This window comes from Streptomyces sp. WM4235 (assembly GCF_001279725.1).
GTDB lineage: Bacteria > Actinomycetota > Actinomycetes > Streptomycetales > Streptomycetaceae > Streptomyces.
This window is the reverse complement of the sequence record NZ_LGDE01000046.1, coordinates 1-112,367: the sequence shown is the minus strand read 5'-3', so window position 1 is coordinate 112,367 and position 112,367 is coordinate 1. Positions and strand designations below refer to the sequence as shown.

Below are 112,367 nucleotides of genomic sequence, written 5' to 3'. Positions count from 1 at the left end.
GGACGAGGTGACGGGCCGGCTCAAGGAGGTCGAGCGGCTGTTGGCCTCGCTGAGCGCGGAACAACTGGCGCAGCTCGACGGCCGCGAGGCCGCGGACACCGCCGAGGCGCAACGGGAGCTGGTGGATTCGGGCCGGCTCGGAACCCCGGGGGCGGTGAGCGCCCGTACGCCGACGGCCGCCGGCGGGGAGGCCCTCACGTACGCGGCCGCGCAGATCGGGAAGCCGTACGTCTGGGGGGCGGAGGGGCCGGGGTCCTTCGACTGCTCGGGGCTGACCTCCCGGGCCTGGGAACACGCCGGGCGGGCGATCCCCCGGACCAGCCAGGACCAGTGGGCCCGGCTGCCCCGGGTCCCCCTGGACCGGCTCCGCCCGGGGGACCTGGTGGTGTACTTCCCCACCGCCACGCACGTGGCCCTGTACATCGGGGACGGGAAGGTGATCCAGGCACCCCGCCCGGGAGCCACCGTCAAGGTGTCGCCGATCGCCGCGAATCCGGTGCTCGGGGCCGTGCGGCCGGACGCGGGAGGGGCGCCGCTCGCCTCGTACACCCCGCCGCGACTGCCCGAGTCGGCCGCGGCGGGGGACGACGGCGGCTATTCGGCGGAGGGGGCTCCCGCGGTCGTGGGGGCTCCCGCGGTCGTGGAGGCCGCCGCCACGGTGGCCGTGACCTCGGCCAGGTAGTCGGCCGCGTCCTCGGGGTCGTAGAAGTACGCGTCGAAGTCGGCCGGGTTGTCGAAGCCGTTGGCGAATCGATCCGCCACCGGCTGGAGCTGCCCGGCCGCACCGATCAGGTTCAGCACGTGCTCCGGCGGGACCCCCAGCATGGCGTTGGTCCACTGGGTGACGGGCTTGCCGGTCGTGAACCAGAACTTGTCGAACGTGGCCTTCATCCACGCCTCGTCGAACGGCTTGTCGCCGTGCATGAGGATCGACGAGAGGTACGAGGCCGCGCACTTGGCCGCCGAGTTGGAGCCCTGCCCGGTGATCGGGTCGTTCGCCACGACCACGTCCGCCACGCCCAGCACCAACCCTCCGCCGGGCAGCCGGCCGATCGGGTTGCGGACCACCGGCGCGTACCGGCCGGCGAGGGTGGCGCCCGCGTCGGTCAGCTCCGCCTTCGTGGCCCGCGCGTACTCCCACGGCGTGAACTTCTCCATGAGCTCCAGCGTCAGTGCCAGGTGCGCGGAGGGATCCGTCGTGCCCTTGAACGCGTCGATCGGGCCGCCCGGGACGCCTTCCCAGAACAGGATGTCCGCGCGGCCCGACGTCGTGAGGGTCGGCATGACGAACAGCTCGCCGACGCCCGGAACCAGGTTGCAGCGCACGGCCTCCGTCTCCGGGTGCTCGGGGCGGGGCCCCAGGCCGTGCACGTAGCTGACCGCGAGCGCGCGCTGCGGCGCGTCGTAGGGGGAACGCGCCGCGTCCCGCCCGAACATCGACACCAGCTCACCCTTGCCGGCGGCGACCAGGACCAGGTCGTAGGTGCGGGAGAAGTAGTCCAGGTCGGCGACGGACGCCCCGTGCACGACCAACTGCCCGCCGCGCTGCGCGAAGGTGTCCAGCCAGCCGGCCATCTTCACGCGCTGGTCGACGGACTGCGCGTCCCCCTTGAGCCGGCCGAGCCAGTCGACGGCCCGGCTGCCGTCCGGGGCGGCGACCGAGACGCCCAGACCCTTGATCCTGGGCGCCTGCCGCGCCCAGAAGTCGAGCTGGAGGTCCCGCTCGTGCTGGAGCGCCGTGTCGAACATGCACTGCGTGGACATGACCCGTCCGGTGCGGATCTCGTCCGCCGTCCGGTTGGACATCAGGGTGACCTCGTACCCCTTGGACTGGAGTCCGAGGGCGAGCTGAAGACCGGACTGGCCGGCTCCCACGACGAGTATCTTGCGCATCACGTTCTCGATTCGGGTCTGTCAGGCCGCCTGACCTGGTGGATCTATTCGGGAGTGGCGTCGAGGGCGTGACCCACCAGGGCCAGCAGCGATTCGACGACGGTCGCCCGCCGCCGGGCATCCATGATCACCACCGGTACGTGGGGCGGGACGGTGAGCGCCTCGCGCACGTCCTCCTCCTCGTAGGAGGCGGAGCCCTCGAAGTGGTTGACGGCGACGGCGTACGGCAGGCCACAGCTCTCGAAGTAGTCGAGGGCCGGGAAGGCGTCGCGCAGCCGGCGGGTGTCGGCCAGCACCAGGCCGCCGATGGCCCCGCGCACCAGGTCGTCCCACATGAACCAGAACCGTTCCTGGCCCGGGGTGCCGTACACGTACAGGACGAGGTCGTCGGCGAGCGTGACGCGGCCGAAGTCCATCGCGACGGTGGTGGTGCTCTTGTCCGGGGTCCCGGACAGGTCGTCGGTGGCCGCACTGGCCTGCGTCATCACCGCCTCGGTGCGCAGCGGGGTGATCTCGGAGAGGGAGGACACGAACGTGGTCTTGCCGACGCCGAATCCACCCGCGACCAGCACCTTGACGGCCACGGGCGCACGCGAGCGGTCGTACTGCCAGGGCTGGGCGGGCTCGTCGTCAGGGGGGACGTCGATGTGACGGTCAGAGACGGCGAAGACCACTGAGCACCCTTTCGAGCAGTGCGCGTTCGGGACGGCCGGTGCCGTGTCCCGTGCCGTAGACGCGTATCCGGCCCTGGTCGGCGAGGTCGCTGACCAGGACCCGGACCACACCGAGCGGCAGTTTCAGGAGCGCCGCTATCTCGGCGATCGTCCGCATGCGGCGGCACACCTCGACTATGGCGGGCATCTCGGGCATCCGGTCGGGCGTGACGACCGGACCGCTGTCGAGGGCGGCGACGAAGGTCTCCACCAGCAGGACCTGCGTGAACCGGGTCCGGCCGCCCGTCAGCGAGTACGGGCGGACGCGGGCGGGGCGGCGGTCGGCGCCGCGTATCGGCAGCCGGTCGGAGGCCGGACTCCTCACGGGGTGTTCTCCATCGACTGGCGCAGCTCGCTGCGGACTTCGGGGGTCAGTACGTGGCCGGCGCGGCCGACGAACAGGGCCATGTGGTAGGCCACGACGCTCATGTCGCAGTCGGGCGTGGCGTGCACGCCGAGCAGCGAGCCGTCGCTGATGACCATGACGAAGACGGAACCGTGCTCCATCGCCACCATGGTCTGTTTCACGGAGCCGCCGTCCATGAGGGAGGCGGCGCCCGTGGTCAGGCTGCCGAGCCCGGACACGATGGTGGCGAGGTCGGCCGAGGCCCCTCGGGGGCCCTTGGGCCGGTCCTGCGGGGACTGCGCCGGCGGCTCGGAGGAGAGCAGCAGCAGCCCGTCCGAGGAGACGACGGCGACGGAGTTGACGCCGGGAACCTCCTTGACCAGGTCGGTCAGCAGCCACTGCAGGTTGCGGGCCTGGGTGCTCAGTCCGTACGTACTGGGCGCGGTCATGTGCGTGCCTCCTGTGCGGTGTCCCCCTGGTCGGTCTGTTCCCGGTCCTGCCCGCGGTCCTGCGCGAGCTCGGCCTCGACGACACGTCTGCCGTCCTGGGTCCCCTGGTAGAAACCGCCGAGCCTGCGGCGCAGTTCGTCGGCGTCCACCCGGCGCGGTTCGGGGCGCGCGTCGGCGGGGCGACCTCCGGTGGCCACGTTGCGCGGGGTCCGTTTGGGGAGTCCCTTGTCGGTCAGGACGTCTTCGGGGTGGCCGGCCTGGCGCGGGACCCAGTGGTCCTCGGCCTCGGCCCGCCGGTGCGGATCGGACGCCGCGGCGACGGGCCGCACGGGCAGTCCCGGTGCCGCGGCGGGCCGTGTCCGGCGGGGCAGCCCCTGGGCGGGGTCCGTGTCGCCCGGTGCCGCGGCCTCGGGGGCGGGCACCGTGAAGGCCTGCTCGGCCGGGGGCGACTGGGCGTCCGGGGTCAACTGGGCGTCCGGGGCCACGAAGGCCTCCGCGTCGGCCTCCGACACCACCCGGGCGAGGAGTTCCTCGTCGGCGGACAGCACGGGCTGCGGATCCGGGACGGCTGCCGGGGCGTCGATCGCGTCGGCGGCCTCGTTCGGGGCGTCGTCCGCGGTCTCGCCCGCGGCGTCGTCCGTGGCGTCGCCCGGGTCGCTCGGCTCGTCCGGGGCGTCGCTCGCGGCCGGCGCGGCCGGTTCTTCGGCGGACGCCTGCTCCTGCGGCTCCCGCGCGGGGACGGTGAACACCTGGTCGGCGGTCGGCAGCGGCTCGGAGTCCGCGCGGGCCTCGAACTCGGCCTCGACCTCGGCCTCGAACTCCGCGTCGAAGGCGGCCTCGGTCTCGGCGAGCGGCTCGGCCTCCGGGTCCGAGAGCGGTCCCGGAACCGGGTCCGTCCCCTTGCCGGACTCGGCGTCCGCCGCCGCGCCCGCCGCCCTGTCCGTGTCCATGGCCGGGTCGCCGAACGGGTCGCCGAACGCGGCGGCCAGGTCGGCGGCGATCCCCGGATCCCCGGCCGGTTCGCCCGCCGGTTCGAGCGCGGGCTCGGCCGCGGTCTCCACGACCGGGTCCGCCGCCGGGGGCGTCCGCTGGGACATCAGCGTGTTCTCGTTCGCCTCGGCGACAGCGCCGGGCAGGCGCAGCCCGGACGCGCCGGGCGTGACGACGGAGTGGACCGGCGAGGTGGGCGGCGTGGTCGGCAGCAGTGTCGCCGGGACGACCACGAGGGCCTCGGTCCCGCCGTGCCGGGGCGCCCGCAGTTCGGCGGTGACGCCGTGTCGGGCGGCGAGCCGGCCGGCCACGTACAGGCCGAGCCCCAGGCCGTGCTCCGACTCGGGTTCCTCGTCGTACGCCTCGGGGGTGGCCAGTCGGGCGTTGAGGGCCGCCATCCGGTCCTCGGTGACTCCGATGCCCTCGTCGAGCACGGACAGCACCACTTCGCCGGTGTCCAGCAGTCGGCCGGACACCTTCACCTTGACGTCCGGCGGCGAGAAGGTCGTCGCGTTCTCCAGCAGTTCCGCGAGGACGTGCGAGATGTCGTCGGCGGCGTGCCCGGCGACCTGCGTGTACGAGGGCATCGCCGCGAGGTCGACGCGCTCGTACCGCTCGATCTCGCTGACGGCTGCCCGCATCACGTCGACCAGCGGCACCGGCAGGGCCTGTCCGTGGCCGTGTTCCTGGCCGGCGAGGACCAGCAGGTTCTCGTTGTGACGGCGCATCACCGTCGCGAGGTGGTCGAGCTTGAACAGGGTCGCGAGCCGGTCCGGGTCCTGCTCGTTGGACTCCAGCTCCTCGATGACCGCCAGTTGGCGCTCCACGAGACCCAGGGTGCGCAGGGACAGGGACACCGACGTCGTCGACATGACGCGGCGGTGCTCTTCGAGCCCGGCCCGCAGCTGCCTGAGTTCGGCGTCCAGGGCCTCGCGGCCGGAGGTCAGTGCCTCGTTGCGGCCGATGAGGCGGCGCCGGTCGGCGTCGAGTCCGGCGATCCGGGTGTGCAGGGAGACCGTCTGGTCCCGTACCGCGTTCAAGTGGCTGACGACCTCGGCGAACTCGTCGTTGCGGCCGGTGAAGCGCACCGGCTCGACGGAGCCCTCCGGGGTCGCCAGTCGCTGGGCGCCCCGGCGGAGCACCGAGAGGGGCCGGGTCAGGGAGCGGGCGACGGCCGTCGAGAAGCCGACCACGAACAGGAACAGCACGCCCACGAAGGCGATCAGCAGTTCGAGGCGGGTCACGTCGTCGTCGCGCAGGGTCGCGAGGGCGGTGGCCCGTCGACTCGCCAACGTGGATTCGACCGACTGCATCCGGTCGACGCGGGCGGTGAGCGCGGCGCCCACGGCGGCGCGGTCGACCTTGCGGTCGGTCGAGTTCAGGGTCGGCCGGTCGGTGAGCCGCTTGAGGTACTCCTCGGCGGTCTTGACCTCGGGGCCGGTGACGGTGGCGGCGAGCGTCTCCCGTACGTCCGGTCGCGCGGTCCGCGAGAAGTCGTCGAGGGCGGCCTGTTCCCGGACCCGGGAGCGCTGGGCGGCGACGGTGAGTTCGTCCACGGACGCCAGGCTCACGGCCTGCTCGGAGCGCGGGACGCCCAGGGCCGCGAGCAGCAGGCCCCGGGTGGCGCCGGCCTGTTCCACGGCCTGTCCGAGCGGGGCCAGCGGCCGGGTGGTGACCAGGGCGGCCTCCGCGCGGGGCGGGGTCAGTTCGACGAGCCGGTCGCCCGGTGCCATGAGGTCCGCGATGACGCCGGCGTAGGCCTGGTGCGCGGCGAGCGCGCCGCCCTTGCCGTCGAGCGCCTCGCTGCGGACGGCCCCGATCCGGCCGAGGGCGACGGACAGGTCCTCGTCGGCCTCCGCACGGACCTCTTCGAGCTGCCGGTCCGTGCGCGCGGTGCGCTCCTGGACGGCGCTCTTGCCGGAGGCGGGGCGGCCCTTGGCGACGTACTCGATGACGGCGTCGCGTTCGTCGCCGATCAGGTGCGCCAGGGTGAGGGCGGCCCGGGTCTGCTCGGCGAGCGTGACCAGCCGCTGGGAGTCGTTCAGTTCTCTCGTCGCGGAGACGACGGCGGGTGCGCCGGCCACCAGGACCGTGAGGCCGGCGACGGCCACACCGATCACCAGCCTGCGGCGCACGCGGACGCGACGTCCTGCGATGGCGGGGCCGTCGGCGCTGGCGGTGCCGTTCTTCCGAGACCGCTTCTTCTGCACCGGTGCTCGCAATCCTGTACGTGTGCTCGTGCTCGTCTACTCGTGTGGCCGAGGTAACGGCCGGTCAACAAGTAAACGCTCCCTGCCCCCTCGTACCGCCTCAGACCATTGCAGTGTGTTGGGAAGAGAGCCGTACATCGCCCACCCGGCCACTCGAAGGAGTGAACATCAAGGAACAGTTGGCGACCAACTCGGGCGGCGTCCGTCAGGGTGCGGCCTTGGACGGGTGGTTGAAAGATGGCTGCGCGCTTTGGCAAGATGCGCGCCCGCACCGCCGGGGCGGCCCGGTACCGCCCGCCACACCCCCCACCCGTTGGTACGGACCTTCCTCGGGTCGGGGTCCGGCGCGCGACCGCCCGGAGCGGCCCGCCGGCACCCCCGCAGGCAGAATGTCCGTATGCGCATCGACCTGGCGACGGCCCCCGGGAACCCGGAACGCCCCAATGAGGACTGGCTGTCGGCCGCGATGCCCACGTCGGGCGGCGGCGTCGTGGTGGCCCTCGACGGGGTGACCCCACCGCGCGGGGACGACGGGTGCGTGCACGGTGTGCCCTGGTTCGTGTCCCGCCTCGGCGGTCGATTGACCGAACTGTCCGGATCGCGGAGGGACATGCCGCTGGACCGGATCCTGGCGGCGTCCATCGAGAGCACCGCCGCCGCCCACCGGGGCACCTGTGACCTTTCTCACGTGCGAACGCCGCAGGCGACGGTGGTCGTGGCGCGCTGGGACGGGGCGACCGTGGAACACCTCGTGCTGTCGGACTCCGTCCTGCTGGTCCAGACCCGGGGCGGTGAGGTCGGCGCCGTCCTCGACGACCGACTGGACCGGGTGCCGCGCGAGGCGCTGCGCTCGGTGGCCGCCGCGGACGCGCTGCGCAATGTCGAGGGCGGGTTCTTCACGGCGGCGGCGGATCCGGAGGTGGCGGGCCGAGCGGTCACCGGGCGGACCCCGCGCTCCGAGGTGCGGGCCCTGGCCGCGCTCACGGACGGCGCGAGCCGTTGGACGGACACCTTCGGGGAGGGCGACTGGGCGGCCTGCCTGGGAGTGCTCCGCAAGGAGGGCGCGCAGGGGCTGATCGCCCGCGTGCGCGCCCTGGAGTGCGACCCCGCCCGCCCGCCGGGCCGCCACAAACGCCACGACGACGCGTCCGCGGTGTACGCGGAGCTGTGACGGGGCGGGAGCGACGGGGCGGCGGGCGACGGGGCGGCGGGCGACGGGGCGGGCCCGGCTACTCCGAGTCCGCGCCCTGGTTCAACTGGTTGAGCAGCCGCGCGAGTTCCGCGACCTCGCCGCGGTCCCAGTCGGCGAGCTTGCGCATGTACTGCTCGCGCCGCGCCCCCCGCACCCGCAGGAACCGCGCCCGCCCCTCCTCCGTGAGCCCGACCAGGAAGGCCCGACCGTCGGCCGGGTCCGGTTCGCGGGCCACCAGCCCCAGCACCTCCAGGGCCCGCAGCTGGCGGCTCATCGTGGCCTTGCCGACCCCGAAGTACGCGGCCAGTTCCGTGGCCCGCTGGCGTCCCGCCGCCTCCAGCCGCACCAGCAGTCCGTACGCGGCGGGCTCCAGCTCCGGGTGGAGTGCGCGGGCCATCTCGCCGGAGGAGGCCCGGGCCCGCCGGAGGAAGACGGACAGCTCCCGCTCCAGGGCAAGGAACTCCTGGTCTTCGCTCCCGTGCACGTCCGGCTCCTGTCGATGGTGGTCCCGTCGCGGTGTGTGTCCGCCCGGTCAGTATTTCGCAGCGGGTACGCCGACGGCCCGGGGCCCCGCCGAAGCGGGGCACCGGGCCGTCCGTGTGCCGGATCAGGCGGCCACCTCGGCGGTGACCTCCGCCCCCACGAGGGCCAGCTCCAGCACCTGACGGACGTCGGTCACCGGGTGTACCTCCAGCCCCTCCAGCACCTCGGCCGGGACGTCGTCCAGGTCGGCCTCGTTGCGCTTGGGAATGATCACGGTGGTCAGGCCCGCCCGGTGCGCGGCGAGCAGCTTCTGCTTGACCCCGCCGATGGGCAGCACCCGCCCCGTCAGCGAGACCTCGCCGGTCATGGCGACGTCCGTGCGGACCTGGCGGCCCGACAGCAGCGAGGCCAGCGCGGTCGTCATGGTGATGCCCGCGCTCGGTCCGTCCTTGGGGACGGCGCCGGCCGGGAAGTGGATGTGCACGCCCCGGTCCTTCAGGTCGGCGACCGGGAGTTCCAGTTCCGCGCCGTGGGAGCGCAGGAAGCTGAGCGCGATCTGCGCGGACTCCTTCATCACGTCGCCCAGCTGGCCGGTCAGGGTCAGCCCGGCGGCGCCGGTCTCCGGGTCGGCCAGGGAGGCCTCGACGTAGAGGACGTCGCCGCCGGCCCCGGTCACGGCGAGGCCGGTGGCCACGCCGGGGACGGCGGTCCGTCGCTCGGCCGGGTCCTGCGCGGACTCCGGGACGTGGTGCGGTCGCCCGATGAGCGCCCGCAGGTCCTCGGCGCCGACGTGGAACGGCAGCTCCCGTTCCCCCAGCTCGTGTTGCGAGGCCACCTTGCGCAGCAGCCGCGCGAGGGAACGCTCCAGGGTCCGTACGCCCGCCTCGCGGGTGTACTCCCCGGCGAGCCTGCGCAGGGCGTCCTCCTCCAGGACCACCTCGTCGGCGCCGAGGCCGGCGCGCTCCAGTTGGCGGGGCAGCAGGTGGTCGCGGGCGATGACGACCTTCTCGTCCTCCGTGTAGCCGTCGAGACGGACCAGCTCCATGCGGTCGGCGAGGGCTTCCGGGATGGCCTCCAGGACATTGGCGGTGGCCAGGAACACCACGTCGCTGAGGTCCAGTTCGACCTCCAGGTAGTGGTCCCGGAAGGTGTGGTTCTGGGCGGGGTCCAGGACCTCCAGCAGGGCGGCGGCCGGGTCGCCCCGGAAGTCGGACCCGACCTTGTCGATCTCGTCCAGGAGGACGACCGGGTTCATCGAGCCGGCCTCCTTGATCGCCCGCACGATCCGGCCGGGCAGCGCGCCGACGTAGGTCCGCCGGTGGCCGCGGATCTCGGCCTCGTCGCGTACGCCGCCGAGGGCGACGCGCACGAACTCGCGGCCCATCGCGTGGGCGACGCTCTCGCCGAGGCTGGTCTTTCCGACCCCGGGCGGGCCCACGAGGGCCAGCACGGCCCCGCCGCGCCGCCCGCCGATGACGCCCATGCCGCGCTCGGAGCGCCGCTTGCGAACCGCCAGGTACTCGGTGATGCGGTCCTTCACGTCGCTCAGTCCGGCGTGCTCGGCGTCGAGCACCGCCCGGGCGCCGCGGATGTCGTACTCGTCCTCGGTGCGCTCGTTCCAGGGCAGTTCCAGCACGGTGTCGAGCCAGGTGCGGATCCAGGAGCCCTCGGGTGACTGGTCGCTGGAACGCTCCAGCTTCTCGACTTCCTTGAGGGCGGCCTCCCGTACCTTCTCCGGCAGGTCGGCGGCCTCGACGCGGGCGCGGTAGTCGTCGGACTCCTCGCCGTCCTTCTCGCCGTTCAGTTCGCGCAGTTCCTTGCGCACGGCCTCCAACTGCCGCCTCAGCAGGAACTCGCGCTGCTGCTTGTCGACGCCGTCCTGGACGTCCTTGGCGATGGACTCGGCGACGTCCTGCTCGGCCAGGTGGTCGCTCAGCGCCTTGACGGCGAGCCGGAGCCGGGCCACGGGGTCGGCCGTCTCCAGCAGTTCCACCTTCTGGGCCACGGTCAGGAACGGCGAGTAGCCGGAGTTGTCGGCGAGCGCCGACACCCCCTCGATCTGCTGCACCCGGTCCACGACCTGCCAGGCCCCGCGCTTCTTGAGCCAGCTGGTGGCGAGGGCCTTGTACTCCTTGACGAGCTCGGTGACGGCGCCGGGCAGCGGCTCGGGCACCGACTCCTCGACGGTCTCGCCCTCGACCCAGAGCGCGGCCCCGGGCCCGGTGGTCCCGGCGCCGATGCGGACGCGTCCGCGCCCTCGGATGAGCGCGCCCGGGTCCCCGTCGGAGAGCCGCCCCACCTGCTCGACGGTCCCCAGCACACCGGTGCCCGCGTACTGTCCGTCGATCCGCGGCACGAGCAGCACCCGGGGCTTCCCGCTGCCCGCGGCGGCCTGGGCGGCCTCCACGGCCGCCCGCACATCGGCGTCGGACAGGTCCAGCGGGACGACCATCCCGGGCAGCACGACCTCGTCGTCGAGCGGCAGTACGGGCAGGGTGAGCGATACGGACGTCGAAGCCATGATCTTCCCTCCGGCAGTGAAGTTGAGCTATGCCGACTCAATGCCGATGAGCCCCCCGATGTTCCCCCACCGCCGTTCGCCGGGGGCGAACACCCCGGCCGCCCCTGGTCCGACGCCCGATCGGCCATCCCCGCCGGCTCCCCGCCGACCCCCTCAGGCCCCCTCAGGCCGCCGAGACGCTGACGTCGCCCGAGGTGGTCCTCACCGCGAGGCGGGCGTCGGCCGCCGGGTCGGTGGGCAGGGCGACCCGGCGGTCGCCCGAGGTGGTCGAGACGTCGACGCGGTAGGGCGCCGACGGCACCGTCAGGGTGACGTTGCCCGAGCCGGTCTCGGCGGCCACCGAGTTCGGGGACGTCGCGAAGGTCAGGCGGGCGTCACCGGACGTGGAGCGGATGTCGGCCCCCGGGCCGGCCAGGGCCGAGCCGGTGATGTCGCCCGAGGAGGTACGGGCCTTCAACGCGCCCGCGATGCGCTCCACCTTCACGTCGCCCGAGGAGGTCTCGACGTCGGCCGCGGCCACCCCGGTCACCGTGACGCGTCCGCTGCTGCTTTCGAGCTTGACCGTCGCGGAGGCCGGCACCTCCAGCCGGTAGTCGACGTAGCAACTGCCGGTGCAGCCGGTGTCGAAGGTGAGCAGGCCCCCGGAGACGTGCTGCTCCGGTCGGGGCGCCGTGTCGCCCCGGTAGTGGACGGTCCGGTGGATGGCGACGCCCGGGCCGTTCCCCGGCGTCACCTCGATGGAACCGTGCCGGGCGCCCATGATCTCGACCGCGGTGACGGCTTCGGCGACGGTGGCGTCGGCGCTCGCGGTCTTCATGGTGTGCGCGGTCAACGAGCAGCCGGTGAGGAGGAGTCCGCCGACGACGGCGCAGGCCGCGGCTGCGGTGCGGGCGGGTCGGGAAACCCGGGCGAGTGCACCGGGGCGGGCGGCGGGCGCGGTGTGGGAAGGCATGACGCCATTCTGACGAGGCGCCGCCCGCGGGGCGATGGGGCCGATACCAGCGGCACGGGTGGGGTTAACCCCCGCTTGTCACCGGCCGGTTGGACGGCAGGCCCCACTCGCTCCAGGAGCCGTCGTACACCGCGAGGTCCCGGTACCCGGCGAGTTCGGCGCCCAGCGCGAGCACGCAGGCGGTCACCCCCGACCCGCAGCTGAGGTACAGGCGTTCCCGGTCGCCCACCGACTCCGCGAAGGTCCGGCGGAGTTCCGCGGCGGGACGCATCAGCCCGTCCGGCCCCTTGAGGTCGCCGAAGGGCAGGTTCAGGGCGCCCGGCATGTGTCCGCCGCGCAGCCCGGGGCGGGGTTCCGGGGCGGTGCCCGCGAACCGTTCCCGGGTGCGGGCGTCCAGCACGGCCGCCGCCGGGTCGGCCAGGGCGTCGGTGACGGCGGCGGCGTCCACCAGCAGTCCGGCGCGGGGGCGGGCGGTGAAGGTGCCGCGGGGTCCCTCGTAGCGGGGCCGGGTGTGTTCCACGGGCAGGCCGGCGGCCTCCCACGCGGGCAGTCCGCCGTCCAGGACGGCGGCCCGGTCGAAGCCCATGGCGCGCAGCATCCACCATGCGCGGGCGCTCGAATGGAGGCCCGCGGCGTCGTACACGACCACCGTGGCCCGGTCGTCGAGGCCGAGGTCCCGCATCGCGCGCTCGAAGTCGGCGGGCGCGGGCATCGTGTGCGGGAGCCCCGTCGTGTGGTCGGACAGGGCGCCGTCGAGGTCGAAGGGTCGGGCGCCCGGGATCCGTCGGTCGGCGCCGCGGTGGGGGGCGACGGAGGCGTCGAGGACGACCAGATCGGGCCCGCCGAGGCGGGCGGCCGCCCAGGAGGCCCCGACCAGGGGGCCCGGGAGGTTCTCGGACACGGTCATGCGGCGCCTCCGGCAGCGTGGTCCACGGGCTCGGCGGTCCGGCCCGCCTCCCATCCAACCACCCGCCGCGGCGGGCCACTCGGGCCGCCGGCCCCACCGTCCCGGCCCCCGCCCCAAGCCCCCTGTCCCGGCGCCTGCCTCAGTCCCGGTCGCAGCCGCCGGCCGCGCCCCGGGCCGCGTAGAGAACGATCCGCGCGCCCCGCACCCGTGTCACCGAGCACTCCACGAACCCGGCGCCCAACGCCTCCCGCTTCGCCACCTCAGCCGGATACGGGTCCAGGGGTTGCCCCTCCGGGTCCAGCAGGGCCACCACCCGGGGGGCCGCGGCCAACCGCGCCCGGATCTCGGCCGGGTCGGCCTCCGTGCCCCACAGGCTCCGCGAGGCGGTCGGGGAGCGGTCCAGGGCGAGGTCGCGAAGGGGCGCGTACGCGGCGGGTGAGGACAGCAGCCACTCGCGGCGCCGGGACGGCATGAACAGCACGGCGTCCCCGGGCCGGGCCCGTTCCCGGACGGCGGCCGCCACCGCGAGCACGTCGTCCTTGCGGCTCTCCGGGGTCCGCAGCCACACCGACCACCAGCCGAACGGCACGAGCAGCGCGGCCGTCACCACCCAGGGCCGGAGCCCGCTCGTGGCCGCGAGCCGGGCCCCGGCGAGCAGGGCGAGCCCGGCCAGCGCGTAGAGGACGTACCGGTCGACGTACCAGGGGTGCGCGAGCGAGACGACCAGCAGCAGCCCGGGCGGCAGCAGTGCGAGCGGCGCGGCGACCCGGACGAGTTCCCGGGGCACCGACGTCCCCCGGGCGAGCAGCGCCACCGCGAGCACGAGCACCCCGTACGCCGCCCAGTCCTGCCCACTCGGCCGCCCGAGCCAGCCCAACTGCCGCTCGGCCTGCGCCGCGCTGACCCGGGCCAGCGGCAGCAGGGCGACCACGACCACCACGGCGCTCCACCGCCAACCGCGCGAGCGCCGGGCGACGAACCCGTGCGCGAGCAGGGCCAGTACGGCGAACTCGTGCAGCCAGCAGCCGAGCAGCAGCACCACCGTGTACGCCGCCCACCGCCCGCACAGCATCAGGTGGGTGGCCCACACCACGGCGCAGGCGACGAGAGCGTACGAGCGCCCCTCCTGCGCGTACATCTGCACGGGCGGCAGGACGGCGTAGACGGTCCCGGCGCACAGCGCGGCCCGCTCCCCCGCCAACCGGTGGGCCACCGCGGCCACCCCGGCGGCGGCCAGGGCGGTCGCGGCGACGGACGGCAGGCGCAGCGCCCACGGGCCGCCGTCCCACAGGGCGAACACGCCGTGCATGAGCAGGTAGTGGAGCCCGTGCACGGCGTCGACCTGCCCGAGCAGCGCCCACAGGTCGCCCAGGGGGCGGTGCGCCACCTGGACGGTGACGGACTCGTCGCGCCACATGCTGCCGCCGGCCGGACCGCGTTCCAGGGACCAGAGCCCCAGGGCGAGGGCGACGAGCGGCGGCACCGCGCGCCAGAGGGCCGTGCGGGCGGTGTCGCGGCTGATGTCGGCCTCCGGGTGCTTCCGCGTGACGGGTGCGGACTCCATACTCGGGGTCCGGGTCGGCCGAATTCCCGCGGGGGTGTGGCGTGCGCGCAGGGCGAGCGGGACGGGCGACGACGGTAGCGAGCGCGGTGCTCGGAGCGGCACTGGCCGCCTTGCTGCTCGGCGGCTGCGGCGGCGACGGGGAACCGGCCGCCCCACGAACGGAACCGACCGCGACGGCCGGCGGTTCGTCGCCCGCGACCCCGTCCGCCCCGTCCGCCCCGTCCGCCCCGTCCGCCGGCACTCCGAGCGCACCCGCCCCCGGGGATCCGACGAGCCCGGGTCCCGGTCCCACCGGCACGACCCCGGCCCCCTCGCCTCGCGTCACCTCCCCGGCCGCGACCCTGGTCCGGGTCACCCGCGGCGGCGGTTTCGCCGGCCGCACCGGCACCCTGGTGATCGGCGAGGACGGCTCCTGGACCCGGCTGGACGGGCGGGCGAAGGAGGTCGGCCGGGGAAGGCTGACCGGCCCTCAACTCGGCACGCTGCGCGCCGCGCTGCGGGAGGCGGACTTCGCCCGGCTGCCCCGGACGTCGAAGAGCGGGACCGTGTTCGACGGGTTCACCTACGCCTTCGTGTACGGGGGCTTCGAGGTGGCCACCGGCGACGGCTCGGTGCCCATCGCCCTGACGCGGGTGTTGGACGCGCTGCCCCCCTTCGAGGACTGAGGGCGCGGACGGGGACGCGCGCCGCGACGCGGACCGGAAGGCGGGCCCGTACCCGGAACAAGCGGCACGGGGGCTTCGTTGTGTCCGGCGACGAGGAGTGGCCGAGCGGCCACCGGAAGGAAGACCGATGACCGCCCCCGCACCGGAACCCGTCACCGTCGACCGCCGTCAAGGACCGTACGGGGAGGTGGTGTTGCGCCGGCGCGGGGAGACGCACGAGATCATCGCCAACGGCTGTTTCCTCATGGACACTTCGGACGGCCGCTCCGAACGCCTGCTGATCGACGCGGCGTTCGCGGCCCTGGACCCGTCGCCGCCGGCCCCGTCCGTGCTCGTCGGCGGTCTCGGCGTCGGCTTCTCCCTCGCCCACGCGGCCTCCCAACCGCACTGGGGTCGGATCGTCGTCGCCGAGCGCGAGGAGGCGATCATCGACTGGCACCGCGGCGGGCCGCTGGCCCCGCTCTCGGCCGCCGCCCTCGCCGACCCCCGGGTCCGCGTCCTGCACACCGATCTCGTCGCCTACCTCCACGACACGGGCGACCGGTACGACGCCCTCTGCCTGGACATCGACAACGGCCCGGACTGGACCGTGACCGACGACAACCGCGGCCTGTACTCCCCCGCGGGCCTCGCCGCCTGCCGGGCCCGCCTCACCGCCGGCGGGGTGCTCGCCGTCTGGTCCGCGCGACCGTCCGAGGCCTTCGAGCAGGCCCTGCGGAATGCCGGATTCGAGTCGGTACGGACGGAAGAAGTGCGAGTCGCCCGAGGTGTCCCGGACGTCGTCCACCTCGCCCGGGGCCCGGTCGGCCCCACATAGCCGCAGGCCTGCGCCTCCTCTACGCTGCACCCCATCACGCGGGTTCTTCAGGGGCGGGACATGGAACAGACACACACCACCCACAACGGCGCCGCGGCCACCCCAGGCGCCCAGCGGCGCGTGCTCGTGGTCGAGGACGACCGCACCATCGCCGACGCCATCGCGGCCCGGCTGCGCGCCGAGGGCTTCCAGGTCCAGGCCGCCCACGACGGCCCTGCCGCCGTCTCGGCGGCCGAGAGCTGGCTGCCCGAGCTGCTGGTGCTCGACGTCATGCTGCCCGGCTTCGACGGGCTGGAGGTCTGCCGCCGGGTGCAGGCACAGCGCCCGGTGCCGGTGCTGATGCTCACCGCCCGGGACGACGAGACCGACATGCTCGTCGGCCTCGGGGTCGGGGCCGACGACTACATGACGAAACCGTTCTCGATGCGCGAGCTGGCCGCACGGGTCCACGTACTGCTGAGACGGGTGGAGCGGGCCACACTGGCCGCGACGGCCCCGCGCGGGGCCACCCTGCGCCTGGGCGATCTGGAGATCGACCACGCGCAGCGCCGGGTCCGCGTGCACACCGAGGACGTGCACCTGACGCCGACGGAGTTCGACCTGCTGGTGTGCCTGGCCGGCACGCCGCGGGCGGTGCTCTCGCGGGAACAGTTGCTGGCGGAGGTGTGGGACTGGGCCGACGCGTCCGGGACCCGTACCGTCGACAGCCACATCAAGGCGCTGCGCCGGAAGATCGGCGCGGAACGGATCCGCACGGTCCACGGCGTCGGGTACGCCCTGGAGACCCCGGCCCAGCCGTGAGCCAGCGGCAGCCGGGCGGCGGGCTGCGGCCCTACTCGCCGTTCTCGATCAAGACGAAGCTGGGCACGCTCGTCGTGGTGTCGGTCTTCATCACCACGGGCCTGCTGCTGGTGGCCCTGCGCACGGACACCGAGCTGCGCTTCATCACGGTGTTCTCGGTGATCGCCTCGATGCTGATCACCCAGTTCGTGGCGCACGGCCTGACGGCGCCGCTGGACGACATGACCACGGTGGCCCGGGCGATATCCCACGGGGACTACACGCGCCGGGTGCGCGAGGCGGGGCGCCGCGACGAGCTCGGCGACCTGGCCGCGACGATCAATCTGATGGCCGACGACCTGGAGGCGGTGGACCGGCACCGCAAGGAGCTGGTCGCCAACGTCTCCCACGAACTGCGCACACCGATCGCGGCCCTGCGGGCGGTGCTGGAGAACGTGGTCGACGGGGTCTCGGCCGCCGACCCGGAGACCATGCGGACGGCGCTGAAGCAGACCGAGCGGCTGGGCCGGCTGGTGGAGACCCTGCTGGACCTGTCCCGGGTGGACAACGGCGTGGTCCCGCTGCGGGCGCGCCGGTTCGAGGTGTGGCCGTACCTGTCGGGGGTGCTCAAGGAGTCCGGGCTGGCGGCCGCCGGGCGGCCGGGCCTGACCTCCGGCTCGGGCGGGCACACCCGCAACGACGTCCACCTCCACCTGGACGTGTTCCCGTTCGAACTGACGGCGTACGCCGACGCGGAACGGCTCCACCAGGTGGTGGCGAACCTGATCGACAACGCGGTCAAGCACAGCCCCCCGCACGGTCGGGTCACGGTCCGGGCCCGGGCCGGCGACGCGCCCGGGAGCCTGGACCTGGAGGTGCGGGACGAGGGTCCCGGGATCCCCGAATCCGAGTGGCACCGGGTCTTCGAGCGGTTCAACCGGGGCAATTCCGGGGGCGGCGACGGGGGTACCGGACTGGGCCTGGCCATCGCCCGCTGGGCCGTCGGCCTGCACGGGGGCCAGATCGGAGTGGCCGAATCGTCACGCGGCTGCCGCATCCTCGTCACGCTTCCGGGCAGCTCCCAGGCATCGCGTTGACGTAGGGTTCGAGTGGGAAGGACATGATCTCGGCCACACGCGCCGGGGTCCGTCAGGGGTGCGAAGCCAAGGGGGCCGCAACCACGGTGTCCCCTACCCGAACCACGCTTGTTTCCCGCCATTCCAAGCGGTGAAACCCGCCTTTCGATGTGACCTGCGCGACGTAAGTCCCGCCCGGCCTGCATCGGACGCCCGGGGAGGCGTAGCCTTTATTCCCGCTGTCCATACCTTGTGAAGCGGAAGAGGGCGGTTGCCGCCGTGTCGCCACAGTCCCCCAGTAACTCGAGCACCACGACCGAAGCAGCAGAGGGCGGGAAGACCCCTGCCTCAGGCTTCGGTGCCAATGAGTGGCTCGTCGACGAGATCTATCAGCAGTACCTCCAGGACCCGAACTCGGTCGACCGGGCCTGGTGGGACTTCTTCGCCGACTACAAGCCCGGGGGCGCAGCAGCCCCCGCCAAGGCCGACGGTCCCGAGAAGTCCACGACGACGAAGGATGGCGCCTCCGCACAGGCCGCCAGCCCCGCCGCCCAGGCCCCGCAGGCCCCCGTCGCGGCCGCCACGGGGGCGGCGAGCGCCGGTGCGAGCACCGGTGCCGCGGGAGCGGCTGCCGCCGCGCCCTCGCCCTCGGCCGCGACCACGCCTGTGCCAGCTCCTGCCCCTGCTCCTGCCACCCCCTCTGGTGCCCCTGCTGTGACTGTCACCTCCCAGGCCCAGGCCGCCGCACCGGCCACGCCCCCCGCTCAGGCTCCGGCTGCCGCCGCGCCCGCTCCCGCAGCTCCCAAGGCCGCGCCCGCCACCGAGGCCCCCGCGGGCCCCGAACTGGTGACGCTCCGCGGCCCCGCCGCTGCCGTGGCCAAGAACATGAACGCCTCCCTCGACGTCCCGACGGCCACGTCCGTCCGCGCCGTCCCGGTGAAGCTGCTGTTCGACAACCGCATCGTCATCAACAACCACCTCAAGCGCGCCCGGGGCGGGAAGATCTCCTTCACGCACCTCATCGGCTACGCGATGGTGCAGGCGATCAAGGCCATGCCGGCCATGAACTACTCCTTCGCGGAGAAGGACGGCAAGCCGACCCTGGTCAAGCCGGAGCACATCAACTTCGGTCTCGCGATCGACCTGGTGAAGCCGAACGGCGACCGTCAGCTCGTCGTCGCCGGCATCAAGAAGGCCGAGACCCTCAACTTCTTCGAGTTCTGGCAGGCGTACGAGGACATCGTCCGGCGCGCCCGCGTCGGCAAGCTGACGATGGACGACTTCACCGGCGTCACGGTCTCGCTGACCAACCCCGGCGGTCTGGGCACCGTGCACTCCGTGCCCCGCCTGATGCCCGGACAGTCGGTCATCATGGGCGTCGGCTCCATGGACTACCCCGCCGAGTTCCAGGGCACCTCGCAGGACACCCTGAACAAGCTGGGCATCTCCAAGGTCATGACCCTGACCTCGACCTACGACCACCGGGTCATCCAGGGCGCGGCCTCCGGCGAGTTCCTGCGCATCGTCGCGAACCTGCTGCTGGGCGAGAGCGGCTTCTACGACGACGTCTTCGAGGCGCTGCGCATCCCGTACGAGCCGGTCCGCTGGCTCCGGGACATCGACGCCTCGCACGACGACGACGTCACGAAGGCCGCCCGCGTCTTCGAGCTGATCCACTCCTACCGGGTCCGCGGCCACGTCATGGCCGACACCGACCCGCTGGAGTACAAGCAGCGCAAGCACCCCGACCTCGACATCACCGAGCACGGCCTCACCCTGTGGGACCTGGAGCGCGAGTTCGCGGTCGGCGGCTTCTCCGGCAAGTCGATGATGAAGCTCCGCGACATCCTCGGCGTGCTGCGCGACTCGTACTGCCGCACCACCGGCGTCGAGTTCATGCACATCCAGGACCCGAAGCAGCGCCGCTGGATCCAGGACCGCATCGAGCGCCCGCACTCCAAGCCGGAGCGCGAGGAGCAGCTGCGGATCCTGCGCCGGCTGAACGCGGCGGAGGCCTTCGAGACCTTCCTGCAGACGAAGTACGTCGGCCAGAAGCGGTTCTCCCTGGAGGGCGGCGAGTCCGTCATCCCGCTGCTCGACGCCGTCATCGACTCGGCCGCCGAGGCCCGCCTCGAAGAGGTCGTCATCGGCATGGCCCACCGCGGCCGGCTGAACGTCCTGGCCAACATCGTCGGCAAGTCGTACGCGCAGATCTTCCGCGAGTTCGAGGGCAACCTCGACCCGAAGTCGATGCACGGCTCCGGCGACGTCAAGTACCACCTGGGCGCCGAGGGCACCTTCACGGGCCTGGACGGCGAGCAGATCAAGGTCTCGCTCGTCGCGAACCCCTCCCACCTGGAGGCCGTGGACCCGGTCCTGGAGGGTGTCGCCCGCGCCAAGCAGGACGTCATCAACAAGGGCGGCACGGACTTCACCGTCCTGCCGCTGGCCCTGCACGGCGACGCGGCCTTCGCCGGCCAGGGTGTGGTCGCCGAGACGCTGAACATGTCGCAGCTGCGCGGCTACCGCACCGGCGGCACCGTGCACGTGGTCATCAACAACCAGGTCGGCTTCACCGCCGCCCCGGAGTCCTCGCGTTCCTCGATGTACGCGACCGACGTGGCCCGCATGATCGAGGCGCCGATCTTCCACGTGAACGGCGACGACCCGGAGGCCGTGGTCCGCATCGCGCGGCTCGCCTTCGAGTTCCGTCAGGCGTTCAACAAGGACGTGGTCATCGACCTCATCTGCTACCGCCGTCGTGGCCACAACGAGTCCGACAACCCGGCGTTCACCCAGCCGCTGATGTACGACCTGATCGACAAGAAGCGCTCGGTGCGCAAGCTGTACACCGAGTCCCTCATCGGTCGCGGCGACATCACCCTGGAAGAGGCCGAGCAGGCGCTCCAGGACTTCCAGGGCCAGCTGGAGAAGGTCTTCGCGGAGGTCCGCGAGGCCGCCACGCAGCCCGCGGCCGCCCCGCAGGTCCCGGCGCCCACGGCCAACTTCCCGGTCCCGGTGAACACCGCGGTCTCGCAGGAGGTCGTGAAGCGGATCGCCGAGGCCCAGGTCAACATCCCCGACAACGTCACCGTGCACCCGCGTCTGCTGCCGCAGCTCCAGCGCCGCGCGGCGATGATCGACGAGGGCACGATCGACTGGGGCATGGGCGAGACCCTGGCCTTCGGTTCGCTGCTGATGGAGGGCACCCCGGTCCGGCTGTCGGGTCAGGACTCCCGCCGCGGCACCTTCGGTCAGCGTCACGCGGTCCTCATCGACCGGGAGACCGGCGAGGACTACACCCCGCTGCTGTACCTGTCGGACGACCAGGCCCGCTACAACGTCTACGACTCGCTGCTCTCCGAGTACGCGGCCATGGGCTTCGAGTACGGCTACTCGCTGGCCCGTCCGGACGCGCTGGTCCTCTGGGAGGCCCAGTTCGGTGACTTCGTCAACGGCGCGCAGACCGTCGTCGACGAGTTCATCTCCTCGGCCGAGCAGAAGTGGGGCCAGACCTCCGGCGTCACGCTGCTGCTGCCGCACGGCTACGAGGGCCAGGGCCCGGACCACTCGTCCGCGCGTCCCGAGCGCTTCCTCCAGATGTGCGCGCAGGACAACATGACGGTCGCCATGCCGACCCTGCCGTCGAACTACTTCCACCTGCTGCGCTGGCAGGTCCACAACCCGCACCACAAGCCGCTCATCGTCTTCACCCCGAAGTCGATGCTGCGTCTGAAGGCGGCGGCGTCGAAGGCGGAGGAGTTCACGAACGGCTCGTTCCGTCCGGTCATCGGCGACACGCGCGTCTCCTCCGGAGCGGGTGACCCGAACGAGATCCGCAAGGTCGTCTTCTGCGCCGGCAAGGTCTACTACGACCTGGAGGCCGAGCGGGAGAAGCGCGGCGTCACGGACACCGCGATCCTGCGGATCGAGCGTCTGTACCCGCTTCCGGGTGCGGAGCTCCAGGCGGAGATCGCCAAGTTCCCGAACGCGGCGAAGTACATCTGGGCGCAGGAGGAGCCGGCGAACCAGGGTGCGTGGCCGTTCATCGCGCTGAACCTGATCGACCACCTCGACCTGGCGGTCGGCGCGGACATCCCGGCGGGCGAGCGGCTGCGGCGCGTGTCGCGTCCGCACGGTTCGTCCCCGGCGGTGGGTTCCGCGAAGCGTCACCAGGCGGAGCAGCAGCTGCTGCTGAACGAGGTCTTCGAGGCCTGATCGCCGCACCTGCTCGAACCGTGAAGGCCCGGACCCCCGAGGGGTCCGGGCCTTCCGGCGTCTCCGGCCGCGACCGGGGGCCAGGGCCGCGCGGGCCACGGGCTACGGCTGGGGTTCGAAGTCCCAGTAGGGGCGGGTCTGTTGACGTGCGGAGACGGTGTGGACGTGCTGCGGGCCGAGCGTGCGCATCAGCGCCCGCAGCCCGGCGTCCTCGTGCTTGGAGGCCTCCACGTCCTCCCGGACGGCCCGCAGGTCGGCGGCGAGGGCGATCTCGGCGCTCAGGGTCATGGGGTGGTCGGGCCCCAGCACCTGCCCGGCGGCCCGCAGGGTCGCCCGGCTGAGGTCCACGGCGTCCTCCAGCCGTCCGGTGATGTTGCGGTGTCCGGTGGCGTTCAGGGCGCAGCCCAGCGTCCAGGGGTGCCGGTCGCCGAGCGCGCCCCGCATGCCGACGAGGGCCTGTTCGGCGAGGTTGAGGGCCTCCTCCCGTTCGCCCTGGGCGCGCAGGACCAGGCCGAGGTTGCCGACGGTGCCGATGCTGTACGGGTGGGCCAGGCCCAGTTGGGACTGGTAGCCGCGCACGACGTCCTCGGAGATCCGGCGGGCCTCGCCGACGTCCCCGTACTCGCGCAGGTAGGTGGCGTAGTCGGAGGCGACCATCAGGGTCCAGGGGAACTCGGCGCCGAACACCCGGGTCGAGCGTTCCAGGACGCCGCGCAGGCGGGCGCCGGCGCCGGGGATGTCGCCGGCGCGGCGCAGGCACATGCCGAGGTTGTGTTCGGCGCGCAGGGTCTGCGGGTGGTTGGGGCCGAGTACCTGGGCGTTGAGTTTGAGCCCTTGTTCCTGGCGGGCCTGCGCCTCGCGGTAGCGGCCCATGAGCCGCAGGCCCATGGCGCAGCCGATGCCGGAGGAGAGGGTGGCGATGTGCCGTACCCGCAGGACCCGTTCGCGGCGGCGCAGGGTGTCGAGGTCGATGTCGTACGCCTCCTGGTAGCGGCCGAGGAGGCGCAGGGCGACGGCGACGTTGTTCTGGGCGTTGAGGGTGGTGGAGTCGTCCTCGCCGAGCAGTTCGCGGTAGGTGGTGAAGGCGTGTTCCAGCAGCAGGCGGGCCTGTTCGAACTTGGCGGTGCCGAGCAGTACCCCCGCGTACGTGCTGGTCGCGCGCAGGGTCTCCAGGTCGCGGTCGCCGCGTTCCTCGACGAGCCGGTCCGCGACCGACTTGGCGAGGACCTCGGCCCGGCGGAAGTGGCCGAGCATGCGCAGGGCGCCGCCGTGGTGGTAGCTGAGTTCGCGGACCTGGTCGTGGTCCTCGCCGAGCATGGACCGCCAGGCGCCGTCGGTCTCCTCGGCGAGCCGCAGGCAGGTGCGGTACTCCCCGGCGAGGATCAGGTAGCGCAGGCAGTGCAGCAGGAAGTTCTGGATGCGGGGGTTCGTGCTGGTCAGGACGCCGGCGGTTTCCAGGTGTGGGATGAGTTCGGCGTACCGGGGCCAGAGCCGGGAGTCGGTGGGCCGGCCCGGGTCGGCCGCGGCGAGGACCTGGCGGACGGCGCGGGAGAGCTGCTCGGCCTCCTCCTCGCCGAGGTCGTCGCGGACGATGTTGTGGACCATGCGGTGCAGTTGGACGGTCTCCAGGCCGCCACCGCCCTCCTCGACGGACAGGTCGGAGTACTCCAGGCGGACGACGGAGAACTGCACGAGCTTGTTGAGGGCGGCGTTCCAGCGGATCTGGTCGTTGATCAGGCCGGCGAGGTGTTCGGGGACGTCGGCGGCGGGGAACTCGCGCAGCAGGCGCAGCGGGACCCGGCCGGGGGCGAAGAAGACGAACAGGCGCAGCAGGGCGAGGGCGTCGGGGAAGTTCTCCCGGACGTTGTTGAGCAGGATCGCGAGCGCCGTGGGGAAGGGCAGCGGGTAGTCGTCGGAGAGGGTGACGGCCTCGTGGGTGTCCAGTCGGCGCCGGAGCAGGGTGAGGTACTCGCCGACGCCGAGCGGTGAGTCCGCGAGCCAGCCCGCGGTCTGGTCGAGGGCCAGCGGGTAGTCCTCCAGGGCCTCCGCGAGCTGGTCGGCCTCGTCCCCGGAGAGCCGGCGGGCCCGCCGGCGGATGAAGGTGACGGACTCGGGCCGGGCGTAGAGCGGTACCTCGACGAGGCTGGTGTGCCGGGCGGCCCACTCGCGGTTGCGGGAGGTGATGATGACGTCGCCGGCGCCGGACGGCAGCAGGTCGATGAGGTCGTCGGGGTGGTCGCAGCCGTCGAAGACCAGCAGCCAGCGGTGGTAGGGGGTGCCGCGCCGCAGCGCCTCCAGCACGGCCCGGATCTGCTCGCCGTAACTGCCCGCGCCGCGCGGCAGGTCGAGGGCGGGGGCCAGGTCGGCGAGGCGTTCGCGCAGGGTGGGCCGGTCCTCGGCGGGGACCCACCACACCACGTCGTACTCGGAGGCGAAGCGGTAGGCGTACTCGGTGGCCACCTGGGTCTTGCCGACGCCGGAGAGCCCCAGCAGGGTGACGGTGGACGCGCCGGGCGGCGCCTCGGTGAGGGCGGCCCGCAGGGCGCCGATGACGTCGTTGCGGCCGGTGAAGCGGGGGTTGCGGCGCGGGACGCGGCCCCAGACCTCCGGGGGGTCGTTGGGGAAGCGGGGGCCGCGGCGGCCGCTCTCGGTGCCGATCCGGTCGGTGGGCAGCTCCAGTCGGCGCAGGACGCGGTACTCGGCCTCGTACGCGTCCAGGCCCCACAGGTCGGTCTTCTCCAGCGCGGCGACGGCGCTGGGCAGCGGGGAGTCGGTGAGGCAGACGGCCGCGAACCGGTCGGGGTGGGCGCCGGTGACGGTGCGCAGGGCCGCGTTCCACTCCTCGTCGGTGTGGGTGCCCGCGGAGAAGTAGCGCTCGCTGAGGACGACCAGGACCCGGCCGCCGGAGCGGGCCAGGTCCTCCAGGGCCTCGGTGAGGCCGGGGCTCGTCTGCGGGTCCCAGCGTTGCAGGGCCACGCGGTGGCCGTGCTCCTCCAGGCGGTGGGCGATCCACACGGCCCAGGGGCGGTTGAACCCCGCGAAGCTGATGACGAAGCGTTGCGGCTGCGGGGCTCCGTCGCGGTCGTGGCGCATACCGGTCGTCATGCGGCCGTCTCCCTGGAATCCGGGCGGTGGACGGGTTTGAAAGGTACCGCAGCGGACGGTCCGTCAGCCCTCGGCGAAGTCGGTGAGTTCGGGGTGGTTCTCGCACCAGGCGCGGCGTTCGCGCTCCAGTGCCCGGCGGGCCGTGGCGTACTGGTTGCCGGGCGGAAGCAGTTCGTCCATGGCGCGTTCGGCGGCGGCCATGCCGTCGGTGAACTCGCGCCCGGTGGGCGTGAGTCGGGGATGCCCGTGCAGCGCGGGCAGCACGGCGGCCACCTGGGCGCGGACCCGGGCGTGCCGGGCCCAGGCGCCCCGCGCCCCGTACAGGGCGGCGCGTTGCCAGTAGCCGGCCAGGGCCAGGTGGGCGTACGCGCCGTGCAGCAGCCCGTCCAGGGGGCGCGGGTCGCTGCGCCAGGGCGCCCAGTGGCAGGGGGTGCGGTCGGCGGTGTGCAGGGTCAGGACGTCCGCGAGGGCGGTCAGCTTCCCGTGCTGGACCTCGTGGACCAGGGTGGCGGCGAGGGCGGGCGGGGCCTGCGTCCGGGCGAGCACGGAGCCCGCGGCGGCGGGCAGGGTGGCGCCGCTGGAGCGGGAGCCGCCGGCCAGCGGGACGACGGAGCGCAGGAGGCGGCCCATCTCGTCGGCGCGGCCGGCGTCGTAGCGGCGCAGCAGGGTGAGCGCGCCGGACCACTGGGTGTCCCAGCGCTTGTGCCCCTTGGGGGTGAGCCGCCGGGCGGGCCGCACGGGGGCCGGGGGTCCCGAGGGCGCCCGGTACGGGTCGAGGTCGTCGAGGGCGGTCCGGCCGCCGGGCAGCCCGTGCAGGGGCACGGCGTCCACGGCGGTCTCCCAGGAGCGTTCGGTGACGGCGAGCGGGCCGGGGCGGTCGGGCCGCAGCAGGCCGAGGGTGGGCAGGACGAGCCGGCCGTGCACGGGGCGCAGGGTGGTCTTGAAGGTGATGCCGGAGCGCAGCGCGGCGGCGGCGGCGAGCGCCCCGAGGTGGCCCAGGTCGGGCGCGGGTCCGTGCGGGTCGTGGAGCCGGCGCAGGGTTTCCTCGGCCCAGACCCCGGTGGCGGGGTAGTGCAGTACGTCCCGTGCCGCGTCGGGGTCGTGCCGCTCGGCCTCCTCCAGCAGCGCCCAGTGGTCGGCGGTCTCGGCGCCGGGTGCGGCGTCGAGGACGGCGCGCAGCAGGAGCAGTCGCTTGGACCTGCGGACGTCGCGGACCAGGCGGGTTCCCTCGGCGGAAGGTTCGGTGGAGGCGAGGGCGCGCAGGGTGTGGGAGCTGACGGTGAACGGGGGGAGGCCGGCGCCCGCCGGGGGGTGGGGGTCCCCGCTCATGAGGCGGCCCGTCCCGCGGTGGCGGTGTGCAGCGCCCGGGCGATGTGCCGGATGAGGACCTGGAGGTCCGCGCAGTAGACGGACGGCCGGCGGAAGCCCTCGCCCGCCCGGTAGCGGTGCGGGTAGTGGCCGCCTCCGCACACCTCGACGAGTTCGCAGGCGCGGCAGCCCGGCGCGAGCGCGTCCCGTCCGAGCTGGCGGGCGGCGAACCCGGGATGGTCGAGGAGTTCGTCGAAGCTGTGGTGTTCGACGTGGAGTCCGGTGGCGGCGGCGCCCTCGTAGGCCGACTTCAGCGAGTCGGCCTGTTCGATGGCGCCGTCCGTCTCGATCACGGCGGTGGTCGCGGGGGCCAGCCCGAGGGTCTCGGTGGCCTCGGGCAGGCCGAGGAGCAGGGCGATGATCTCCTCGAAGATCCGGATGCGGGTCCGTCGCGCCCCGTCGTGCCACCAGCGCTCGAAGACGGCGAGCAGCCAGTCGGCGTACGGGGTGGTGTGCGGGGCGCTGCCCGGGGGCGGGTCGTTCCAGTTGGCCAGGGGCAGCAGCAGGCCGAGGGTGGGCGGCGCGAAGCCGAGCAGCGAGGAGTACACCTCCAGCGGGTCCTGCGTGACGTCGACGACGCACAGCACCCCGGCGTAGCTCTCCGGGTGCCGGGCGAGCAGCCGCAGCCCCCGGGCGGCGGCCCCGAAGCCGGGCCGTCCGGCGTGGTCCACCCGGCGGGCGTTGTGCGCGGGCAGTCCGCCGTCGAGGCTGACGCCGACGCGGATGCCGGCGGCGGCGAGCGCGGCGAGCCGGCCGCGGGTGAGCAGGGTGCCGTTGGTCTGCACGGTCGCGGTGACCCGTACGCGGGGGCCGGTGGCGGCCCGGACGGCCTCGACGGGGGCGGCGAGTTCCTCGGGCGCGCCGAGCAGCGGTTCGCCGCCGTGCAGGACGAGGTCGACGCGGGTCAGGTCGTGGGCTGCGGTGTGCTCGGCGATCCGTTCGGCGGCGTGGCGGGCGGTCGCGGGCGTCATCAGCGGGGGGCGGCCGCGCCAGCTCTGATCGGCCATCTCGTAGACGTAGCAGTAGGTGCAGGCGAGGTTGCAGCGGCTGTGCGTCTTGAGCACGAACTGCCGGATCGGGTGCGGTCGGTGGCCCGCCGCGCGCAGGGCGGGCACGTCGAGCCGGGCGTAGGGCCAGGGCGCGTGGTGCGCGTGACCTGCGGGGAGGGCGCGGGTCGACCGTTGCGCGGGCACGACATCGCTCGTGATCGCTCGCCTCATCGCCTGCGCCTCCCTCCCCCGGCTACCGCCGGGGGACCCCCGGGACGGTCCATCCCTGCCCTTCGGACGGCCCGGACTAACGGCGGAAAGTGGTCAACTCCCTTGGTCGTCAGCCGTGGTGGGTTTGCGTCAGGTGATGCCCGAGTCGAAGGCGTTCAGGATCTCGGCGGGGTGGGTTACCCGCTCGACCATGCCCTTCATCACCTCGGCCAGCACCGGATGCTCGATCTCCCGCAACGCGGTCAGATCCAGCCCGGACAGGTCCGGCAACCGCCCGGGACACCTCCGGACACCGGTCGTCGCCTCCTGTCGTCCCGTCACCATCTCTCGTCCGCCCCCCTGTCGTGTCCCGGGCCGGACGCTCGCCGACCCTCTTCCCCGCGCCGCCCACCGGGGCCGGCCCGGACCGGTCGCACCGGCGTGCGGGACGCGGTCACAGCCCGGCCTCCAGTACACGGATGCGCGCCCGCAGGCGCTCGGTCCGCCGCTCGGCGTCCCCGCCCCCGAGTCCCTGCCACAGCTCCACCGCGGAGCGGTACGCGTCGAGTGCGGCGCGCGGCCGGGCCAGCCGCTCCAGCACCTCCCCCCGCAGCTCCTGTGCCCGCACCGCCAGCCGGAGCGCCGCCTCCCGGTCCGGCCCCGGCTGCGTCTCCGATGCCTCCCGCCAGGCCCGGCGGTAGGAGTCCGCCGCCCGGTCGAGCCGGTCGACGGCCCGGGTGTGCCCGTGGATCTCCCGCTGGACGTCACCGTGCTCGCGCCAGGCCCCGGCCCGCTCCAGCGGGCCGCGGCCGTGCCGGGCGGCCAGTTCCAGCAGGTACTCCGCCTCCCGCAGGTCCACCACGTCGCCCTCGTAGGCGTGCCGCAGCCGCAGGCCCGCCGCGAGGCGGCGCAGCCGGTGCCCGGCGCGGGGGTCGGACTGCGGCACGGCGGCCCGGCTCTCGCGCAGGACCCGCACGGCGGTCGACGCGAACCGGTGGGCTTCGGCGTCGGGCGCCCGTGCCCGGTCCAGGAGCGCGTCGCCCCACTCGGGCAGCAGTTCCCCGAAGGCGTCCCCGTCGCGGGGGATCAGCCGGCGGGCCCGTCCGTACGCCTCGGCCGCGTCCTCCAGCGCCCGCGGGTCCGCGTCCCGCGCGTACCGTGCCCGGTGCACGCGGGCCAGCCACACCAGCGCGGCCACCCGCGCTCCGGCCTCGCCGGTCTCGGTCAGCGCGGTGGCCAGTTCCCCGGCGGCCTCCTCCAGGCGTCCGGGCAGGTGGCTCAGGGCCGCGGCGCGCTCGACGCGTACCCGGGCGCGTGCCTCCGGGTCGGCCCGCGGGTCGGCGGTGAGGCGGGCGGCGGCCTCCTCGGCCAGCGCCGCGCGCTCCGTCGGGTCGGGGGTGTGGGGCAGCAGGGCCAGCAGGACCCGCCCGAGCTCCCGGGCCCGGCGCGCCTCGGCCTCCCCCGCGGCGGCGGGCTCGTCGGGGTCGGCGAGCGCCTCCAGCGCGGCCCGTGCCTCGCGCAGCGCCCCCGGGTCGTGGCGCAGTTCTCCGAGCCGGACCAGGGTGCGGGCCCGGCGCACGGCGCAGTCCAGGCGCAGCGCCCGGTCGGTCCCCGGCGCGGCGCCGGCGGCCGTGAACTCCCGGTCCGCCGCCTCCAGCAGCGCGCCGTCGGGGAGCCCGCCGTCGGGTGCGACCCCGGCGAGGGCCCGTTCGTAGAGCACCCGGCCGAGCAGGGCGCGGGACCGGGCGGCGGCCTGTCCCTCGACGGCCCGCTCGGCCTCCGCGAGCAGTTCCGGGTCCCGCTGGAGGGCCCACAACCGCAGGAGGGCCCCGGCCAGTTCGGCCTCGGCCTCGCCCGGCGGGTCGTCGGGCCCGGGCGGGGCGGCCACGGCCCGGCGCAGCAGGGTGACGGTCTCGTACAGTCCGCGCTGTCCGCCGTCGAGCGGCCGGGCCAGGGCGGTCCGCAGGGCCTGCTCCCGCGCGGCGACGGCGGGCGTCGCGGGCGGCGGCGGGGCCTCGGCCGGATCGGGCGGCGGCCCGGGCAGGTAGCGCCGTACGACCTTCGCCGACACCTGGGCGAAGGCCTGCGGGAGCCGGCCGGCGGGCATCCGCTCCTCGGCGGAGTCCACCGCCGCGCCGGTGAGCTGGGAGACGGCCAGCGCGGGGAAGTTGCGCACGCCCCGTCCGAAGTGGGCCAGGACGTACTCCGAGCAGTGCTTGAGGACCAGGGCGGCCTCGTCCCGCCCGAGCGGCCCCAGCAGCACGTCCCGCACGCCCGGCACGAACGTGTACCAGCCGCTGTCGGGCCCCCGCCGCAGCAGCCCGCTCAGCAGCACCTCGGCGAGGTCGGAGGGTTCCGAGTCGGGGAGCATCGTGCGCTGCACGAGCCGCATCACGGGCAGGGTGAGCGGCGCCGCGGCGAGGTAGACGGCGAGCTGTACGGCTCCGGGGGACGCCGACGAGCGGAAGCGGCTCACCAGTTCGCGCGGCGGGCGCGCGGCCCGGGGCGGCGGCGCGGGGGCCGCCGGATGGTCGGCGAGGACCCGCCCGACCTCGGCGGGCACGGGCCCGGTGCCGAGGCCGGCGACGAGCCGGGCCCAGGCGCCCAGGGCGTGGGCGTGGGGCGGCAGGACGGGCACGGTCAGCCCGCCGGTGGGGCGGCCGGGGCGGGGCGGCCGTTCCGGGCGGAACCGCAGCGTGCGCCCGCAGCCCTCGCTCCGGGAGAGTTCCCCGCGTTCGGTGGGCAGCCAGCTGCGGCCCCACAGCCGCTGGGGCAGCGGCTGTACGACGACGCAGGGGGCGCACTCGGCCCACCGGTACAGGAGCCGCTGCGCCTCGCCCTCGCGCCACACGGGGCCGGCGCAGTCGGAGACCACCATGGTCAGGGTCCGCCCGGTGGGGTCCCGCAGTTGTTCCCCGGACCGCAGCGCGCCTCCCGGCGAGGGGCCGCGTCCGATGAGCGCCGTCCCGTCGCCGAGCCGGTGCAGGTAGTGGACCTGTACGTCCCGGAAGGCGCCCAGGCGTTCACACACGGAGCGCAGTTCGTCGAACAGGTCCTGCCAGACCGCCATCGACGGGGAGGCGTCCATGACCAGCCGGACGGTGGCCTCGCGCCGGCTGTCGGACCGCAGCACGGGGATGACCAGCCCGAGCGCCCGGGCGCTGGCCTCCGCGGTGGCCGCCTCGTCGAGCACGGTACGGGTGGCCGGCGCGGCGGGCCGGCGCCGTTGCAGGGCGCGCAGGGCTCGCTGGACGTCCATGATCCGGGGCAGCGCGGTCGCGCCGGGCACCCGTACGGGCAGCCCCGCCGGGGCCTCGACCTCGACCTCGGCGCCGGGGAACCGGCGCCCCGCCGGATACAGCGTGACCGGGTCCTCGGGGTCGGTGTCCTCCCGCGCGGGCTCCGGCGTCCGGGGTGGTCGCGTCGAGTCGGCCCGTGCGGGTGTCCGTGAGCGGCGCACGCGCGCGGGCCGGGTGCCGGGCTCCCCCGGCGGTCCCGCGGTCCGCCCGGCGAGCCACAGGGCGTCGGCCAGTTCCTCGGCGGACGGGTCGAGCCCGGCGGCCCGCAACAGGGCGGCCAGTTCACGGATCGGCTCGGCGGGGGAAGTGGGGGAGGCGGGGGGCACGGGGGTCACCTCGGCCGGTCGAGGCGCTGGATGAGCAGGTCGGCGAGGTCCTCCCGGGTGGGCGGGGCCGCGTGGTGGGTGAGGTAGATGGCGTTGAGCAGTTGGTCGGCGGCCACGAGTTCGGTCTGGGAGCGGCTGAGGAACTCGCGGATCAGGTCGGCGCCCAGCCGGGCGGCCTCCTCTCCCAGGTGCGCGCGGACCATCGTGGCGAGCCGTTTCTCCCCGGGCTGTCCGAGCTTGAGCTGGATGCAGCGGCGCAGCAGGGCGGCGGGGAAGTCCCGTTCGCCGTTGCTGGTCAGGATGATGAAGGGGAAGGCCCGGCAGCGGATCCGGCCGTCCCGGACGGCCACCTTGGCGCCGTCGTCGGTGAGCACCCGCACCTCTGGCTCGGTGTCGGCGACGCGTTCCAGCTCGGGCAGCGTGAACTCGCCTTCCTCCAGCACGTTCAGCAGGTCGTTGGGCAGGTCGATGTCGCTCTTGTCGATCTCGTCGATGAGCAGGACGCGGGGTCGTTCCGTGGGCAGCAGCGCCGTCCCGAGCGGTCCGAGCCGGATGTACTTCCCGATCCCGGGCGAGCCGCCGGGGTTTCCGCCGCCGGCCGCGATCTGTACGTCCTGGAGCCTGGCGATGGCGTCGTAGCGGTACAGGCCGTCCTGGAGGACGGTGCGTGAGACCACGGGCCAGCGCAGGACGCGGCCGAGCCTCAGTTCGTGGGCGACGGCGTGCGCGAGCGTGGACTTGCCCGTTCCGGGGAAGCCGGTGACGAGCAGCGGCCGGCGCAGGTACAGCGCGGCGTTGACCGCCTCCAGTTCCTCGGGCTCGGGCCGGTGCATCTCCGCCGCCTGTCGGTGGGCGCCGAGCCGGCGGGCCACGTTCGCGTCGGCCACCGCGCCGGGGCCGCCCGCCTCCAGGGCGGGCCCGCCGTCGAAGTCCCGCCAGGGGGGCGGGTCGGGGAGTGCGTCGATGCCGTCGTGGGGTTCACCGACGCCCCGGTAGATGAGCCATTCCTCGTTCACGTCCGCTCCTCCCGTGCAGTGCGCACCGTTCCCGTGCCGTCGGGGGACGTCTCCCGGCGCCGCCCCGGGTCCCCCGACCCCGCCCGCCACCGCGGCGGCGGACCGGGGCACCTCCGGGGAGGGCCCGTCACAGGTCCCCCTGGAGCGGTTCGTCCTGCGGCAGTGCCCGTCCCGGGTCCTCCCACACCAGCGTCATCCCGGCGGCCCAGTAGGCGTCGGGGTCCGCCCCGTGCGCCCGGCCCCGCAGGGCCTTCAACCGCAGCGGCAGCACCGCCGCCCGTCCGGCCCCGGCGAGTTCCTCGCGCAGCCCGCGGTGGAACGGCGCGCACGACTGCCCCGGGTCGGCCGGTGGCCGCCGGCACACCAGCACCCCGTACCCCGCGTCGCGCACCGCGTGCAGCGCCCCCAGGGTGGGCTCGGCGGCCGCGTCCCGGCACAGCACCGGGACGGTGTTGTCGACCAGGCCCGCCAACCAGGCCGGTGAGGGGCTGCGTTGACGGCCGCGGAAGCAGTCGGCGCGCCGCCCCTGGAGCGGGCCCTCCTGGACGCGCGCCCACCGTCCGCCCGGTCCCGCCGCGCCGGCGTCGCGCGGCGTCCCGTCGCCCGGGTACCGGAACACCACCGGCCGCTGGACGCCCACCGGGATCCCGCCCGCGACCGGCCATTCGTCGACCGCCAGCCCGAACAGCTCGGGGGCGACGGCCACTTCGAGCAGCGCGGTCGCCTCGTGCGTGTCGCACCGCCGGAACCCCTCGGCGAGCGCCGCCCGCGAGGCCGCCGCCAGGCGGGCCGGGCTCACCCGGGTGCCGGAGTCCAGCGGGGTGACCCGCTGCGGACCCACGAGCACCGAGACCCGCCAGTCGTAGACCTCCTCCCAGCTGTGCGCCCACACCTCCAGGAGGACCGAGGGGCCCGCCGGCAGGCCGCCGGCCGCCCGCGTCCGCCCCCGGACCGTCTGCCCGGCGCGGGCCCGGCGGCGCAGTTCCCGGTCCGCGAGGCCCCGGTCGCGGCGCTCGCCGAGTTCGCGCCGCAGGGGCCGCCACAGCCGCTCCGCGGTCGTGCGCACCCAGTCCCACAGTTCCTCGTCGGCGCCCGGGGAGGGCGGCTCGCGGTGGTCGGCGACGCTGACGTCGGTCGCGTACCGGAGCATCGCGGCGGCCTCCCCGCCGGCGCCCGGCGGATCGTGCAGCAGCCCGAGGCCGTCGCGCCAGCTGAGCGGGGCGGGCAGCCCGGTGTCGGGTTCCTCGCCGCGGGCGGCCTCGGCGAGCGCCCGGACCGCCTCCGAGGAGCCGGGGGGCGGCAGTTCGGCGAGGAGTCCGCACAGGGTGGTGCGCTCGGCGGGGGTGAGGCGGGTGAGCCGGCCCCGGCCGCCGTGGGGGTCCTGTTCCTCGCCCGGGAGTTCGTCGTGGACGTCGGTCCAGGTCCGGCGGCTGTCGAGGTCGCTGAGGTGTTGGTCGTAGTGGTAGAGGTCGTGGGCCTGCATGACCCTGCGGTACAGGCCGATCTGCCCGGTGGCGGCCATGGGCAGGGTGCGCAGTTGGGCCACGGACACGGCGAGGCCGCCGCCGCCCGCGTGCCGCCGGGCCTTGATCACGCCGATGACCTCGCCGCGCGCCAGGTCCACGACGGGGCCGCCGGACATGCCGGGTTCGATCTCGTCCTCGTCGCCGAGCCGGATCGCCGCGCCGCCCGCGGCGGTGCCGCGCAGTCGGGTCGTGCGGCCGGTGATCTCGCGCATCCCGAGGTCCTCGGTGCAGCCGAAGTACGCGGCCTCGTCGATGCGGGGTCGGGCCCGGTCGGTCAGCCACACGCAGGCGTGCGAGACGGGGGCGAGGACCCGGATCAGGGCCAGGTCCGGCAGGTCCCACAGGGCGCCCCGGCCGGGGCGGCGTTCCTCCAGTCGTTCCGGGAGCACGCATTCGACCCGCCCGGCGACCGTTCCGGTGACCGCGCCGGCGCCCGGGAGGCCTCCGGCGCCGCCGGAGCAGAAGGAGATGCCGACCTCGCGTCCGACCAGGCGCACCGCAGCACCCCCTTCGCCGATCACGTGCGCGCACGTCAGGACCCAGCCGGGGGCGATGAAGAAGCCGCTCCCCCATGTGGGACCGGACCAGTGGCTGCCGGGGAGTGCATACCCGTCCGGGGGCGCGTGCACGCGTACGGTGGCGGCCCGGACGAGGGGCTCCAGGAGCTCGAAGGCGCGCGCGGCGCCGCCCGTGCGCCCGTCCTGCATCCCCCGCCCCCTCAGGTCGTGACCATCCAGGCTAGCGGCGGGCCGGGGAGGGCGGGAGCCCTGGCCGCGAGCCGGGATTATCCTGGCGGGAAACACCCCACGCACACCTTCATCACGGCACGGAGCCCGACTTGTACTTCACCGATCGCGGCATCGAGGAGCTGGAGAAGCGGCGCGGCGAGGAGGAGGTCACTTTCGAGTGGCTCGCCGAGCAGCTCCGCACCTTCGTCGACCTGAACCCGGACTTCGAGGTCCCGGTGGAGCGGCTGGCCACCTGGCTGGCGCGTCTCGACGACGAGGACGAGGACGAGGAATAGCAGGTGCCGGGCGGTCCCCCGCGGACTTCCCGACGTCCCTCGCGGCACCCATGACGAAGGGGCCCGACCGGAAACGGTCGGGCCCCTTCGTCATGGGGACGCGGGCCTGGATCAGGCGGCCTTGGTCTCCCAGAAGATGCGGTCGATCTCGGCGATCAGGTCGAGCGCCTTCTGACCGGTCGCCGGGTCGTTCGACGCCTTGGCGGCCGAGAGGGCCTTCAGGGTGTCGTTGACCAGCGTGTGGAGCTGGGGGTACTTCTCGAAGTGCGGCGGCTTGAAGTAGTCGCTCCACAGCACCGAGACGTGGTGCTTGGCCAGCTCGGCGCGCTGCTCCTTGATGGTGATCGCGCGGGCGCGGAAGTCCGCGTCGTCGTTGGCCTGGTACTTCTCCTGGACGGCCTTGACCGACTCGGCCTCGATACGGGCCTGGGCCGGGTCGTACACGCCGCAGGGCAGGTCACAGTGGGCGGAGACCTTCGCCTTGGGGGCGAAGAGGCGGGAAAGCATGGAGTTTGTCCTCCTCGTGATCGTCTTCTCAAGGGGGAGATTACTCGCTGGCCGACCGGAATTCGCGGGCGCCCCTGCGGGCTTAGGACAAAAGTCCAGCGTCGCGGCGCCCGCGGTGAGCGAATGTACGGACCCATGCGGCAGCATGCGGAGGGGACGAGGAGGTCGCTCATGGTGGAGGACAAGCGCGCCTGGAAGCGCTTGGGCGTGGTGGACGTGTACGGGCCGTCGATGGTCCCGACGCTGGTCCACGGGGATCAGGTGGTCGTCCGGTACGGGGCGCCCGTGCGTCCGGGGAACGTGGTCGTCCTGCGGCACCCGTTCCAGCAGGACCTGCTGGTGGTCAAGCGCGCGGTGGAGCGGCGGTCGGGTGGCTGGTGGGTGCTCGGGGACAACCCGTTCAACGAGACCGGCGACAGCACCGACTACGGGACGGTGCCCGCGGAGCTGGTGCTGGCGACGGCGTTGGCGCGGTGGCGGCCCCGGCCCTCGGGGCCGGAGGGTCAGCGTTCGCTGAGGACCTGGCTGTCCTGGGCGGTCTCGGCGGTGCGTCCGCTGCGTGCGGACTCGTCCGCCTCAAGGCGCTTGCGGGCCCGGTAGGCGGCCACGTTCGCGCGGGTGGCGCAGCGGTCGGAGCAGTAGCGACGGGACCGGTTGGTGGAGGTGTCGAGGTAGGCGTTGCGACAGGGCGCCGCCTGACACAGGCCCAGGCGCTCCGGGCCGTGCGCGGTGAGGTGGAAGGCCAGCCCGAAGGAGGCCATGGCGGCGTAGCCGGCAGAGGCGTTCGAGGGGTGTTCGGCGAGGTGGATGTGCCAGTCGGGGCGGCCGTCGTCGTCGAGGGTCTCGTGCCCGGAGACCTGGGGGCTGACGGGGAACTCCATGAGCAGGGAGTTCAGCAGGTCGACGGCGAGCACGTGGTCGCCGCCGTCGGCGGCCTCGAAGACGGAGCGCAGCCGGCCGCGGACGTTGCGGAAGCGGGTGACGTCGGTGTCGGTGACCCGACGGGCCATCTGGGTGCTGGCCCCGAAGAGCGCGCGGACGGCGTCCACCGAGGTGAGCGAGTCCTTGCTGCGGGCCGGCTCCTCGGTGTTGACCAGGCGCACGGCATAGTCCGAGTAATGGGCCAGTTCCACTTGTAGTCCTTACGGCTGCGGATTAGGGTCTGCGGTAACAGCTACTACACGTTCGAGGGTATTACGCATAAAGGGGTTCGGGATGACCGAAGCGTCGAATCCGGTGGCCGTCGGGGACTGGCAGGCCTGGCAGGCCTGCTGGGACCGGCAGCAGGAGTGGTACATGCCCGACCGCGAGGAGCGGTTCCGGGTGATGCTGGACATGGTCGAGGCACTGGTGGGACCCGCTCCCCGGGTTCTGGATCTCGCGTGCGGTACGGGAAGTATCACGGACCGCGTGCTCAAGAGGTTCCCGGAGGCCCGCAGTACGGGCGTGGACCTGGACCCGGCCCTGCTGACGATCGCCCGCGGCCACTTCGAGGGCGACCCCCGGGTCACCTTCGTGACCGCGGACCTCAAGGACCCCGACTGGACCGCGGCGCTGCCGCACGACACGTACGACGCGGTACTGACCGCCACCGCCCTGCACTGGCTGCACAGCCCGCGGCTCACGGTGCTCTACGGGCAGATCGCCCCGCTCGTGCGCGAGGGCGGGGTCTTCATGAACGCCGACCACATGCCCGATCCCACCACCCCGCGGCTCAACGCCGCCGACCGCGCCCAACGGCACGCCGGCATGGACCGGGCCCGGGCCGCCGGCGCCGTCGACTGGGCCGGCTGGTGGGCGCTGGCAGCGGCCGACCCGCTGCTCGCCGAGCCGACGAAGCGCCGCTACGAGATATTCGGCGAGCACGCCGACGGGGACACCCCGGACGACGCCTGGCACGCCCGCACCCTGCGCGAGGCCGGTTTCGCCGAGGCCCGCACGGTCTGGCGCTCCCCCTCGGACGCGCTGGTCCTCGGCCTGAAGTAGGCCCCGCGCCCGGGCGGCCGGTCCGGGAACGACGGGAGGGGCGGTACGGAAATCCGTACCGCCCCTCCCGTGCGTCGATCGGTCACAGCACCTTGGACAGGAACGCCTTCGTCCGGTCGTGCTGCGGGTTGCCCAGGACCTCGCGCGGATGGCCGGACTCGACCACCACGCCGCCGTCCATGAAGACGAGGTTGTCGCCGACCTCGCGGGCGAAGCCCATCTCGTGGGTGACCACGATCATGGTCATGCCGGACTCGGCGAGGTCGCGCATGACGTCGAGGACGTCACCGACCAGCTCCGGGTCGAGCGCGGAGGTGGGCTCGTCGAAGAGCATCAGCTTCGGCTCCATGGCCAGCGCGCGGGCGATGGCCACGCGCTGCTGCTGACCGCCGGAGAGCTGGGTGGGGTAGTTCCCGCCCTTGTCCCCGAGGCCGACGCGGTCCAGAAGCTTCGTGGCACGCTCGCGCGCCACCGCCCTGGACTCGCCCTTGACCATGACCGGGGCTTCCATGACGTTCTCGATGGCCGTCATGTGGGGGAACAGGTTGAAGCGCTGGAAGACCATGCCGATGTCCCGGCGCTGGGCCGCGACCTCGCTGTCCTTCAGCTCGTAGAGCTTGTCGCCCTTCTGGCGGTAGCCCACAAGCTGCCCGTCGACGTACAGCCGTCCGGCGTTGACCTGCTCCAGGTGGTTGATGCACCGCAGGAACGTCGACTTGCCGGAGCCGGAGGGACCGACCAGGCAGAACACCTCACGCGGGGCGACCTCCAAGTCGATGCCCTTGAGAATGTGCGCCGCACCGTAGGACTTGTGGACGCCCTCGGCCTTCACCATGGCAGTCGTCATCAGGCCACCGCCTTGCGGTTCGAGAAGCTGGACAGTTTCGCCTTGATCTTCTGCAGCGGCGTCGGCGGCAGAGAGCGCAGCGCACCACGGGCGTAGCGGCGCTCCAGGTAGTACTGGCCGACGCTGAACACACTGGTCAGGGCGAGGTACCAGATCGACGCGACGAAGAACATCTCCATCACCGCGAACGAGGTGGACGCGATGTCCTGGGCCGCGCGCAGCAGGTCGAAGTACTGCACGGCGACGACGAGCGACGAGGTCTTGAGCATGTTGATGAACTCGTTGCCCGACGGCGGCACGATCACCCGCATGGCCTGCGGCAGCACGACCCGGCGCATGGTCTGCGTGCGGGTCATGCCGAGCGCGTGCGAGGCCTCGGTCTGGCCTTCGTCGACCGACTGGATGCCGGCCCGGACGATCTCCGCCATGTACGCGCCCTCGTTGAGACCAAGTCCCAGCAGGGCGGCCAGGAACGGCGTCATGACCTGGGTCATCTCGTCCTTGTAGAACCCGAGGTTCAGGATCGGGAAGATCAGGGCGAGGTTGAACCAGATGAGGAGCTGCACGTACACCGGGGTGCCGCGGAAGAGCCAGATGTAGAACCAGGCGATGGTGCTGGTGACCGGGTTCTTCGAAAGCCGCATCACGGCGAAGAGAACACCGAGCACCAGACCGAGGGCCATTGAGGCGACGCTGATCCAGATGGTGTTGCCGACGCCGCGGATGATGGTCGGGTCGAACAGCTTCTCCGGGACGGTCGCCCAGCGCACGTTGCCCTGCGAGAAGGCGAGCGCGAGCGCCACGACCAGACCGATGACGACCACCGCGCTGATCCAGCGGCCGTAGTGGCGGACCGGAATGGCCTTGATCGCCTCGGGGGGGACGGCCCCGGGCGGCGGGGTGTCCGCCGGGCCCGGGACCTTGTCGAGCTTGTCAGTCACGGTGACTGCCCTTCAGTGTGCTGCGGTGGTGCGCGGAGATCAGGAGCCTGCGTTGATCTTGGCCTCGGTCACGGCGCCGGAGCCCGCGTTCCACTTGTCCAGGGCGGCCTTGTAGGTGCCGTCCTTGATGACCGCGTCAAGGGCCTGCTTGAGCGCGTCGCGCAGCTCGGTGCTCTTCTTGTCCACCGCGATGCCGAACAGGCCGGCGTCGGTCGGGTTGGCGACGGCCTCGAAGTCGTTGCCTCCACCAGCGGTCTGCGCGATGTACGCGGCGACCGGGGAGTCGTTCAAGTCGGCGACGGCGCCGCCGGCCTTCACTCGGGTCTGAGCCTCGGCGTCCGTGTCGAAGGACTCGATGGCGATCTCGCCCTTGCCGGCAGCCTTGCACTTCCCGGACTGGTCCTTGGCGGACTGCTCGTAGGTCGTGCCGCGCTGGACGGCGACCTTCTTGCCACAGAGGTCGTCGAGGGTCTTGATGCCCTCGGGGTTGCCCTTCTTGACGAGGATGCCGGTCGAGGCGGAGAAGTAGTCGACGAAGTCGACACCGGCACCGGTCTTGGCGCCCTTCTCGTCCAGGCCTCCCTGGCGTGCCTTGGTGTCCGTCAGCGACGACATGACCATGTCCGTGCGCCCGGTCTGCATGCTGCCGACCAGGGTGTTGAAGGTGCCCGACTCGAACTGGAACTTCACACCGAGCTGCTTGGCCATGGCGTCGGCGACACCGGGGTCGACGCCGACGATCTTGCCGCCCTGGGTGAATTCCATCGGCGCGTAGGTGGCGTCCGTGCCGACCTTGATGACACCGGCGTCCTGGATCTTCTTCGGAAGCTTCGAGAAGAGCGGCGCGCCGCTGTTCGCCGCACCCGACGGGCTGGTGGTCGCCTTGTCGGTCTGGTCGCCACAACCGGTGAGGATGAGGGCGCCGGCGACCGCGATCGCACCGGCCGCGGCGATCCGGGACCGGGCGGCGGTCGTACGACGGGTGGTGCTTGCGGTCATGAGCTGGTTCCTCCGGCAGTGGGGAAAAAAGCATCCGAGAACGGTCGGGGCACGCACCATCGAGTGTCGCGACGTTGTGTGATTACGGCATCTTGCCATTCGGACTGAGACATTCAGGGTGCCCGTCAGGTCAAAATCGGATAACGGGCGACCCGGGGTGCCCAACAGGACTGCGGGGAACGGGCTTCGCGGCGGGATTATGCGCTGTGACCAGGGCTTTTCTCCGCAGTATTTGCGGTGCGTCTCGCCCATTGGACAGCAAGGTTTGGACTTTTCGCCAAAACGCGGACAAGCGGCCTACGATCGAGCGGGAATCGACTCGTCTGAGCGAGCGTTCTTCGGGTAGAACAGATCCTTACACCCCTCATCCGGGGCTCAGGGCGCGCGTGCGGCGCGCCCGCGCGTACGAACCTCCCTCTTCGCGGAGACGGGCCAACCGTCGATGCGGAGCACGGACGCGGTGCCCGCCCACCCCTTAACCAGGAGTGGCCACCCTCAACGATTAAAGACTTAAGGGGTCAAGAAAGTGGCAGCGGAGATCGTCAATCCTCGCAGCGACAGCGTGACGGACAACAACCCCGACGCGGTGTTCGCGCTGCACCGGGGCGGCAAGATGGCCGTGCAGGCCACCGTGCCGGTCCGCGACAAGGACGACCTGTCCCTCGCGTACACGCCCGGTGTGGCGAAGGTCTGCAGCGCCATCGCGGAGAACCCGGAACTCGTCAACGAGTACACCTGGAAGTCCAACGTGGTCGCCGTCGTCACGGACGGCACGGCCGTTCTCGGCCTCGGGGACATCGGTCCCGAGGCCTCCCTCCCCGTGATGGAGGGCAAGGCGATCCTGTTCAAGCAGTTCGGCGGTGTCGACGCGGTCCCGATCGCGCTCGCCACCAAGGACACGGACGAGATCATCGAGACGGTCATCCGTCTCGCGCCCTCCTTCGGCGGGGTCAACCTGGAAGACATCTCCGCGCCCCGCTGCTTCGAGATCGAGCGTCGGCTCCAGGAAGCCCTGGACATCCCGATCTTCCACGACGACCAGCACGGCACGGCCATCGTGACGCTGGCCGCCATGCGCAACGCGGCGAAGCTCACCGGTCGCACCCTCGGCGACCTGCGTGCGGTCATCTCCGGCGCGGGCGCGGCGGGCATCGCCATCGCCAAGATCCTCGTGGACGCGGGCATCGGCGACGTGTGCGTCACCGACCGCAAGGGCGTCGTCTCCGCGGACCGCTCCGACCTGACGGACGTCAAGGCGGAGATCGCGGGCCTGACCAACAAGACGGGCCGGACCGGCTCCCTGGAGAGCGCCCTCGCGGGCGCGGACGTCTTCATCGGCGTCTCCGGCGGCACCGTCCCCGAGGCGGCGGTGGCCACGATGGCGAAGGACTGCTTCGTCTTCGCCATGGCCAACCCGAACCCGGAGGTCCACCCGGACGTCGCGCACAAGTACGCGGCGGTCGTGGCGACCGGCCGTTCGGACTTCCCGAACCAGATCAACAACGTGCTGGCCTTCCCGGGCATCTTCGCGGGCGCCCTCAAGGTGCGCGCGACCCGGATCACCGAGGGCATGAAGATCGCCGCCGCCGACGCCATCGCCGGCGTCGTGGGTGACGAGCTCGCGGCCGACTACGTCATCCCGTCTCCGTTCGACGCGCGCGTCGCCGAGGCCGTCACGGCCGCGGTCGCCGCGGCGGCGAAGGCCGACGGCGTGGCCCGTCTGGTCTGACCGTCACGGTCCGTTCGTGACACTGAGCTGTACGGGTGAAGGCCCGGTCGGATCCACTCCGGCCGGGCCTTCATCGCGTCCGGGCCCCGGCATCGGGGGGCCGGCCCGGCGGACGTGCCCGAGCGTGAAGGGCCGGCGTCCGCGCCGAGAACGCACCCTCCCGGCCCCCGAACCGGGAGGGGTCGCTCCGTCCGTCGCCCGGTCGAGCCGGGCGGTCATGAGGGGTCACCGTCGGGCGAGAGCGCCGGACGGGACCACGGGCGGAAAATGACAGGCTCATGGCGAGCATCACCGCACGGCCAGAATGTTACCCCCGATCCCGACTTGATCCCGACGTTCCGATTGGGCGCCCTCGCCGCACAAACCAACTGGTACGGCGGGTACTTGGGGATGGATCGGCCATTCCGCTCAACTCCCCCGCCGACCTGACGCCTCTGGTCAGGCCCGGCTACCGAGCGGTAGCGTCTGGCGGCATGTTCGCTGCCTACGCCGCCCGAATCGACCGAGACCAGCCGCTGAGCGGCCTTGAGCTGGGCGACCGCCCCGCCCCCGAGGCCCGCCCCGGCTGGGTGACCGTGAACGTCAAGGCCGCCTCGCTCAACCACCACGACCTGTGGTCGCTGCGCGGAGTCGGCCTCGGCGAGGAAAAACTGCCCATGATCCTCGGCTGCGACGCCGCCGGGATCGACCAGGACGGCAACGAGGTCGTCCTGCACTCCGTGATCGGCCAGAGCGGCCACGGGGTCGGCCCCGACGAGCCGCGCTCGATCCTGACCGAGTGCTACCAGGGCACCTTCGCCGAGCAGGTGACCGTCCCCGCCTGGAACGTCCTGCGCAAGCCCGCCGAGCTGTCCTTCGAGGAGGCCGCCTGCCTCCCCACCGCCTGGCTGACGGCGTACCGGATGCTGTTCACCAACGCCGGCGTGCGGCCCGGGGACTCCGTCCTGGTTCAGGGCGCGGGCGGCGGGGTCGCCACCGCCGCCATCGCCCTGGGCAAGGCGGCGGGCCTGCGCGTCTTCGCCACCAGTCGGGACGAGGCCAAGCGCGAGCGGGCGGTGGAGCTGGGCGCGGTGGACGCGTTCGAGCCGGGGGCCCGACTGCCGCAGCGGGTGGACGCGGTGATCGAGACGGTCGGCGCCGCCACCTGGTCGCACTCGATCAAGTCCCTGCGGCCCGGCGGAACCCTGGTCATCTCCGGCGCGACGAGCGGCGACCGCCCGGCGCACGCGGAACTGACCCGCATCTTCTTCCTGGAGCTGAAGGTGGTCGGCTCGACCATGGGCTCGAAGGACGAGCTGGAAGACCTGCTGTCCTTCTGTGCGGCCACGGGCCTGCGGCCGGTCATCGACGAGGTGCTGCCGCTGGACCGGGCGCGCGAGGGCTTCGAGAAGCTCGCGTCCGGAGACCTCTTCGGCAAGGTGGTCCTGACGGTCTGACGGCCCGCTCCCCCGCCCCGCACCCCGCACGTCAACCGGGGTTGACACCCTCCCGTGCGTCAACCTACATTGACATGCATGACCGAAGCGACCGATCTCGCCGAACGGGCCGGCGACCGTGACCCGCGCGTGGGCCTGCGTGCCGTGGCCGCCCTCCGAAGGCTGCTGGAGCAGCTGGAGGCCGTACAGGTACGCAGTGCCCGCGCGCAGGGATGGTCCTGGCAGGAGATCGCGGCCGAGCTGGGAGTCACCCGGCAGGCCGTGCACAAGAAGCACGGGAGGCTTTGATGTTCGAACGCTTCACGAGCGAGGCACGCACCACGGTGACGGGCGCGGTGGCCGAGGCCCGACGGGCCGGGGCCGGCGCCGTCACCGAGGAACACCTGCTGCTCGCCCTGCTCGCGCAGGGCGCGCTGGATCCGCTCGGCGTGGACCGGGCGGCGGTGACCGCGGGCCTCGCCGAGGCCCGCCGCCGGGGCGGCATGACCCGCGCCGACGAAGAGGCGCTGGCGGGTCTCGGGATCGACCTCACCGAGATCGTCACCCGGATCGAGGAGACCCACGGCGAGGGCGCCCTGTCGGGCGCGGCGCCCCGCAGGCGGGGCCTGGGCGCCTCGCTCCGCTCGGCCCTGGGCCGCCCGGAGTCGGACAACCGGCACGTCCCCTTCACCCAGGGCGCGAAGAAGACCCTGGAGCAGTCCCTCCGGATCGCGCTGGGGCGGGGGGACCGCCACATCGGCACCCTGCACCTGCTGCTGGCCCTGCTCTCCCGTCCGGGCACGGTCGCCGAGGTCCTCGCGGACCACGGCGTCACCCTCGCCGGCGCCGAACGGGGTCTGGCGGCCTGACGACGGCTACGCCGGGTCCGGACGGAGTTCCGCCGTGACCCGGGTCGCCGCGACGGCCAGGTGCGCGCGGGCCTCGGCCAACTGGGCCGGGCTCACCCCGTGGTCGCGGGCCGCGTCGCGGATCTCGTCGCGGAAGCGGTCCAACAGCCGGTCCAGGTCGCGGATCGGGTCCGCGCTCGGGGTCAGGTCCTCGGCCCAGGTGGAGCCCACGTCCGAGGCCGCGGTCGACGCGCCGGGAGCGGAGGCGGGGGCGCCCCCGCCGAGCCAGGCCCCGGCCAGGCCGCCCAGGACCCCGCTCGACTTCGCGAACTGCTCCTGGAGCTGGCTCGCGATGCGCTGGACCTCCTCGCGGGCCCGCTCCTGGGCCTCCTTGGCCTGACGGCGGGCCTGGTGGGCCTCCTCGCGGGCCCGGCGGCTCTCGTCCTTCGCCCGCCGCGCCTGCTCCTTCCACTCCGCCTTCGCCTTGCGGAGCTCCTCCTTGGCGGCCTTCCAGCCCTCGTCCTCGACCCGGGTCGTCGTGGCGGAGGCGGCGGCCGCGCGCATCTCGCGCCGCAGGTCACCCGCCGCGCCCCGGACGTCGTCGCGCATCTCGGCGGCCAGTTCGGAGACCGAGTCGCGGATCTCCAGCTCCAGGTCGGCCAGTTCCCCGCCGCGGTCGGCGAGTTCGGCGCGACCGGCCTCGGTGATGGAGTACACCTTGCGCCCGCCCTCCGTGGCGTACGTGACGAGCCCCTCGGCCTCCAGCTTCGCCAGCCGCGGGTACACGGTGCCCGCGGAGGGCGCGTACAGCCCCTGGAAGCGCTCCTCCAGCAGGCGGATCACCTCGTACCCGTGCCGCGGGGCCTCGTCCAGCAGCTTGAGGAGGTAGAGGCGGAGTCGGCCGTGGGCGAAGACGGGCGGCATGTCAGAGCACCTTCTTGTCGAGCGCGAGGGGGGCGACGGTGTCGCCGGTGTCGCCGGCCGGGCGACGCAGCAGCGCGATGGCGCCGGAGACGGTGGTGGCCCGCAGGGTGCCGGTGCCGGCTCCGAGCGTGCCGGTGATCCGCTTGGCCCCGAACTGGCCGGAGACCCGCAGGTCCTCGAAGGCGTTGGAGACGCCTCCGGTGGCGGTGTTGGCCTCGACCCGCGCGTCGGCCGGGTGCGGCAGGCGGATCGCCACCTGGCCCGAGACCGAGTTGAGGGAGATGTCCACCGGACTCGGCGCGATCGGGTCCAGGGCCAGGTCGATGAGCATGTCGCCGCTGACGGAGTCGGCCCGGACGTTGCCGCCCGCGCCGTCGACCACCGTCAGGCCGCCGGAGACCGAGTGGAAGCCGAGCCCACCGGTGACGGACTGGGCCTCGACGGCGCCGGAGACGGTGTTCACCTTGACCTTGCCGGAGAGGCCGACCAGGGTCGTGTCGCCGGAGACGCCGTTGACGTCGATGTCGGCGCTGATGCCGGAGACGAAGGCGGTGGCGCTGACGGCGGCCAGCTGCACGGAGGTGGAGGCGGGCACCGTGAGGGTGACCGTGACGGAGCGCTCCCAGGCCTTGCGGCCGTCGCCACCGGACCACGACTTCCAGGGCTTGCTCTCGAACCACTCCTTGATGCCCTGGGAACCGTTCCAGGGGAGGTCCTCGTAGGAGAGGGTGAGCACGCCGGCCTCGTGCACGACGTGCAGCGGCGGGCCGTCGACCTCGGCGATCTCCAGGCGGGCGGGCCCCTCGTCGGAGGCGACGACGTTCACGGTCCCGCCGACGACACGGACGCGGAGTTCGGTCACCGGCTGCTCGAAGGTGAGCTTCTGGGGTTCGGCGACGGACCACGTCATCTGCTCTGCCATGGTGCTGATCCTCCTCGTGCGTTCACGGACCGGATTCGACGCACGCAACATATCGCGTCTTGTGAGTAACACGATATATCGCGGTTGAGGGAAGTCAAGCGCCTCCCTGAAATCCCCATTTTGCGATGATCTGCCCCGTTTTTCGGGCATGTGGAACCGCCGCGTGCGGCGGACGCGGCGCGCGGACGGGGCGGAGCACGCCCGGACGACGGAGGCCGGAGGCCGGACGACGGGGGCCGCCGCCCCGGCTCGGTACGACCGGGGGCGGGGGCCGGGGCCCGGGGGCGATCCCCTGCCCCTAGGCGGCCAGGAGGGGACTCGCGTGGTGGTGGAGCCAGGCCCGGTACGGCGGGGTGCGCAGGGCGGCTTCGCGGTAGGCCGCGCGGAGGTCCTCGTACACCTCGGCGTGCGCACCCGGCAGGGTGGCCAGGAGCAGCCGTACCGCCAGCGGGTCCCCCGACAGCGGCCGGATGGCCATGTCGTCCCGGGGACCGGAAGTCGGCTGGCAGGGGGCGACGGCCTCGCCGGAGACGATCAGCGAGGTCGCGGTGTGGTAGTCGGCGTGCAGCACGGGCGGGTCGAGCCCGGCCCCGGCGAAGACCCGCCGCAGACCGTCCCATTCGCCGTCCACGGACGGGTCGACGGTCCAGCGGTCGGCGGCCAGGTCACGTAATTCCACCACCGGCCGGCGCGCGGCGGGATGGTCCCGGGACATGGACACGAACTGCGGTTCGCGTTCCATCAGCACGTGCAGTTCCAGGCCGGGCGGCACCCGCAGCGGACTGCCCTCGACCTCGTGGACGAACGCCACGTCGAGCTGCCCCGACGCCACCATCCGCAGCAGCGCGTTGGCCGACACGTCGACCACCAGAGAGGTCTCGGTCTCGGGCGAGCGCCGGTGCAGGCGGCGCAGCCAACCCGGCAGCGCCCGGCTGGCGGTCGAGCCGATCCGCAGCCGCGGCCCGTGGGCGGCGGCGCGCGCCTCGGCCACCAGGGCGGCCATCTCGGCGAGCAACGGTCTCGCCCGACCGAGCACGGTACGGCCGAATGGCGTGGGACGACATCCGGTCCGTTCGCGCAGGAACAGTTCCCCTTCCAGGGCCCGTTCGATACGGCGCAGTTGGGTCGTCAGCGAGGGCTGGCTCACGCCGAGTTGCCGCGCCGCCTTGTGCAGGCTGCCGGCGTCCGCGATGGCACACAGTGCGCGCAGGTGCCTCACCTCGAGCTCCATGACCCGAGAGTAGGGCGGGCGCACGGCGCCGCACCAGTCGCTGATAGCCCCCCGAATCCCGCCATTCTCACGCTAGTTGACCTACCGAAAACTTCCCGATAGCCCGGCGTTATCGATGGCTGACATCATCCGCCGACCCCTTCCGCTCCCGCAGACTCCGGTACCGAACGACCCACCCCCCACACCGGATGAGTAGGAGCCCCCCACATGCGCCACTCCCGTAAGTCCCTCCTGGCCGGCGGCATCGGCCTCGGCCTGGCCGCCGCCCTGGCCTCGGTCGCCCCCGCCGCGAGCGCCGCCCCGGCGCCCGTCGGCAATGCCGCGAGCTACGCCGCGTACGAGCGTTCGGCGGAGAACGACGCCGCGACGAAGGCCTTCTTCCAGGCCGTGCGGGCTTCGGTGGCCGAGCAGCGCGCCGCGAACCCGGGCGCCCTCGCGGTGACCGTCACGTACAACACCCGCAGCGCGCCGAGCTTCCGCAGCCAGATATCCCGCTCCACCCAGATCTGGAACAGCTCGGTGAGCAACGTCAGACTGCAGGAGGTGTCCTCCGGCGGGAACTTCTCGTACCGCGAGGGCAACGACTCGCGCGGTTCGTACGCGAGCACCGACGGGCACGGCCGGGGCTACATCTTCCTGGACTACCGGCAGAACCAGCAGTACGACTCCACCCGCGTGACCGCGCACGAGACCGGCCACGTGCTGGGTCTTCCGGACCACTACTCCGGGCCGTGCAGCGAGCTGATGTCGGGCGGCGGGCCGGGCACCTCGTGCACCAACCCCAACCCGAACTCCGCCGAGCGCTCGCGCGTCAACCAGCTCTGGGCCAACGGCCTCGTCGCCTCCGGCCTCGGCACCAAGGGCTAGGTCACACCGGTTCCGCCAGGCCTAGACCTCCCTGGGGACGTACGTGGAGCAGTCCGGGTTCTTGCATGAGCCCGGGCCCCACTGCGGCACGAAGATCCCGAGGGACTTGCGCCGTCGGACCACCGTGTCCACGGAACGCCCGCAGGCCGGGCACGACTGCTGTTCGTGCCCGGCCTGCGGGGCCACCGTCTCGTGCGTGCGCTGCTGCTCTCGACCGGCCATACCTCCACGGTAGGCCGGTTTCGCGCGTTCGGCGGGGCGACGGCGGCGGGTCAGCGCCTGCGGGCGTAGGTGGTGACCACCTGGCCGCCGGTGAAGGACCGGACGTCGGTCAGTTCCAGTTCCCGCAGCGCGAATCCCGCGCGGGACATGGGGATGCCGGAGCCCACGAAGACCGGGTACGTCTTGACGACGAACTCGTCGATCTCCTCGACCAGCTGCCCGGCCAGGTCGGCGCCACCGCAGAGGTAGATGCCCAGACCCGGTCGCGCCTTCAGTTCCCGCACGCGCGCCGCCACGTCCCCGCTGATGATCTCGACGGCCGGGTCGGGAGACTCGGTGAGCGAGCGGGAGGCGACGTACTGGTCGAGGTGGGCGTACGGGCTGGTGATCCCGACGTCGTACGCCGGGTCGTAGGTGCCGCGGCCCATCACGATCGCGTCGAAGCGCCGCGGCGCGCCGGGGTCGAGGCCGAGCGCCGCCTGGACGTGCGTCGGCACGGTCTCGGGGAACTCGGCGAACATGGCGCCGGAGTACTCGGGATCCAGCCACTTGTTGAAGAAGTCACCGTCACCGTCCGGATCGGCGATGAAGCCGTCGACGGAGGTGGCGAGGTAGTACGTGAGCTTGCGCAAGCGATTCCCTTTCGCCGGGGGATGCCACCGCTCCGGGGCACGGCAGTCAAAGTACTTCACGCGAAGTACTTTGACTACACCTTTTTCCTCAGCCCCGCGGCTTGCGCCACATCGGCCACATCAGGGGCCCTTCCGGCAGGCGCACCGCCGTCCCCGTGAACTCCCAGCCGAGCCGCTCGTACAGCCCCTTGCTGCGCTCGCTGCTCGCCTCCAGGTACGCCGGCAGCCCCTCGCGGTCACACCGCTCCAGCACCGGCCGCATCAGCTCCGTGCCCAGCCCCTCGCCCTGCCGGTCGGGCGCGACGGCGATCATCAGCAGGTACTCGTGCTCCTCGGACGTCGGGTGCGCCTCGCCGGTCAGCCGGCCCACCAACTCGCACCGCTCGTTGTCCGGGTCGGCCACCGCCCGCATCCTCGCCGGGACCTCGTCCTCGCCCTCCGGCTCGCCCGCCGGGATCCGCAGCCACAGCGCCGCCGCCGAACCGTCCGTCGCGTAGTCGATCCGCCCGTCGGCGAGCGCCACGTCCACGAAGACCCCGAGGAACTTCCCGTGCACCGTCGCCCGGTGCCCCGGATCCGGGAAGACCCAGCAGCTGACGGGGTCCTCACGGAAGGCCTCGTCGAGCAGCCGCGCCACCGCGTCCCGGTCCGACCGATCCGCCTGACGTATCTCCAGCACCACTGGACCCACCCCTCACTCGCGCGTCAACGACTGCGGGTGATCCTAGAGTTGGCCCGAACGGCCGGGAAGGCGCGCACGCGACCGCGCGCGCGAAAAGGCCTGTTCCCCGTCGTACGGTGCGGGAACAGGCCCTTCTCCACGCGTGGGCGGTCGCGTGCGCGCCTTCGCGGCCGGTGGATCTACCTGGTGCGCCGGGTGACGAACTCCGCCAGCGCCAGCAACCCGCCCGCCGCCCCCAGGTCCGGGACGGCCCTGGAGAGCTGCTGCACGGCCCGACCCATCCGGTCGGCGGCGTGGGCCTGCGCCCAGTCACGCCCCCCGGCCCGGTCCACGGCGTCGGCCGCCGCGCGCACGTCGTCCCCGGCCATGGGGCCCGCGTACAGCGCGGCCAGTTCCTCGCCCGCCGCGGTGCCCGAGGTGAGGGCGGCCACGACCGGGAGGGACTTCTTGCGGGCGATCAGATCGGCCCCGGCGGGCTTGCCGGTGTGCCCCGGGTCCCCCCAGATGCCGATCAGGTCGTCGATCAGCTGGAAGGCCAGGCCGGCCTCCCGGCCGAAGGCGTCCATCGCGTCGACCTCGTCCGGGCCGGCCCCCGCGTACAGCGCCCCCAGCGCGCACGCGCAGCCCAGCAGGGCCCCGGTCTTGGCCGTCGCCATCGTCAGGCACTCGTCGAGCGACACGTCCCCGCGCCGCTCGAAGGCGCAGTCCGCCTGCTGCCCGGCGCACAGCTCGATCACGCAGGCCGAGAGCCGGGCCGCGGCCGCCGGGGCGGCCGGGTGCGGATCCTCGGCCAGCAGCTTCAGCGCGAGCGACATCATCGCGTCGCCCGTGATGATCGCGTCCGGCATCCCGAACACGGTCCAGGCCGTGGCCCGGCCGCGCCGCCGGACGTCCTTGTCGATGACGTCGTCGTGCAGCAGCGTGAAGTTGTGCGCCAACTCCACGGCGACGGCCGCCCGCACGGTGTCCCCGGCCTCCGCGCCGGCCCCCTGGAGGGCCTGCGCCGAGGCGAGGACGAGCGCGGGCCTGATGGCCTTGCCCGCGTTCCCCGCGGCCGGAGCGCCGTCCGCGTGTTCCCAGCCGAAGTGGTACATCGCCACGCGTCGCATCCCTGCGGGCAGGCTCTCGATCGCCCGGCGCAGCTCCGGGTTGACCGTTTCCTTCGTCCGCTCCAGCAGGGCCGCGGCCTCGTGCCCCTCGCCGGTGGTGATCGCCTCAGTGGTCGCCATCGCGCTCCCCCGTACTCCCCCGTCGCCGTTCGGCCGGACCTCTCATCAGCGCCAGCGGGCGATCTCGACGTTCTCCAGCACGCCGAGCGCGTCCGGGACGAGCACCGCGGCGGAGAAGTAGGTGGTGACCAGGTACGAGATGATCGCCTGCTCGCTGATGCCCATGAAGCGGACCGACGTGCTCGGCTCGATCTCGTCCGGGATGCCCGGCTGGTGCAGGCCGATCACGCCGGACTCGTCCTCGCCGGTGCGCATGCAGAGGATGGAGGTGGTCCGGGCGTCGCTGATCGGGATCTTGTTGGACGGGAAGATCGGCACCCCGCGCCAGGACGGCACCCGGTGACCGCCGATCTCGATCGATTCCGGGTACAGCCCGCGCTTGTTGCACTCGCGGCCGAAGGCGGCGATGGCCTTGGGGTGTGCGAGGAAGAGCTTGGATCCGCGCCGCATGCTGAGCAGCTGGTCCATGTCGTCGGGGCTGGGCGCGCCGTCGTGCGGCTGGATGCGTTGGTCGTAGTCGGCGTTGTGGAGGAGGCCGAAGTCGCGGTTGTTGAGCATCTCGTGCTCCTGGCGCTCGCGCAGCGCCTCGACCGTGAGCCGCAACTGCTGCTCGGTCTGGTTCATCGGCTGGTTGTAGAGGTCGGCGACGCGGGTGTGGACGCGCAGAACCGTTTGGGCGATGGAGAGCTCGTACTCGCGCGGCCTGGCCTCGTAGTCGACGAAGGTGCCGGGGAGCACGGCCTCGCCCTGGTGGCCGGCGGAGAGGTCGATCGCGGCCTCGCCGTACTTGTTGGTCCGCTGGGCGGGCAGGGCCCGTACCTCGTCCACGTGCGCCCGCAGCGAGTCCACCCGGTCGGCGAGGAGCTGGAAGTCCTGCCGGGAGAGGACGAGCGCGGTACCGGAGGTGGCGGCCCGGGCGGTGTACTCCCAGATGGCCTCCTCGTCCACGAGGGCGTCCTCGCCGAAGTAGGCGCCGTCGGCGACGGTCTGCAGGACGGCGTCGTCGCCGTAGGGGCCGGTGCCGATCTGGTCGATCCGGCCGTGGGCGAGCAGGAACACCCTGTCGGCGGGGCTGCCGAAGGAGGTGAGCTCCTGGCCGGCCTCGAAGTCGACCTGGTGGCACCGGGCGGCGAGCTCGGTCAGGACGTCGACGTCCTCGTACTCGCGCAGCAGCGGGAGCTCTCCGAGTTCGGCGGGGATCACCTGGACCTGGGTGCCGGTCTTGATGAACTCCACCCGGCCGTCACCGACGGAGTAGCTGAGCCGCCGGTTGACCCGGTACGTACCGCCCTGCACCGACACCCACGGGAGCATCTTGAGCAACCACCGGGAGGTGATCTCCTGCATCTGCGGCGCGGACTTGGTCGTGGTTGCCAAGTTCCGCGCGGCCGAGGTCCCGAGACTGCGCTGCGGTGCCTGGACTTCGGATTCGGAACCTGCCTGGACCGACATGTGTTTCCCTTTCGATCACTCCATGGATCTGCGGGATCAGCCTTCCAGTGCGCGGCGTGGTGAGACCATTACACAAAAGGGTGGGACTACTCCGTATGGGGTGTGGGCACTCTGATGAGTCACTTTCTCCCCTCCAGCCCCTCCGACCCCTCTGGTTTCAGCCATCCACGCCCACCGCCTCGACTTAACTTGCATCGAAGATTCCAGTTTTCTACGGTGGCGTCATGCGGCTGACCCGATTCACCGATCTGGCGCTCCGCGTCCTGATGCGTCTGGCCGTCGAGGACACGGACCTCCCCACCACGCGCGAGGTCGCGGCGACCATGGAGGTCCCGTACACCCACACCGCGAAGGTGGTGGCCAGGCTGCAACACCTCGGCCTGGTCGAGGCGCGGCGCGGCCGGGGCGGCGGGCTCGCCCTGACCGGCGCCGGCCGCGCCGCCTCGGTGGGGACGGTGGTGCGCGAACTGGAGGGCGTCGGCGACGTCGTGGACTGCGACGGCGCCGTCCCGTGTCCACTGCGGAGCGCCTGCCTCCTGCGGGGCGCGCTGCGTCGGGCCCAGGAGGCCTTCTTCGCCGCACTGGACCCGCTCACGGTGAACGACCTGGTGGCGGCCCCCACCGGACCGCTGCTGCTCGGCATTTCGAGCGGACCGCCCGGTCGGGGCGGGGGCCCCGCCGGCTGAGGCGCGGATGGCCGGTTCCGAGCGGCCGTCACCCCACCCACGCCACACCCGAGGGCTCTTCGAACAGATCTCCGCATCACCCGGAGACCCTCACGCCCTTTAATTGGTATCCAATAGTCAACTTACAGAGGAGCTTCCCGATGCTGTCCGAGAAGTCGACCGCGACCGTCCGCGCCACCCTGCCCGCCGTGGGGGCGGCCGTCGGCGACATCGCGGAACTCTTCTACGCGAAGCTGTTCGCCGCCCACCCGGCCCTGCTCCGCGACCTGTTCAACCGCGGCAACCAGAAGGCCGGACTGCAACAGCAGGCCCTGGCCGGCTCCATCGCCGCGTTCGCCGGCCACCTCGTCCGGCACCCCGACACCCGGCCCGACGTGATGCTCGGCCACATCGCCCACAAGCACGCCTCGCTCGGCATCACCCGCGACCAGTACGCGATCGTCCACCGGCACCTGTTCGAGGCCATCGCGGAGGTTCTCGGGGAGGCCGTCACGCCCGAGGTCGCCGAGGCCTGGGACGAGGTCTACTGGCTGATGGCGGGCGCCCTCATCGCCATCGAGGAGCGGCTGTACGCCGAGCGGCGGGTCGTCGCGGGCGACGTCTGGCGCCCGTGGACGGTCGTCCGCCGCGTCGAGGAGACCGTCGACTGCGCCACCTTCCACCTGGTCCCGGCCGACGGGGCGCCCGCCCCCGGCTTCAAGCCGGGCCAGTACGTCTCCGTCCAGGTCGAACTCCCGGACGGCGCACGGCAGATCCGCCAGTACAGCCTCTCCTCGTCGCCCGCCTCCCCGGTCCGCGCGATCACCGTGAAGCGGGTCCACGGGCCGGCCGCGGGGGGCCCGGACGGGGAGGTGTCCCACCACCTGCACGCCGAGGTCCGCGTCGGCGACACCCTGCGCGTCTCGGCCCCGTACGGCGACCTGGTGCTCCAGGACCCGGCCTCGCCCGTGCTGCTGGCCTCGGCCGGGATCGGCTGCACGCCGATGCTGTCGATGCTGGAGCACCTGGCCGAGACCGGGCACGGCGCCCCGGTGACCGTCCTGCACGCCGATCGCTCCCCGGCCGACCACGCCCTGCGCGGCGACCACCGGGCCTTCACGCACAAGCTCGCCGACGCCTCGGCCCGGTTCTGGTACGAGACCGGCCACGAGGACGCCGCGGCCGACGACGGGGTCGGCCGGCTCGACCTCTCCGACGTCCCGGTGGCCCCGGGCACCCACGCCTACCTGTGCGGGCCGCTGCCCTTCATGCGCGCGGTCCGCGAACAACTGCTCGACAAGGGCGTACCGGCGGCGGACATCCATTACGAGGTCTTCGGGCCCGACCTGTGGCTCGCCTCCGCGTGACATCCGAGGTCGACGGGACGCGAGGGGCGGACGAGACTTCCGTGAATGTCCGGATTCGCTCGCTCGCCGTACGAACGCGCTAGCCGCGGAAGGACTCCCTCCACTACACCGGAACGTGATGGGTCGAACACGAAAGGTGATCGGCCCCTCACGCACGGAAGGAGGCGTCCATGTCCGCACCCATGTCCGCAGACCGTTTCCTCACCCAGTTGCGCAACGAGGGGCTGCGCGTCGTCGAGGTCGGCGCCTGGCGCACCCACAACCGCAACCACAAGGGCCCCTGGGGGCCGGTCAACGGGGTGATGATCCATCACACCGTCACGCAGGGCACCGCGTACACGGTCCGGCTCTGCCGGGACGGCGACGAGGACCTGCCCGGCCCGCTCTGCCACGGCGTGATCACCAAGGACGGCCGGGTCCACCTCGTCGGCTACGGCCGCGCCAACCACGCGGGCTCCGGCGACTCCGACGTCCTGGCCGCGGTGATCGCCGAGAAGCGGCTCCCTCCGGACCACACGGCGAACACCGACGGCAACCGACACTTCTACGGCTTCGAGTGCGAGAACCTCGGCGACGGCAAGGACCCCTGGCCCGCGGTGCAGCTCGACGCCATGGTCCGGGCGGCCGCTGCCGTCTGCCGCTTCCACGGTTGGACCGAGCGCTCGGTGATCGGGCACCTCGAATGGCAGCCGGGCAAGATCGACCCCAAGGGGTTCACGATGACGTGGTTCCGCGAACGCGTGGCGGACCGCCTCAAGTGACCGCCCCGCCACGGGGCGGACCATGACACCGTCCGCCCCGTGGGCTTCGCCGTGCGGATGTCCGATCCCCGTGCCGCACAACTGGACGGCGAAGCCTCGCTCCGGCCGACGACCCATCTCGGGCTGCTCGTCGGCCGCCGGCTAGCCGAGGTACGGGGCGGAGCGGTGCTCCAGGAAGTGTCGTAGGCGCAGGCGTTGGGTGTGGTGCACGGGTAGTGCGTCGAGATCCGCCGGCGCCACGAACCGCAGTTCCGTGCTCTCGTCGGAGAGGGACAGTTCTCCGCCCGTGACACGGGCCGTGAAGCAGACGTTGAACTGCCGCCTGACCTCGCCGTCGCTGTACTCGATGACGTGCCGGGGGTCCGTGTACGTGCCGACCAGTCCCGTGATCACCACGTCGAGCCCGGTCTCCTCCTTGACCTCGCGGACGGCCGTGCCGGGCAGCGAGTCGCCCAGGTCCATCCCGCCGCCGGGCAGCGCCCACAGGTCGTTGTCCCGTCGCCGTTGCAGCAGGATGCGGCCCTCGCCGTCGGTGACCACCGCCGATGCGGCCACGACCATGCTGTTCGGCTCGGGCGCGTGAGGATCGTCGTAGTACTCGGTCCGGGCCATCCGGTCATGCCTCCACGGGGCGCGCTGTCTCCCACACGGCATTGAAGCTGTCCGCGTAGGTGTCGAACATGCCGCCGGGGTCGTGGCGGCGAAGGTGCCACACGGGCGCACCGTACGCGTTCACACCCCAGACGTGGGCATTGACCAACACCTGATCATCAGCCCGGTACAAGCTGTTGTAGAGCGCGGTGCCGTGTGTCCGAAGCTCGATGCCCGGCACGCTCGCCAACGGCCGGTAGTGCAAGAGAGCGAGGCGACAGCGGGATTCGATGCCGTGTCCGAACTTCTCTTCCCGCCCACGCTGCCGGACGTTCTCGCTGTCCGCGTCTCCGACTGCGATGCGTACCGCGCACCCCTCGGCGGCACGCTCCCGCAGGAGATCGTTCAGTCGGGGATACGCCTCGTGCAGGAACACCGCCGCGTAGACCAGAACGTCGATGCGCTCGTGCGCTGCGGCAAGAAGACCCACGAACACGGATACGGGAAGGTCTGCCCGCTGGTCGTACAGAGCCATCAGTTCCGGACTGACTGCCCGCGCCGCCCGCGCTTGCCGGAGCGCCGGCCACAGGGCGTGAATGTCCTCGCCCAACGCCTCGGCCGCCTTGAGGGCAGTCGCCCGCCGTGGGGTGCGCCCGAGGTTGACCCAGCGTTCCACGCTCTTCGGGTCCACGTCGGTCGCGCCGGCCAATGAGGCATGGGTCCATCCGCCGGATGCCATGACGGCCCTTAACCGCTCGTTCTGCATGGGGACGTTCTACAGGCTGTGGGACGTCCCGAGATGCCGAACGTACGAGGTTCCCCCGTCCTGATCACCAGCGCGAAGATCGCGATACCAACGGACAGTGAAGGGGTTTCGGAATGGTGCGGGGATTGTGGCAGCAGGTCGAACAGCGTGATCCGTTCCCAGTACCCGACCCCGATCCGGCGGATCCGGCCTGCGACGTGTGCGGGGCGTTGGTCGCTCAGCGCACGGAGTGCCACCGGCGCCGGGACCTTTCGGGGGTCGTGGACTGCAACGTGGAGATCCGCCGGCACCCGCACGAGGAGGTGAGTCGATGACCAGGGCGGTGCTCCGCCACGTCCCCCACACGATCCGGCACGCCCCCGAAGGCGGGGTGACCTACGAGGCGTTCTGCGTCGCCGAGAGCTGTGGAGCCGAATCCGGTGCTCACGACGAACAGGCGGACGCGCAGGACTGGGCGCTGCGGCACGCCGGGAGGACGGGGCACGACCTGTTCAGGCGGGAGTTCACGGATCACGCGCGCGTCACCCGCGAGGCGTAGGCCCCGGCCCGCCGGCGCCGGCGCCGGCGATCAGAAGAGTCCGCCGCTCCGGATTCCGCTCCCGTTCACCCGCCTCGACGAGTGTGGGCGGGGCTCTGACGTGCGACGGCATGGGCAGGAGCGCCCCACAATGGGCAGGTGACCAGCCCCGTGGACCCCCGCTCCCTGCTCCTGCCCCGGCCGCCGTCACCGGTGGTCGAGGCGCCGGACGAGCGGTTCGAGCGGTACGGGGTGCGGTTGGTGCTCAAACGGGACGACCTCGTGCACCCCGAGCTGCCGGGCAACAAGTGGCGCAAGCTCGCACCGAACCTGCGGGCGGCCCTGGACGGGGGGTTCCCCGCGCTGGTGACCTTCGGCGGGGCCTACTCCAACCACCTGCGGGCCACCGCCGCCGCCGGGCGGCTGCTCGGGCTGGCGACGGTCGGCGTGGTCCGGGGCGACGAGCTGGCCGGTCGGCCGCTGAACCCGTCCCTGGCCCGCTGCGCGGCCGACGGGATGCGGCTGCACTTCACGTCCCGGTCGCAGTACCGCCGCAAGGCCGAACCGGACACCCTGGCCCGGCTGCTCGCGGCGGCGGACGCGCAGGGCGCGTACCTGATCCCCGAGGGCGGCAGCAACGCCCTCGCCCTGACCGGCTGCGCGGAGTTGGGCCGCGAGCTGCGCGGCGCGGCCGACGTGGTGGCGGTCGCCTGCGGCACCGGCGGCACCCTGGCGGGACTGGCGGCGGGACTGGACCCCGGGCAGCGGGCGTGGGGCGTACCGGTGCTCGCGGGTGGCTTCCTGGGGGCGGAGATACGTTCCCTCCAGCGGGCCGCGTTCGGGGGCCCTGCCGGCGACTGGACCCTGGCCGAGGGCTTCGACCACGGCGGCTACGCGAAGGTCCCGGCGGAACTGGACGCGTTCGCGGCGGACTTCGAGCGCCGCCACGGGGTCCCGATCGAGCGCGTTTACGTCGCGAAGCTGCTCTGGGCGCTGACCGCCCTGACGGAGCGCGGCGCGTTCCCCCCGGGCACCACCCTCGCGGCCGTCGTCACGGGCCGCCCCTGATCCCCGCCGCCCGGGGACGGGGTCCGAACCCGACCCGCCGCCCGCCGCCCGCCGCGCCCGGGGATCAGGAGGATTCCTCGCGGTAGGCCGCCGCCTCTTCCAGGTCCAGCCTGCGCAGCAACGCCCGCAGCATCTCGTCGTCGATCCGCCGCTGGTCCCGCAGCGTCACGAACACCTCCCGCTCGGCCTCGATCATCTCGCCGGCGAGGCGACGGTAGACGTCGTCCGCCGACTCGCCCGTGACCGCGTTGACCTCGCCCAGCCGTTCCCACACCGCGTTGCGCCGCCGCTCCAGCACCGTGCGCAGCCGGTCCGCGAGCGGCGGCGGGAGCGCGTTCGCCGGGTCGGCGAGCAGTTCGTCGAGCCGCTCCTCGGCCGACCGCGACGCCTCGCTCTGCGCCTGCGCCTCGGCCAGCGTCTCGGCCTGCGCGTCCCGCGGCGGCAGCCTCAGCAGGCGGATCAGCGGGGGCAGCGTCAACCCCTGGACCACCAGGGTCCCGATGACGGTGGTGAAGGTCAGGAACAGGATCAGGTTGCGGTGCGGCACGCTCAGCGGGACGGAGAAGGCGATGGCCAGCGAGACCACCCCGCGCATGCCCGCCCATCCCACGATGACCGGCGCCTTCCAGTTGGTCTCGGGTTCCCGCTCGCGGATCCGCTCGGACAGCACCCGCGGCAGGAAGGTCGCCGGGAACACCCAGACGAACCGGGCCACGACCACGGCCAGGAACACCGCCAGCGCGTACCAGGCGGCGTCCGGGCCCGCGTACTCGTCGAGTCCCTTGAGGACCACCGGCAGCTGGAGCCCGATCAGCGCGAAGACCACCGACTCCAGGACGAAGGAGATCACCTTCCACACCGCGGCCTCCTGGAGCCGGGTGGCGAAGTCGACCTGCCAGTTGCGGTGTCCGAGGTACAGCGCGACGACGACCACGGCCAGCACCCCGGACGCGTGCACCCGTTCGGCCGCGGCGTACGCCACGAAGGGGATCAGCAGCGACAGGGTGTTCTGGAGCAGCGGGTCCCGCAGCGACCTGCGCAGCAGGTGGATGGGCACCATCAGCAGCAGGCCCATGCCGACACCGCCCACCGAGGCGAGCAGGAACTCGACGATCCCGCCCGCCCAGCCGGCACTGACGCCGACCGCCGCCGCCAGGGCCACCTTGTAGGCGGTGATGGCGGTGGCGTCGTTCACCAGGGACTCGCCCTGGAGGATCGTCGTGATCCGGTTCGGCAGGCCGAGTTTGCGGGCGATGGCGGTGGCGGCCACGGCGTCCGGCGGAGCGACGACCGCGCCCAGCACCAGCGCCACCGGCAGCGACAGACCGGGCACGACCAGGTAGGCCGCGTACCCGACGGCGAGCGTCGCGAAGAGCACGTACCCGACCGACAGCAGGGCGATCGGCCGCGCGTTGGCCCGCAGGTCCAGGTAGGAGCTCTCCATGGCGGCGGTGTGCAGCAGCGGCGGGAGCAGCAGCGGCAGCACGATGTGCGGGTCGAGCGTGTACGACGGCACGCCCGGGATGTACGACGCCATCAAACCGGCCGCGACGAGCAGCAGCGGAGCCGACACGGACGTCCGACGGGCCAACCCCGCGACCACCGCGCTGCCCGCCACCAGCGCCACCAGCGGCAATACCTCCATCGAAGACCCATCCTCATCAGTCCGCGGGCGTCCGCACCTCAGTACGCTGGCCATCATGAGCGAGTGCACCCACGTTGCCGAACTGCCGCGCCCCGAGCCCATCCCCCTTGCCCAGACCTGTCCCGAATGTCTGACGCTCGGGAGCCATCCAGTACAGCTGCGGATGTGCCTGGCGTGCGGTTACGTGGCCTGCTGCGATTCCTCCCCCTACCGGCACGCCACGGCGCACCACCATCAGACGGGCCACCCGATGATGCGCAGCTTCGAACCGGGCGAGACCTGGCGGTGGTGTTTTGTCCACGGTTCGATCGTCTGAGGCGGGGTAGGTCAACCCTCCGCCGGTTCCCCTGATTTGGGCCCGCAGACCTCTAGCCACTGTCCGTACCCATGGGCTTACCATCGGTCACCGGCCTGCGGGCGTGGGGACTCCGGGCAGGTGTCACACGGGGTGCCGCGACACGATCGCCCGGATCGCGATAGCGTCACCGGCGAACAGAGCTCGTACCACCTTGGAGGTGAGGGTGTCCCAGATCGCAGGCGAGCCCGGGACCCAGGACTTCGTGGAAGTCCGGCTGCCGGCTGCGGGTGCCTACCTGTCGGTGCTGCGAACGGCCACGGCCGGCCTCGCCGCACGTTTGGACTTCACCCTCGACGAGATCGAGGACCTCCGCATCGCGGTGGACGAAGCCTGCGCGATCCTGCTCCAGCAGGCCGTGCCCGGCTCCGTCCTCAGTTGCGTCTTCCGGCTGGTCGACGACTCGCTGGAGGTCACGGTCTCCGCACCGACCACCGACGGGCGCGCACCGGAGCGGGACACGTTCGCGTGGACGGTCCTGTCGGCGCTGGCCGGCAAGGTCGAGGCGACGGTCGAGGAGGACCGGACAGTGAGCATCAGCCTCTACAAACAGCGCGGCGCGGGGCCAGGCCCGGCGTGAGCGGCGGGGAGATCCCGGTGCGGGGCGGGGATCGGCCCCGGGTACGACACGAGGTCGACGGTGGCATCCCGGAGCAACTGCACGCCCGGCCACACCCGGCCGACGCGGATGCGGAAGACGGCTTTTTGGACTCGGCGGAGCGACGGGCGGGCCCTGTGAGCGAGAACCAGCACGAAGAACCACAACCAGCACAGCCACCGCCGGCCGCTGCCACGGCCCCGATGGCCCCGATCCCGATGGCGCCGGCGGCACACGTGCCGCTGCCGGATCCGCGCGACCGCAGTGGCGCGCGGGCCCTCTTCTTCGAGCTGCGGGAACTGCCCGACGGCTCGCCGGAGCGGGCCGAACTGCGCAACCGGCTGGTCCGGATGCACCTGCCGCTGGTCGAGCACCTGGCTCGGCGGTTCCGCAACCGCGGCGAGCCGTTGGACGACCTGACCCAGGTGGCGACCATCGGCCTGATCAAGTCGGTGGACCGGTTCGACCCGGACCGCGGCGTCGAGTTCTCGACGTACGCCACGCCCACGGTCGTCGGCGAGATCAAGCGCCACTTCCGTGACAAGGGCTGGGCGGTGCGGGTGCCGCGCCGCCTTCAAGAGCTGCGGCTCTCGTTGACCACGGCCACGGCGGAACTCTCACAGCAGCACGGCCGCTCCCCCACGGTGCACGAGCTGGCGGAACGGCTCGGCATCTCCGAGGAAGAGGTGTTGGAGGGGCTGGAATCGGCCAATGCCTACAGCACGCTCTCCCTGGACGTCCCCGACACCGACGACGAGTCGCCGGCCGTGGCGGACACCCTGGGTTCGGAGGACGAGGCGCTGGAGGGCGTCGAGTACCGCGAGTCCCTCAAGCCGCTGCTGGAAGGACTGCCGCCGCGGGAGAAGCGGATCCTGCTGCTGCGGTTCTTCGGCAACATGACCCAGTCGCAGATCGCGCAGGAGGTCGGCATCTCCCAGATGCACGTCTCCCGCCTGCTGGCCCGCACCCTGGCCCAGCTCCGGGAGAAGCTCCTCGTCGAGGAGTAGGACGTACGGATCGACGTACGGGTTATCGGGTCTGTTCCCCAGGCCCGATACCAAGCGCTTCCGTGGCCGTCGGGTTCACGAGCAGCGCCCCCACGGCCACGGCCGTGAGCGCCAGCGCCACCGCGGCGGCGACCATCGCCCCGCCCGTGGTCCACAGGGTCCAGGCGACCGGCATCGCCATCAGCTGGGTGATCAGCGCCGGGCCGCGGCTCCAGCGGCGGCCCAGGCGCAGCCCGCGCGCCGCGATCAGCGGGAGCGCGGCGAGCGCGAGCAGCGTCACGCCCCCGGTCTCGGCCTGCTGCGGGGAGTCGGGATCGCCGGCGATGCCCACGTACAGCATGTAGACGCCGAGGCCGGCGAGCGCCAGACCCTCCAGCGCGGTGAGCACGGCGGCGGCCGTCAGCCGACCGGGCAGCGCGACGGGGGACGGCGCGGACGAGGGGGCGGGAACGTTCGAGGTCGGCTTCTTACTCACCCCAGCAGGGTAGCCGCGCCCCGCCGGCCCCGGAGGGGACGGGCAGTAGGGGCCACCCGCGAAGGGGTGGGTAGGCTGGCGCTCATGCGTGCACTTCTCGTGGCCAACCCAGCAGCGACGACGACCAGTGCGCGCACGCGTGACGTCCTGACCCACGCCCTGGCCAGCGAGATGAAGCTGGAGGCGGTGACCACCGAGTACCGGGGGCACGCGCGGGACCTCGGACGCAGGGCGGCCAACGAGGGTGTCGACCTCGTCGTGGCCCTGGGCGGTGACGGCACCGTCAACGAGGTGGTCAACGGACTGCTGCACAACGGGCCCGATCCGGACCGGCTGCCCCGGCTCGCGGTGGTCCCCGGCGGATCCACGAACGTGTTCGCCCGTGCGCTCGGCCTGCCGAACGACGCGGTCGAGGCGACCGGCGCCCTGCTCGACGCGCTCCGCGAGGAACGCGAACGCACGGTCGGTCTGGGTCTGGCGGCCGGCACCCCGGGCACGGAGGACGAATCGGTCCCGGCGCGCTGGTTCACCTTCTGCGCGGGCTTCGGCTTCGACGCGGGTGTGGTGGGGCGGGTGGAGCAGCAGCGGGAACGCGGCAAGCGTTCGACACACGCCCTCTATGTGCGACAGCTCATGCGTCAGTTCTGGGACGAGCCGAACCGCAGGCACGGCACGGTCACGCTGGAGCGGCCCGGCGCGGATCCGGTGACGGATCTGGTGCTGTCGATAGTCTGCAACACCTCGCCGTGGACGTATCTGGGCAATCGTCCGCTTTACGCGTCCCCGGAGGCGTCGTTCGATACCGCGCTTGACGTACTGGCACTCGATCGTTTGTCAACTCCGGCGGTCGCCAGGTACGCCACGCAGCTCCTGACCTCGACTCCTGAACGCGGGCCGCACGGCAAGCATGCGGTGTCTCTGCACGATCTGACCGACTTCACCTTGCATTCGAAGGTTCCGCTCCCGTTCCAGATGGACGGCGACCACCTCGGGCTGCGCACCAGCGTTCGGTTCACAGGCGTACGCCGTGCACTGCGTGTGATTGTGTGAGTGGAAGGGCCTAAAGCCCTTTCACTCGAACGTATACACGCCGGTCCACCCCCAGGAACTAGGGCTGTGACCTAGTAGACACCGACGAATCCAAAAAAACTTTCCGGAAGGGGTTGTATCCCCGTCCGAGGTTTGCGAATCTCTACATGGCGATCGGGACAGCCCGCAGAACCCGGCACCCGCACAGATCGCCAGAACCCCTCCACGAATCTCGGACCCCACCAGGCAACTGGGGGTCGGCCCTTCCCTCACGGGGGGATTCGTGAAAGCGTTCACATTCACAAGCAACCTGCCCGCAATACAAGGAGATGGAGCAGCCATGGACTGGCGTCACAACGCCGTTTGTCGTGAGGAAGACCCGGAACTCTTCTTCCCCATCGGCAACACCGGTCCTGCGCTGCTGCAGATCGAGGAAGCCAAGGCCGTCTGCCGCCGCTGCCCCGTGATGGAGCAGTGCCTGCAGTGGGCGCTCGAGTCCGGTCAGGACTCCGGTGTCTGGGGCGGTCTCAGCGAGGACGAGCGCCGCGCGATGAAGCGCCGCGCCGCTCGCAATCGGGCGCGCAACGCCACCGCCTGACATCGACTTTCGAGCCTCGAGCCGCAGCGCGTAGTAACCGTATAAGCGCTCAGCAACGTGCTCTTGAGCCCCGGACCGAGAACCTTCGGTCCGGGGCTCAGTGCTGTGCGGGATGCGAAACAGGTCAGAGCCGACCGACATCGTCACGCAGGGTGACGTTCCGGCTGCTACTCGCTGCTACTTCTGCGGGCTGGCCGGTATGTCGAGGACGACCCGGGTGCCGCGCGGTTCGACCCGGACCATGTCGAACGTTCCCCCGAGTTCACCCTCCACGAGGGTGCGTACGATCTGGAGCCCGAGGTTGCCGGCCCGCTGCGGGTCGAAGCCCTCGGGCAGGCCGCACCCGTCGTCGAGGACCGTGATCAACAGTCGGGCGTCGGCCCGCCCGGAACCGGAGCGCGCGGCGGACACCTCGACGGTGCCGCCCTCCCCCTGGGTGAAGGCGTGTTCCAGGGCGTTCTGCAGGATCTCGGTCAGCACCATCGACAGCGGGGTCGCGACCTCGGCGTCGAGGATCCCGAACCGGCCGGTGCGTCGGCACCGCACCTTGCCGGGCGAGATCTCGGCGACCATCGCGATCACCCTGTCGGCGATCTCGTCGAACTCGACGCGCTCGTCCAGGTTTTGAGAGAGCGTCTCGTGCACGATCGCGATCGATCCGACGCGGCGCACCGCCTCGTTCAGGGCCTCCCGGCCCTGCGGGGAATCCATCCGGCGGGCCTGGAGCCGCAAGAGCGCGGCCACCGTCTGGAGGTTGTTCTTCACCCGGTGGTGGATCTCCCGGATGGTCGCGTCCTTGGTGATCAATTCACGTTCGCGACGACGCAGTTCCGTCACGTCGCGGCACAGCACCAGGGAACCGATCCGGGTGCCCTTGGGCTTGAGCGGGATCGCCCGCAGCTGGATGACGCCGCCGTTCCCCTCGACCTCGGTCTCCCGGGGGGCCCAGCCGCTGGCGAGTTTGACCAGGGCCTCGTCCACCGGGCCCCGGGAGGGGGCGAGTTCGGCGGTGGCGTTGCCCAGGTGCTGGCCGACCAGATCGGAGGCGAGACCGAGCCGGTGGTAGGCGGAGAGCGCGTTCGGGGACGCGTAGGTGACCACCCCGTCGGCGTCGAGCCGGATCAGGCCGTCCCCGACGCGCGGGGAGGCGTCCATGTCCACCTGCTGGCCGGGGTACGGGAACGAGCCCGCCGCGATCATCTGGGCCAGGTCGGAGGCCGACTGGAGGTACGTCAGCTCCAGCCGGCTCGGTGTACGCACGGTGAGCAGGTTGGTGTTGCGGGCGATCACTCCCAGTACCCGGCCCTCGCGGCGGACGGGGATCGACTCGACGCGGACCGGGACCTCCTCGCGCCACTCAGGGTCACCCTCGCGCACGATCCGTCCCTCGTCGAGCGCGGCGTCGAGCAGTGGACGCCGGCCACGCGGAACCAGGTGTCCGACCATGTCGTCCTGATAGGAGGTCGGCCCCGTGTTCGGGCGCATCTGCGCGACCGACACGTAGCGGGTGCCGTCGAGGGTGGGCACCCACAGCACGAGGTCGGCGAAGGAGAGGTCGGAGAGCAGCTGCCACTCGGAAACCAGCAGGTGAAGCCACTCCAGGTCGGTTTCACCGAGAGCGGTGTGCTGGCGTACGAGGTCGTTCATGGAGGGCACGTGGCGAGCGTACCCCGGGTATGGCCATGACTTTCCCCACGGCTCTTACCCAGGAGTACCCAGGAGGGGCCCGGTCCGCGTACTGTTGGAGGAAGTGACGGGTTGCATACCCCCGTCATTGGATGGACAGAACAGAATGGTCTAGTCCACAATTGACTTACGCTTCCGCCCTCCCCGCACAGGAGGACGGATCGAGGTAACCCGCGCGCTCTGCCCTGACCGCGCAGGCTCCTCCCACCGGCCGGAGGGAACCGCACACCCGCCGGCCGTAAGTACTCCGGGCTACGGTGCCGGGCGGGTCGAGGGTCCCGTCCTGCACCGTGGCCCAGAGGAATTCCGGGGCCGCAGAGCCCCATTCCCGCAATTCCCCGCCGCGTCCGCGCGAGCCGTGGCATTTCCACGCCCCTTTTCCCCGGGGCCGCCCCTTCACGCGATGATCGCGATACGCCCGCGAGGCGCCATCCCCGCACACCCCCTCCTCGACGCCGTCACGCTCCGTGTCCATGTGGAACCGGTCGACGAAGCGACGCCCCCGGCGGCTTCCGGGAGGCCGCGGAAAGGGCACGGGATCACCATGGAAAGAGGGAAGCGACCCGCCGGGAAGGGGTCCGTTCTGTTAGATTGGTCTATACCACACCACCTCTCCAGATCGGCAGGCCCCGCGTGGAAGTTGTCATCGTCCCGGACGCCAAGGCAGGCGGCGAGCTCATCGCGGAGGCCATGGCCGCCCTGGTCCGCCGCAAGCCCGACGCCCTGCTCGGCGTGGCGACCGGCTCTACCCCGCTGCCCGTCTACGAGGCCCTCGCGGCCAAGGTGGAGGCCGGCCTGGTCGACACCTCGAAGGCCCGCGTCTGTCAGCTCGACGAGTACGTCGGCCTGCCGGCCGGCCACCCCGAGTCCTACCGCGCGGTCGTGCTCCGCGAGGTCGTCGCACCCCTCGGGCTCACCGAGTCCTCGTTCATGGGGCCGGACGGGTCCGCCCAGGACGTCCAGGCGGCCTGTGTGGCCTACGACGAGGCGCTGGCCGCCGCCGGCGGTGTGGACCTCCAGCTGCTCGGCATCGGCACGGACGGGCACATCGGCTTCAACGAGCCGTGCTCCAGCCTCGCCTCCCGCACCCGGATCAAGACGCTGACCGAGCAGACCCGCGTGGACAACGCGCGCTTCTTCGACAACGACATGGACCAGGTCCCGCACCACGTCATCACCCAGGGCATCGGCACCATCCTCGACGCCCGCCACCTGGTCCTGCTGGCCACCGGCGAGGGCAAGGCCGAGGCCGTCGCGCAGACGGTCGAGGGTCCGCTGTCCGCGCTCGTCCCCGCGTCCGCGCTCCAACTGCACCGGCACGCCACGGTCGTCGTGGACGAGGCCGCCGCGTCCAAGCTGAAGCTGGCGGACTACTTCCGCCACACGTACGCCAACAAGCCCTCCTGGCAGGGTCTGTAGCCGACGGCCACGAAGGGCCGGGCCCGCCCCTGACAGGGCGGCCCGGCCCTTCCGCGTACCCGGCACGCCGGCCGCCCCCGGACACGACGGAGCCGGGCACCCCCGTGACGGGTGCCCGGCTCCGTGACTCGCGGCGGACGGCGGCTACACGCCGCCCGCGATGACCTCCGCGGCGGCCCGTCCGCACACCCGTGAGGCGCCGTGCGTCGCGATGTACAGCGCCCCGCGCGGCTCGGCGCGCGGCAGGCCCATCTCGACCACCACCGTGTCGGGGCGGGCCGCGACCAGCGCGTCCAGGGCCTCGATCATCCACGGGTGCCGGTGCGCGTCCCGGACGACCGCGACGACGGTGCGGTCCCCCGCCGCCGCCAGGACGTCCCCGGCGCCGGTGCCCTGCGGGTACACGCCCGAGCGGGTGCCCGGGAGCAGCTCGGCCAGTTCCGCCGCGACGCCCCACGGGGTCTCGTCACCCACCGCGATGTTCGCGACGGGTGCGAGCGTGGCGACGTACGGGGCGGTGACGGGAGTCGGCGCACCGCTCACGACCACCGCCCTGCGGGCCGCCGTCAGGCCGATGTCGGGCGCGTTCCCCTCCCGCGCGCCCGCATCGGTGACGGCGGCCCGGGATCGGCGGGTCCACTCGGCGAGGGCGCGGACCCGGGCGGCGGCGTCGGCGAGCCGCTCCTCGGGCAGCGTGCCCTCGCGGACGGCGGCGACCAGCGCGTCGCGCAGGGCGAGCACGGTCGCCTCGTCGGCGAGCCCGCCGCCGACGCAGATCGCGTCGGCGCCCGCGGCGATGGCCAGGACCGAGCCGCGCTCGATGCCGTACGTGCCGGCGATGGCGTGCATCTCCATGCCGTCGGTGACGATCAGGCCCTCGTAGCCGAGTTCCTTGCGCAGCAGCCCCGTCAGGATGCGCGGACTCAGCGTGGCCGGGCGGGTCGGGTCGAGGGCGGGCACCAGGATGTGCGCGCTCATGACGGCCTTCGTGCCGGCCTCGATGGCGGCCTTGAACGGTACGAGTTCACGCGCCGTCAGGGTGTCGAGGTCCGCGTCGATGCGGGGCAGCGCGTGGTGCGAGTCGACGTTGGTGTCGCCGTGGCCCGGGAAGTGCTTGGTGCAGGCGGCGACGCCGGCGGCCTGGAGGCCCTCGACGTACGCGGCGGTGTGGCGGGCGGCGAGGTCGGTGTCGGCGCCGAAGGACCGCACGCCGATGACCGGGTTGTCCGGGTTGGAGTTGACGTCGGCGGAGGGCGCCCAGTTGAGGTTGACCCCGCACTCGGCGAGCCGGCGACCCAGCTCCCGGGCGACGTCACGGGTCAGCCCGGTGTCGTCCACCGCGCCTAGGGCCAGGTTGCCGGGGAAGGACGAGCCGCCGCGGACCTCCAGGCGGGTGACGTCGCCGCCCTCCTCGTCGATGGCGACCAGCACGTCGTCGCGCTCGGCGCGCAGTTGCGCGGTCAGCGCGGAGAGCTGGTCGGGCGAGGTGATGTTGCGGCCGAAGAGGCCGACGGCGGTGAGGCCCTCGCCGACCCGGCGCAGCAGCCAGGCGGGGACGGTGGTGCCCTCGAAGCCGGGCTGGAGCACCGCGAGGGCGTCCCGGGTGAGGGTGTCGGTGTGGTGCGCAAGGACAGTCATGGGCCGTTATCCCTTCACGGCGCCGGCGGTGAGGCCCGCGGCCATCTTGCGCTGGACGATGAGGAAGAGCACGACGATCGGGATCGCCATCATGGTGGAGCCGGCCATCATGGGCGCGAACTCGGTGCCGTTCTTGGTGGTGAAGTTGCCGAGCCAGACGGTGGCGGTCTGGTTCTGCTGGCTCATCAGCATCAGTGCGTAGAGGTACTCGTTCCACGCCTGGATGAACCCGTAGACCGAGGTGGCGACCATGCCGGGGGCGAGCAGCGGGAAGACCACGCGCAGGAAGGCGCCGGTCGGCGTGCAGCCGTCGACCTGGGCGGCCTCCTCCAGTTCCTTCGGGATGTTGACGATGAAGCCGCGCAGCGTCCACACGGTGAAGGGGAGGATGAACGTCAGGTACGTGATGATCAGGCCGGTGAGCTTGTCGTACTGGCCGAGGTCGTTGAGGAGCAGGAAGACCGGGATGATCATCGCGACGAGCGGGATCATCTGGACGGCGAGGATGCCGACGATCACGATCTTGCGGCCGCGGAAGGCGAAGCGGGAGATGGCCAGGGCGGCCAGCATGCCGACGACGATGCCGATGGAGACGACGACGAGCGAGACGATCATGCTTCGGCCGACGGGACCCCAGAAGTCGGAGATCTCCAGCGCACGCCGGAAGTTGTCCAGGGTGAAGGTGCGCGGGAAGAAGTGGGGGTTCGGGTCGATCGCGTCCTTGGCCGGCTTGAAGGCCGTGTTCAGCATCCAGTAGACCGGGAAGCCGACGGTGGCGAAGACCACGAGGCCGATGAGGTTCCAGCCGAGCTTCGACTTCGCCTTCGGCTTGTTCTGCTTGCGGCGGGCGACGGGCGGGGTCGCGGTGGTCGAGGTCACTCCACCTCTCCGATCTTGAGCATCTGGCGCATGTAGACGGCGACCACTCCGAGCAGCAGCAGAACGGTCACGAGGGCGATGGCGGAGCCGCCCGAGTAGTCGTTGACCACGAAGGCCTGCTGGTAGGAGTAGGTGGTCAGCAGCTGGAACTCGGCCTCGGGGTTGCCGTTGCGCATCACGAAGACCTGCGGGAAGACGCCCATGTCCCAGATGACCGAGAGGGTCGTCAGCATCACGATGATCGGCTTCAGGATCGGCAGGGTGACGTGGCGGAACACGCCCCACGCGCCGGCGCCGTCGAGGCGCGCGGCCTCCTCCAGTTCCTTGGGCACCTGGGTGAGGCCCGCGCTGAGCGTGATGACGACGAAGGGCACCGCCCCCCAGACCACCAGGAGCATGATGACCGCGAGGCCCTGGGGGCCGCTGGCGAACCAGTTGTGCCCGATCATGTCGACGCCGGGCAACTTGCTCATCAGGTAGTTGAGGACGCCGTAGTCGGCGTCGAAGAGCCACTTGAAGACGGCGGTGGCGACGATGATCGGCATGCCCCAGCTCGCCACGAGGGCGATGCTGATGAGCGCCTTGACGAAGCCGGACACCTTCTGGAGCAGCAGCGCGATCAGCATGCCGATGACCATCGTCAGGACGACGGCGCCGGCCGCGAAGACGGCGGTGCGCAGGACGACGGTCCAGAAGACCCCGTCGCCGAGGATCTTGGTGAAGTTGTCGAGCCCGACGAACTCGGCGTCCTTGAAGCCCCAGAGTTCGGACTTGCCGAAGCTCTGGAAGGAGAGGGACACGAGTCTGAAGAGCGGGTACCCCATGACGAGGACGATGACCAGGAGGCACGGGGCGAGCAGCAGCCACGGGGTCGCGCCGGAACCCTTGCGGGTCGGCTTCCCCGGCTTGCCCGTACGTCCCGTCCCGATTCCAACGGAGGTGTTCTGCTTCGCCGGCGGCAGGTCGGCGGTGGTTGTCTGTGCGGCACTCATCGCGCGCTCCTCGGGGGTCCCTCTCTTGACGGGCAGCAGGGCCCCGCCGATGTGGCGGGGCCCTGCCGGCTACAGGTCACTTGCTGTTGATGACCTTGTCGATCTCGGCGTCGGCGGCCTTGGCCGCGTCCTCGACCGACTTCTTGCCGGTGCCGATCTCCTGGAGCAGGGTCTGCAGGAGCTTGGCCTTCTCGACCTGGCCCCAGCCCGGGGCGGTCGGCACGAACCAGGAGGACTCGGCGGCGGTGGCCGCGACCTGCGTCGCCGGGGCGGACTTCAGCGGGCCGAGGTCCGTCTTGTTGTTGGGCAGGTTGCCCTTGGCGATCAGGCCCTTCTGGCCCTGCGCGCCGGTGAAGGCGTTGATCCACTCGGAGGCGATGTCCTTGGCCTTGGACTTGGCCGGGACCGCGAGGTCGGAGCCGCCGAGGAAGACCGGGAGGTTCTTGCCGTTCGGGCCGGGCTGGACGAAGTTCTCCAGCTTGTCCTTCAAGCCGCCGACCTTGTCGTTCTTCGGGTCGGCCGCGGTGGCGCCCTCCCAGGCGGCGGCGAAGATGGCGGCGGAGTTGCCCTGGGCGAAGACGACCGGGCGGTCGGACTCGTCCTTGGTCTTGTCCGCGTGCATGTACTTGTCGAGGAGCTCCTTGTACTGCTTGAGCCCCTTCAGCGACTCGGGGGAGGACAGGGTGCCCTTCCACTTGTCGCCGTCCTTCTTGGCGATGGCGCCGCCGGCGTCGTAGACGTAGGACATCGCGGCGTACCAGTCGGGCGACGGCTGGTACAGGGCGCTGAACTTGTCGCCCTTGGCGGCCTGGATCTTGTCCAGCGCGCCGGTGTACTCGGCCCAGGTCTTGGGGGCGGCGGTGACGCCGGCCTCCGCGGCCAGGTCCTTGCGCCAGGTGCCGACGCGGCCACCGGCGTAGTACGGGACGCCGTACGTCTTGCCGTCGTAGGTCACGGACTCCTTGAGGGCGTCCAGCCACGCGGAGGAGTTGTCGAACTTCGACGGGTCCACCTCGGAGAAGGCTCCGGTCGACATGTAGCCGATCATCTCGGAGTTGCCCATCTCGACGACGTCCGGCGCCTTGTCCGTGGCGAGCACGGCGTCCAGCTTGGCGTTCTTGTCCGGCCAGCCGTAGTACTCGTGCTTGACGGTGAGACCGGGGTGCTTCGCGACGACCGCGTCGTCGGCGGCCTTCACCAGCTCCGGCCAGTTGTTCTGGGCGTCGACCGTCAGCCAGACGGTCAACTCCTTGGCGCCGGACGCCTTGTCGGCAGTGTTGCCGCCCTTGTCGTCCGAGCCACCGCACGCCGCCAGGCCGATAACCATGCCCGCGACTCCAACCGCCGCGATGAGCTTGCGCTTCACGCCACCCTCCTCAGGGATGCCTTCATGCACTTCCCTTGCCCGCCGCGGTGACATACGCGAAGTACTGCACGTGGGGCCGGGATCCGATCCATATTGGTTTAGACCAGCAACCGGAGCTTGGCCTAGACCTTTAGGGGTGTCAAGGGTCTAATGAGCGGGTGATCGGTCCGTTATCGGACCGACACCTGGGGGAGGGAGGAGGCCTGTCCTCCCGCTCGTGTCACGATGTGACCGCACATATGGAGGAGCCGGTGACGGCAGCGAAACTGGAGTCGGGAAGGCGGGCGGCGATGGCCACCGAAGGGGCGACCACGGAGCCGGAAGGCGGGGCGGCCACTCGCACGGCGCGGGTGCCCAAGTACTACCGACTCAAGCGGCACTTGCTCGACATGACCGAGACGCTCCCCCCGGGCACCCCGGTGCCGCCGGAGCGCACGCTGGCGGCCGAGTTCGACACCTCGCGGACCACGGTCCGCCAGGCCCTGCAGGAACTCGTCGTCGAGGGCCGGCTGGAACGCATCCAGGGCAAGGGCACCTTCGTGGCCAAGCCCAAGGTGTCCCAGCCGCTCCAACTCTCCTCGTACACCGAGGACATGAGGGCCCAGGGACTGGAGCCCACCTCGCAGCTGCTCGACATCGGCTACGTGACGGCCGACGACACGCTCGCCGGACTGCTCAAGATCACCACCGGTGGACGGGTGCTGCGCATCGAGCGACTGCGCCTGGCGAGCGGTGAGCCGATGGCCATCGAGACCACCCACCTGTCGGCCAAGCGCTTCCCCGCGCTGCGCCGTTCGCTGGCCAAGTACACCTCCCTCTACACCGCCCTCGCCGAGGTGTACGACGTACGGCTCGCGGAGGCCGAGGAGACCATCGAGACCTCGCTGGCCACCCCGCGCGAGGCCGGACTGCTCGGCACCGACGTCGGCCTGCCGATGCTGATGCTCTCCCGACACTCGCTGGACGCCGACGGCGAACCGGTCGAATGGGTACGTTCGGTGTATCGCGGCGACCGTTATAAATTCGTCGCCCGCCTTCAGCGACCTGCTCTCTGATCAACGGTTGACTCCTGATCGACCCCCGGTGGACGCTCGTACCGCTATACGGACGGGGGCTTACGTTCACCGGTCAGGCCCCCGTAGATTCCCTGCGCTCAAGCAGTGATCAACGAGGGGACGACGATCATGGCGGAACCGGAAGCAACAGGTACACAACGGGACACGGCGGGAGCCTCGTCAGGGGGGCTCTCGCCGAAGTCGATCGCCGTCTGGGTGCTCGTCGGTCTCATCGGCGCGATCGGCTGGGGCGTACTGGCCCTCTCCCGGGGCGAGGAGATCTCGGCCGCGTGGCTGCTCGCCGCCGCCCTGGGCTCGTACGCGATCGGCTACCGCTTTTACGCGCGCTTCATCGCGAACCGCGTACTGAAGGTGGACAAGACCCGGGCGACCCCGGCCGAACGCCTTGACAACGGTGTCGACTTCCACCCCACCGACCGTCGCGTGCTCTTCGGCCACCACTTCGCCGCCGTCGCCGGAGCGGGCCCGCTGGTCGGCCCGGTGCTCGCCTCGCAGATGGGCTACCTCCCGGGCACCATCTGGATCGTCGCGGGCGTGATCTTCGCCGGCGCGGTCCAGGACATGGTCACGCTCTTCTTCTCGACCCGGCGCAACGGCCGTTCGCTCGGACAGATGGCCCGTGACGAGATCGGCCCGGTGGGCGGAGCCGCCGCCCTGGTCGCCGTGTTCGCCATCATGATCATCCTGCTCGCCGTACTGGCGCTGGTCATCGTCAACGCCCTGGCGGACTCCCCCTGGGGCGTCTTCTCCATCGGCATGACCATCCCCATCGCCCTGTTCATGGGCTTCTACCTGCGCGTGCTGCGCCCCGGGCGCGTCACCGAGGTGTCGCTGATCGGCGTCGCCCTGCTGCTGCTCGCCATCGTCTCGGGCGGCTGGGTGGCGGACTCCTCGCTCGCCGAGTTCTTCACCCTCGACAAGCAGACCCTCGTCATCTGGATGGTCGCGTACGGCTTCGTGGCGTCGGTGCTGCCGGTGTGGATGCTGCTCGCGCCCCGCGACTACCTCTCCACCTTCATGAAGGTCGGCACCATCGCGCTGCTCGCGGTGGGCGTGGTCATCGCCATGCCGATGCTGAAGATGCCCGCGGTGACCGAGTTCGCCTCGCGCGGCGACGGGCCGGTCTTCGCCGGTTCGATGTTCCCCTTCGTGTTCATCACCATCGCTTGTGGCGCCCTGTCGGGCTTCCACTCCCTGGTCTCCTCGGGCACCACCCCGAAGATGATCCAGAAGGAGACCCAGGTCCAGGTCATCGGCTACGGCGCGATGCTCACCGAGTCCTTCGTCGCCGTCATGGCGGTGATCGCGGCCTGCATCATCGAGCCCGGGCTGTTCTTCGCGGTCAACTCCCCCGCCGGCGTGGTCGGCACCACCGTCGAGACCGCCTCGCAGGCGGTGACGAACTTCGGCTTCGCCATCTCCCCGGAGGCCCTCGCCCAGGCGGCGAAGGACGTGGAGGAGACCAGCCTGCTGTCGCGGACGGGCGGCGCGCCGACCTTCGCACTCGGAATGTCGGAGATCTTCTCGTCGGTCATCGGCGGCGCCGGGATGAAGGCCTTCTGGTACCACTTCGCCATCATGTTCGAGGCGCTGTTCATCCTGACCACCGTCGACGCGGGCACCCGAGTCGGCCGGTTCATGCTCCAGGACACCCTCGGCAACGTGCACAAGTCCTTCAAGGACGTCAGCTGGAAGCCGGGCGTGTGGATCGCGAGCGCGGTCGTCGTCGGTGGCTGGGGCTACTTCCTGTGGGTGGGTGTCAGTGACCCGCTGGGCGGCATCAACCAGCTCTTCCCGCTGTTCGGCATCGCGAACCAGCTCCTCGCGGCGGTGGCCCTGGCCGTCTGCACCACGCTGCTGATCAAGTCGGGCCGGCTGAAGTGGGCCTGGGTGACGGGCGTCCCGCTGGCCTGGGACGTGGCGGTCACCCTCACCGCCAGCTACCAGAAGATCTTCTCCGACAACCCGAAGATCGGGTTCTTCGCGCAGCGGGACCTGTACCAGGACGGCATCGAGGCCGGGAAGGTGCTCAAGCCCGCCAAGAACATGGGCGAGATGCACACCGTGGTCACCAACGCCACGGTGGACGGCGTCCTGTCGGTGCTGTTCGCGGTCCTGATCATCATCGTGCTGCTGGACGCGGCCCGGACCTGCGTCAAGGCCGTCCGCAAGCCGGAGACGGTCACCCTCACCGAGACCCCGTGGACCGAGTCGAAGATCGTCGCCCCGGCCGGTCTGATCGCCACCCCCGAGGAACGGGCGGAACTCACCGCGGCGGGCCTCGACTCCGGCGGCGGCAAGACCCGGGAACCGGTCGCGTGAGCGGCCTGACGGCCGTGCGCGGCGCGTGGGCGAAGACCCGGTTCTACGTCCGTGAGTTCTCGGGCGAGGCCGCGTACGACCGGTACGTCGCGCACGCCCGCGCGCACGACACCAACGCCGAGGTCATGACGCGGCGCGCCTTCGAGCGGGCCCGCACCGACGCCCGCGAGGCCGACCCGCGCGAGGGCTTCCGCTGCTGCTGACCCCCTCCGGGGCCTTCGAAGGGCCGCCGCGTTCCCCCGGGAACGCGGCGGCCCTTTCGCGTGCCCGTCCGCGCCGGTCCGCACCGGTCCGCGCCGGGGGACGCCCCCTTCGCATCCCCGTCCGTGGACACGCGCGACCAATCGCCCGCCGGTCCGACACACTCGACGGCATGGACATCGTGATCAGGGCGGCCTCGGTCGCCGAATACGAAGAGCTCGGCGAGATCACCGCGCGGGCCTACCTGGACGACGGGCTGCTGGACTTCAACGAGGACGACTTCTACCTGAACGTGCTGCGCGACGTCGCCGGCCGGGCCGTCTCCGGGGAGGTGCTCGTCGCGGACCACGACGGCACGGTCCTCGGCGGGGTGACGTTCGCCTCGAACACGAGCCCGCTGGCCGACATCGCCGGTCCGGGCGAGGCGGAGTTCCGGATGTTGGCCGTCGCCCGCGAGGCGCGCGGACGCGGCGCGGGCGAGGCCCTGGTGCGGGCGTGCATGGCCCGGGCGGGGGCCTTGGAGGGCGTGACGCACCTGGTGTTGTCCACCCAGAGGTCGATGACGGGGGCGCACAGGATCTACGAGCGCCTCGGCTTCACCCGAACACCAGAACGAGACTGGGCCCCGATCCCGGGCCTCACCCTCCTGACCTACCGTCTGGAGCTGTAACCACGCCGACACAACATGTGGGGGGTCACGCATCCACCCGCCCCCACATGTATGCTCGTGCTCGCTGTCGTCGCAGGGGAATCCGGTGCGAATCCGGAACTGTCCCGCAACGGTGTGAAGTGCACCTGTTCGTGCAACTACAAGTCCGAGGACCTGTCGACAGCGCGCCCGGCTCGACCGAACCGGGTGCAGACACGTCCGGGCCTCGCGGTTGGGCCGGTGGACGCCATGCGGTGCACGTACCGCCCGCCCTGTCCGGGCCGGAGCGTGCGAGGTCCGCATGCGCCCGCTCGCGCCCGCGCCGTCGGTGTTCCCGGAGCCGAGCAAGGGAGAGCTCCCCCCGTGACCATCGCGCCCTCCGCACCGCGCGCAGAGTCCGTTCCGTCCGAGTCCGCGATCGAGACCGCGATCACGTCCGGGGGACCCGGGGCCGCGCTGCTGCGCACCCTGACCGAGCTGACGGCCGACCTTCCCGACACCGACCCCGGTCGGGTCGCCGCCGCCGCGCTCCGCGGTCGCAGCTCCGCCTCCGACGAGGCCGAACTGCGCGGGCTGGCGACCGAGGCCGCCGCGGGTCTGATCTCCGAGGACCCGGCGTACTCCCGGTTGGCCGCGCGTCTGCTGACGCTGGCCGTCCGCGACGAGGCCGCGGGCCAGGGGTCCACCTCCTTCTCCGTCTCCGTCGAGGTCGGCCACCGCGAGGGCCTGATCGCCGACCGCACGGCCGAGTTCGTGGCGACCCACGCGAACCGGCTGAACGCGCTGGTCGAGCACGCGCTCACCGAGGGCGCGGACGACCGCTTCGGATTCTTCGGCCTGCGCACCCTGCACAGCCGCTACCTGCTGCGCCACCCCATCACCCGCCAGGTCATCGAGACCCCGCAGTACTTCATGCTGCGCGTGGCCTGTGGTCTCGCGGAGAACGAGACGGTCCAGGCCGTCGAGGAAGTGGCCTCGCTCTACCGGCTGATGAGCCGCCTCGACTACCTGCCGTCCTCCCCCACCCTCTTCAACTCCGGCACCCGGCACCCGCAGATGTCCTCCTGCTACCTGCTGGACTCCCCGCTGGACGAGCTCGACTCGATCTACGACCGCTACCACCAGGTCGCGCGCCTGTCGAAGCATGCCGGCGGCATCGGCCTGTCGTACTCCCGCATCCGCGCCCGCGGTTCGCTGATCCGCGGCACCAACGGCCACTCCAACGGCATCGTGCCGTTCCTGAAGACCCTCGACGCCTCCGTCGCGGCCGTGAACCAGGGCGGCCGGCGCAAGGGCGCCGCCGCCGTCTACCTGGAGACCTGGCACGCGGACATCGAGGAGTTCCTGGAGCTGCGCGACAACACCGGCGAGGACCAGCGCCGTACGCACAACCTGAACCTGGCCCACTGGGTGCCGGACGAGTTCATGCGCCGCGTCAACTCCGACTCCGACTGGTCGCTGTTCTCCCCCGCCGAGGTCCCCGAGCTGGTGGACCTGTGGGGCGACGAGTTCGACGCCGCCTACCGGGAGGCCGAGGCGGCCGGCCTGGCCCGCAAGACCATGCCCGCCCGGGAGCTGTACGGCCGGATGATGCGCACCCTCGCGCAGACCGGCCAGGGCTGGATGACGTTCAAGGACGCCTCCAACCGCACGGCGAACCAGACCGCGGAGCCGGGCACGGTCGTCCACTCCTCGAACCTCTGCACCGAGATCATCGAGGTCACCAACGACGGCGAGACGGCCGTCTGCAACCTCGGTTCGGTCAACCTCGGCGCGTTCGTCGTCGACGGCGACATCGACTGGGAGCGGCTGGACTCGACCGTCCGCACCGCCGTGACCTTCCTCGACCGCGTGGTGGACATCAACTTCTACCCGACCGAGCAGGCCGGCCGTTCCAACGCCCGCTGGCGTCCGGTGGGTCTGGGCGCGATGGGCCTCCAGGACGTCTTCTTCCAGCTGCGGCTGCCCTTCGACTCCCCCGAGGCGCGGGCGCTGTCCACGAAGCTCTCCGAGCGGATCATGCTGGCCGCGTACGAGGCCTCCTGCGACCTCGCCGAGCGCAACGGCCCGCTCCCCGCCTGGGAGCAGACCCGTACGGCCCGCGGTGTCCTGCACCCGGACCACTACGACACCGAGCTGAACTGGCCGGAGCGCTGGGAGGCGCTGCGCGCCCGGGTCGCGACCTCCGGCATGCGCAACTCGCTGCTCCTCGCCATCGCCCCGACCGCCACGATCGCCTCGATCGCCGGTGTGTACGAGTGCATCGAGCCCCAGGTCTCCAACCTCTTCAAGCGCGAGACGCTCAGCGGTGAGTTCCTCCAGGTGAACGCCTACCTGGTGGCCGAGCTGAAGCGGCTCGGCGTGTGGGACGCCCAGTCCCGCGAGGCGCTGCGCGAGGCCAGCGGCTCGGTGCAGGGCTTCGGTTGGATCCCGGCCGAGGTGCGCGAGCTGTACCGCACGGCGTGGGAGATCCCGCAGCGCGGCCTGATCGACATGGCGGCGGCCCGTACGCCGTTCCTCGACCAGTCGCAGTCGCTGAACCTGTTCCTGGAGACGCCGACCATCGGGAAGCTGTCCTCGATGTACTCGTACGCCTGGAAGCAGGGCCTGAAGACCACGTACTACCTGCGCTCGCGCCCGGCGACGAAGATCGCCCGCGCGGCGTCCGGCTCCGCCGTCCCGGCGGCGGCCACCCCGCTTCCGCAGGCCGTCGACGCCGACGCGCTGGCCTGCTCCCTTGAGAACCCCGAGTCCTGCGAGGCCTGCCAGTAATGAGCTCCAACGAGAACAAGAACCTCCTGGACCCGGGCTTCGAGCTCACGCTCCGCCCGATGCGTTACCCGGACTTCTACGAGCGCTACCGCGACGCGATCAAGAACACGTGGACGGTCGAGGAGGTCGACCTCCACTCGGACGTCGCGGACCTCGCGAAGCTGACCCCGTCCGAGCAGCACATGATCGGCCGTCTGGTCGCGTTCTTCGCGACGGGTGACTCGATCGTCTCGAACAACCTCGTGCTGACGCTGTACAAGCACATCAACTCCCCGGAGGCGCGCCTGTACCTGTCGCGCCAGCTGTTCGAGGAGGCCGTGCACGTCCAGTTCTACCTGACGCTGCTCGACACCTACCTGCCCAACCCGGACGACCGGGCGGCCGCGTTCGACGCGGTCGAGGAGATCCCCTCGATCCGCGAGAAGGCGCAGTTCTGCTTCAAGTGGATGGACTCGGTCGAGAAGATCGACCGGCTGGAGACGGCCGCCGACCGGCGCCGCTTCCTGCTGAACCTGATCTGCTTCGCGGCGTGCATCGAGGGCCTGTTCTTCTACGGCGCTTTCGCGTACGTGTACTGGTTCCGTTCGCGCGGCCTGCTGCACGGTCTGGCCACCGGCACCAACTGGGTGTTCCGTGACGAGACCATGCACATGAACTTCGCGTTCGAGGTCGTCGACACGGTCCGCAAGGAGGAGCCGGAGCTCTTCGACGACGCTCTCCAGCAGCAGGTCGTCGACATGCTGAAGGAGGCCGTCGAGGCGGAGCTGCAGTTCGGCCGCGACCTGTGCGGTGACGGCCTGCCGGGCATGAACACCGAGTCGATGCGCGAGTACCTGGAGTGCGTCGCGGACCAGCGTCTGGTGCGCCTGGGCTTCCCGGCGGTGTACGGCTCGCAGAACCCGTTCTCGTTCATGGAGCTTCAGGGCGTCCAGGAGCTGACGAACTTCTTCGAGCGCCGCCCGTCGGCCTATCAGGTCGCGGTCGAGGGCACCGTCGACCTGGACGAGGACTTCTGAGTCCTCTTCCCCGCACGGCCGCACGACTTGGCAGCGCCCCCGCCCACGGGGTGGACCTCCCGGATCTCCGGGGGTCCCGGGCGGGGGTGCTGCCGCGTTTCCCGGACGACCTCCTCCCGCTCGCGGGCGGCGCGCAATTGCCGGTCGACGCGGCGTTCGAGGAGGAGTCCGTACAGGGCCGGGCCCGCGAAGAGGCCGGCGACGGCGAGGGCGACGAGGTGGCTCAGAAGCGTGTTCACCCCTCCACTCTCGCGAGGGCGACGAAAACCCGACAGTGGCAGGACTGTCATGGAAGTGCGAATTACTGCCACACTGGGGGCATGCTGACCAATGTGGCCGTGGCCCTCGCCAACGGCGTCGCCCCCTTCGAACTGGGGATCTTCTGCGAGGTCTTCGGACTCGACCGCAGCGACATGGGGCTGCCGGTCTACGACTTCGCCGTGTGCGCCGCGGAGGACCGGCGGTCCACCACCGGCGACGGACACTTCGACATCGTGGCCCCGCACGGACTGGAACGGCTGGAGAGCGCGGACCTGATCTGCCTGCCGGCCGACCGCACGGCCCCGACCCGGGAGTACCCCGAGGAACTGCTGGAGGCCCTGCGCCGGGCCGTGGACCGGGGGGCGCGGCTGCTCAGCGTGTGCAGCGGGGCCTTCCTGCTCGGCGCGGCCGGACTGCTCGACGGGCGGCGCTGCACCACGCACTGGATGCACGCCCCGGCCCTGGCCCGCCGCTTCCCGAGGGCCGTCGTCGACCCGGACGTGCTGTACGTGGACGAGGGCTCGGTGATCACCGCCGCGGGCACCGCCTCGGGCATCGACGCCTGCCTGCACGTCGTCCGACAGGAGCACGGCGCGGAGGTGGCCAACACCATCGCCCGGCGGATGGTCGTACCTCCCCACCGGGACGGCGGCCAGGCCCAGTTCATCCAACGGCCGCTGCCCCGCACCTCCTGCGACACCGTCGGGGAGGTCATCTCCTGGATGGCGCGCCACCTGGACGAGGAGATCACGGTCGAGCAGCTCGCGGACCGCGCGCACATGGCCCCGCGCACCTTCGCCCGCCGCTTCCAGCAGGAGACCGGCTCCACTCCGTACCAGTGGGTGCTGCGCCAACGCGTCCTGTTGGCGCAGGAGTTGCTGGAATCCTCCGACGAGACGATCGACGCCATCGCGGGCCGCTGCGGCTTCGGCAACGGGGCCGCGCTGCGCCACCACTTCCTGCGGGCCCTGGGCACCACGCCGAACTCGTTCAGGCGCGCCTTCCGGGGCCCGCAGGCCGTGGCGTAGACCGGCTCGGGCAGAGCGGCTCAGGCGTTCGGGACGACCTCGTAGCGCGGGGTGCCCTCGTCCATCTGTCGCAGGGCGTCCTTGCGGTCGCGCTTCGAGAGGCGGTCGATGTACAGGTACCCGTACAGGTGGTCCGTCTCGTGCTGGAGGCAGCGCGCGAAGTAGCCGGTGCCCCGGACCTTGATCGGATTGCCCTGCGCGTCCTGGCCGGTGACCTCGGCGTAGTCCGGGCGGGCCAGCGAGGCGTAGGCCGTCGGAACCGACAGGCAGCCCTCGTTGGAGTCGTCCAGCACCCGGGCGCCGACCGGCAGCTCGACCAGCTTCGGGTTGATGACGACACCGGTGTGCCGCTTGCCGTCGTCGTCCGGGCAGTCGTAGACGAAGACCTTGGCGTCCACACCGATCTGGTTCGCGGCCAGGCCCACGCCCTCGGCGGTCTTCTGGCTCGCGAACATGTCGTCGATCAGCCGGGCCAGTTCGTCGCCGAACTCGGTGACGTCCTTGCATTCCCGGTGCAGGACCGGATTGCCGACCACCGTGATGGGGCGGGAGGTGCCGCGCTCACGGTAGGCGAGCTCGCGCGCCTCACAGTCCTCCGTGTCCACGACGTAGCCCTCTTCGTCGACCGGGACAACCTGGTTCTCCTGCTGCGCCATGTCCGCCGTACGCCTTCCGTAAGTCCGCCGAGTCACCGATGTGACCCGTACAGCCTACGGCCCCGACTCAGCAGACTTCCTCCAGATCCCGCCACTCGCGACTGTCCGGGCTGTCCGCCACCCAGCCGTCGAGGAGCCCGCGCACCAGACCGGCGGGCGCGGCGATGCCGCACTCGCGCTCGGGGACCCACAGGGAGCCGGAACCGGCGGTGCGGTGGCCCAGCGGGCCGGGATGGCCTGGTTCGCTGTGATCGTGCGGGTCCGGGTGCTGCTCGTCGCCCTCGTCGCTCGGCATCGCGCTCTCGGAGCACGTCCGGCACAGCAACCGCACCGACGAGGACCAGTCCTCGGCGGCGAAGCCCGCGTCGGAGGCGAGCTGCTCCAGGGCGTCGCGGTCGGCCTCGGTGGCCGCCTCCAGCAGCACCACCCAGGTCGGCACCGGCGAGGGCGCCCACAGCTCGATCTCGTCGAAAACGGGGTAGGAGGGGCCGGCGGCGGTGATGCGCTCGCCGTGCGGCACCCCGTCGTGCAGCACGACCTCGCCCCAGCGCCGCCCGGAGGACGGCAGCGGGATCGAGAGGACCTCGATCCGGGCCGGATCGAGCCTCCGCCCCCACACGACCTCGGCCTCGCCCTCGGGCGAGAGCCGCACGGCGGCGCTGCCCAGTTCCATGCCGACGGGCTCGCCTGCCCCGCCCGTGCCGTGCGGGTCCCCGGGGACCTTCAGGCCGTACGCCTGCCAGGCCCGGCGGGCCAGCGGCCAGTCCTGGAGCGCGGTCGCGGCGATGCCGACGTTCCACCAGTCCGGGGCGCCCGTCTCGCGGTCCAACAGGGCCACCGCGCGCAGCCCCGCGGCCCGCGCCTGCTCCCAGTCGTGCCGGAACTTGTGCAGCAGGGCCAGGTTGAACCAGGACTCGGACAACCAGGGCTCCAGGTCCGCCGCTCTGGTCAGCAGCGCGCCCGCGTCCTCGTACCGCCCGTCGCCGATCAGCGTGAACGCGCGGTCGGTGGCCTGCCGCCACGAGGCGGAGGGCCGATGCCGTACCTTCCCGAAGATCCTCACGATTCCCGCCTGCCGGTCCAACGGTGCAGCCTTGCGGACACCCTCACGGACACTCCCACTCGCATCCAACCATGCCCACTCGGACGGCCGCTCATTACCCATGGGTTACCCAGGCGGAACGGGAACGACTCGGGCACGTCCGTCCCTGGCCAGAACCCTCGCAAGGGACTCCACGACCTCCGGCTGGTAGTCGTGCCCGGTACCCAGCCGCAGACGCTCCAGGGCGGCCAGTGAGCCGCCCGGGTGACCGCTCCCGCCGCACAGGTCGTCGTAGGCGTTCACCGCGCGCACGATCCGGGCGGCGACCGGCTGCTCACGGTACGGATCGGCCTGCCGCTCCACGACCACCGCGACCTCCGCGGACACCCCCGTCAGCCGGGCCACCTCCCCGCCCAGCCCGGCGATCCGGCGGGCCTCGGCGGCGGGCAGCCCTGCGGTCGCCCCGGCCGGGACCGGATCGACGAGGGACAGCTGCCCGATGTCGTGCATCAGGGCGGCGTACTCCAACACCGTGAGCTCCCGCTCGGACAGCCCCAGCTCCCGCCCGACGGCGCAGCTCAGCGCCGCCACCCGCAGCGAGTGGCCCGGGCGGGTGTACCCGGCGATCTCGGTGGCCCGGGCGAGGGAGGTGATGGTCTCGCGGTAGGTGGTGCGGATCGCGGTGATCCGGTGGAAGGACAGCTGGGTGAGCAGCAGCGGAACGCTGAAGACGGGCAGGGCCCACACCCCGGCCACGGCCACGGCCAGCGCCATGACCAGGCCGGTCGCGCAGATCGCCGAGCCGATACCGGCGAGCGCGCGCAGTTCGTCGCGCAGCAGGGGCCCGTACGGCCACCCGGTGCGGGACGCGGCGAGCGCGGCGGCCAGGACGGCGTCGCACAAGGCCGTCAGGCCGAGCAGGAGCAGCAGGAAGACCACGAGGTACGGGCCCTCGCCGACCATGCCCTCCAGTCGGCCGGAATGGTGGAGCGGCTGGAAACAGGCGGCGGCGAAGCCGACCGTGAGCACCTGGCGGGCCACGTGGTCGAGGGCGGGACCGCGGCCCCGCGCCACGTGCGGTACGAGTCCGACGAGGGCGGCGGCGAGCACGACGGCGACCGTCTGCAGGGCCCCGTGGTGGGTGGAGTGCCCGGCGTTCTCGCCGAGCAGGGCGTACGCGAGGGCTCCGGCGGAGCCGAGGGGCGCGGGCCGGCGGTCCTCGGCGGTGGGGTTCCCGGCGGCGTCCCCGGGGTCGCGGCGGGCGAGTTCCCCGACGGCGACGAGGCCGCCGAAGGCGAGGGCGACGCCGGTGTCGGCGAGACCGTGCCACAGGGTGTGGCCCAGGGCCACGAGGGTGAGCAGGGCGGCGGCGGCGCGTACCGCGGGGGCGGTCGGCCCCCTCACGGGCCGGTTCCGGGTCGGGTCCCGGGGCCGCCGGCCGGGCGCACCGGGGGTGTCCGGCGGCCGGGGGCCCGTCCGGGTTCGGGGGCGTCGTCCCGGGGCCGGCCCGGCGGACCCGGTTCCGCGGGCGCCGCCGACGGACCGCCCTGGGTCGGGAGTCCGGGCAGCGCGCCCCCGGCGGGGCCGCCCGGACCTCCCGGACCTCCCGGACCGGCGGGGCCGCCCGGCCCGTCGCCGATGACCTGGAGGTCGTCGTCGGAGGTGACCACCGGATGCCAGCCCTGGCGCCCGATGGCGCCGACCAGGGCGCGCACCATGGCCGGGTCGAACTGCGTCCCCGCGCACCGCTCCAGCTCGGCGAGCGCGACGGGCACCGGCCGCGCCCTGCTGTACGAGCGCGTCGACGTCATCGCGTCGAAGGAGTCGGCCACCGCCACCACGCGGGCCGACACCGGGATCTGCTCGCCGCGCAGCCCGTACGGATACCCCGACCCGTCGACCCGCTCGTGGTGGTGGAGGATCGCCGCGCGGGCCTCCCCCAGGAAGCCGATGCCGCGGACCATCTCGTGCCCGTACTCGGGGTGCAGTTCGATGATCCTGCGTTCCTCGGGGGTCAACGGCCCGTCCTTGCGCAGGAGTCGGGTCGGTACGCCGAGTTTGCCCACGTCGTGCAGGATGCCGGCGATACGGACGACTTCCATCCGGTCGTCCGCCATCCCCAGCTCGCGGGCGATCATCGCCGAGGCCTGGCCGACCCGCTCGCTGTGACCGCGCGTGTAGCGGTCCTTGATGTCGACGGCCTGTACCAGCGCGCGGATCGTGGCCTGGTGGGCGGCGCGCTCGCGGTGGTACTGGGCGAAGACCCAGCAGGAGATGTACATCGGCAGCAGGACCAGCAGGGCGGCGGGCAGTCCGTACGGGCTGCGCCACATGACGGCCATCATCAGCCCGGCCAGCCCGTGCACGCAGTGCGGGGCCAGGGACCGGACCGACGGCCCGACCCGGACGGTGGCCGGGGGCCGCCGCTCGGCGGCGACGAGGATCGCCCCGTCGAGGAGGGTGAGGACCATGCAGAAGGCCACGGCGGCGACCGCCGCGGGAAGCAGGAGGTAGGGGAAGTCGGCGACCCAGGCGATCGGATCGGCGCCTGCGGACGGCCCGGGAATCCCGCTCGCCACCGGCCCCCGGCCGTCGAGCGCGGCCGGTCCGCCGAGCAGCCCGTACGTGCGTCCCGCCACCCAGGCGGCCGTCGCCTGCTGCGCCGCGTGCCACACCCGACGGACCCCGGCCGGTCGCCGGACCACCGGTCCGGCGAGGGCTCCGGGCACGGCCACGAGCGCGGCCGCGGAGGGCGGCAGCAGGAAGACGGCGGCCAGCACGACGGGGAAGAAGGTGCCGATGCCCTCGGGCACCCGGCCGGTGAGGCGTGGGCAGATCCGCACCGACTCACAGCCGAGGTAGAGCGCGGCGAGCAGCGAGACGGTCGGCCAGGGGGTGTCGGGGCTGAGTGCGGCCGGCAGCACGCACACCGACGCCACGAGGATCGCGCACACGACGAGGACGCGCGCCGCCGGCGGAAGTACCCGCATGGCGCTCTCCTCCCCCTGGGCCGTGCACGGCGGGCACCGGAGCGGACCGGTACCGGAAGGGGAGAATAGGTGGGGCCCCACACGAAGTGGGCCACATTTTCACATTGTGTCGTTCGGGTGCCCCCGGATTAGCACCTTCGAGTGAACGAAGGGAACGACCGGGGGCGGTTGTTCGGAAAGGCGCGGCCGGCGAATCCCGGGCAATGGGGAAACCGCTTTCGGCTAGCCCGTCGCGGGATCGGCCGTGACGTCGTGGTCGGGCACGGCCTGCCCCGAACGGATCAGCTCGATCCGTCCCATCACCTTCGAGCGCAGATCGGTCGGCACGTCGTCCGAACCGCAGCAGCGCTTGACCAGCTTCTTCACGGCCTGTTCGAGGCCGTACTTCTCAAGACAGGGATTGCACTCGCCGAAGTGTGTCTCGAACTTCGTGCAGTCGCTGTCGGGCATCTCGTGGTCCAGGAACTCGTAAAGGTGATCCAGGACCTCTGCGCACTCCGTCTCGTGCGGCTCTCCGCAGCTCATGAGCCCGAGCCTTTCAGGTCGTTCGACTCTCCAGCGCCGGCGGGGACCAGCCCGCGCTCACGGGCGTAGTCCTCCAGCATTCCGCGGAGTTGACGGCGCCCACGATGCAGTCGGGACATGACCGTACCGATGGGCGTACCCATGATGTCCGCGATCTCCTTGTACGCAAAGCCCTCTACGTCGGCGAGATAGACCGCGATGCGGAACTCCTCCGGAATGGCCTGGAGCGCCTCCTTCACATCCGAGTCGGGAAGGTGGTCGAGCGCCTGCGATTCGGCGGACCGAAGGCCCGTCGACATGTGCGACTCGGCGCGCGCCAACTGCCAGTCCTCGATCTCCTCCGCCGCACTGCGCTGCGGTTCGCGCTGCTTCTTGCGGTAGGAGTTGATGAACGTGTTCGTCAGGATGCGGTAGAGCCATGCCTTGAGGTTGGTGCCCTCGCGGAACTGGTGGAACGACGCGTACGCCTTCGCGTACGTCTCCTGGACCAGGTCCTCGGCGTCGGCCGGGTTGCGCGTCATGCGCAGCGCGGCGGAGTACATCTGGTCGAGGTAGCCGAGGGCGTCCCGCTCGAAGCGCGCGTTGCGCTCCGGGGTCGTCTCCTCCGCGTGGCCTTCGTCGGTCCCGGCGACAGGACCCACCTCCTCCGACAGCGTGGCGGCTCCGAAAGCGGATCCGCTCGAATCGGAGAATAGTCGACCTTCCCGGCCCTCCGCCGCCCGAAGCGTCCCGCGCTTGGGAGCAGGCAGCACCGTCCAGTCCAGGTCAGCGGCCTGCGGACGGTTCTGGCTGATGACCTGGGTCATGCGCTCCCTCTCCTCCGACGAACTTCCCGTACGTACCGACATTCGGCACAACAGAAGGCCCGGGCCCGGCATTCCCGGGGCCTGTGGGGTTTCCCGGATCCGTCAGGTCGACTCCGCGGGGCGCGTGATCCGGATCACGCGGGAATGTGTCAGGTCGGGCCCGCGGCTCGCGACGCCGGGCCGCCCCAGGGATCGGGTCGGCAGCCGTGCGGGCGCACTCGTCGCCGGCCTCCCGAGGGCTCACAGCGGCAGCCGTCCGAGCCACCGCGCGACGGCCCCGGTGATCACGTCGAGGGTCTCGTCCTGGGTCCGGTCGGCCCTCTTCGGCACGGCGAACCCGTGGTCGCCGTGCTCCACCGCGACGAGTTCGTACGGATCGTCCCCGGTCGGCTCGGGAAACTCCTCGGGCCGGCCGAAAGGATCCCGGCTCCCTTGGACCACCAGGGTGGGCCGCCCGGCGCCCAGCAGCTCCTGGGCCCGGGACTTCTCGGGCCGGCCCGGCGGGTGCAGCGGGAACGCCAGCGCGAGCACCCCGGCCGCGCCCAGCTCGGCGGCGGTCCGGCAGGCCACCCGGGCTCCGGCGCTGCGCCCGCCGGCCACCACGGGCGGTCCGGGCCGGGTCAGCGCCGGCCACAGCCCGCGCCAGCCCTCGTCGAGCACCTTGGGCGCGGCGGCGACCTTCTTCCCGGCGACCCGCCAGGGCTGTTCGACCAGGGCCACGGTGATCCCGCGGGCCGGCAGGGCGGCGGCCAGCGCCCGCAGGTCCCGGGCCTCGATCCCGCCGCCGGCGCCGTGGCTCACGGCGAGCACGAGCCGGGCCTTCCCGGCCGTGGCGGGGTGCCAGGTGACGCGGGCCTCGCCCGCCGGCGTCGGAACGCTCTCGGTACGCGTGGTCATGCGCCCCATCCTGCCCGGGTCAGAAGAGGGTCTCCTCCTCCGGCGCGGCCAGTTCCTCCAGCAGCTCGGGGCCGTTGTTGCGCACGTTGCTGACGGCGGTGGACACCGCGTACGCCCGCATGAGCCCGCCGGGCGGCGGCGCGAGCAGCGCCTGGAGCTCGTCGGGGTCGGTGCGCGCCGGGTCCAGCCAGGGGTCCCACTTGTCCGGGGTCAGCATCAACGGCATGCGGGGGTGGATGTCGGAGAGCGAGCGGGGTCCGTCGGCGGGGGCCACGCCCAGCGGTCCGGTCTCGGCCTCGGTGGTGATGACCGAGCAGGTCGCCCACCAGGCCGCCGGATGCTCGTCGGGCAGGGTCCGGTCGCGCCAGAACTCGTAGATCCCGGCCATGGCGAAGACGGCGCCGTCGGAGGGCAGCACGAAGTAGGGCTGCTTGCGGGCCCGCTTCTTCTTCCCCTCGACCTCCAACTGCCGCTCGTCGTGGGCGGTGACCCACTCGTAGTAGCCGTCGGCGGGGATGACGCAGCGGCGCTGGGCGAAGGGGCGGCGGAAGGACGGCTTCTCCGCGAGGGTCTCGGCGCGGGCGTTGATCATCCGGGCCGCGCCCTCGGGGTTCTTGGCCCAGGAGGGGACCAGCCCCCACTTCACCACCCGCAACTGTCGAACCGGACGCGGGCTCGGCGCGTCCTTCAAGGGACGGTCGAGGACGATGTGGACCTCTTTCGTCGGCGCCACGTTCCAGTCGGGTGCCAGGGACTCTGCGGGCTCCCACTTCTCGACGCCGAAGATCCCCGCCAGATCCTCCGGCGCCCGACTCGCTGCATACCTTCCGCACATGCCTGCAACACTGCCACGACACCCGCCCACCACCGCAAGGAGTCCGCCACTCCATGGACAGCATCACGACGGCCGGTCTCTGGGACCGGCTCACCGGCATACAGCCCGAGCCCGAGCTGTGGCTGGTGATCGCGACCGGGGTCGTCGCCCTGGCCGCCGTGGCGCCCCGCCCGGTGTGGCGGATCTCCCGCAACGCGATCACCATCGCGCACGAGGGCGGTCACGGGCTGCTCGCGCTGCTGACCGGACGCCGGCTCGACGGGATCCGGCTGCACTCGGACACCAGCGGGGTCACCGTCAGCCGGGGCCGGCCGACCGGGCTCGGCATGGTCCTGACGGCGGCCGCCGGGTACACGGCGCCCTCGCTGCTCGGCCTCGGCGGGGCGGCGCTGCTGTCGGCGCACCGGATCACGCTGCTGCTCTGGGCGGCGACCGCGCTGCTGGTGGCGATGCTGGTGATGATCCGGAACGCCTACGGACTGCTCACGGTGGTGCTGACCGGCGCCGGCTTCGTCCTGGTGTCCTGGCTGGCCCCGGCCGAGGTCCAGGCGATGTTCGCGTACGGGGTGGTGTGGTTCCTGCTGCTGGGCGGGGTCCGGCCGGTGTTCGAGCTCCAGGCCAAGCGGAGGAACGGTGGAGCCCCGGACTCGGACGCGGACCAGCTCGGTCGGCTCACGCACGTGCACCCGGTCGTCTGGCTGCTGATGTTCCACGCCGTGGCGCTGTGTTCGCTGATCGGCGGCGGGCGCTGGCTTCTCGCCCTCTGAGACGGGGACGACGACCGGCCGGCGATCAAGATCCGGGTACGGGCGGAGCCACTAAAGTGGAGGCCATGACCGAGACCCCCGCGCTCCACGCCCTCTGGCCCGCTCCGCTCGCGGACGGCACCGTCCACGCCACCGTCACCGTGCCGGGTTCCAAATCGGTCACCAACCGGGCCCTGGTGCTCGCCGCGCTGGCCTCCGAGCCGGGCTGGGTGCGCCGCCCGCTGCGATCGCGCGACTCGCGGCTGATGTCGGACGCCCTGCGCGCGATGGGCGTCGGCATCGAGGAGACCGTCTCCTCCAGCTCCGCCGACGGTGACAGCGGCGAGGCGTGGCGGATCATCCCGGCCGCGCTGCACGGCCCGGCAACCGTCGACGTCGGCAACGCGGGCACGGTCATGCGCTTCCTGCCGCCCGTGGCCACCCTGGCCGGCGGCGACATCCGCTTCGACGGCGACCCGCGTTCCTACGAGCGCCCGCTGGGCGAGGTCATCAGCGCGCTGCGCGTCCTCGGGGCCCGCATCGACGACGACGGCCGGGGCGCGCTGCCCCTGACCGTGCAGGGCGGCGGGGCCCTGGAGGGCGGCACGGTCGAGATCGACGCCTCCAACTCCTCCCAGTTCGTCTCGGCGCTGCTGCTGTCCGCGCCGCGGTTCAACCAGGGCGTCGAGGTCCGGCACATCGGTTCGACCCTGCCGTCGATGCCGCACATCCGGATGACGGTGGAGATGCTGCGCGCGGCGGGCGCCCAGGTGGACACCCCGGAGGCCGGCGGCGAGAAGGACGTGTGGCGGGTCGCGCCCGGCGCGCTCCTGGGCCGCGACATGGTCGTGGAGCCCGACCTGTCGAACGCGCAGCCCTTCATGGCGGCGGCGCTGATCACCGGCGGCACGGTCACCATCCCCGACTGGCCGCGCCGCACCACGCAGCCCGGCGACGCGCTGCGCCGCATCTTCACGGAGATGGGCGGTTCCTGTGAGCTCACCGACGCGGGTCTGGTCTTCACCGGCACCGGGAAGATCCACGGCATCGACGTGGACCTGGGCGAGGTCGGCGAGCTGACCCCGGGCATCGCGGCGGTGGCGGCGCTGGCCGACTCCGAGTCGATCCTGCGCGGTGTCCGGCACCTGCGGCTGCACGAGACGGACCGGCTGGCCGCGCTGACCGCCGAGATCAACGGGCTCGGCGGCGACGTCACCGAGACCGCCGACGGTCTGCACATCCGCCCGCGCCCGCTGCACGGCGGTGTCTACCACACGTACGACGACCACCGGATGGCCACCGCGGGCGCCGTGATCGGTCTGGCGGTGGAGGGCGTGCTGATCGAGAACGTGGCGACGACCGCGAAGACCCTGCCGGACTTCCCCAGGATGTGGACAGACATGCTCGCGGGAGCGGGAGCGTAGGCCCGTCATGCGCAGGTACGGCAAGAACACCGACGAGGACGACATCCGCTCCCGCCCGAACCGCAAGGGCAATCGGCCGCGTACGACCATCCGCCCCAAGCACGAGGACGCCTCGGAGGGCTTCGTCCTGACCGTGGACCGCGGCCGGCTGACCTGCCTGGTCGAGGACCGCGCGGTGCACGCGATGAAGGCGCGCGAGCTGGGCCGCAAGGCGGCGGTGGTCGGCGACAAGGTCTGGATCGTCGGGGACCTGTCCGGCAAGAAGGACACCCTCGCCCGGATCGTGCGGATCGAGGAGCGCAGGTCCGTCCTGCGGCGCACCGCGGACGACGACGACCCGTACGAGCGGGTGGTCGTCGCGAACGCGGACCAGCTGGCCATCGTCACGGCCCTGGCCGATCCGGAGCCGCGGCCCCGGATGATCGACCGCTGCCTGGTGGCGGCGTACGACGCCGGGTTGGAGCCGCTGCTGGTGCTCACCAAGTCCGACCTGACGTCCGCCGACAAGATCCTGGAGATCTACTCGACGTTCGGCCTGAACTACGTGGTCACCAACCGCGAGGAGCTGGCGACGGGCGACGCGGCGGAGCGGGTGCGCGAGCGCCTCAACGGCCGGATCACGGCCTTCGTCGGCCACTCGGGCGTCGGCAAGACCACCCTGGTCAACTCGCTCGTCGCGGCGGACCGCCGGCGCGCCACCGGCCACGTGAACGCGGTGACCGGCCGCGGCCGGCACACCACCACCTCGGCGCTCGCGCTGCCGCTGCCCTCGGGCGACGGCTGGGTGATCGACACCCCGGGTGTGCGCTCGTTCGGTCTGCACCACGTGGACCCGTCCCGGGTGATCCTGGCCTTCCCGGAGCTGGTGCCCGGTACCGAGGGGTGCCCGCGCGCGTGCAGCCACGACGAGCCGGACTGCGCGCTCGACAAGTGGGTGGAGGACGGCCACGCGGACCCGGCGCGGCTTTACTCGCTGCGCCGTCTGCTGGAGACGCGGGAGCGCCGCGAGGGCGACTGAGGCGGTCTGCGGCCCTGCCGTCCGGCGGCGGGCCGGGTTTGTGGGGGCACCGGTCGGGATAAATGCTTGTTCGCACCAAGTGACGCGATGTCACATGACGCGGGGAGGCGTACGCCATGGCGTGGCTGCTGGTCGTGGTCGCCGGAATCCTGGAAACGGGCTTCGCGGTGTGCCTCAAGCTGTCCCACGGTTTCACCCGTCTGTGGCCGACCATCGCCTTCGCCTGTTTCGCGCTCGGCAGCTTCGGTCTGCTGACGCTGGCGCTGAAGAAGCTCGACGTGGGGCCGGCGTACGCGGTGTGGACGGGCATCGGGGCGGCCGGGACCGCGATCTACGGCATGGTCTTCCTGGGCGACCTGGTGTCCACCCTCAAGCTCGTCTCGATCTCGCTGGTGATCCTCGGCGTCATCGGACTTCAGCTGTCCGGTTCGGCGCACTGACCAGGCGCAGCAGTTCCCCGGTGCCCGGCTCCTCCCCCGGGGCGATCACGTAGGACAGCGCGAGCCGTACGACGAGTTCGCACCGCCCCGCCGTTTCCGGCGTGAGCGCGGCGGACGCCCGGTCGCGGACCGCTCGGATCAGCTCCCCGGGGCCGAGCGCGGGAACGCCCGGTCGGGACCCGCGTCCGGGCGGCGCCGGCAGGTTCCCGTTCCACGAGCCGGTCAGCAGGGCCTGGACCAGGGGGCGCGCGCGGGCGGCCCGTACGGTCCACTCGGCCACTCCCGCGAGCCGGTCGGTGGTGCCCGCCTGGGCGGCCAGGGTCCGGTCCACGCCGTCGAGGTACCAGTCGGCCTCGCGGCGGACCAGGGCCCGGCCGAGGCCCGCCTTGCCGCCGAACTCGTTGTAGAGGGTCTGTCGGGACACCCCGGCGGCGGCCGCCACGTCGACCATCCGCACGGCGGGCCAGGGGCGCGCGGACAGCGCCGCTCCGGCCGCTTCCAGCAAGGATTCCCGGGCCGCCGGCATCGACGCCTCCCCCGATTGGCTCACCCGATTGGCTCTCCGGCCAGACTTGACGGGTCGACAGATCCTGTCAAGGGCGCCTCTCGGCCGTACCGTGGACGGCGTTCGCCGGGCCGCGACAGTCTCGATACTGTTCGACCATGCCCGAGTATGACGATGACCTCCGCCTTGCCCTTGAGCTCGCCGACGCGGCGGACGCCGCCACGATGCAGCGCTTCCGAGCCCTCGACCTGCTGGTCGAGACGAAGCCGGACATGACCCCGGTGAGCGAGGCCGACAAGGCCGCCGAGGAGATCGTCCGGGCCGGGATCCTGGCCGCCCGCCCCGGCGACGCGATCCTGGGCGAGGAGTACGGGCTCCAGGGCGAGGGACCGCGCCGTTGGGTCGTGGACCCCATCGACGGCACCAAGAACTACGTGCGCGGGGTTCCGGTCTGGGCGACCCTGATCTCCCTGATGGCGCAGGACCCCGACGACGCCGACGGGGCCTTCCGTCCCGTGGTCGGCGTGGTCTCGGCGCCGGCGCTGGGCCGCCGCTGGTGGGCGGCGCAGGGCGGCGGCGCCTTCGCGGGCGGCGCGCTGGGCGAGACCACGCGGCTCGGGGTGTCGAAGGTCGCGACCCTGGACGACGCCTCCTTCGCCTACTCCTCGCTGAGCGGCTGGGAGGAGCAGGGCCGGCTGCCCGGCTTCCTGGACCTGTCGCGCGCCTGCTGGCGCACCCGTGGCTACGGCGATTTCTGGCCCTACATGATGGTCGCGGAGGGCTCGCTCGACCTGTGCGCGGAGCCGGAGTTGAGCCTGTGGGACATGGCCGCCCTGGCGGTCGTGGTCCAGGAGGCCGGCGGCCGGTTCACCGACCTGGACGGGGTCGAGGGCGTGCACGGCGGGAACGCCGCCGCCTCGAACGGTCTGCTCCACGAGGAGATGCTGGCGCACCTGCGCCCGCGCGCCTGAGGTCGGGCGGCCGGGTCCGGCGCCGGATCTGGACCTCCGCGGTCGCCGTGACCGGGGGCCGGGCGCGTCCCGTGCCGGCGGATGCGCCCGCGCGTGCCGAACACGCCCTCTTGATGACCCTCCGTGTTCGTGGGAATCTGAGGATCCCCCCGCTTGTGCGCTTGTGAAGGCCTTCTCGAAGTGCGACCGCACGGCCTTCGCCCCGCGCACCCACCCGAGCGGGGGATCACCCAGGAGGTGGCTCCCTTCATGCTCGTCCGTGACGCCATGAGCACCGTGATCCTCACCCTCGGACCCGCGCACACCCTCCGTCAGGCGGCCTGCCTGATGTCCGGCCGGCGCGTGGGCGCGGCCGTCGTCCTCGACCCCGACCACAGTGGAATCGGCATCCTGACCGAGCGCGACATCCTCAACTCGATCGGCGCGGGACACGATCCCGACCGTGAGTCCGTGGGTGCGCACACCACCAACAACGTCGTGTTCTGCACCCCGGAGGCGACCGTGCAGGAGGCCGCCGAGGCCATGGCGCACGGCGGTTTCCGGCATCTGATCGTGCTGGAGGACGGTGGCCCCGTGGGCATCGTGTCCGTCCGCGACGTCATCCGCTGCTGGGCGCCGGTCCGGCGCAGCGCCGTACCGGCGTAGCCCTCGCGGGCCGGGGCCGGTCGGCCCGGGCTCTTCGGCGGGACGCCGACGGGCCGGCCCTCCCGAGGGAGCGCCGGCCCGTCTTTCGCCACGACAAGCGGTGCGTCAGCCGCGAAGGGCCTGGACCGCGGCATCCAGCCGCTTGCCGAAGTCGCCGTCCGCCTGGCGGAAGTTGTCGATCGCGCGCTCGACGATGTCGTCGCGCGAGACCTTGGCGATGAACCCGGACAGGTTCTCGATCAGCCGGGCCTTCTCGTCCTCCGAGTAGAGACGGTAGAGGTTGCCGGCCTGGACGAAGTCGTTGTCCTCGCTGTGCACCGCGGCCGGGTGGTTGCCCGTGCCGCCCGTGAGGGGAACCGACTGCCACAGCGGACGGTCGATCTGGTGCGGACCGCCGAAGCTGTTGGGTTCGTAGTTCTTCGCGCCCTTGTGGCGGCCGTCGTACAGGTGGCCGTCACGGGAGTGGGTGCGCGCCTCGGTGGCGTGCGGGCGGTTCACCGGCAGGTGGTCGGCGTTGATGCCGACGCGGTAGCGGTGGGCGTCGCCGTAGCCGAAGAGGCGACCCTGGAGCATCTTGTCCGGGGAGGGGCCGATGCCGGGGACGAAGTGGGCCGGGCTGAAGATGCTCTGCTCGACCTCGGCGAAGACGTTCTCCGGGTTGCGGTTGAGCTCCAGCTTGCCGATCTCGATCAGCGGGTAGTCCGCGTGCGGCCACACCTTCGTGAGGTCGAACGGGTTGAAGCGGTACCCGGCCGCCTCGGCCGCGGGCATGATCTGGACCTGCACGGTCCAGGACGGGAAGTCGCCGCGCTCGATGGCCTCGCGCAGATCGCGCTGGTGCGAGTCGGGGTCCTCGCCGGCGAGCCGGTTGGCCTCGTCCTGGGTGAGGTTCTTGATGCCCTGGTCGGTCTTGAAGTGGTACTTGACCCAGAAGACCTCGCCGGCCTCGTTGTTCCACTGGAACGTGTGCGAGCCGAAGCCGTTCATGTGGCGGTAGGAGGCCGGGATGCCGCGGTCACCGAAGAGCCAGGTGACCTGGTGGGTGGACTCGGGGCTCAGGCCCCAGAAGTCCCACACGTTGTCGGCTTCCTGCGAGCCCGTGTACGGGTCGCGCTTCTGGGTGTGGATGAAGTCGGGGAACTTGATGGCGTCCTTGATGAAGAACACCGGGGTGTTGTTGCCGACGAGGTCGTAGTTGCCCTCTTCGGTGTAGAATTTCAACGCCCAGCCGCGGGGGTCGCGCACCGCGTCGGCGCTGCCGAGGTTGCCCGCGACGGTGGAGAACCGCAGGAACGTCTCGGTCTCCTTGCCGACCTCGGACAGGAACTTCGCCCGGGTCCACTGCGAGACGTCGCGGGTGAGCGTGAAAGTGCCGTAGGCGCCGGCGCCGCGGGCGTGCACCACACGCTCCGGGATCCGCTCGCGGTTGAAGTGCGCGAGCCTCTCCAGCAGGAGCTGGTCCTGGACCAGGACGGGCCCGCCGATGCCGGCGGTCTCGCTGTTCTGGTTGTCCGCGACCGGAGCCCCGGTCTCCGTGGTGAGCGGTCCCTGCGTCACGTGCGCCTCCTGCGTCATTCCTGCCTCGTCCTGCCCTCGGCCCACCCTCGGGCCGTGCCGTACTCGATCCTACAATGGACTTTGTCCAAGTCAAGCAAGCATCCAATCTCGCACTCGTTCGGGAGTTACACGGAGTCCCCGCGCTGTTAGGCTGGCGTCCATGAGTGACCTGCTGCAACGACTCCGCGGACGCGGATGGCGCATGACCGCACAGCGGCGCGTCGTGGCCGAGGTGCTCGACGGTGACCACGTTCACCTGACGGCAGACGAGGTGCACGCACGGGCCGTGACCAGGCTGCCGGAGATCTCCCGGGCGACCGTCTACAACACCTTGGGCGAGCTCGTGTCCCTGGGCGAGGTCCTGGAGGTGTCCACGGATCGCCGCGCCAAGCGGTACGACCCGAACGCACACCAGCCGCACCAGCACCTGGTGTGCGCCGTCTGCGGCGCGATCCGCGACGTCCACCCGGCCGGCGACCCGCTGGCCGACCTGCCCGCCGGCGAACGCTTCGGCTTCGTGGTCTCCGCCGTCGAGGTCACGTACCGAGGGGTCTGCCCGAACTGCGCGGCCGCCTGACCCCACCCCGAACGACACGAGGGCCCGGAAGCACGACGCTTCCGGGCCCTTCTCGTTCGTGACGCGCTTTCCATCCGGGAACGATCCGGAAACGACCGGAGGCCCGGATCCATGGGATCCGGGCCTTCGGCCTTCAGTAGCGGGGACAGGATTTGAACCTGCGACCTCTGGGTTATGAGCCCAGCGAGCTACCGAGCTGCTCCACCCCGCGTCGGTAAACCCGACTGTACGGGAGGCGTCGCGGCAGATGCAAATCGGTTAACCGGCCAGTCCTCGCAGCAAAAGAGCGGTGAGGGTGTCGACCACCTCGTCGTCGTCGAGCGGGACCCCGGCGGTCATCGCCGCGTAGCCGAGCATCGAGATCATCGACCCCATGGCCGCCGCGACGAGCCCGGGATCGCCGGGCAGTGGCCGGCCCTGCTCGCGCATGTACTCCAGGTGCCGGCGCAGCGGGTCCGTCTCCCGCGTCAGCCGCTCCCACGCCTGACCGGCGCCCGGGGGCTCGGTCATGGACTTCTGGAAGAGGGCCACCACGACGGGCAGGTGGTTCCGGAAGACCCCCCAGCTCGCGGCGACGTGCGTGCGGAGCTGCGCGGGATCGGCGAGGTCGTGCTCCCGGGGGTGGTCCTCGGCCCCCACGGCCGTGTCGACCTGGGCCCCCATGTCCGCGAGCAGCGCCTGGAGCAGCTCCTCCTTGCCGGCGAAATGCTCGTAGAACGCGCCGGTGGAGCGGCCCGCCGCCCTGGTGATGTCGGTGATCTTCGTCTGTGCGTATCCCCGCTCCAGGAACAGCCCGCGGGCGGCCTCCTTGAGCGCCGCCTCCGTGCCGGCCGCCCGCTCCTTGCGCACTCCCACCGGGGATCCCCTTGTCGCTTGACGCCGTCGTTGCAACGTCATCATACTGAACCGAGTTTCACCGAATCATTATTCAGTGAATGTGGATTCAGCGAGAAGGGCACAGTCATGCGCATCTCAGTCATCGGTGGCGGAGTGGCCGGAGCCGCGAGCGCCATCGCCCTGCGCCGGCGCACCGGCGCCGAGGTCACCGTGTACGAGGCCTACGAGGACCCGGCCGGCCAGGTGGGCTCGTTCCTCAGCCTGGCCGTCAACGGGCAGCGCGCCCTGGACACCCTGGGCTGCCTCCCCGCGGTCCGCGCGGCCGGTTTCCAGGTGGCGCACCAGCGGATGTGGTCGGCCTCCGGGAAGCTCCTCGGCGAGGTCCCCCGGGGCCGGCTCGCCTCCGACACGCTGCACAGCACGACCCTGCTGCGCGGACGCCTGGTGGAGGTCCTGCGGGCGGAGGCGGTGAGCGCCGGTGCCCGGATCGTCACGGGCGGGCGGGTCCGCGCCGCGGACGTGGACGGGGACCTGGTGGTGGCGGCGGACGGCATCTGGTCCGCGTCCCGCCCCGCCCTGTCGGCGACGGCCCCGGTCCCGCGGTACGCGGGGCTCTACAGCGTGTCCGGGGTCTCGCGGGGCCCGGACCTCGACCCGGACACCTACCACATGGTGTTCGGGCGGCGCGGGGCGTTCCTGTACGTCCCGGCGTCGGACGGCTCGGTCTGGTGGTCGGCCCAGGTGGCCTCGCCGGAGCCCCCGGCGAGCGCCGAGGTGACCCTGTCGCCGCTCGCGGAGCTGTACGCCGGGGAGGCCGGGCCGTCGGAGATGCTGGCGTCCGCGGTACGGGTCGGTCGCGCGATGCCGATGCACCGGATGGCGGAGGTCCCCGTCTGGCACGACGGCCGCACGGTGCTGATCGGGGACGCCGCGCACCCGGTGGGCGCGGGGCAGGGCGCCTCGATGGCCGTCGAGGACGCGGTGGCCCTGGCCGGGTGCGTGGCCTCGGCCCCCTCGGTCCGCTCCGCCCTCGACGCGTACACCCGACTGCGCCGCCCCCGGACCGCCCGCATGGGCAGGTCGGCCGGCGCGAACCGCGACTCCAAGACCCCGGGCACCCTGCAACGCCGCGTCAACGACGCCCTGATGCCCCTGTTCTTCCGCCACGCGTACGCCCGCTCGACGTCATGGCTCTACCGCTGACCCCGAACGGCGCCCGCCGGCCGTTCAGGGTCGGGCCGGGTCAGGCCGAGAGTTCCTCAGCCAGCGCGTCCCGCAACCTCGCGGCCCGTTCCGAGACCTCCGCCGGCCCCAGCTCCATGGCCCGCACGCACCACTTCTGCCCCTCCGTCAGGTCCCCCTGACGCGCGGCCAGCAGCCCCAGTCGCAGCGCGGCCCGGCCGTGTCCGGACACCGCCGCCCGCGTCCACCACAGCGCGGCCTCCGGCTCGTTGCCCTCCCGTGCCAGCAACAGCCCGAGGTTGAAGGCCCCGTTGCGGGAGCCGGCCTCGGCCGCCTCCCGGTACCACCGCGCCGCCATCGCCAGATCACCGCGCGCGGCGGCCAGCATCCCGACGCGCACCTGCGCCCGCCGGTGCCCGTGTTCGGCGGCCCGCTCGTACCACTCCTCGCTCTCGGTGCGCGCGGCGCCGCCCGCGGACTCGCCGAGGGCCGGCGGCTCCGGCGGCGGAGCCAACGACTCCAGCAGCGAGGCCAGCCGGAAGGCCGCCTCCGCGCTGCCGCCGCCCGCCGCGCACCGCAGGTGGCGTTCGGCGGCCCGCTCCTCGCCGTCCCGCACGAGGGCGATGCCGACCTGCAGCGCCGCGTCGGTGTGCCCCGCCGACGCGGCCCGCTCGTACCACTTCAGCGCCGTGCGGTCCTCGTCCCGACCGGCGAACAGGATGCCCAGGTTGAAGGCGGCGTCCACACTGCCCGCCTCCGCCGCCTTGGAGAACCACGGCTCGGCGCCCTCGGTGTCGCCGCCCTGCAACAGCAGGATGGCCAGCGCGTTGGCCGCCTCGCGGTGGCCCGCGTAGGCCGCGCGCCGGTACCACTGCTCGGCCTGCGCGGTCCGCTCCTGCGCGGCGCACAGCAGGGCGAGGTTGTACGCCCCGTTCTGGTCGCCCGCGTCCATGGCGGCCCGGTACCACTTCTCGGCCGTCTGGGTCTCCCCGCGCGCGGCGTGCAGCGCGCCCAGCGCGTTGGCGGCGTTGCCGTCCCCGTCCTGGGCGGCCCGGTGCCACCAGGTGGCCGCGCTGTCCTCGTCGCCCGCGTCGCGCAGCAGGAACCCCAGGGCGCAGGCCGCCCGGGCCTCGCCCTGCTTGGCGGACGTCAGGTACCAGCGCCCGGCCTCCTTGAGTTCCCCCCGCGCCTCCAGCAGCGCGCCCAGGTGCAGGGCGGCCCGGCGGTGTCCGCGCGCGGCGGCCTGCCGGTACCACTGCTCGGCCTCGGCGGGGTCGCCCTTGCGCAGGTGCCGCGCCAGTCGGTAAGCGGCTTCGCGGTGCCCCTGCTCGGCGGCCGCGCGGAACCAGCGCTCGACGCCCCGGTCCCCGCGGTGCTCCAGCAGGTCGGCCAGTCCGTACGCGCCCAGGGCGTGGCCGGATTCCGCCGCCTGGCGCAGCCAGTACTCGGCGGCGGGCTCGTCCCCCCGCTCGCGGTAGTAGCGGCCGAGGGCGTGCGCGGCGGGTGCGGATCCGGCCACGGCGGCGACGCGCCACCAGCCGGCGGCCTCCTCGGGGTAGCCCCGCTGGTGCAGCAGTACGCCGAGGTTGTTGGCGGCGGCCCGGTCGCCCTCGCCGGTGGCTCCGCGCAGGTACGGCTCGGCCCCGGCGAGGTCGCCGCGGCGCAGCAGCAGCGCCCCGAGCACGCTCATGGCGCCGGGGTCGCCCTTGTCCGCGGCCACCCGGTGCCGGGCTTCCAACTCGGCGTCACTGGCCACGTCGGCTTCGCCGAAGGCTTCGTCCGCGAAATCCGCATCGGTCAGTGCGGTTTGCGCGTCAACGGTGCGAGCCGCCTCAACGGCTCCCGTGCCCGGCTCGGCCTCCGCCCTCACAAACCGCCCTGTCTCCAGCAGAGTTGACCTGTCCCCCATAAATCCCATCGTCGCATCACCTGCTACCCGCGTACACCTGGTATGTCGCAGCCAGTGAGGTCACTACAGCGTTTTGTCGACATGCCCACAGAGAGACAAGTCAAACACGCTCCCGCCCCAACTCACCCGCCCCAGCGACCCCGTGTCTGTCACGCGTTCGTCACGCCTCACGTCCGCGCCCCTTCGCGAACATGACGAAGGCCCGGATCCCATGGGATCCGGGCCTTCGTTTTCAGTAGCGGGGACAGGATTTGAACCTGCGACCTCTGGGTTATGAGCCCAGCGAGCTACCGAGCTGCTCCACCCCGCGTCGGTAAACCCACAGTAGCACGACGCGGGACGGAGCCATTACCCAGTGATCGTCAGCCTCCGGACTTGGGGGCCGTGAGCTTCGCCTCGGCGTCGATCGCCCGCTGAAGCGCCAGCTTGATGTCCTCCTGCGCCTTGCCGAACGCCGTCCAGTCACCGGACTGGCGGGCCTTCTCGGCCGCCTCGATGGCCTTCTGCGCGTCCGACAGCGCCGCCTTGACCGTGGGGTCCTGGGCGGTCGGCGGGGTGACGGTGCCTTCGCCCGGCGGATTCTCCGGGGTCACGGGCACGGTCGGCGCCTCTGCCCCGAAGACCACGTTCAACGCCTTCTCCAGCGTGTCCTCGAAGGCCGTCTGGCCGCCGTAGGTCACCAGCACCTTGCGCAGCAGCGGGTACTTCAGATTGGAACTGCGGACGTACACCGGCTCCACGTAGAGCATGCCGCCGTCGAGCGGCACCGCGAGCAGGTTTCCGTACTCGACCTCGGAGTCTCCACCGCGCAGCAGGCGGATCGACTCGGCGATCTTCGGTTCGGACTGGAACTTGCTCTGTACCTGCTTGGGGCCGTCGACCGGCTTGCTGGTCGGCAGCTTCAGGATTCTGATCTTGCCGTAGTCCGGGGTGCCCGGATCGGCGTTGACCGCCATGTAGGCGCTCAGGTTGTCCCGCTCGTTCGGCGTGAACGTCGTCGTGAGCGAGAAGACCTGGTCCTTCTCCTTCTGGCCCGGCATCTTCATCGACAGGTAGTACGGCGGAAGCGCCGTGCCCGCCTTGACGGTCGGGTCGTCCGGGACGGCCCAGGCCTCACTGCCGCTGAGGAAGGTCTGCGGGTCCGTGACGTGGTAGCGGGTGAGCAGCTCGCGCTGGACCTTGAAGAGGTCCTGCGGGTAGCGCAGGTGGTCCATGAGCGCCTTGGGGATCTCACTCTTGGCCTTCACCGTGCCCGGGAACGCCTTCATCCAGGTCTTGAGGACCGGGTCCGCCTTGTCCCACTGGTACAGGTCGACCGTGCCGTCGTAGGCGTCGACGGTCGCCTTCACCGAGTTGCGGATGTAGTTGACCTGGTTCTCCTGGGCGACCACCGCGCGCTGGCTGTTGGTCAGCGAGTCCGCGGTGCTCTGGCCCAGCGTGGTGCGCGAGGCGTACGGGTAGCCGTTGGTCGTCGTGTAGGCGTCGACGATCCACTTGATCCGGCCGTCGACGACCGCCGGGTACGGCGCCCCGTCGATGGTCAGCCACGGCGCGACGGCCTCGACGCGCTCCTTGGGCGTGCGGTGGTAGAGGATCCGCGAGCCCTCGCCGATGGCTCCGGAGTACAGGATCTGCGGCTCGCTGAAGGAGAGCGCGTACGCCGCACGGTTGACCGGGTTGTCGAGATTGACCCCGGAGTCGCCCTTGTAGCTCGTCTCCTTCTCGCCCTTGTCGTCCGAGTAGTCGAGTTCCTTCTGCGGTCCGCCGACGATCGAGTACTGCTTCGTCATCTCGCCGTAGTAGATGCGCTGCTCGAAGTCCGTGCCGAACATGCCCTTGGAGGGCAGGTCGGACTGGGTGAAGTCGGGGGCGCCCTGGTCACCGACGGTGGTGCCCTTGGCCGCGACGACGCCGTAGCCGTGGGTGTACTTGAAGTGGTCGTTGATCCAGTTGTTCTTCGGGATGCCGCCGATGTTCAGCTCGCGCAGGCCGATGACCGTGTCCTGGCCGTTGTACCGGTCCACGGCGAGCGTGGACGGGAACCCGTAGTAGCCCTTGACCTGCTGGAGCTGCTGGAAGGCCGGCGAGACGATGTTCGGGTCGAGGAGACGGACGCTGGCCGTGGTGTCCGCGGTCTGGCGCAGCTTCGTCTTGTCCTCGGTCTGCGGTACGCCCGGGTATTCCTTGACCTCGGACTGGGCGATCCCGTAGGCGTCGCGCGTCGCCTTGATGTTCTTCTGGACGTACGGCGATTCCTTGGCCTGCTCGTTCGGCTGGACCTGGAACTTCTGCACGATCGCCGGATAGAGCCCGCCGATCAGGATCGCCGAGAGGACCATCAGGCCGAAGCCGATGACCGGCAGCTGCCAGGTACGGCGCCACAGCGTGGCGAAGAACAGGAGCGCGCAGATCGCGGCGATGGCGACGAGGATCGTCTTGGCCGGCAGGTATGCGTTGGCGTCGACGTAGCGCAGGCCGGTCCAGTTGTCGGCGGCCTTGAAGTCGCTGGACTTCACGGCGAGGCCGTACCGGTCGAGCCAGTACGCGATGGCCTTGAACGTCACGAAGAGGCCGAGCAGCACCGACAGGTGCCCGGTGGCCGCGGCGGTGGCCCGGGCGCCGGGGCTGGTGACGCGCAGTCCGCCGTACAGGTAGTGCACGACGGCGGCGGCGATCACCGACAGGACGATCGCGGCGAAGCCGAAGCCGAGCAGGAAGCGGTACCAGGGCAGGTCGAAGGTGTAGAACGACACGTCCAGGCCGAACTGGGGGTCCTTCTGCCCGAAGGGCACCCCGTTCACGTACATCAGCCAGGTCTTCCACTGGCCGGCCGCCGAGGCGCCCGCGATCAGGCCGACGATCGCGGCGATGCCCAGGAGCAGCCACTTCTTGTACGGCGCGACGCTCATGCGGTAGCGATCGAGGCTCTGCTGCTCCATCGACATCGCGCTGAGCGGCGGCCGCAGCCGGTGCGCCAGCCAGATGTTGAACCCGACCGCACCCGCCATCAGCAGGCCGAAGACGGCGAAGAGGCCGACCTTGGTCCACAGGGTGGTGGTGAAGACCGAGGAGTACTCGACGGATCGGAACCAGAGCCAGTCGGTCCAGAAGCCCGCGAACATGATGAACAACATGGCCAGGACGGCCAGGACGCCCAAGGTCATCAATAGAGTCCGGGCACGCCGGGACGGGCGGCCGACTCTCATCCGTGGCCCGGAAGGGCCTCCGCCGCGGTCCGGCATCTGGAAAGCCAAGGTGCGCACCTCTGAAAGTCGCTGGGTCTGGTCATCAACGGGCCCCCGATCGTAGAGCCCACTCATGCAACTTACTGAGGCTTTAGTCAGTTCCCGGTATCGGGTGGAAAGGAGGCAGGATGTTGTCCATGTCCAACCTTTCTCCTTCCGCCGGCACCCCGATGGCCGCCTCCCCGCTGACGCGCGCCGTCCTTGAGATCGACGAGTACGCCTCCACCCTCGGCTGGGACAAGCCGGCCCGGCTGTTCGCCCTGGTCGACACCGCCAAGCTGCGCAAGCAGGAGCCGGGCCTCGCCCGTCAGCTGGGCCTCGACCAGGACGACGCGGGCAAGAGCCAGCTCACCCCGATCGAGCAGGACGAGGTGCCCGCGGGGACCCCGCTGGACAAGTTCCTGGGAACCATCGCCTGGCCCGCCGCGATCGTCGGCTGCGCGCTGACCGTGGAGCGCCTGATGCTGCCGCCGTCCGCGGAGGCCTCCGTCCCCGAGGGGCTCGGCGACAAGCAGCTGGCGAAGTGGGTCGCCGGACATCCGGACCGGCAGGAGGTGCGGCTGACCGTGGGTGTCCTGCGGGACGGGTCCCGTGAGTCGGCGGTCCGGCTGCGCGAGAAGGACTCGTCGACCGAGGTGCTGACGGGCGCGACCCTGGTGCCGGGGCTGGCCGAGGCACTGGCCGCGACCTTCCTGGACTGACCGGAGCCGGTCCGGCCCGTTCGTTCGCTCGCTCGCTCGCTCGCGAGTATCCGTCGGGGGCCGGTCAGGGCTTGCCGCACTGCGGCAGCCCTGCCGTCTCCCCCTTGGAGATCTTCTCCAGCGCCTTGGCGGCGTCGTCGATGGTGGACACCTTCACCAGCGTGAGGCCGTCCGGCACGTGGGAGGAGGCGGCGGCGCAGTTGTCGGCCGGGGTCAGGAAGTACTCGGCGCCGGCCTGACGGGCGCCGATGGTCTTCATCTGGATGCCGCCGATCGGTCCGACCTTGCCGTCGTCGTCGATGGTGCCGGTGCCGGCGACGAACTTCCCGCCGGTCAGGTTCTCGGGGGTCAGCTTGTCGACGATGCCGAGCGCGAACATGAGACCGGCGCTCGGGCCGCCGACATCGGCGAGGTTGATGCCGATCGGGAACGGGAAGGTGTGGTCGATCCCGGCCCGGATCCCGACGATGGCGTGACCGTCGTCCTCCGCCTTGCCGGTGGTGACCTTGATCTTGGCGGTGGCGCCGGGCTCCCGGTTGGCCTTCTCCGCCTCCGCCATCTCCTTCGCGGGGACGACGACGAACTCGACGGGCTCCCCGACCTTGTGCTTGGTGACGAGCCTGGCCACGTCGGCGGCCTCGGCCACGGGGGTGCCGTCCACGGACTTGATCACGTCGCCGGCGTGCAGGCTCCCCTCGGCGGGGCCGCCCTTGACCACGGAGGACACGATGACGTGCGGGGTGACGGGGATCTTCAGCTGCTTGAGCGCCGCGACCTTGGCGCTCTCCTGGGACTGGCTGAACTCCTCGGCGTTCTCCTGCGTGGACTGCTTCTCCGTCTTCCCGTTCGGGTAGAGGTTCTCGTGCGGTACGACGATGTTGTCGCCGGACAGCCAGCCGTACGCCGCTTCCAGCAGGTTCATGTCGTAGTCCGCGCCGGTGACCCGGACGGTCGTCATGTTGAGGTGCCCGCTGGTGGGGTAGGTCTTGTGCCCCGAGATGCTGAGGACCGGCTCGCCGCGGGAGTCCCCGAGCGTGTTCACCGTGGGGCCCGGGCTCATCTCGGAGTACGGGACCTTCAGGAACACCCCTGCGCAGAGCAGCGCGAACAGGACGAGGGTGGAAGCGAGCATCGTCGCGGTGCGGCGTGGCATGGATCGACAGTACGGGACGCCCCTGGCGGGCGGCCCGTGGGGCCGGGCCGTACGGGGTCGTGCGCGTGAACTCTCAGGCGATTCTCAGGGACTCGCGGGACGCCTCAGACGGCGTCGGAACCGGAGTGCGCCTCCGCCTTCGTCCTGGTGTGGTCGGTCTTGTCCATGACCTCGCGGAACCTCGCGTAGCCGGCCAGCTCGGATATGTCGCCGGATGTCCGGTCGCGAGCCGCCCAGCTGCCCCATATCGCCGCTCCGATGGCGGCGAACAGCGGAATCAGCAACCACGCCAATGACGCCATGGACGTGCCTCCCTGCCCCGAAAGTACGTGTCGTTGGTGGCTTCAACGCTCGTGCCCGGAAAGGGGTTACGCAAATCGGGGGCGTGTTGCGGAGCCGAACGGGTGTGAGGTTACCCCCTTGCGGGGGCGGTCCCGCGACCGGGGGTGTACAGGGGGGTGCGAGGTCGCGCGGGAGGGTTCAGCAGGCGCCGACCCACTCCTCCGTTCCGTCCGCGAACGTCTGGTGCTTCCAGATCGGCACCTCGTGCTTGAGGTCGTCGATCAGCATCCGGCAGGCCTCGAAGGCCTCGCCGCGGTGTGGGCAGGACACGGCGACGACGACCGCGAGATCGCCCACCGACAGATCGCCGACGCGGTGGACGGCGGCGAGGGCACGGACCGGGAACTTGGCCACGACGCGCTCGGCGACGCGGCGCATCTCGGCCTCCGCCGTCGGGTGGCAGGAGTAGCCGAGGGAGTCCACGTCCGCTCCGCTGTCGTGGTTGCGCACGGTGCCGACGAAGAGCGTCGTCCCGCCCGTCGCGTCGTCGCCGACGGCCTGGAAGACCTCGTCGATCGAGAGCGGGGTCTCACGGATTTCGAGCAGGCGGATCGGGTCCGGAGCGGCCTGCTCGCCGGGGTGGTCGAAGTGCGGAGCCATACAGCCATCGTGCACCACGGCTTTCGGATCGCGATATAGCCGATTCGACCGGCTGTGCGACCCGGCCGTATGGAGCCTCCTACAGGGGGGCACGGCTGCGGCCCGCTCTCGACCGGGTCCCGGCCCGGCCTCGATCCGGCCCCGATCCGGCTCGGGTCCTGCCCCGGTCCGGCCCCGGGCCGCCGCGGGCCCGGGGCGCGCGTCGGCCCGGCGTCTCAGATCCCCCGGCGCTTGCGGGCGCGGCGGACCGCGGCGGCCGCGCCGAGGAGGGCGACGGTGGCACCGGCGGCGCCGGCGGCCGTGGCGGCGTCCTTGCGGCCCAGACGACGGCCCGCGACGGTGTGCCGGCCCGCGACCTCCTGGAGCAGTTCGGCGAGTACTTCCTCGTTGGTCCAGCGGGGCCGCCAGCCGGCCGCGTGCAGGCCGCTGACGCTGACCACCCACGGGTGCATCGTGTAGGCGAGGTCGCCGGCCGGGGAGGGCGTCAGGCCGATCCGGTGGAGTCGGGCCGCGGCGCCCAGGGCGACCGCCGAGGGGAGCTCCATGCGGCGGATGCCGCTCAGCTCCTCGACCTCCTCCTGCTCCAGCCAGCCCTCGCAGCCGACCGCCAACTCGCCCTCGACCTTCTCCAGCGCCGCGTACTCCAGGGCGCTGACCAGGTCCTCGACGTGGCAGAACTGCCAGGTGGGCCGGGATCCCGCGACCACGAGCAGGCGCGGCGACTCGAAGTACCGGGTCAGCGCCGTGTCGGTGCCTCCGACCAGGACGGCGGGCCGCACCACGGTGACGTTCAGTCCGGGGTGCGCGCGGGGTGCCCGGCGGCCGAGCCGCTCGATCTCCAGCAGGTCTCCGACGCCGGTGGCCTCGGCGGTGGCGCGCAGCTCGGAGTCCTCGGTCAGCGGGATGTCGTTGTCCGGGAGCGCCCCGTAGACCATGGCGGAGGTGCACAGCACGACCCGGTGCACCCCGGCCGCGGCGGCGGCCGTCAGGACGGTCTGGGTCCCGCGCACGTTGTACGCCGTACGGGCCGCCGGATCCGTTTCGAGGTCGAGGTCGAGCGCGAGGTGGACGACGACGTCCGCGCCGCGCAGCTTCTCGGCGATCGCGGGGTCCCGTACGTCCAGGACGTGCCACTGCGCGGCCGCGCAGTCGCCGCGGCGCTCGTCGATCGCGACGACCTGCTTGACCTCGTCGGATTCGACGAGGCGGGCCACCAGGGCGGCGCCGACCCCGGACGCGGCACCGGTCACGGCGATCACCGGGTTGTGCCGGCGGGGGCCGTTCTCGTTTCGCGTCTGGCGAACGCCAGGGGCGCTGTCACCGTGCTCAGGGCTGTCTTCGGCGTCCTGCGGCGCGCGGCTGTGCTTGTCCGAAAGCTGCGGATCCGGGGAACTCACCAGGCGTCTCCAGCGGTTGTCTTCAGTAGGGACGCGCCGTGACGCGTACCTACCAGGTGACGTCCATCCTGCCGCAGCCCAGGAGCCGGCGGAGCACCGAGCCCGGAAGCGGGCGGGGTGTCTACGCTGGGTGGTGTTGTCGGACCATTGCCGTCGGCTCCCGCCGGCGGCCCTACGAGCCGAGGAAACCCCGTGAGCGACACCCCATTCGGATTCGGCCTTCCGCCGGAGGAGCCGGAGAACGGCGACGAGGGCAAGAAGAAGGGCAATGAGGGCGGTCAGGGCGGCCCGGCGAATCCGTTCGGGTTCCCGGGCATGGGCCTGCCGGGCGCCGGCGGCCCGGGCGGTGCGGACAACCCGTTCGCCTCGATGTTCGGTGCCATGAATCCGAACGACCTCGGCGCGGCCTTCCAGCAGCTCGGCCAGATGCTGAGCTACGAGGGCGGTCCCGTGAACTGGGACATGGCCAAGGACATCGCCCGCCAGACCGTCGCGCAGGGCACCGCCGACGGTGTGAAGGACGCCAGCGTCGGCGTCGCCGAGAAGTCGGCGGTCCAGGAGGCCGTACGCCTGGCCGACCTGTGGCTGGACGGGGTGACCTCGCTGCCGTCGGGTGCGAACACGGCGGTGGCGTGGAGCCGCGCCGAGTGGGTCGAGGCGACCCTCCCGGTGTGGAAGGAGCTCGTGGACCCGGTCGCCGAACGCGTCGGGGCGGCCATGGGCGGGGTGCTGCCCGAGGAGATGCAGGCCATGGCGGGCCCGCTGCTCGGCATGATGCGTTCCATGGGCGGCGCCATGTTCGGTCAGCAGATCGGCCAGGCGGTGGGCGTGCTCGCGGGCGAGGTCGTCGGCTCGACCGACATCGGGCTCCCGCTGGGCCCGGCGGGCAAGGCCGCCCTGCTGCCGTTGAACATCGAGGGCTTCGGCAAGGACCTGGGCGTGCCGGCCGAAGAGGTCCGGCTGTACCTGGCGCTGCGCGAGGCGGCGCACGCGCGCCTGTTCGCGCACGTGCCGTGGCTGCGCTCGCACCTGTTCGGCGCCGTCGAGGGTTACGCCCGCGGCATCAAGGTGGACACCTCGAAGCTGGAGGACGTGGTCGGTCAGCTCGACCCGTCGAATCCGGAGCAGTTGCAGGAGGCCCTCGCGGGCGGCATGTTCCAGCCGCAGGACACCCCGGAGCAGAAGGCGGCCCTGGCGCGCCTGGAGACGGCGCTCGCCCTGGTCGAGGGCTGGGTCGACGCGGTGGTGCACGAGGCCGCCAAGCCCCGTCTGACCTCGGCGGACGCCATGCGCGAGACCATGCGCCGCAGGCGTGCCTCCGGTGGTCCGGCCGAGCAGACCTTCGCCACGCTGATCGGGCTGGAGCTGCGTCCGCGTCGGCTGCGCGACGCCTCGCGGCTGTGGGCCTCGCTCACGGACGCGCGGGGTGTGGACGGTCGCGACGGGCTGTGGGAGCACCCCGACATGCTGCCGACGGCCTCCGACCTGGACGACCCGGACGGATTCGTGCACCGCGAGCAGTTGGACTTCTCGGAGATCGACAAGATGCTCGGCGAGGCCGCCGAGAAGCGTGATCTGGGCGACAAGGGTGCCGACGGCGAGGGCGAAGAGAAGAAGTGAGCCTGTACGACGACGCGGTCGCGGTCCTGAAGGATCTCGCGCCGACCGACGAGCAGCAGAGCGGGTTGCGGGACCTGTACCTGGAGCACCTCGCCGCCCACCACGACGGGGTCTACAAGCCCTGCCGGGCCGGCCATGTCACGGGCAGCGCGCTGGTGATCGACCCGGTGCGGGGACGCGTGCTGCTCACCCTGCACAAGAAGCTGGGCATGTGGCTCCAGATGGGTGGTCACTGCGAGCCCGGTGACACCACCCTCGCGGACGCGGCATTGCGCGAGGCCGTCGAGGAGTCGGGGATCGCCGGCGGGCTGACCCTGCTGCCGGGCGGGCCCGTGCGGCTGGACCGGCATCCGATCCCGGAGCCCTGCAACTGGCACCTGGACGTGCAGTACGCGGCGCTGGCTCCGGCCGACGCCGTGGCCGAGATCAGCGAGGAGTCGCTGGACCTGCGCTGGTTCCCGTACGCGGAGGTGGCGGCGGTGGCCGACGCCTCGGTCGTGCGGCTGATGGAAGCGAGCCTGGCGCGTCTCTGAGACGTCCGGGGAGGCATGTGGAAGGGGCGGGTCCCTCGGGACCCGCCCCTTCCGGCGTCAAGCGGGGCGTGCCACGCCGTTGCGCGCCGTGCCCTTCCGTGCCGTGCCGTTGATCAGTTCCAGGCGTTGTTCTGGTTCTGACTGTGGGCGCCGTGCTGGCCCATGCCGAACTGGGCTGCGGCGCCCTGACCGATCTGGGCGTTCTGCGGCGGCAGTGCCTCGCTCGGCTGCACGAGGGCGAAGCCGGTGCCGAGGAAGCTGAGCTCCCAGCCCTCGCCGGTGTTGCCGCGGCGCCGCCAGACTCCGGTGGAGTGCGTCTGGGCCTGCATCTGTACCCGCAGCGAGGTGGACCAGGCGACGATCGCGTCGGCGTCGGCGTTGACGTACTTGTCGGGCGTGACCTGCATCATCAGCGGCTGACCGGAGGTCATCAGGGCGACCTTGCCGCGACCGCTGATGTTGAGCTGGTACTTGCCGGAGCCGGAGATCCCGTACTGGCTGTCCACGGCGATGGCCTCGGTGTGCAGGGTGGAGTCCAGCGCCAGCACGTAACTGCTGTCGACGGTGAGACCGTCCCGGTCCACCTCCACGACGTGCACGTACTGGGCCAGGTTGGCCAGATAGACCGTGCCCTGCCCGGAGCAGCGCATCAGATCCAGGCCCTCGCCGGTGCGGGCGCGGGCGGTGCGCTGGGTGGTGCTCTGGTACTCGCCGTCGAAGTCGATGATCCCCTGGTAGGCGACCATCGCGCCCTTGCGGGCGAGGACGTCGTCGGTGCCGCTCAGGGAGACCCGCAGCAACTGCGGGTTCTGGACGGTGTACCGCTCCTGGGACTGCGCCTCGGCGTGGGCGAAAAGTGCGCTCTGCATGATGTGTCCGCTCCCCCTCAGCCCCGGGTCCGGAGCCGGTCGGTGCTGTCCTCGCTGGGCTGTACCACGACGATTCCCTGGCCGGAGAAGGCCATCTGGTAGGCCTCACCGCTGCCCCGGCCGATCATCGACGAGGCCTTGAAGCTGCGCTTCCCCTTGACCTTGAGGTTCGGGGACCAGGCGACGAGCGCGTCGGGGTCCACGTACGTCTCGTCGTCGCCGCGACCGCAGTCCACGACGATCGGGGTGCCGCGGGAGGTGATGGCCACCCAGCCGGTACCGGAGACCTGCACGTTGAACAGGCCCTGGCCGGCGAACTTGGCCATGCCCTTGACCCGCTCGACGCCCCACTGGAGGTGGGCGTCGAAGGCGAGCAGGTTGGTGCCGTTGACGGACAGGGCGTCGTTGTTGAGGTTGATCACGACGACGTCCGCGCCGTAGTCGGCGAGGTAGAGCAGGCCGTCGCCGGTGCACTTCATCAGCGGGGCGCCCTCCCCGGTGATCCATTGCGAGGCCATCTGGCGGACGGCGGGCGGGTTGGGCTCGTACTGGACGAAGCCCTCGTACGCGACCATCGATCCGGTGCGTGCGAACAGGTCCTGGCCGCTCTGCATGGCGACCTTGAGCATGGCTCGGCCGTGGTTCTCCATGCGGGCCGTGACGGGGGTCGGGGCGTATCCCGCGAGTTGCTGGTTCATGGCGTTCATGACGGGCTCCCTCAGACCTCGTACGGCTGGACGACGATGAAGTTGCCGGGCGCGCCGCGGAACTGGAGGTTCACGGTCTCCCCGCTGTGGCCCGGATAGGCGGTGCGGCGCAGCCGGACCTGGCTGGAGATGATCACCTGCGAGGCGGCGGACCAGGCGACGATGGCGTTGCTGTCCGCGAAGGTGGTCGGGGTGACGGGCAGGACGACCGGGACGCCCTGCGTCTTGACGATCACCGTGCCGCTGCCCTGGAACTGCATCGTGAACAGGGCGCCGCCGGGAATGCCGTGGCCCTCGATGCGACGGACCTCGTGCTGGAGGGACTCGTCGAAGGCGAGGACGTTCTCCGCGGAGACACAGATGCCGTCGCCCTGGAGCTCGATGGCGTGCAGGTGGGCGCCGTTCTCGGCGAGGAAGACCTGTCCGCGACCGGTGCAGCGCATCAGCTGCATCTCCTGGCCGGTGGCGTTGCCGACGATGCGGCCGGCGAATCCGGCTCCCTTGTAGCTGAAGTCGACCTTGCCCTGGTACAGCACCATGCTGCCCTGGCGGGCGAGGACGGCCTGGCCGCCCATGGACAGGTCCACCCGCATGAGCTGCTGGTTCTGCGGGGTCCAGCGGGTGCCGGTGGGGGCTTCCTTGTACGGCTGGAGCGCGGCGGCGAGGCCGTGTCCGGCGGCGGCCGGCTGGGGCTGCTGCGCGTACTGGGGCGGCTGCTGGCCGAAGGCCGGCTGCCCGCCGTACGGGGGCGCCTGCTGGCCCGGGACCTGGCCGTACGAGGGCTGCTGCCCGTAGGGCGCGGGGGCCGGGGCGGGGGCG

At 72.0% G+C, this 112,367-nt stretch carries 104 protein-coding genes, 2 tRNA genes and 1 riboswitch (1 of these 107 running past the window's edge); of the genes, 44 read left to right on the top strand and 62 right to left on the bottom strand.

Going from position 1 to position 112,367, the window contains the following annotated elements; translation table 11 throughout:
• Positions 1–682, top strand: partial view of a C40 family peptidase gene (locus ADK55_RS06420; protein ID WP_078998559.1) — the 3' portion only. It extends 530 nt beyond the left edge of the window; only the last 682 of its 1,212 coding nucleotides appear in the window; its start codon lies beyond the left edge, outside the window; it ends in the stop codon at positions 680–682.
• Here ADK55_RS06420 and ADK55_RS06415 read toward each other — a convergent pair.
• From ADK55_RS06415 to ADK55_RS06395, 5 genes are read right to left on the bottom strand one after another with little or no spacing between them, the layout of a single operon-like run.
• Positions 595–1,893 (bottom strand): styrene monooxygenase/indole monooxygenase family protein, encoded by a 1,299-nt coding sequence (locus ADK55_RS06415; RefSeq protein WP_053676478.1) that lies wholly within the window; start codon positions 1,891–1,893, stop codon positions 595–597. The two genes, ADK55_RS06420 and ADK55_RS06415, sit on opposite strands and share 88 nt — an antisense overlap.
• Positions 1,894–1,937: 44 nt before the next feature.
• A complete protein-coding gene (locus ADK55_RS06410; protein WP_053676477.1) occupies positions 1,938–2,567 on the bottom strand; it encodes an ATP/GTP-binding protein in 630 nt (209 codons plus the stop codon).
• Positions 2,548–2,931 (bottom strand): DUF742 domain-containing protein, encoded by a 384-nt coding sequence (locus tag ADK55_RS06405; RefSeq protein ID WP_053676476.1) that lies wholly within the window; start codon positions 2,929–2,931, stop codon positions 2,548–2,550. Before ADK55_RS06405 ends, ADK55_RS06410 begins: the two co-directional genes overlap by 20 nt.
• A complete protein-coding gene (locus ADK55_RS06400) occupies positions 2,928–3,401 on the bottom strand; it encodes a roadblock/LC7 domain-containing protein (RefSeq protein WP_053676475.1) in 474 nt (157 codons plus the stop codon). Before ADK55_RS06400 ends, ADK55_RS06405 begins: the two co-directional genes overlap by 4 nt.
• Positions 3,398–6,601, bottom strand: a complete 3,204-nt coding sequence (locus ADK55_RS06395; protein ID WP_053676474.1) for a nitrate- and nitrite sensing domain-containing protein — start codon at positions 6,599–6,601, stop codon at positions 3,398–3,400. The genes ADK55_RS06400 and ADK55_RS06395 overlap by 4 nt, the downstream gene beginning before the upstream one ends.
• Positions 6,602–6,998: 397 nt before the next feature.
• Between ADK55_RS06395 and ADK55_RS06390 the strand changes: the two genes are divergently transcribed.
• On the top strand, positions 6,999–7,772 hold the full coding sequence (locus ADK55_RS06390) for a protein phosphatase 2C domain-containing protein (RefSeq protein WP_053676473.1): 774 nt from the start codon (positions 6,999–7,001) through the stop codon (positions 7,770–7,772).
• A gap of 58 nt (positions 7,773–7,830) precedes the next feature.
• On the opposite strand, the gene ADK55_RS06385 is transcribed toward ADK55_RS06390, so the two are convergent.
• The 5 genes from ADK55_RS06385 to ADK55_RS06365 all read right to left on the bottom strand — a co-directional run bounded on the left by ADK55_RS06385 (position 7,831) and on the right by ADK55_RS06365 (position 14,220).
• Positions 7,831–8,277, bottom strand: coding sequence for a MarR family winged helix-turn-helix transcriptional regulator (locus ADK55_RS06385; protein WP_053676472.1), 447 nt, complete (start codon positions 8,275–8,277; stop codon positions 7,831–7,833).
• A 123-nt stretch (positions 8,278–8,400) separates the two neighbouring features.
• Positions 8,401–10,797, bottom strand: coding sequence for an endopeptidase La (gene lon / locus ADK55_RS06380; RefSeq protein WP_053676471.1), 2,397 nt, complete (start codon positions 10,795–10,797; stop codon positions 8,401–8,403).
• Between the two features lie 163 nt (positions 10,798–10,960).
• A complete protein-coding gene (locus tag ADK55_RS06375; protein WP_053676470.1) occupies positions 10,961–11,749 on the bottom strand; it encodes a DUF4097 family beta strand repeat-containing protein in 789 nt (262 codons plus the stop codon).
• A gap of 64 nt (positions 11,750–11,813) precedes the next feature.
• Positions 11,814–12,656, bottom strand: coding sequence for a sulfurtransferase (locus ADK55_RS06370; protein WP_053676469.1), 843 nt, complete (start codon positions 12,654–12,656; stop codon positions 11,814–11,816).
• 139 nt (positions 12,657–12,795) lie between these two features.
• Positions 12,796–14,220: a hypothetical protein gene (locus ADK55_RS06365; RefSeq protein ID WP_234349916.1), complete on the bottom strand. Its 1,425-nt coding sequence runs from the start codon at positions 14,218–14,220 to the stop codon at positions 12,796–12,798.
• A gap of 41 nt (positions 14,221–14,261) precedes the next feature.
• Here ADK55_RS06365 and ADK55_RS06360 point away from each other — a divergent pair, with 41 nt between their 5' ends.
• The 5 genes from ADK55_RS06360 to ADK55_RS06340 all read left to right on the top strand — a co-directional run bounded on the left by ADK55_RS06360 (position 14,262) and on the right by ADK55_RS06340 (position 21,776).
• Positions 14,262–14,885: a hypothetical protein gene (locus ADK55_RS06360; protein WP_159041291.1), complete on the top strand. Its 624-nt coding sequence runs from the start codon at positions 14,262–14,264 to the stop codon at positions 14,883–14,885.
• Positions 14,886–15,012: 127 nt separating this feature from the next.
• On the top strand, positions 15,013–15,702 hold the full coding sequence (locus ADK55_RS06355) for a spermidine synthase (RefSeq protein WP_053676467.1): 690 nt from the start codon (positions 15,013–15,015) through the stop codon (positions 15,700–15,702).
• A gap of 60 nt (positions 15,703–15,762) precedes the next feature.
• Complete coding sequence (locus ADK55_RS06350; RefSeq protein WP_053676466.1) at positions 15,763–16,503, top strand: response regulator transcription factor; 741 nt, start codon at positions 15,763–15,765, stop codon at positions 16,501–16,503.
• Positions 16,500–17,579 (top strand): HAMP domain-containing sensor histidine kinase, encoded by a 1,080-nt coding sequence (locus ADK55_RS06345; RefSeq protein ID WP_053676465.1) that lies wholly within the window; start codon positions 16,500–16,502, stop codon positions 17,577–17,579. Before ADK55_RS06350 ends, ADK55_RS06345 begins: the two co-directional genes overlap by 4 nt.
• 258 nt (positions 17,580–17,837) lie before the next feature.
• The gene (locus ADK55_RS06340; RefSeq protein ID WP_053676464.1) at positions 17,838–21,776 is read left to right on the top strand and encodes a multifunctional oxoglutarate decarboxylase/oxoglutarate dehydrogenase thiamine pyrophosphate-binding subunit/dihydrolipoyllysine-residue succinyltransferase subunit; all 3,939 of its coding nucleotides are present in this window, start codon (positions 17,838–17,840) and stop codon (positions 21,774–21,776) included.
• Between the two features lie 102 nt (positions 21,777–21,878).
• On the opposite strand, the gene fxsT is transcribed toward ADK55_RS06340, so the two are convergent.
• From fxsT to ADK55_RS06310, 7 genes are all read right to left on the bottom strand, one after another.
• A complete protein-coding gene (gene fxsT, locus ADK55_RS06335) occupies positions 21,879–24,881 on the bottom strand; it encodes an FxSxx-COOH system tetratricopeptide repeat protein (protein WP_053676463.1) in 3,003 nt (1,000 codons plus the stop codon).
• A gap of 63 nt (positions 24,882–24,944) precedes the next feature.
• Positions 24,945–26,210 carry an HEXXH motif domain-containing protein gene (locus ADK55_RS06330; RefSeq protein ID WP_053676462.1) on the bottom strand — a complete coding sequence of 422 codons (1,266 nt, stop codon included), beginning with the start codon at positions 26,208–26,210 and terminating at the stop codon, positions 24,945–24,947.
• The gene (locus tag ADK55_RS06325) at positions 26,207–27,469 is read right to left on the bottom strand and encodes an FxsB family cyclophane-forming radical SAM/SPASM peptide maturase (protein ID WP_078998556.1); all 1,263 of its coding nucleotides are present in this window, start codon (positions 27,467–27,469) and stop codon (positions 26,207–26,209) included. The genes ADK55_RS06330 and ADK55_RS06325 overlap by 4 nt, the downstream gene beginning before the upstream one ends.
• Before the next feature lie 129 nt (positions 27,470–27,598).
• The gene (gene fxsA / locus ADK55_RS35510; protein WP_063839454.1) at positions 27,599–27,739 is read right to left on the bottom strand and encodes an FxSxx-COOH cyclophane-containing RiPP peptide; all 141 of its coding nucleotides are present in this window, start codon (positions 27,737–27,739) and stop codon (positions 27,599–27,601) included.
• 163 nt (positions 27,740–27,902) lie between these two features.
• Complete coding sequence (locus ADK55_RS38350) at positions 27,903–31,073, bottom strand: SAV_2336 N-terminal domain-related protein (protein ID WP_053676461.1); 3,171 nt, start codon at positions 31,071–31,073, stop codon at positions 27,903–27,905.
• A gap of 5 nt (positions 31,074–31,078) precedes the next feature.
• Entirely contained in the window at positions 31,079–32,089 is a 1,011-nt protein-coding gene (locus tag ADK55_RS06315) for an AAA family ATPase (protein ID WP_053676460.1), read from the bottom strand.
• Between the two features lie 127 nt (positions 32,090–32,216).
• Entirely contained in the window at positions 32,217–34,322 is a 2,106-nt protein-coding gene (locus ADK55_RS06310) for a trypsin-like peptidase domain-containing protein (RefSeq protein ID WP_053676459.1), read from the bottom strand.
• A 131-nt stretch (positions 34,323–34,453) separates the two neighbouring features.
• On the opposite strand from ADK55_RS06310, the gene ADK55_RS06305 reads away from it, so the two are divergent.
• Complete coding sequence (locus ADK55_RS06305; protein ID WP_030190019.1) at positions 34,454–34,639, top strand: DUF6104 family protein; 186 nt, start codon at positions 34,454–34,456, stop codon at positions 34,637–34,639.
• A gap of 111 nt (positions 34,640–34,750) precedes the next feature.
• Here the strand turns inward: ADK55_RS06305 and sodN are convergent, their stop codons facing one another.
• Positions 34,751–35,146 carry a superoxide dismutase, Ni gene (gene sodN / locus ADK55_RS06300; protein WP_030036761.1) on the bottom strand — a complete coding sequence of 132 codons (396 nt, stop codon included), beginning with the start codon at positions 35,144–35,146 and terminating at the stop codon, positions 34,751–34,753.
• Positions 35,147–35,317: 171 nt separating this feature from the next.
• Here sodN and sodX point away from each other — a divergent pair, with 171 nt between their 5' ends.
• Positions 35,318–35,746, top strand: a complete 429-nt coding sequence (gene sodX, locus ADK55_RS35995; protein WP_078998553.1) for a nickel-type superoxide dismutase maturation protease — start codon at positions 35,318–35,320, stop codon at positions 35,744–35,746.
• Here sodX and ADK55_RS06295 read toward each other — a convergent pair.
• Positions 35,650–36,279 (bottom strand): CGNR zinc finger domain-containing protein, encoded by a 630-nt coding sequence (locus ADK55_RS06295; protein ID WP_053676458.1) that lies wholly within the window; start codon positions 36,277–36,279, stop codon positions 35,650–35,652. The genes sodX and ADK55_RS06295 overlap by 97 nt on opposite strands.
• 82 nt (positions 36,280–36,361) lie before the next feature.
• Here ADK55_RS06295 and ADK55_RS06290 point away from each other — a divergent pair, with 82 nt between their 5' ends.
• On the top strand, positions 36,362–37,132 hold the full coding sequence (locus ADK55_RS06290; protein ID WP_053676457.1) for a class I SAM-dependent methyltransferase: 771 nt from the start codon (positions 36,362–36,364) through the stop codon (positions 37,130–37,132).
• An 82-nt stretch (positions 37,133–37,214) separates the two neighbouring features.
• On the opposite strand, the gene ADK55_RS06285 is transcribed toward ADK55_RS06290, so the two are convergent.
• Genes ADK55_RS06285 through ADK55_RS06275 form a run of 3 tightly spaced genes read right to left on the bottom strand, consistent with a single transcriptional unit; the run spans position 37,215 to position 39,919 of the window.
• On the bottom strand, positions 37,215–37,979 hold the full coding sequence (locus ADK55_RS06285) for an amino acid ABC transporter ATP-binding protein (RefSeq protein WP_323178902.1): 765 nt from the start codon (positions 37,977–37,979) through the stop codon (positions 37,215–37,217).
• Positions 37,979–38,920, bottom strand: coding sequence for an amino acid ABC transporter permease (locus ADK55_RS06280; RefSeq protein ID WP_053676455.1), 942 nt, complete (start codon positions 38,918–38,920; stop codon positions 37,979–37,981). The genes ADK55_RS06285 and ADK55_RS06280 overlap by 1 nt, the downstream gene beginning before the upstream one ends.
• Before the next feature lie 39 nt (positions 38,921–38,959).
• Positions 38,960–39,919, bottom strand: a complete 960-nt coding sequence (locus ADK55_RS06275) for an ABC transporter substrate-binding protein (RefSeq protein ID WP_053676454.1) — start codon at positions 39,917–39,919, stop codon at positions 38,960–38,962.
• Positions 39,920–40,445: 526 nt separating this feature from the next.
• Between ADK55_RS06275 and ADK55_RS06270 the strand changes: the two genes are divergently transcribed.
• The 4 genes from ADK55_RS06270 to ADK55_RS06255 all read left to right on the top strand — a co-directional run bounded on the left by ADK55_RS06270 (position 40,446) and on the right by ADK55_RS06255 (position 43,932).
• The gene (locus tag ADK55_RS06270; RefSeq protein WP_053676453.1) at positions 40,446–41,648 is read left to right on the top strand and encodes an NAD(P)-dependent malic enzyme; all 1,203 of its coding nucleotides are present in this window, start codon (positions 40,446–40,448) and stop codon (positions 41,646–41,648) included.
• A 473-nt stretch (positions 41,649–42,121) separates the two neighbouring features.
• Positions 42,122–43,084 carry a zinc-binding dehydrogenase gene (locus ADK55_RS06265; protein ID WP_053676452.1) on the top strand — a complete coding sequence of 321 codons (963 nt, stop codon included), beginning with the start codon at positions 42,122–42,124 and terminating at the stop codon, positions 43,082–43,084.
• Between the two features lie 78 nt (positions 43,085–43,162).
• Positions 43,163–43,372 carry a hypothetical protein gene (locus ADK55_RS06260; RefSeq protein WP_053676451.1) on the top strand — a complete coding sequence of 70 codons (210 nt, stop codon included), beginning with the start codon at positions 43,163–43,165 and terminating at the stop codon, positions 43,370–43,372.
• On the top strand, positions 43,372–43,932 hold the full coding sequence (locus ADK55_RS06255) for a Clp protease N-terminal domain-containing protein (RefSeq protein WP_053676450.1): 561 nt from the start codon (positions 43,372–43,374) through the stop codon (positions 43,930–43,932). The genes ADK55_RS06260 and ADK55_RS06255 overlap by 1 nt, the downstream gene beginning before the upstream one ends.
• Before the next feature lie 6 nt (positions 43,933–43,938).
• On the opposite strand, the gene ADK55_RS06250 is transcribed toward ADK55_RS06255, so the two are convergent.
• The 3 genes from ADK55_RS06250 to ADK55_RS06240 form a co-directional block, all read right to left on the bottom strand.
• Positions 43,939–44,835, bottom strand: coding sequence for a PadR family transcriptional regulator (locus ADK55_RS06250; protein WP_053676449.1), 897 nt, complete (start codon positions 44,833–44,835; stop codon positions 43,939–43,941).
• 1 nt (position 44,836) lies between these two features.
• Positions 44,837–45,757 (bottom strand): DUF4097 family beta strand repeat-containing protein, encoded by a 921-nt coding sequence (locus ADK55_RS06245; RefSeq protein ID WP_053676448.1) that lies wholly within the window; start codon positions 45,755–45,757, stop codon positions 44,837–44,839.
• Between the two features lie 298 nt (positions 45,758–46,055).
• Positions 46,056–46,988 (bottom strand): LysR family transcriptional regulator, encoded by a 933-nt coding sequence (locus ADK55_RS06240; protein WP_053676447.1) that lies wholly within the window; start codon positions 46,986–46,988, stop codon positions 46,056–46,058.
• A 207-nt stretch (positions 46,989–47,195) separates the two neighbouring features.
• Here ADK55_RS06240 and snpA point away from each other — a divergent pair, with 207 nt between their 5' ends.
• Entirely contained in the window at positions 47,196–47,855 is a 660-nt protein-coding gene (gene snpA, locus ADK55_RS06235) for a snapalysin (protein WP_053676446.1), read from the top strand.
• Between the two features lie 21 nt (positions 47,856–47,876).
• On the opposite strand, the gene ADK55_RS06230 is transcribed toward snpA, so the two are convergent.
• The 5 genes from ADK55_RS06230 to ADK55_RS06210 form a co-directional block, all read right to left on the bottom strand.
• Positions 47,877–48,077: a hypothetical protein gene (locus ADK55_RS06230; RefSeq protein ID WP_053676445.1), complete on the bottom strand. Its 201-nt coding sequence runs from the start codon at positions 48,075–48,077 to the stop codon at positions 47,877–47,879.
• A gap of 50 nt (positions 48,078–48,127) precedes the next feature.
• Positions 48,128–48,709, bottom strand: a complete 582-nt coding sequence (locus ADK55_RS06225; RefSeq protein WP_053676444.1) for a dihydrofolate reductase family protein — start codon at positions 48,707–48,709, stop codon at positions 48,128–48,130.
• Between the two features lie 88 nt (positions 48,710–48,797).
• Positions 48,798–49,391 carry a GNAT family N-acetyltransferase gene (locus ADK55_RS06220; protein WP_053676443.1) on the bottom strand — a complete coding sequence of 198 codons (594 nt, stop codon included), beginning with the start codon at positions 49,389–49,391 and terminating at the stop codon, positions 48,798–48,800.
• A 179-nt stretch (positions 49,392–49,570) separates the two neighbouring features.
• A complete protein-coding gene (locus ADK55_RS06215) occupies positions 49,571–50,620 on the bottom strand; it encodes a family 2 encapsulin nanocompartment cargo protein polyprenyl transferase (RefSeq protein WP_053676442.1) in 1,050 nt (349 codons plus the stop codon).
• Positions 50,621–50,665: 45 nt separating this feature from the next.
• Positions 50,666–52,072 carry a family 2B encapsulin nanocompartment shell protein gene (locus tag ADK55_RS06210; protein WP_053676441.1) on the bottom strand — a complete coding sequence of 469 codons (1,407 nt, stop codon included), beginning with the start codon at positions 52,070–52,072 and terminating at the stop codon, positions 50,666–50,668.
• A gap of 224 nt (positions 52,073–52,296) precedes the next feature.
• Between ADK55_RS06210 and ADK55_RS06205 the strand changes: the two genes are divergently transcribed.
• From ADK55_RS06205 to ADK55_RS06195, 3 genes are all read left to right on the top strand, one after another.
• Positions 52,297–52,758 (top strand): RrF2 family transcriptional regulator, encoded by a 462-nt coding sequence (locus tag ADK55_RS06205; RefSeq protein ID WP_053676440.1) that lies wholly within the window; start codon positions 52,297–52,299, stop codon positions 52,756–52,758.
• Positions 52,759–52,898: 140 nt separating this feature from the next.
• Positions 52,899–54,104, top strand: coding sequence for a globin domain-containing protein (locus ADK55_RS06200; protein WP_053676439.1), 1,206 nt, complete (start codon positions 52,899–52,901; stop codon positions 54,102–54,104).
• A gap of 170 nt (positions 54,105–54,274) precedes the next feature.
• Complete coding sequence (locus ADK55_RS06195; RefSeq protein WP_053676438.1) at positions 54,275–54,865, top strand: N-acetylmuramoyl-L-alanine amidase; 591 nt, start codon at positions 54,275–54,277, stop codon at positions 54,863–54,865.
• 141 nt (positions 54,866–55,006) lie between these two features.
• Here the strand turns inward: ADK55_RS06195 and ADK55_RS06190 are convergent, their stop codons facing one another.
• Both ADK55_RS06190 and ADK55_RS06185 read right to left on the bottom strand, forming a co-directional pair.
• Positions 55,007–55,477, bottom strand: coding sequence for an NUDIX domain-containing protein (locus ADK55_RS06190; RefSeq protein ID WP_053676437.1), 471 nt, complete (start codon positions 55,475–55,477; stop codon positions 55,007–55,009).
• Between the two features lie 4 nt (positions 55,478–55,481).
• Positions 55,482–56,222 carry a helix-turn-helix domain-containing protein gene (locus ADK55_RS06185; RefSeq protein WP_053676436.1) on the bottom strand — a complete coding sequence of 247 codons (741 nt, stop codon included), beginning with the start codon at positions 56,220–56,222 and terminating at the stop codon, positions 55,482–55,484.
• Positions 56,223–56,532: 310 nt separating this feature from the next.
• Here ADK55_RS06185 and ADK55_RS06180 point away from each other — a divergent pair, with 310 nt between their 5' ends.
• Both ADK55_RS06180 and ADK55_RS06175 read left to right on the top strand, forming a co-directional pair.
• Positions 56,533–56,760 carry a hypothetical protein gene (locus tag ADK55_RS06180; RefSeq protein ID WP_053676435.1) on the top strand — a complete coding sequence of 76 codons (228 nt, stop codon included), beginning with the start codon at positions 56,533–56,535 and terminating at the stop codon, positions 56,758–56,760.
• A 138-nt stretch (positions 56,761–56,898) separates the two neighbouring features.
• Positions 56,899–57,807, top strand: a complete 909-nt coding sequence (locus ADK55_RS06175) for a 1-aminocyclopropane-1-carboxylate deaminase/D-cysteine desulfhydrase (protein ID WP_053676434.1) — start codon at positions 56,899–56,901, stop codon at positions 57,805–57,807.
• Between the two features lie 64 nt (positions 57,808–57,871).
• Here ADK55_RS06175 and ADK55_RS06170 read toward each other — a convergent pair whose 3' ends face one another.
• Positions 57,872–59,452 carry a Na+/H+ antiporter gene (locus ADK55_RS06170; RefSeq protein WP_053676433.1) on the bottom strand — a complete coding sequence of 527 codons (1,581 nt, stop codon included), beginning with the start codon at positions 59,450–59,452 and terminating at the stop codon, positions 57,872–57,874.
• Positions 59,453–59,507: 55 nt separating this feature from the next.
• Between ADK55_RS06170 and ADK55_RS35980 the strand changes: the two genes are divergently transcribed.
• The 3 genes from ADK55_RS35980 (at position 59,508) to ADK55_RS06160 (ending at position 61,412) form a co-directional block, all read left to right on the top strand.
• Entirely contained in the window at positions 59,508–59,768 is a 261-nt protein-coding gene (locus tag ADK55_RS35980; protein ID WP_078998547.1) for a UBP-type zinc finger domain-containing protein, read from the top strand.
• A gap of 205 nt (positions 59,769–59,973) precedes the next feature.
• On the top strand, positions 59,974–60,387 hold the full coding sequence (locus ADK55_RS06165) for an anti-sigma regulatory factor (RefSeq protein ID WP_053676432.1): 414 nt from the start codon (positions 59,974–59,976) through the stop codon (positions 60,385–60,387).
• A gap of 11 nt (positions 60,388–60,398) precedes the next feature.
• Positions 60,399–61,412, top strand: coding sequence for an RNA polymerase sigma factor SigF (locus ADK55_RS06160; RefSeq protein WP_063839456.1), 1,014 nt, complete (start codon positions 60,399–60,401; stop codon positions 61,410–61,412).
• Between the two features lie 22 nt (positions 61,413–61,434).
• Here the strand turns inward: ADK55_RS06160 and ADK55_RS06155 are convergent, their stop codons facing one another.
• The gene (locus ADK55_RS06155; RefSeq protein WP_053676430.1) at positions 61,435–61,887 is read right to left on the bottom strand and encodes a hypothetical protein; all 453 of its coding nucleotides are present in this window, start codon (positions 61,885–61,887) and stop codon (positions 61,435–61,437) included.
• 84 nt (positions 61,888–61,971) lie between these two features.
• Here ADK55_RS06155 and ADK55_RS06150 point away from each other — a divergent pair, with 84 nt between their 5' ends.
• Positions 61,972–62,937, top strand: a complete 966-nt coding sequence (locus tag ADK55_RS06150) for a diacylglycerol/lipid kinase family protein (RefSeq protein WP_053676429.1) — start codon at positions 61,972–61,974, stop codon at positions 62,935–62,937.
• A 319-nt stretch (positions 62,938–63,256) separates the two neighbouring features.
• The gene (locus ADK55_RS06145) at positions 63,257–63,514 is read left to right on the top strand and encodes a WhiB family transcriptional regulator (RefSeq protein ID WP_004937597.1); all 258 of its coding nucleotides are present in this window, start codon (positions 63,257–63,259) and stop codon (positions 63,512–63,514) included.
• 177 nt (positions 63,515–63,691) lie between these two features.
• Here the strand turns inward: ADK55_RS06145 and ADK55_RS06140 are convergent, their stop codons facing one another.
• Complete coding sequence (locus tag ADK55_RS06140) at positions 63,692–65,161, bottom strand: sensor histidine kinase (protein WP_078998561.1); 1,470 nt, start codon at positions 65,159–65,161, stop codon at positions 63,692–63,694.
• 672 nt (positions 65,162–65,833) lie between these two features.
• Here ADK55_RS06140 and nagB point away from each other — a divergent pair.
• Positions 65,834–66,619, top strand: coding sequence for a glucosamine-6-phosphate deaminase (nagB, locus tag ADK55_RS06135; RefSeq protein ID WP_053676427.1), 786 nt, complete (start codon positions 65,834–65,836; stop codon positions 66,617–66,619).
• A 144-nt stretch (positions 66,620–66,763) separates the two neighbouring features.
• On the opposite strand, the gene ADK55_RS06130 is transcribed toward nagB, so the two are convergent.
• The 4 genes from ADK55_RS06130 to ADK55_RS06115 form a co-directional block, all read right to left on the bottom strand.
• The gene (locus ADK55_RS06130) at positions 66,764–68,257 is read right to left on the bottom strand and encodes a glycoside hydrolase family 3 protein (protein ID WP_053676426.1); all 1,494 of its coding nucleotides are present in this window, start codon (positions 68,255–68,257) and stop codon (positions 66,764–66,766) included.
• Between the two features lie 6 nt (positions 68,258–68,263).
• The gene (locus ADK55_RS06125) at positions 68,264–69,136 is read right to left on the bottom strand and encodes a carbohydrate ABC transporter permease (RefSeq protein ID WP_053676425.1); all 873 of its coding nucleotides are present in this window, start codon (positions 69,134–69,136) and stop codon (positions 68,264–68,266) included.
• Positions 69,133–70,128 (bottom strand): carbohydrate ABC transporter permease, encoded by a 996-nt coding sequence (locus ADK55_RS06120; RefSeq protein WP_053676424.1) that lies wholly within the window; start codon positions 70,126–70,128, stop codon positions 69,133–69,135. Before ADK55_RS06120 ends, ADK55_RS06125 begins: the two co-directional genes overlap by 4 nt.
• Before the next feature lie 76 nt (positions 70,129–70,204).
• On the bottom strand, positions 70,205–71,494 hold the full coding sequence (locus ADK55_RS06115; protein ID WP_053676423.1) for an extracellular solute-binding protein: 1,290 nt from the start codon (positions 71,492–71,494) through the stop codon (positions 70,205–70,207).
• Between the two features lie 290 nt (positions 71,495–71,784).
• Here ADK55_RS06115 and ADK55_RS06110 point away from each other — a divergent pair, with 290 nt between their 5' ends.
• The 6 genes from ADK55_RS06110 to ADK55_RS06085 all read left to right on the top strand — a co-directional run bounded on the left by ADK55_RS06110 (position 71,785) and on the right by ADK55_RS06085 (position 79,530).
• Entirely contained in the window at positions 71,785–72,549 is a 765-nt protein-coding gene (locus ADK55_RS06110) for a GntR family transcriptional regulator (RefSeq protein ID WP_053676497.1), read from the top strand.
• Between the two features lie 129 nt (positions 72,550–72,678).
• Positions 72,679–74,892 carry a carbon starvation CstA family protein gene (locus tag ADK55_RS06105; RefSeq protein WP_053676422.1) on the top strand — a complete coding sequence of 738 codons (2,214 nt, stop codon included), beginning with the start codon at positions 72,679–72,681 and terminating at the stop codon, positions 74,890–74,892.
• A gap of 5 nt (positions 74,893–74,897) precedes the next feature.
• Positions 74,898–75,095, top strand: a complete 198-nt coding sequence (locus ADK55_RS06100; RefSeq protein WP_053676496.1) for a YbdD/YjiX family protein — start codon at positions 74,898–74,900, stop codon at positions 75,093–75,095.
• 170 nt (positions 75,096–75,265) lie between these two features.
• Complete coding sequence (locus tag ADK55_RS06095; RefSeq protein WP_053676421.1) at positions 75,266–75,763, top strand: GNAT family N-acetyltransferase; 498 nt, start codon at positions 75,266–75,268, stop codon at positions 75,761–75,763.
• A 76-nt stretch (positions 75,764–75,839) separates the two neighbouring features.
• Positions 75,840–75,917, top strand: a riboswitch (cobalamin riboswitch).
• A gap of 188 nt (positions 75,918–76,105) precedes the next feature.
• Positions 76,106–78,514: a ribonucleoside-diphosphate reductase subunit alpha gene (locus ADK55_RS06090; protein WP_053676420.1), complete on the top strand. Its 2,409-nt coding sequence runs from the start codon at positions 76,106–76,108 to the stop codon at positions 78,512–78,514.
• Positions 78,514–79,530, top strand: coding sequence for a ribonucleotide-diphosphate reductase subunit beta (locus ADK55_RS06085; RefSeq protein WP_053676419.1), 1,017 nt, complete (start codon positions 78,514–78,516; stop codon positions 79,528–79,530). Before ADK55_RS06090 ends, ADK55_RS06085 begins: the two co-directional genes overlap by 1 nt.
• Here ADK55_RS06085 and ADK55_RS06080 read toward each other — a convergent pair.
• Positions 79,485–79,769, bottom strand: coding sequence for a hypothetical protein (locus ADK55_RS06080; RefSeq protein ID WP_053676418.1), 285 nt, complete (start codon positions 79,767–79,769; stop codon positions 79,485–79,487). The genes ADK55_RS06085 and ADK55_RS06080 overlap by 46 nt on opposite strands.
• 81 nt (positions 79,770–79,850) lie before the next feature.
• Between ADK55_RS06080 and ADK55_RS06075 the strand changes: the two genes are divergently transcribed.
• Positions 79,851–80,819, top strand: a complete 969-nt coding sequence (locus ADK55_RS06075; protein ID WP_053676417.1) for a helix-turn-helix domain-containing protein — start codon at positions 79,851–79,853, stop codon at positions 80,817–80,819.
• A 20-nt stretch (positions 80,820–80,839) separates the two neighbouring features.
• Here ADK55_RS06075 and def read toward each other — a convergent pair whose 3' ends face one another.
• The 8 genes from def to ADK55_RS06035 all read right to left on the bottom strand — a co-directional run bounded on the left by def (position 80,840) and on the right by ADK55_RS06035 (position 88,570).
• Positions 80,840–81,475: a peptide deformylase gene (gene def, locus ADK55_RS06070; protein WP_053676416.1), complete on the bottom strand. Its 636-nt coding sequence runs from the start codon at positions 81,473–81,475 to the stop codon at positions 80,840–80,842.
• Positions 81,476–81,542: 67 nt separating this feature from the next.
• Positions 81,543–82,538 (bottom strand): tetratricopeptide repeat protein, encoded by a 996-nt coding sequence (locus tag ADK55_RS06065; protein ID WP_053676495.1) that lies wholly within the window; start codon positions 82,536–82,538, stop codon positions 81,543–81,545.
• Between the two features lie 105 nt (positions 82,539–82,643).
• The gene (locus tag ADK55_RS06060; RefSeq protein ID WP_053676415.1) at positions 82,644–83,921 is read right to left on the bottom strand and encodes an HD-GYP domain-containing protein; all 1,278 of its coding nucleotides are present in this window, start codon (positions 83,919–83,921) and stop codon (positions 82,644–82,646) included.
• Positions 83,918–85,507 (bottom strand): HD-GYP domain-containing protein, encoded by a 1,590-nt coding sequence (locus tag ADK55_RS06055; protein WP_053676414.1) that lies wholly within the window; start codon positions 85,505–85,507, stop codon positions 83,918–83,920. The genes ADK55_RS06060 and ADK55_RS06055 overlap by 4 nt, the downstream gene beginning before the upstream one ends.
• Before the next feature lie 222 nt (positions 85,508–85,729).
• Positions 85,730–86,032: a mycothiol system anti-sigma-R factor gene (gene rsrA / locus ADK55_RS06050; protein ID WP_053676413.1), complete on the bottom strand. Its 303-nt coding sequence runs from the start codon at positions 86,030–86,032 to the stop codon at positions 85,730–85,732.
• Entirely contained in the window at positions 86,029–86,673 is a 645-nt protein-coding gene (locus ADK55_RS06045; RefSeq protein ID WP_008741505.1) for a sigma-70 family RNA polymerase sigma factor, read from the bottom strand. Before ADK55_RS06045 ends, rsrA begins: the two co-directional genes overlap by 4 nt.
• Positions 86,674–87,078: 405 nt before the next feature.
• Entirely contained in the window at positions 87,079–87,735 is a 657-nt protein-coding gene (locus ADK55_RS06040) for an alpha/beta family hydrolase (RefSeq protein ID WP_053676412.1), read from the bottom strand.
• A 19-nt stretch (positions 87,736–87,754) separates the two neighbouring features.
• Complete coding sequence (locus ADK55_RS06035; RefSeq protein ID WP_053676411.1) at positions 87,755–88,570, bottom strand: SOS response-associated peptidase; 816 nt, start codon at positions 88,568–88,570, stop codon at positions 87,755–87,757.
• Positions 88,571–88,623: 53 nt separating this feature from the next.
• Between ADK55_RS06035 and ADK55_RS06030 the strand changes: the two genes are divergently transcribed.
• The 4 genes from ADK55_RS06030 (at position 88,624) to ADK55_RS06015 (ending at position 92,198) form a co-directional block, all read left to right on the top strand.
• Positions 88,624–89,337: a M50 family metallopeptidase gene (locus ADK55_RS06030; protein WP_053676410.1), complete on the top strand. Its 714-nt coding sequence runs from the start codon at positions 88,624–88,626 to the stop codon at positions 89,335–89,337.
• Positions 89,338–89,402: 65 nt separating this feature from the next.
• Positions 89,403–90,740, top strand: a complete 1,338-nt coding sequence (gene aroA / locus ADK55_RS06025) for a 3-phosphoshikimate 1-carboxyvinyltransferase (RefSeq protein ID WP_053676494.1) — start codon at positions 89,403–89,405, stop codon at positions 90,738–90,740.
• A 7-nt stretch (positions 90,741–90,747) separates the two neighbouring features.
• Positions 90,748–91,758 carry a ribosome small subunit-dependent GTPase A gene (rsgA, locus tag ADK55_RS06020; RefSeq protein WP_053676409.1) on the top strand — a complete coding sequence of 337 codons (1,011 nt, stop codon included), beginning with the start codon at positions 90,748–90,750 and terminating at the stop codon, positions 91,756–91,758.
• 116 nt (positions 91,759–91,874) lie between these two features.
• Entirely contained in the window at positions 91,875–92,198 is a 324-nt protein-coding gene (locus ADK55_RS06015; protein WP_030225858.1) for a DMT family transporter, read from the top strand.
• Here the strand turns inward: ADK55_RS06015 and ADK55_RS06010 are convergent.
• Positions 92,164–92,724, bottom strand: coding sequence for a TetR/AcrR family transcriptional regulator (locus tag ADK55_RS06010; RefSeq protein WP_053676408.1), 561 nt, complete (start codon positions 92,722–92,724; stop codon positions 92,164–92,166). The genes ADK55_RS06015 and ADK55_RS06010 overlap by 35 nt on opposite strands.
• Positions 92,725–92,861: 137 nt before the next feature.
• Here ADK55_RS06010 and hisN point away from each other — a divergent pair, with 137 nt between their 5' ends.
• Positions 92,862–93,674, top strand: a complete 813-nt coding sequence (gene hisN / locus ADK55_RS06005) for a histidinol-phosphatase (RefSeq protein WP_053676407.1) — start codon at positions 92,862–92,864, stop codon at positions 93,672–93,674.
• 249 nt (positions 93,675–93,923) lie between these two features.
• The gene (locus tag ADK55_RS06000) at positions 93,924–94,319 is read left to right on the top strand and encodes a cyclic nucleotide-binding/CBS domain-containing protein (RefSeq protein WP_053676406.1); all 396 of its coding nucleotides are present in this window, start codon (positions 93,924–93,926) and stop codon (positions 94,317–94,319) included.
• Between the two features lie 105 nt (positions 94,320–94,424).
• Here the strand turns inward: ADK55_RS06000 and ADK55_RS05995 are convergent, their stop codons facing one another.
• Positions 94,425–95,894, bottom strand: coding sequence for a catalase (locus tag ADK55_RS05995; protein ID WP_053676405.1), 1,470 nt, complete (start codon positions 95,892–95,894; stop codon positions 94,425–94,427).
• A 142-nt stretch (positions 95,895–96,036) separates the two neighbouring features.
• On the opposite strand from ADK55_RS05995, the gene ADK55_RS05990 reads away from it, so the two are divergent.
• Entirely contained in the window at positions 96,037–96,453 is a 417-nt protein-coding gene (locus ADK55_RS05990) for a Fur family transcriptional regulator (RefSeq protein WP_078998539.1), read from the top strand.
• Positions 96,454–96,590: 137 nt separating this feature from the next.
• Here the strand turns inward: ADK55_RS05990 and ADK55_RS05985 are convergent.
• Both ADK55_RS05985 and ADK55_RS05980 read right to left on the bottom strand, forming a co-directional pair.
• Positions 96,591–96,664 (bottom strand) — tRNA-Met (locus ADK55_RS05985).
• 47 nt (positions 96,665–96,711) lie between these two features.
• Positions 96,712–97,308, bottom strand: coding sequence for a TetR/AcrR family transcriptional regulator (locus ADK55_RS05980; RefSeq protein ID WP_053676403.1), 597 nt, complete (start codon positions 97,306–97,308; stop codon positions 96,712–96,714).
• Between the two features lie 108 nt (positions 97,309–97,416).
• On the opposite strand from ADK55_RS05980, the gene ADK55_RS05975 reads away from it, so the two are divergent.
• On the top strand, positions 97,417–98,493 hold the full coding sequence (locus ADK55_RS05975; protein WP_053676402.1) for an FAD-dependent monooxygenase: 1,077 nt from the start codon (positions 97,417–97,419) through the stop codon (positions 98,491–98,493).
• A gap of 40 nt (positions 98,494–98,533) precedes the next feature.
• On the opposite strand, the gene ADK55_RS05970 is transcribed toward ADK55_RS05975, so the two are convergent.
• The 3 genes from ADK55_RS05970 to ADK55_RS05960 all read right to left on the bottom strand — a co-directional run bounded on the left by ADK55_RS05970 (position 98,534) and on the right by ADK55_RS05960 (position 103,623).
• The gene (locus ADK55_RS05970) at positions 98,534–100,390 is read right to left on the bottom strand and encodes a tetratricopeptide repeat protein (protein ID WP_063839452.1); all 1,857 of its coding nucleotides are present in this window, start codon (positions 100,388–100,390) and stop codon (positions 98,534–98,536) included.
• Between the two features lie 227 nt (positions 100,391–100,617).
• Positions 100,618–100,691 (bottom strand) — tRNA-Met (locus ADK55_RS05965).
• A gap of 52 nt (positions 100,692–100,743) precedes the next feature.
• A complete protein-coding gene (locus ADK55_RS05960) occupies positions 100,744–103,623 on the bottom strand; it encodes a UPF0182 family protein (RefSeq protein WP_053676493.1) in 2,880 nt (959 codons plus the stop codon).
• Positions 103,624–103,754: 131 nt separating this feature from the next.
• Here ADK55_RS05960 and ADK55_RS05955 point away from each other — a divergent pair, with 131 nt between their 5' ends.
• Positions 103,755–104,327 (top strand): PPA1309 family protein, encoded by a 573-nt coding sequence (locus ADK55_RS05955; protein ID WP_199826455.1) that lies wholly within the window; start codon positions 103,755–103,757, stop codon positions 104,325–104,327.
• Between the two features lie 64 nt (positions 104,328–104,391).
• Here the strand turns inward: ADK55_RS05955 and ADK55_RS05950 are convergent, their stop codons facing one another.
• From ADK55_RS05950 to ADK55_RS05935, 4 genes are all read right to left on the bottom strand, one after another.
• Complete coding sequence (locus ADK55_RS05950) at positions 104,392–105,480, bottom strand: PDZ domain-containing protein (protein ID WP_053676399.1); 1,089 nt, start codon at positions 105,478–105,480, stop codon at positions 104,392–104,394.
• A 104-nt stretch (positions 105,481–105,584) separates the two neighbouring features.
• A complete protein-coding gene (locus ADK55_RS05945; RefSeq protein WP_053676398.1) occupies positions 105,585–105,782 on the bottom strand; it encodes a hypothetical protein in 198 nt (65 codons plus the stop codon).
• Between the two features lie 178 nt (positions 105,783–105,960).
• On the bottom strand, positions 105,961–106,422 hold the full coding sequence (locus tag ADK55_RS05940) for a molybdenum cofactor biosynthesis protein MoaE (protein ID WP_053676397.1): 462 nt from the start codon (positions 106,420–106,422) through the stop codon (positions 105,961–105,963).
• A gap of 215 nt (positions 106,423–106,637) precedes the next feature.
• Positions 106,638–107,819: an SDR family oxidoreductase gene (locus tag ADK55_RS05935; protein WP_053676396.1), complete on the bottom strand. Its 1,182-nt coding sequence runs from the start codon at positions 107,817–107,819 to the stop codon at positions 106,638–106,640.
• Between the two features lie 192 nt (positions 107,820–108,011).
• Here ADK55_RS05935 and ADK55_RS05930 point away from each other — a divergent pair, with 192 nt between their 5' ends.
• A complete protein-coding gene (locus tag ADK55_RS05930) occupies positions 108,012–109,439 on the top strand; it encodes a zinc-dependent metalloprotease (protein WP_053676395.1) in 1,428 nt (475 codons plus the stop codon).
• Positions 109,436–109,972 carry an NUDIX hydrolase gene (locus tag ADK55_RS05925; protein ID WP_053676394.1) on the top strand — a complete coding sequence of 179 codons (537 nt, stop codon included), beginning with the start codon at positions 109,436–109,438 and terminating at the stop codon, positions 109,970–109,972. Before ADK55_RS05930 ends, ADK55_RS05925 begins: the two co-directional genes overlap by 4 nt.
• A 113-nt stretch (positions 109,973–110,085) precedes the next feature.
• Here ADK55_RS05925 and ADK55_RS05920 read toward each other — a convergent pair whose 3' ends face one another.
• The 3 genes from ADK55_RS05920 to ADK55_RS05910 form a co-directional block, all read right to left on the bottom strand.
• Positions 110,086–110,841, bottom strand: coding sequence for an AIM24 family protein (locus tag ADK55_RS05920; RefSeq protein ID WP_053676393.1), 756 nt, complete (start codon positions 110,839–110,841; stop codon positions 110,086–110,088).
• A 17-nt stretch (positions 110,842–110,858) separates the two neighbouring features.
• Positions 110,859–111,539, bottom strand: coding sequence for an AIM24 family protein (locus ADK55_RS05915; protein ID WP_053676492.1), 681 nt, complete (start codon positions 111,537–111,539; stop codon positions 110,859–110,861).
• A 20-nt stretch (positions 111,540–111,559) separates the two neighbouring features.
• Positions 111,560–112,367, bottom strand: an 808-nt coding sequence (locus ADK55_RS05910; RefSeq protein ID WP_199826454.1) for an AIM24 family protein, incomplete at its 5' end; no start/stop codon positions are given.

What these genes read in the sequence shown, in the direction of transcription:
- ADK55_RS06415 (WP_053676478.1), bottom strand. Translation starts at nt 1,893, where the DNA reads ATGCGCAAGATACTCGTCGTGGGAGCCGGCCAGTCCGGTCTTCAGCTC.
- ADK55_RS06400 (WP_053676475.1), bottom strand. Translation starts at nt 3,401, where the DNA reads ATGACCGCGCCCAGTACGTACGGACTGAGCACCCAGGCCCGCAACCTG.
- ADK55_RS06390 (WP_053676473.1), top strand. Translation starts at nt 6,999, where the DNA reads ATGCGCATCGACCTGGCGACGGCCCCCGGGAACCCGGAACGCCCCAAT.
- lon (WP_053676471.1), bottom strand. Translation starts at nt 10,797, where the DNA reads ATGGCTTCGACGTCCGTATCGCTCACCCTGCCCGTACTGCCGCTCGAC.
- ADK55_RS06375 (WP_053676470.1), bottom strand. Translation starts at nt 11,749, where the DNA reads ATGCCTTCCCACACCGCGCCCGCCGCCCGCCCCGGTGCACTCGCCCGG.
- ADK55_RS06370 (WP_053676469.1), bottom strand. Translation starts at nt 12,656, where the DNA reads ATGACCGTGTCCGAGAACCTCCCGGGCCCCCTGGTCGGGGCCTCCTGG.
- ADK55_RS06365 (WP_234349916.1), bottom strand. Translation starts at nt 14,220, where the DNA reads ATGGAGTCCGCACCCGTCACGCGGAAGCACCCGGAGGCCGACATCAGC.
- ADK55_RS06355 (WP_053676467.1), top strand. Translation starts at nt 15,013, where the DNA reads ATGACCGCCCCCGCACCGGAACCCGTCACCGTCGACCGCCGTCAAGGA.
- ADK55_RS06350 (WP_053676466.1), top strand. Translation starts at nt 15,763, where the DNA reads ATGGAACAGACACACACCACCCACAACGGCGCCGCGGCCACCCCAGGC.
- fxsT (WP_053676463.1), bottom strand. Translation starts at nt 24,881, where the DNA reads ATGACGACCGGTATGCGCCACGACCGCGACGGAGCCCCGCAGCCGCAA.
- ADK55_RS06330 (WP_053676462.1), bottom strand. Translation starts at nt 26,210, where the DNA reads ATGAGCGGGGACCCCCACCCCCCGGCGGGCGCCGGCCTCCCCCCGTTC.
- ADK55_RS06325 (WP_078998556.1), bottom strand. Translation starts at nt 27,469, where the DNA reads ATGAGGCGAGCGATCACGAGCGATGTCGTGCCCGCGCAACGGTCGACC.
- ADK55_RS06310 (WP_053676459.1), bottom strand. Translation starts at nt 34,322, where the DNA reads ATGCAGGACGGGCGCACGGGCGGCGCCGCGCGCGCCTTCGAGCTCCTG.
- sodN (WP_030036761.1), bottom strand. Translation starts at nt 35,146, where the DNA reads ATGCTTTCCCGCCTCTTCGCCCCCAAGGCGAAGGTCTCCGCCCACTGT.
- sodX (WP_078998553.1), top strand. Translation starts at nt 35,318, where the DNA reads ATGGTGGAGGACAAGCGCGCCTGGAAGCGCTTGGGCGTGGTGGACGTG.
- ADK55_RS06290 (WP_053676457.1), top strand. Translation starts at nt 36,362, where the DNA reads ATGACCGAAGCGTCGAATCCGGTGGCCGTCGGGGACTGGCAGGCCTGG.
- ADK55_RS06285 (WP_323178902.1), bottom strand. Translation starts at nt 37,979, where the DNA reads ATGACGACTGCCATGGTGAAGGCCGAGGGCGTCCACAAGTCCTACGGT.
- ADK55_RS06275 (WP_053676454.1), bottom strand. Translation starts at nt 39,919, where the DNA reads ATGACCGCAAGCACCACCCGTCGTACGACCGCCGCCCGGTCCCGGATC.
- ADK55_RS06265 (WP_053676452.1), top strand. Translation starts at nt 42,122, where the DNA reads ATGTTCGCTGCCTACGCCGCCCGAATCGACCGAGACCAGCCGCTGAGC.
- ADK55_RS06260 (WP_053676451.1), top strand. Translation starts at nt 43,163, where the DNA reads ATGACCGAAGCGACCGATCTCGCCGAACGGGCCGGCGACCGTGACCCG.
- ADK55_RS06255 (WP_053676450.1), top strand. Translation starts at nt 43,372, where the DNA reads ATGTTCGAACGCTTCACGAGCGAGGCACGCACCACGGTGACGGGCGCG.
- ADK55_RS06250 (WP_053676449.1), bottom strand. Translation starts at nt 44,835, where the DNA reads ATGCCGCCCGTCTTCGCCCACGGCCGACTCCGCCTCTACCTCCTCAAG.
- ADK55_RS06245 (WP_053676448.1), bottom strand. Translation starts at nt 45,757, where the DNA reads ATGGCAGAGCAGATGACGTGGTCCGTCGCCGAACCCCAGAAGCTCACC.
- ADK55_RS06240 (WP_053676447.1), bottom strand. Translation starts at nt 46,988, where the DNA reads ATGGAGCTCGAGGTGAGGCACCTGCGCGCACTGTGTGCCATCGCGGAC.
- snpA (WP_053676446.1), top strand. Translation starts at nt 47,196, where the DNA reads ATGCGCCACTCCCGTAAGTCCCTCCTGGCCGGCGGCATCGGCCTCGGC.
- ADK55_RS06230 (WP_053676445.1), bottom strand. Translation starts at nt 48,077, where the DNA reads ATGGCCGGTCGAGAGCAGCAGCGCACGCACGAGACGGTGGCCCCGCAG.
- ADK55_RS06215 (WP_053676442.1), bottom strand. Translation starts at nt 50,620, where the DNA reads ATGGCGACCACTGAGGCGATCACCACCGGCGAGGGGCACGAGGCCGCG.
- ADK55_RS06210 (WP_053676441.1), bottom strand. Translation starts at nt 52,072, where the DNA reads ATGTCGGTCCAGGCAGGTTCCGAATCCGAAGTCCAGGCACCGCAGCGC.
- ADK55_RS06205 (WP_053676440.1), top strand. Translation starts at nt 52,297, where the DNA reads ATGCGGCTGACCCGATTCACCGATCTGGCGCTCCGCGTCCTGATGCGT.
- ADK55_RS06200 (WP_053676439.1), top strand. Translation starts at nt 52,899, where the DNA reads ATGCTGTCCGAGAAGTCGACCGCGACCGTCCGCGCCACCCTGCCCGCC.
- ADK55_RS06195 (WP_053676438.1), top strand. Translation starts at nt 54,275, where the DNA reads ATGTCCGCACCCATGTCCGCAGACCGTTTCCTCACCCAGTTGCGCAAC.
- ADK55_RS06190 (WP_053676437.1), bottom strand. Translation starts at nt 55,477, where the DNA reads ATGGCCCGGACCGAGTACTACGACGATCCTCACGCGCCCGAGCCGAAC.
- ADK55_RS06185 (WP_053676436.1), bottom strand. Translation starts at nt 56,222, where the DNA reads ATGCAGAACGAGCGGTTAAGGGCCGTCATGGCATCCGGCGGATGGACC.
- ADK55_RS06180 (WP_053676435.1), top strand. Translation starts at nt 56,533, where the DNA reads ATGACCAGGGCGGTGCTCCGCCACGTCCCCCACACGATCCGGCACGCC.
- ADK55_RS06170 (WP_053676433.1), bottom strand. Translation starts at nt 59,452, where the DNA reads ATGGAGGTATTGCCGCTGGTGGCGCTGGTGGCGGGCAGCGCGGTGGTC.
- ADK55_RS35980 (WP_078998547.1), top strand. Translation starts at nt 59,508, where the DNA reads ATGAGCGAGTGCACCCACGTTGCCGAACTGCCGCGCCCCGAGCCCATC.
- ADK55_RS06150 (WP_053676429.1), top strand. Translation starts at nt 61,972, where the DNA reads ATGCGTGCACTTCTCGTGGCCAACCCAGCAGCGACGACGACCAGTGCG.
- ADK55_RS06145 (WP_004937597.1), top strand. Translation starts at nt 63,257, where the DNA reads ATGGACTGGCGTCACAACGCCGTTTGTCGTGAGGAAGACCCGGAACTC.
- ADK55_RS06140 (WP_078998561.1), bottom strand. Translation starts at nt 65,161, where the DNA reads ATGAACGACCTCGTACGCCAGCACACCGCTCTCGGTGAAACCGACCTG.
- ADK55_RS06130 (WP_053676426.1), bottom strand. Translation starts at nt 68,257, where the DNA reads ATGACTGTCCTTGCGCACCACACCGACACCCTCACCCGGGACGCCCTC.
- ADK55_RS06120 (WP_053676424.1), bottom strand. Translation starts at nt 70,128, where the DNA reads ATGAGTGCCGCACAGACAACCACCGCCGACCTGCCGCCGGCGAAGCAG.
- ADK55_RS06110 (WP_053676497.1), top strand. Translation starts at nt 71,785, where the DNA reads ATGGCCACCGAAGGGGCGACCACGGAGCCGGAAGGCGGGGCGGCCACT.
- ADK55_RS06105 (WP_053676422.1), top strand. Translation starts at nt 72,679, where the DNA reads ATGGCGGAACCGGAAGCAACAGGTACACAACGGGACACGGCGGGAGCC.
- ADK55_RS06095 (WP_053676421.1), top strand. Translation starts at nt 75,266, where the DNA reads ATGGACATCGTGATCAGGGCGGCCTCGGTCGCCGAATACGAAGAGCTC.
- ADK55_RS06085 (WP_053676419.1), top strand. Translation starts at nt 78,514, where the DNA reads ATGAGCTCCAACGAGAACAAGAACCTCCTGGACCCGGGCTTCGAGCTC.
- ADK55_RS06075 (WP_053676417.1), top strand. Translation starts at nt 79,851, where the DNA reads ATGCTGACCAATGTGGCCGTGGCCCTCGCCAACGGCGTCGCCCCCTTC.
- def (WP_053676416.1), bottom strand. Translation starts at nt 81,475, where the DNA reads ATGGCGCAGCAGGAGAACCAGGTTGTCCCGGTCGACGAAGAGGGCTAC.
- ADK55_RS06055 (WP_053676414.1), bottom strand. Translation starts at nt 85,507, where the DNA reads ATGCGGGTACTTCCGCCGGCGGCGCGCGTCCTCGTCGTGTGCGCGATC.
- rsrA (WP_053676413.1), bottom strand. Translation starts at nt 86,032, where the DNA reads ATGAGCTGCGGAGAGCCGCACGAGACGGAGTGCGCAGAGGTCCTGGAT.
- ADK55_RS06040 (WP_053676412.1), bottom strand. Translation starts at nt 87,735, where the DNA reads ATGACCACGCGTACCGAGAGCGTTCCGACGCCGGCGGGCGAGGCCCGC.
- ADK55_RS06035 (WP_053676411.1), bottom strand. Translation starts at nt 88,570, where the DNA reads ATGTGCGGAAGGTATGCAGCGAGTCGGGCGCCGGAGGATCTGGCGGGG.
- ADK55_RS06030 (WP_053676410.1), top strand. Translation starts at nt 88,624, where the DNA reads ATGGACAGCATCACGACGGCCGGTCTCTGGGACCGGCTCACCGGCATA.
- aroA (WP_053676494.1), top strand. Translation starts at nt 89,403, where the DNA reads ATGACCGAGACCCCCGCGCTCCACGCCCTCTGGCCCGCTCCGCTCGCG.
- rsgA (WP_053676409.1), top strand. Translation starts at nt 90,748, where the DNA reads ATGCGCAGGTACGGCAAGAACACCGACGAGGACGACATCCGCTCCCGC.
- ADK55_RS06015 (WP_030225858.1), top strand. Translation starts at nt 91,875, where the DNA reads ATGGCGTGGCTGCTGGTCGTGGTCGCCGGAATCCTGGAAACGGGCTTC.
- ADK55_RS06010 (WP_053676408.1), bottom strand. Translation starts at nt 92,724, where the DNA reads ATGCCGGCGGCCCGGGAATCCTTGCTGGAAGCGGCCGGAGCGGCGCTG.
- hisN (WP_053676407.1), top strand. Translation starts at nt 92,862, where the DNA reads ATGCCCGAGTATGACGATGACCTCCGCCTTGCCCTTGAGCTCGCCGAC.
- ADK55_RS06000 (WP_053676406.1), top strand. Translation starts at nt 93,924, where the DNA reads ATGCTCGTCCGTGACGCCATGAGCACCGTGATCCTCACCCTCGGACCC.
- ADK55_RS05995 (WP_053676405.1), bottom strand. Translation starts at nt 95,894, where the DNA reads ATGACGCAGGAGGCGCACGTGACGCAGGGACCGCTCACCACGGAGACC.
- ADK55_RS05990 (WP_078998539.1), top strand. Translation starts at nt 96,037, where the DNA reads ATGAGTGACCTGCTGCAACGACTCCGCGGACGCGGATGGCGCATGACC.
- ADK55_RS05975 (WP_053676402.1), top strand. Translation starts at nt 97,417, where the DNA reads ATGCGCATCTCAGTCATCGGTGGCGGAGTGGCCGGAGCCGCGAGCGCC.
- ADK55_RS05970 (WP_063839452.1), bottom strand. Translation starts at nt 100,390, where the DNA reads ATGGGATTTATGGGGGACAGGTCAACTCTGCTGGAGACAGGGCGGTTT.
- ADK55_RS05960 (WP_053676493.1), bottom strand. Translation starts at nt 103,623, where the DNA reads ATGCCGGACCGCGGCGGAGGCCCTTCCGGGCCACGGATGAGAGTCGGC.
- ADK55_RS05955 (WP_199826455.1), top strand. Translation starts at nt 103,755, where the DNA reads ATGTTGTCCATGTCCAACCTTTCTCCTTCCGCCGGCACCCCGATGGCC.
- ADK55_RS05950 (WP_053676399.1), bottom strand. Translation starts at nt 105,480, where the DNA reads ATGCCACGCCGCACCGCGACGATGCTCGCTTCCACCCTCGTCCTGTTC.
- ADK55_RS05945 (WP_053676398.1), bottom strand. Translation starts at nt 105,782, where the DNA reads ATGGCGTCATTGGCGTGGTTGCTGATTCCGCTGTTCGCCGCCATCGGA.
- ADK55_RS05940 (WP_053676397.1), bottom strand. Translation starts at nt 106,422, where the DNA reads ATGGCTCCGCACTTCGACCACCCCGGCGAGCAGGCCGCTCCGGACCCG.
- ADK55_RS05920 (WP_053676393.1), bottom strand. Translation starts at nt 110,841, where the DNA reads ATGCAGAGCGCACTTTTCGCCCACGCCGAGGCGCAGTCCCAGGAGCGG.
- ADK55_RS05915 (WP_053676492.1), bottom strand. Translation starts at nt 111,539, where the DNA reads ATGAACCAGCAACTCGCGGGATACGCCCCGACCCCCGTCACGGCCCGC.